The sequence below is a fragment of the Blautia sp. MCC283 genome (assembly GCF_018785565.1).
Classification (GTDB): domain Bacteria; phylum Bacillota; class Clostridia; order Lachnospirales; family Lachnospiraceae; genus Blautia_A.
Genome location: NZ_WQQB01000015.1, coordinates 57,672 through 173,014 on the forward strand (window position 1 = coordinate 57,672; position 115,343 = coordinate 173,014).

The 115,343-nt window shown below is 43.9% G+C and carries 102 protein-coding genes, 1 other RNA gene, 4 pseudogenes and 1 riboswitch (2 of these 108 cut by a window edge); of the genes and pseudogenes, 14 read left to right on the plus strand and 93 right to left on the minus strand.

Translation table 11 applies throughout. The annotated features are described in order from the left end of the window. From GPK81_RS04520 to GPK81_RS04575, 12 genes are all read right to left on the minus strand, one after another. A protein-coding gene (locus GPK81_RS04520) for a 4'-phosphopantetheinyl transferase family protein (RefSeq protein ID WP_118071578.1) crosses the window boundary here: on the minus strand, positions 1–403 show its 5' portion. The gene continues 146 nt to the left of window position 1, outside the view; only the first 403 of its 549 coding nucleotides appear in the window; the start codon lies at positions 401–403; its stop codon lies off the left edge, out of view. Then, positions 400–2,226, minus strand: coding sequence for an ATP-dependent helicase (locus GPK81_RS04525; RefSeq protein ID WP_118071577.1), 1,827 nt, complete (start codon positions 2,224–2,226; stop codon positions 400–402). Before GPK81_RS04525 ends, GPK81_RS04520 begins: the two co-directional genes overlap by 4 nt. A gap of 22 nt (positions 2,227–2,248) precedes the next feature. After that, complete coding sequence (gltX, locus tag GPK81_RS04530; protein WP_215706613.1) at positions 2,249–3,703, minus strand: glutamate--tRNA ligase; 1,455 nt, start codon at positions 3,701–3,703, stop codon at positions 2,249–2,251. A 158-nt stretch (positions 3,704–3,861) separates the two neighbouring features. Then, positions 3,862–4,095 carry an acyl carrier protein gene (gene acpP / locus GPK81_RS04535; protein ID WP_021976814.1) on the minus strand — a complete coding sequence of 78 codons (234 nt, stop codon included), beginning with the start codon at positions 4,093–4,095 and terminating at the stop codon, positions 3,862–3,864. Positions 4,096–4,236: 141 nt separating this feature from the next. Beyond that, positions 4,237–5,397, minus strand: coding sequence for an FtsW/RodA/SpoVE family cell cycle protein (locus GPK81_RS04540; protein WP_021976813.1), 1,161 nt, complete (start codon positions 5,395–5,397; stop codon positions 4,237–4,239). A gap of 110 nt (positions 5,398–5,507) precedes the next feature. Further along, positions 5,508–5,853: a transfer-messenger RNA gene (gene ssrA / locus GPK81_RS04545) on the minus strand. Positions 5,854–6,088: 235 nt separating this feature from the next. Then, a complete protein-coding gene (gene efp, locus GPK81_RS04550) occupies positions 6,089–6,646 on the minus strand; it encodes an elongation factor P (RefSeq protein ID WP_021976812.1) in 558 nt (185 codons plus the stop codon). A gap of 86 nt (positions 6,647–6,732) precedes the next feature. Further along, on the minus strand, positions 6,733–7,242 hold the full coding sequence (locus GPK81_RS04555; protein WP_021976811.1) for a shikimate kinase: 510 nt from the start codon (positions 7,240–7,242) through the stop codon (positions 6,733–6,735). Further along, positions 7,239–7,745, minus strand: a complete 507-nt coding sequence (locus GPK81_RS04560; RefSeq protein ID WP_021976810.1) for a YqeG family HAD IIIA-type phosphatase — start codon at positions 7,743–7,745, stop codon at positions 7,239–7,241. Before GPK81_RS04560 ends, GPK81_RS04555 begins: the two co-directional genes overlap by 4 nt. 10 nt (positions 7,746–7,755) lie before the next feature. Beyond that, positions 7,756–8,622: a patatin-like phospholipase family protein gene (locus tag GPK81_RS04565; protein WP_021976809.1), complete on the minus strand. Its 867-nt coding sequence runs from the start codon at positions 8,620–8,622 to the stop codon at positions 7,756–7,758. A gap of 15 nt (positions 8,623–8,637) precedes the next feature. Next, on the minus strand, positions 8,638–9,999 hold the full coding sequence (locus tag GPK81_RS04570) for a citrate/2-methylcitrate synthase (RefSeq protein WP_021976808.1): 1,362 nt from the start codon (positions 9,997–9,999) through the stop codon (positions 8,638–8,640). Between the two features lie 180 nt (positions 10,000–10,179). After that, the gene (locus tag GPK81_RS04575) at positions 10,180–11,397 is read right to left on the minus strand and encodes an aminotransferase class I/II-fold pyridoxal phosphate-dependent enzyme (RefSeq protein WP_021976807.1); all 1,218 of its coding nucleotides are present in this window, start codon (positions 11,395–11,397) and stop codon (positions 10,180–10,182) included. Between the two features lie 222 nt (positions 11,398–11,619). On the opposite strand from GPK81_RS04575, the gene gdhA reads away from it, so the two are divergent. Next, positions 11,620–12,954, plus strand: a complete 1,335-nt coding sequence (gene gdhA / locus GPK81_RS04580; protein ID WP_021976806.1) for an NADP-specific glutamate dehydrogenase — start codon at positions 11,620–11,622, stop codon at positions 12,952–12,954. 96 nt (positions 12,955–13,050) lie between these two features. On the opposite strand, the gene nrdR is transcribed toward gdhA, so the two are convergent. After that, positions 13,051–13,500, minus strand: a complete 450-nt coding sequence (nrdR, locus tag GPK81_RS04585; protein ID WP_021976805.1) for a transcriptional regulator NrdR — start codon at positions 13,498–13,500, stop codon at positions 13,051–13,053. Positions 13,501–13,638: 138 nt separating this feature from the next. Between nrdR and GPK81_RS04590 the strand changes: the two genes are divergently transcribed. After that, the gene (locus GPK81_RS04590) at positions 13,639–13,893 is read left to right on the plus strand and encodes a YlmC/YmxH family sporulation protein (protein ID WP_021976804.1); all 255 of its coding nucleotides are present in this window, start codon (positions 13,639–13,641) and stop codon (positions 13,891–13,893) included. Between the two features lie 113 nt (positions 13,894–14,006). Then, positions 14,007–14,786, plus strand: coding sequence for an RNA polymerase sporulation sigma factor SigG (gene sigG, locus GPK81_RS04595; RefSeq protein WP_021976803.1), 780 nt, complete (start codon positions 14,007–14,009; stop codon positions 14,784–14,786). Positions 14,787–14,987: 201 nt separating this feature from the next. Here sigG and pap read toward each other — a convergent pair whose 3' ends face one another. Continuing rightward, positions 14,988–16,460 (minus strand): polyphosphate:AMP phosphotransferase, encoded by a 1,473-nt coding sequence (pap, locus tag GPK81_RS04600; protein WP_118063124.1) that lies wholly within the window; start codon positions 16,458–16,460, stop codon positions 14,988–14,990. 318 nt (positions 16,461–16,778) lie between these two features. On the opposite strand from pap, the gene GPK81_RS04605 reads away from it, so the two are divergent. Then, entirely contained in the window at positions 16,779–17,156 is a 378-nt protein-coding gene (locus GPK81_RS04605; protein ID WP_021976801.1) for a hypothetical protein, read from the plus strand. Positions 17,157–17,286: 130 nt separating this feature from the next. On the opposite strand, the gene GPK81_RS04610 is transcribed toward GPK81_RS04605, so the two are convergent. From GPK81_RS04610 to GPK81_RS04620, 3 genes are all read right to left on the minus strand, one after another. Then, on the minus strand, positions 17,287–18,468 hold the full coding sequence (locus tag GPK81_RS04610; protein WP_021976800.1) for an ATP-binding protein: 1,182 nt from the start codon (positions 18,466–18,468) through the stop codon (positions 17,287–17,289). 19 nt (positions 18,469–18,487) lie between these two features. Further along, positions 18,488–19,231: an ATP-binding protein gene (locus tag GPK81_RS04615; RefSeq protein ID WP_021976799.1), complete on the minus strand. Its 744-nt coding sequence runs from the start codon at positions 19,229–19,231 to the stop codon at positions 18,488–18,490. A 98-nt stretch (positions 19,232–19,329) separates the two neighbouring features. Continuing rightward, positions 19,330–20,019, minus strand: a complete 690-nt coding sequence (locus GPK81_RS04620; RefSeq protein WP_021976798.1) for a Crp/Fnr family transcriptional regulator — start codon at positions 20,017–20,019, stop codon at positions 19,330–19,332. 153 nt (positions 20,020–20,172) lie between these two features. Here GPK81_RS04620 and GPK81_RS04625 point away from each other — a divergent pair, with 153 nt between their 5' ends. Both GPK81_RS04625 and eutJ read left to right on the plus strand, forming a co-directional pair. Further along, positions 20,173–22,305, plus strand: coding sequence for a glycogen debranching protein (locus GPK81_RS04625; protein ID WP_215706614.1), 2,133 nt, complete (start codon positions 20,173–20,175; stop codon positions 22,303–22,305). Between the two features lie 59 nt (positions 22,306–22,364). Continuing rightward, the gene (gene eutJ / locus GPK81_RS04630) at positions 22,365–23,189 is read left to right on the plus strand and encodes an ethanolamine utilization protein EutJ (RefSeq protein ID WP_021976796.1); all 825 of its coding nucleotides are present in this window, start codon (positions 22,365–22,367) and stop codon (positions 23,187–23,189) included. A 116-nt stretch (positions 23,190–23,305) separates the two neighbouring features. Here the strand turns inward: eutJ and GPK81_RS04635 are convergent, their stop codons facing one another. The 40 genes and pseudogenes from GPK81_RS04635 to eno all read right to left on the minus strand — a co-directional run bounded on the left by GPK81_RS04635 (position 23,306) and on the right by eno (position 69,570). Further along, positions 23,306–26,566: a response regulator gene (locus tag GPK81_RS04635; protein ID WP_215706615.1), complete on the minus strand. Its 3,261-nt coding sequence runs from the start codon at positions 26,564–26,566 to the stop codon at positions 23,306–23,308. Between the two features lie 30 nt (positions 26,567–26,596). Then, positions 26,597–28,311: pseudogene (locus GPK81_RS18655) on the minus strand (recombinase family protein). Between the two features lie 181 nt (positions 28,312–28,492). After that, complete coding sequence (locus tag GPK81_RS04645) at positions 28,493–28,654, minus strand: hypothetical protein (RefSeq protein ID WP_173733182.1); 162 nt, start codon at positions 28,652–28,654, stop codon at positions 28,493–28,495. 148 nt (positions 28,655–28,802) lie between these two features. Beyond that, on the minus strand, positions 28,803–29,033 hold the full coding sequence (locus tag GPK81_RS04650) for a hypothetical protein (protein WP_021650484.1): 231 nt from the start codon (positions 29,031–29,033) through the stop codon (positions 28,803–28,805). Positions 29,034–29,037: 4 nt separating this feature from the next. Beyond that, positions 29,038–29,358: a DUF6508 domain-containing protein gene (locus tag GPK81_RS04655; RefSeq protein ID WP_044960788.1), complete on the minus strand. Its 321-nt coding sequence runs from the start codon at positions 29,356–29,358 to the stop codon at positions 29,038–29,040. Between the two features lie 464 nt (positions 29,359–29,822). Next, a complete protein-coding gene (locus tag GPK81_RS04660; protein WP_330384935.1) occupies positions 29,823–30,536 on the minus strand; it encodes a succinate dehydrogenase/fumarate reductase iron-sulfur subunit in 714 nt (237 codons plus the stop codon). Further along, positions 30,533–32,077 carry an FAD-binding protein gene (locus GPK81_RS04665; RefSeq protein ID WP_215706616.1) on the minus strand — a complete coding sequence of 515 codons (1,545 nt, stop codon included), beginning with the start codon at positions 32,075–32,077 and terminating at the stop codon, positions 30,533–30,535. Before GPK81_RS04665 ends, GPK81_RS04660 begins: the two co-directional genes overlap by 4 nt. Continuing rightward, the gene (locus tag GPK81_RS04670) at positions 32,074–32,613 is read right to left on the minus strand and encodes a hypothetical protein (protein ID WP_009203875.1); all 540 of its coding nucleotides are present in this window, start codon (positions 32,611–32,613) and stop codon (positions 32,074–32,076) included. Before GPK81_RS04670 ends, GPK81_RS04665 begins: the two co-directional genes overlap by 4 nt. A gap of 10 nt (positions 32,614–32,623) precedes the next feature. Beyond that, a complete protein-coding gene (locus tag GPK81_RS04675) occupies positions 32,624–33,142 on the minus strand; it encodes a DUF6921 family protein (RefSeq protein WP_008703789.1) in 519 nt (172 codons plus the stop codon). A gap of 16 nt (positions 33,143–33,158) precedes the next feature. Further along, complete coding sequence (locus GPK81_RS04680) at positions 33,159–35,282, minus strand: heavy metal translocating P-type ATPase (RefSeq protein ID WP_215706617.1); 2,124 nt, start codon at positions 35,280–35,282, stop codon at positions 33,159–33,161. A 58-nt stretch (positions 35,283–35,340) separates the two neighbouring features. Then, on the minus strand, positions 35,341–35,700 hold the full coding sequence (locus GPK81_RS04685) for an ArsR/SmtB family transcription factor (protein ID WP_021650476.1): 360 nt from the start codon (positions 35,698–35,700) through the stop codon (positions 35,341–35,343). 516 nt (positions 35,701–36,216) lie between these two features. After that, on the minus strand, positions 36,217–37,641 hold the full coding sequence (locus GPK81_RS04690) for an N-acetylmuramoyl-L-alanine amidase (RefSeq protein WP_215706618.1): 1,425 nt from the start codon (positions 37,639–37,641) through the stop codon (positions 36,217–36,219). Then, on the minus strand, positions 37,638–38,054 hold the full coding sequence (locus GPK81_RS04695; protein ID WP_215706619.1) for a phage holin family protein: 417 nt from the start codon (positions 38,052–38,054) through the stop codon (positions 37,638–37,640). Before GPK81_RS04695 ends, GPK81_RS04690 begins: the two co-directional genes overlap by 4 nt. 92 nt (positions 38,055–38,146) lie before the next feature. Beyond that, on the minus strand, positions 38,147–39,547 hold the full coding sequence (locus GPK81_RS04700; protein ID WP_215706620.1) for a hypothetical protein: 1,401 nt from the start codon (positions 39,545–39,547) through the stop codon (positions 38,147–38,149). Further along, positions 39,547–41,550 carry a hypothetical protein gene (locus GPK81_RS04705; protein ID WP_215706621.1) on the minus strand — a complete coding sequence of 668 codons (2,004 nt, stop codon included), beginning with the start codon at positions 41,548–41,550 and terminating at the stop codon, positions 39,547–39,549. The genes GPK81_RS04700 and GPK81_RS04705 overlap by 1 nt, the downstream gene beginning before the upstream one ends. An 89-nt stretch (positions 41,551–41,639) precedes the next feature. Next, a complete protein-coding gene (locus GPK81_RS04710; protein ID WP_215706622.1) occupies positions 41,640–42,011 on the minus strand; it encodes a hypothetical protein in 372 nt (123 codons plus the stop codon). A gap of 53 nt (positions 42,012–42,064) precedes the next feature. Beyond that, positions 42,065–42,322 (minus strand): hypothetical protein, encoded by a 258-nt coding sequence (locus GPK81_RS04715; RefSeq protein WP_215706623.1) that lies wholly within the window; start codon positions 42,320–42,322, stop codon positions 42,065–42,067. Between the two features lie 84 nt (positions 42,323–42,406). Further along, positions 42,407–42,706, minus strand: a complete 300-nt coding sequence (locus tag GPK81_RS04720; RefSeq protein WP_291543553.1) for a hypothetical protein — start codon at positions 42,704–42,706, stop codon at positions 42,407–42,409. Positions 42,707–42,835: 129 nt separating this feature from the next. Then, entirely contained in the window at positions 42,836–43,834 is a 999-nt protein-coding gene (locus tag GPK81_RS04725) for a ParB N-terminal domain-containing protein (RefSeq protein WP_215706624.1), read from the minus strand. Continuing rightward, positions 43,824–44,609 carry a ParA family protein gene (locus tag GPK81_RS04730; RefSeq protein ID WP_148446718.1) on the minus strand — a complete coding sequence of 262 codons (786 nt, stop codon included), beginning with the start codon at positions 44,607–44,609 and terminating at the stop codon, positions 43,824–43,826. Before GPK81_RS04730 ends, GPK81_RS04725 begins: the two co-directional genes overlap by 11 nt. Positions 44,610–44,623: 14 nt before the next feature. Then, on the minus strand, positions 44,624–44,944 hold the full coding sequence (locus GPK81_RS04735) for a SymE family type I addiction module toxin (protein WP_148446720.1): 321 nt from the start codon (positions 44,942–44,944) through the stop codon (positions 44,624–44,626). A 132-nt stretch (positions 44,945–45,076) separates the two neighbouring features. Continuing rightward, positions 45,077–46,303, minus strand: a complete 1,227-nt coding sequence (gene rlmD, locus GPK81_RS04740) for a 23S rRNA (uracil(1939)-C(5))-methyltransferase RlmD (protein WP_243278894.1) — start codon at positions 46,301–46,303, stop codon at positions 45,077–45,079. Between the two features lie 102 nt (positions 46,304–46,405). Further along, on the minus strand, positions 46,406–47,251 hold the full coding sequence (locus GPK81_RS04745; RefSeq protein ID WP_118071573.1) for a class II fructose-bisphosphate aldolase: 846 nt from the start codon (positions 47,249–47,251) through the stop codon (positions 46,406–46,408). Between the two features lie 106 nt (positions 47,252–47,357). Beyond that, positions 47,358–48,257: a myo-inosose-2 dehydratase gene (gene iolE / locus GPK81_RS04750; RefSeq protein ID WP_118063076.1), complete on the minus strand. Its 900-nt coding sequence runs from the start codon at positions 48,255–48,257 to the stop codon at positions 47,358–47,360. A 26-nt stretch (positions 48,258–48,283) separates the two neighbouring features. Continuing rightward, the gene (iolG, locus tag GPK81_RS04755; protein ID WP_021977196.1) at positions 48,284–49,297 is read right to left on the minus strand and encodes an inositol 2-dehydrogenase; all 1,014 of its coding nucleotides are present in this window, start codon (positions 49,295–49,297) and stop codon (positions 48,284–48,286) included. A 1,052-nt stretch (positions 49,298–50,349) separates the two neighbouring features. Next, entirely contained in the window at positions 50,350–51,393 is a 1,044-nt protein-coding gene (locus tag GPK81_RS04760; protein WP_021976601.1) for a LacI family DNA-binding transcriptional regulator, read from the minus strand. Positions 51,394–51,420: 27 nt separating this feature from the next. Continuing rightward, positions 51,421–53,007, minus strand: a complete 1,587-nt coding sequence (locus tag GPK81_RS04765; protein ID WP_021976602.1) for a response regulator — start codon at positions 53,005–53,007, stop codon at positions 51,421–51,423. Then, complete coding sequence (locus GPK81_RS04770) at positions 53,007–54,746, minus strand: cache domain-containing sensor histidine kinase (protein ID WP_215706625.1); 1,740 nt, start codon at positions 54,744–54,746, stop codon at positions 53,007–53,009. The genes GPK81_RS04765 and GPK81_RS04770 overlap by 1 nt, the downstream gene beginning before the upstream one ends. 134 nt (positions 54,747–54,880) lie before the next feature. After that, the gene (locus tag GPK81_RS04775) at positions 54,881–56,251 is read right to left on the minus strand and encodes an MFS transporter (protein WP_021976604.1); all 1,371 of its coding nucleotides are present in this window, start codon (positions 56,249–56,251) and stop codon (positions 54,881–54,883) included. A 249-nt stretch (positions 56,252–56,500) separates the two neighbouring features. Then, a complete protein-coding gene (locus tag GPK81_RS04780) occupies positions 56,501–57,448 on the minus strand; it encodes a substrate-binding domain-containing protein (RefSeq protein ID WP_021976605.1) in 948 nt (315 codons plus the stop codon). A 124-nt stretch (positions 57,449–57,572) separates the two neighbouring features. After that, entirely contained in the window at positions 57,573–58,724 is a 1,152-nt protein-coding gene (locus tag GPK81_RS04785; protein WP_021976606.1) for an iron-containing alcohol dehydrogenase, read from the minus strand. Between the two features lie 139 nt (positions 58,725–58,863). Continuing rightward, entirely contained in the window at positions 58,864–59,649 is a 786-nt protein-coding gene (locus tag GPK81_RS04790) for a 5-deoxy-glucuronate isomerase (protein WP_021976607.1), read from the minus strand. A gap of 16 nt (positions 59,650–59,665) precedes the next feature. Continuing rightward, on the minus strand, positions 59,666–61,597 hold the full coding sequence (gene iolD / locus GPK81_RS04795) for a 3D-(3,5/4)-trihydroxycyclohexane-1,2-dione acylhydrolase (decyclizing) (RefSeq protein ID WP_021976608.1): 1,932 nt from the start codon (positions 61,595–61,597) through the stop codon (positions 59,666–59,668). 18 nt (positions 61,598–61,615) lie between these two features. Further along, the gene (iolC, locus tag GPK81_RS04800; protein ID WP_021976609.1) at positions 61,616–62,650 is read right to left on the minus strand and encodes a 5-dehydro-2-deoxygluconokinase; all 1,035 of its coding nucleotides are present in this window, start codon (positions 62,648–62,650) and stop codon (positions 61,616–61,618) included. Between the two features lie 467 nt (positions 62,651–63,117). Beyond that, entirely contained in the window at positions 63,118–64,146 is a 1,029-nt protein-coding gene (locus GPK81_RS04805) for a LacI family DNA-binding transcriptional regulator (protein ID WP_021976610.1), read from the minus strand. Positions 64,147–64,284: 138 nt separating this feature from the next. Continuing rightward, positions 64,285–65,667: a nickel pincer cofactor biosynthesis protein LarC gene (larC, locus tag GPK81_RS04810; protein WP_215706626.1), complete on the minus strand. Its 1,383-nt coding sequence runs from the start codon at positions 65,665–65,667 to the stop codon at positions 64,285–64,287. Further along, complete coding sequence (gene larB / locus GPK81_RS04815; protein ID WP_215706627.1) at positions 65,668–66,411, minus strand: nickel pincer cofactor biosynthesis protein LarB; 744 nt, start codon at positions 66,409–66,411, stop codon at positions 65,668–65,670. A gap of 120 nt (positions 66,412–66,531) precedes the next feature. Beyond that, the gene (locus GPK81_RS04820) at positions 66,532–67,269 is read right to left on the minus strand and encodes an ABC transporter ATP-binding protein (protein WP_021976613.1); all 738 of its coding nucleotides are present in this window, start codon (positions 67,267–67,269) and stop codon (positions 66,532–66,534) included. A gap of 23 nt (positions 67,270–67,292) precedes the next feature. Further along, positions 67,293–68,069: an ABC transporter permease gene (locus tag GPK81_RS04825; RefSeq protein WP_021976614.1), complete on the minus strand. Its 777-nt coding sequence runs from the start codon at positions 68,067–68,069 to the stop codon at positions 67,293–67,295. Between the two features lie 205 nt (positions 68,070–68,274). Then, entirely contained in the window at positions 68,275–69,570 is a 1,296-nt protein-coding gene (gene eno / locus GPK81_RS04830; protein ID WP_021976615.1) for a phosphopyruvate hydratase, read from the minus strand. 462 nt (positions 69,571–70,032) lie between these two features. On the opposite strand from eno, the gene GPK81_RS04835 reads away from it, so the two are divergent. Then, positions 70,033–70,524 carry a DUF2798 domain-containing protein gene (locus GPK81_RS04835; protein WP_021976616.1) on the plus strand — a complete coding sequence of 164 codons (492 nt, stop codon included), beginning with the start codon at positions 70,033–70,035 and terminating at the stop codon, positions 70,522–70,524. Between the two features lie 219 nt (positions 70,525–70,743). On the opposite strand, the gene GPK81_RS04840 is transcribed toward GPK81_RS04835, so the two are convergent. The 21 genes and pseudogenes from GPK81_RS04840 to GPK81_RS04940 all read right to left on the minus strand — a co-directional run bounded on the left by GPK81_RS04840 (position 70,744) and on the right by GPK81_RS04940 (position 93,623). After that, entirely contained in the window at positions 70,744–72,075 is a 1,332-nt protein-coding gene (locus GPK81_RS04840) for an MATE family efflux transporter (RefSeq protein WP_021976617.1), read from the minus strand. 12 nt (positions 72,076–72,087) lie between these two features. Next, positions 72,088–73,077, minus strand: coding sequence for a guanosine polyphosphate pyrophosphohydrolase/synthetase (locus GPK81_RS04845; protein WP_021976618.1), 990 nt, complete (start codon positions 73,075–73,077; stop codon positions 72,088–72,090). A gap of 39 nt (positions 73,078–73,116) precedes the next feature. Then, on the minus strand, positions 73,117–73,929 hold the full coding sequence (locus GPK81_RS04850) for a purine-nucleoside phosphorylase (protein ID WP_118071568.1): 813 nt from the start codon (positions 73,927–73,929) through the stop codon (positions 73,117–73,119). A gap of 102 nt (positions 73,930–74,031) precedes the next feature. Further along, positions 74,032–74,442: a peptide deformylase gene (locus tag GPK81_RS04855; RefSeq protein WP_021976620.1), complete on the minus strand. Its 411-nt coding sequence runs from the start codon at positions 74,440–74,442 to the stop codon at positions 74,032–74,034. A gap of 22 nt (positions 74,443–74,464) precedes the next feature. Next, positions 74,465–75,325 (minus strand): alpha/beta hydrolase, encoded by an 861-nt coding sequence (locus GPK81_RS04860; protein WP_118063097.1) that lies wholly within the window; start codon positions 75,323–75,325, stop codon positions 74,465–74,467. 79 nt (positions 75,326–75,404) lie between these two features. After that, on the minus strand, positions 75,405–75,917 hold the full coding sequence (locus GPK81_RS04865; protein WP_118063099.1) for a GNAT family N-acetyltransferase: 513 nt from the start codon (positions 75,915–75,917) through the stop codon (positions 75,405–75,407). Between the two features lie 79 nt (positions 75,918–75,996). Further along, positions 75,997–76,833, minus strand: a complete 837-nt coding sequence (locus tag GPK81_RS04870) for a YitT family protein (protein ID WP_174087644.1) — start codon at positions 76,831–76,833, stop codon at positions 75,997–75,999. Between the two features lie 145 nt (positions 76,834–76,978). Then, positions 76,979–77,494, minus strand: a complete 516-nt coding sequence (locus GPK81_RS04875) for a DUF2318 domain-containing protein (RefSeq protein ID WP_021976624.1) — start codon at positions 77,492–77,494, stop codon at positions 76,979–76,981. 22 nt (positions 77,495–77,516) lie between these two features. Next, entirely contained in the window at positions 77,517–78,872 is a 1,356-nt protein-coding gene (locus GPK81_RS04880) for an urease accessory protein UreH domain-containing protein (protein ID WP_174087645.1), read from the minus strand. Positions 78,873–79,060: 188 nt separating this feature from the next. After that, positions 79,061–80,515: a PAS domain-containing protein gene (locus GPK81_RS04885; RefSeq protein ID WP_215706628.1), complete on the minus strand. Its 1,455-nt coding sequence runs from the start codon at positions 80,513–80,515 to the stop codon at positions 79,061–79,063. Between the two features lie 143 nt (positions 80,516–80,658). Next, a riboswitch (cyclic di-GMP riboswitch) is annotated at positions 80,659–80,734 on the minus strand. Positions 80,735–80,812: 78 nt separating this feature from the next. Continuing rightward, entirely contained in the window at positions 80,813–82,975 is a 2,163-nt protein-coding gene (gene gnpA / locus GPK81_RS04890) for a 1,3-beta-galactosyl-N-acetylhexosamine phosphorylase (protein ID WP_021976627.1), read from the minus strand. A gap of 34 nt (positions 82,976–83,009) precedes the next feature. Beyond that, positions 83,010–84,125 (minus strand): phosphotransferase enzyme family protein, encoded by a 1,116-nt coding sequence (locus GPK81_RS04895; RefSeq protein ID WP_118071566.1) that lies wholly within the window; start codon positions 84,123–84,125, stop codon positions 83,010–83,012. Between the two features lie 77 nt (positions 84,126–84,202). Next, positions 84,203–86,227, minus strand: a complete 2,025-nt coding sequence (locus tag GPK81_RS04900; protein ID WP_118064695.1) for a beta-galactosidase — start codon at positions 86,225–86,227, stop codon at positions 84,203–84,205. A 121-nt stretch (positions 86,228–86,348) separates the two neighbouring features. Further along, positions 86,349–87,179, minus strand: coding sequence for a carbohydrate ABC transporter permease (locus tag GPK81_RS04905; RefSeq protein WP_021976630.1), 831 nt, complete (start codon positions 87,177–87,179; stop codon positions 86,349–86,351). Continuing rightward, entirely contained in the window at positions 87,172–88,071 is a 900-nt protein-coding gene (locus tag GPK81_RS04910) for a carbohydrate ABC transporter permease (protein WP_118071565.1), read from the minus strand. Before GPK81_RS04910 ends, GPK81_RS04905 begins: the two co-directional genes overlap by 8 nt. Before the next feature lie 107 nt (positions 88,072–88,178). Further along, on the minus strand, positions 88,179–89,468 hold the full coding sequence (locus GPK81_RS04915; RefSeq protein ID WP_021976632.1) for an ABC transporter substrate-binding protein: 1,290 nt from the start codon (positions 89,466–89,468) through the stop codon (positions 88,179–88,181). A gap of 321 nt (positions 89,469–89,789) precedes the next feature. Beyond that, a complete protein-coding gene (locus tag GPK81_RS04920) occupies positions 89,790–90,302 on the minus strand; it encodes a hypothetical protein (protein ID WP_118064704.1) in 513 nt (170 codons plus the stop codon). A gap of 85 nt (positions 90,303–90,387) precedes the next feature. After that, positions 90,388–91,323 (minus strand): AraC family transcriptional regulator, encoded by a 936-nt coding sequence (locus GPK81_RS04925; protein ID WP_330627556.1) that lies wholly within the window; start codon positions 91,321–91,323, stop codon positions 90,388–90,390. Between the two features lie 198 nt (positions 91,324–91,521). Then, positions 91,522–91,818: a hypothetical protein gene (locus tag GPK81_RS04930; protein ID WP_118170822.1), complete on the minus strand. Its 297-nt coding sequence runs from the start codon at positions 91,816–91,818 to the stop codon at positions 91,522–91,524. Positions 91,819–91,947: 129 nt separating this feature from the next. Beyond that, a pseudogene (locus GPK81_RS04935) lies at positions 91,948–92,802 on the minus strand (aldo/keto reductase); the annotation flags it as partial. A gap of 62 nt (positions 92,803–92,864) precedes the next feature. Continuing rightward, entirely contained in the window at positions 92,865–93,623 is a 759-nt protein-coding gene (locus tag GPK81_RS04940) for a hypothetical protein (RefSeq protein ID WP_021976638.1), read from the minus strand. Positions 93,624–93,793: 170 nt separating this feature from the next. Here GPK81_RS04940 and GPK81_RS04945 point away from each other — a divergent pair, with 170 nt between their 5' ends. Beyond that, entirely contained in the window at positions 93,794–94,195 is a 402-nt protein-coding gene (locus tag GPK81_RS04945) for a TM2 domain-containing protein (RefSeq protein WP_021976639.1), read from the plus strand. Positions 94,196–94,375: 180 nt separating this feature from the next. Here the strand turns inward: GPK81_RS04945 and GPK81_RS04950 are convergent, their stop codons facing one another. From GPK81_RS04950 to GPK81_RS04965, 4 genes are all read right to left on the minus strand, one after another. Continuing rightward, on the minus strand, positions 94,376–97,495 hold the full coding sequence (locus tag GPK81_RS04950) for an alpha-mannosidase (RefSeq protein WP_215706629.1): 3,120 nt from the start codon (positions 97,493–97,495) through the stop codon (positions 94,376–94,378). A 30-nt stretch (positions 97,496–97,525) separates the two neighbouring features. Beyond that, positions 97,526–97,765, minus strand: coding sequence for a hypothetical protein (locus tag GPK81_RS04955; protein WP_118064685.1), 240 nt, complete (start codon positions 97,763–97,765; stop codon positions 97,526–97,528). Positions 97,766–97,882: 117 nt separating this feature from the next. Beyond that, positions 97,883–98,665 (minus strand): ZIP family metal transporter, encoded by a 783-nt coding sequence (locus GPK81_RS04960; protein WP_021976966.1) that lies wholly within the window; start codon positions 98,663–98,665, stop codon positions 97,883–97,885. Between the two features lie 223 nt (positions 98,666–98,888). Then, a complete protein-coding gene (locus tag GPK81_RS04965) occupies positions 98,889–100,589 on the minus strand; it encodes a recombinase family protein (RefSeq protein ID WP_215706630.1) in 1,701 nt (566 codons plus the stop codon). A gap of 314 nt (positions 100,590–100,903) precedes the next feature. Between GPK81_RS04965 and GPK81_RS17930 the strand changes: the two genes are divergently transcribed. Then, on the plus strand, positions 100,904–101,092 hold the full coding sequence (locus GPK81_RS17930; RefSeq protein WP_252196601.1) for a hypothetical protein: 189 nt from the start codon (positions 100,904–100,906) through the stop codon (positions 101,090–101,092). Positions 101,093–101,982: 890 nt separating this feature from the next. Here the strand turns inward: GPK81_RS17930 and GPK81_RS04975 are convergent. From GPK81_RS04975 to GPK81_RS04985, 3 genes are all read right to left on the minus strand, one after another. Continuing rightward, positions 101,983–102,759 (minus strand): ATP-binding protein, encoded by a 777-nt coding sequence (locus GPK81_RS04975; protein ID WP_174095617.1) that lies wholly within the window; start codon positions 102,757–102,759, stop codon positions 101,983–101,985. A 17-nt stretch (positions 102,760–102,776) separates the two neighbouring features. Further along, complete coding sequence (locus tag GPK81_RS04980) at positions 102,777–103,547, minus strand: ATP-binding protein (RefSeq protein ID WP_118064730.1); 771 nt, start codon at positions 103,545–103,547, stop codon at positions 102,777–102,779. A 743-nt stretch (positions 103,548–104,290) separates the two neighbouring features. After that, positions 104,291–104,917, minus strand: coding sequence for a DUF3786 domain-containing protein (locus tag GPK81_RS04985; protein ID WP_215706632.1), 627 nt, complete (start codon positions 104,915–104,917; stop codon positions 104,291–104,293). Positions 104,918–105,190: 273 nt separating this feature from the next. On the opposite strand from GPK81_RS04985, the gene GPK81_RS04990 reads away from it, so the two are divergent. Next, positions 105,191–105,616 (plus strand): Rrf2 family transcriptional regulator, encoded by a 426-nt coding sequence (locus tag GPK81_RS04990; RefSeq protein WP_215706633.1) that lies wholly within the window; start codon positions 105,191–105,193, stop codon positions 105,614–105,616. Between the two features lie 306 nt (positions 105,617–105,922). Beyond that, the gene (locus tag GPK81_RS18485) at positions 105,923–106,078 is read left to right on the plus strand and encodes a helix-turn-helix domain-containing protein (RefSeq protein ID WP_215706634.1); all 156 of its coding nucleotides are present in this window, start codon (positions 105,923–105,925) and stop codon (positions 106,076–106,078) included. 103 nt (positions 106,079–106,181) lie between these two features. Here GPK81_RS18485 and GPK81_RS05000 read toward each other — a convergent pair whose 3' ends face one another. Genes GPK81_RS05000 through GPK81_RS05015 form a run of 5 tightly spaced genes read right to left on the minus strand, consistent with a single transcriptional unit; the run spans position 106,182 to position 109,341 of the window. Further along, positions 106,182–107,159 (minus strand): NAD-dependent protein deacetylase, encoded by a 978-nt coding sequence (locus tag GPK81_RS05000; RefSeq protein ID WP_252196603.1) that lies wholly within the window; start codon positions 107,157–107,159, stop codon positions 106,182–106,184. 53 nt (positions 107,160–107,212) lie between these two features. After that, complete coding sequence (locus GPK81_RS05005) at positions 107,213–107,608, minus strand: C-GCAxxG-C-C family protein (RefSeq protein ID WP_215706636.1); 396 nt, start codon at positions 107,606–107,608, stop codon at positions 107,213–107,215. Positions 107,609–107,613: 5 nt separating this feature from the next. Beyond that, positions 107,614–108,450 carry an NAD-dependent protein deacetylase, SIR2 family gene (locus GPK81_RS05010; RefSeq protein ID WP_252196604.1) on the minus strand — a complete coding sequence of 279 codons (837 nt, stop codon included), beginning with the start codon at positions 108,448–108,450 and terminating at the stop codon, positions 107,614–107,616. A 5-nt stretch (positions 108,451–108,455) separates the two neighbouring features. Then, complete coding sequence (locus GPK81_RS17935) at positions 108,456–108,698, minus strand: hypothetical protein (protein WP_252196605.1); 243 nt, start codon at positions 108,696–108,698, stop codon at positions 108,456–108,458. Between the two features lie 22 nt (positions 108,699–108,720). After that, on the minus strand, positions 108,721–109,341 hold the full coding sequence (locus GPK81_RS05015; RefSeq protein ID WP_252196606.1) for a hypothetical protein: 621 nt from the start codon (positions 109,339–109,341) through the stop codon (positions 108,721–108,723). Between the two features lie 154 nt (positions 109,342–109,495). On the opposite strand from GPK81_RS05015, the gene GPK81_RS05020 reads away from it, so the two are divergent. The 3 genes and pseudogenes from GPK81_RS05020 to GPK81_RS18495 all read left to right on the plus strand — a co-directional run. Then, entirely contained in the window at positions 109,496–109,933 is a 438-nt protein-coding gene (locus tag GPK81_RS05020; RefSeq protein ID WP_055052657.1) for an Rrf2 family transcriptional regulator, read from the plus strand. Between the two features lie 446 nt (positions 109,934–110,379). Then, positions 110,380–111,003: pseudogene (locus GPK81_RS05025) on the plus strand (ATP-binding protein); the annotation flags it as partial. Positions 111,004–111,114: 111 nt separating this feature from the next. Beyond that, positions 111,115–111,530, plus strand: a pseudogene (locus GPK81_RS18495) (MobA/MobL family protein); the annotation flags it as partial. A 185-nt stretch (positions 111,531–111,715) separates the two neighbouring features. Here GPK81_RS18495 and GPK81_RS05035 read toward each other — a convergent pair. The 3 genes from GPK81_RS05035 to GPK81_RS05045 all read right to left on the minus strand — a co-directional run. Then, entirely contained in the window at positions 111,716–114,160 is a 2,445-nt protein-coding gene (locus GPK81_RS05035; RefSeq protein WP_215706638.1) for an ABC transporter permease, read from the minus strand. Then, on the minus strand, positions 114,157–114,831 hold the full coding sequence (locus GPK81_RS05040) for an ABC transporter ATP-binding protein (protein ID WP_006426335.1): 675 nt from the start codon (positions 114,829–114,831) through the stop codon (positions 114,157–114,159). Before GPK81_RS05040 ends, GPK81_RS05035 begins: the two co-directional genes overlap by 4 nt. A gap of 113 nt (positions 114,832–114,944) precedes the next feature. After that, positions 114,945–115,343 carry the 3' end of a sensor histidine kinase gene (locus GPK81_RS05045; protein WP_215706639.1) on the minus strand. It continues 867 nt past the right edge of the window, so only the last 399 of its 1,266 coding nucleotides appear in the window; its start codon lies beyond the right edge, outside the window; its stop codon occupies positions 114,945–114,947.

Here is a 115,343-nt window from a genome sequence, read left to right on the forward strand (position 1 = left end):
CTCCCGTCCATTTGATATAAGCTTCCCGCAATACCCACTGTGCAAAAAAAGCCTTCTCCATATCATCTGCTTCCAGGATCTCCCTCACCATATCTGCAGGTACCAGTCTCTCAAGGATCCTCTCATAATTAACCTTCTTATGGATCTGTATATCAATACCTACTTCTTCACCTGCAAATAAACACATCACATATTTTCCGGAATGTGAAATATTATAATGGATCTTTGGAAGAAGGGTAAAAAACGGTTTCCCATGTTCCCCCTTAGCCCTGGGTTCAAAGGCAAGTTTCCGGCCATATTCTCTTTCCAGCCCGATCTCCAGAAGCTTTTCCCCGATCATATGCTCCATGTTTTTGCCAGAATATTCGTCTCTTATCTTTGTGTAGTAAATGATCCCGTTCATAATCCTGCCTCCTCAAGGAACCGTGACGGCTCCCGTTCCTTCTCGTACTGCATTCTCACATAGCACAGACAAAGTTTCTTCTTTGCCCGCGTCATTCCAACGTAGAAAAGTCTCCGTTCTTCCTCAAGGTGCGCTTCCAGAACCGCTTTCCGGTAAGGCATACTGCCCTCATTGACATTCATAATATATACCCGGTCATACTCCAGGCCTTTTACAGCGTGAAGGGTAGATATCACACAGCCTTCCCTTTTCACGTCCTGTTTTTTCGCCTGTTCTTCCAGTTTTCTGGTATATTCATCCATATAGGCCAGCCAGTCTTCCAGCGTTTTCATTCCTCTGGCACTTTCGTGTATCCGGTTTAAGGTCTCCCAGAGCTCTTCTGGCTTTATTTTACGATACCTTGCGTATTCCTGCAAGTATTCTTCATATCCCATGCCGTTTCGGATAAAATTAATGGCTGCATAAGGGGCCATGGTTTTCAAGATCCGAAGATGTGTTTCCAGTGTTGTGATCCTGTCACACATCCAGTCCTTATCTTTATAAAATTCGGCAAGAGCCTTAAAATCTATGTTTTTTTCGGCAAGAGCCTCTCTGGCTATGTAGCGGTTAGGGCGGTTCATAATTTCCAGAAATGTACTTCTGCTCCGGTCCCCCTGTGCCATTTTCAGATAGGCGATCATATTTTTACAGATCCAGTGGCGGAACAGATTGGGCAGTTTCTCTTTCATGGTAAAAGGAACCCCATATTCCATCAATGCGGCAACCAGGCCTTCTGCCTCCTGATTGGTCCGGAAAAGAAAGGCGGTATCTTCAATATATTCCCCTTTTTCCATCCGGTCTTTCAGTATTCCCGCAGCTGTCATATACTCATCTCTTGGATTTTTAAATTCCTTTACCTCTACAGGTTCTCCTAGGTTATTGGGTGTAGAAAGTTTTTTTACATAACGGTTTTCGTTATGATCAATTACTTTCATAGCTGTGTTCAAAATATTTCCGCTGCACCGGTAATTAATATTCAGCAATACTGTTTCCGCATTTTTGAAATCTTCCGGAAAATTCAGCATAATCTCCGGACGTGCTCCACGGAAATGATAAATAGACTGGTCATCGTCTCCCACCACAAACAGATTATTTTCCGGAGCTGCCAGCATTTTTACAATATCATACTGAAGATGGTTGATATCCTGAAACTCATCCACCAGAATATACCGGAATTTTTTCTGCCATGCTGCCAGAATATCTTTTCTTTTACGCAAAAGCTCATAGCAGCTCAAAAGCATATCGTCAAAATCAAGCTTTCTTCTTTCATTCAGGACTTTCCGATACCCCTGAAAAATCTGCCGGAACACTTCATCCGGACAGCAGGAAGAATAGTAATGTTCCAGTGAAATTCTTCCCCCTTTGACAACACTGATCTCTTTTGCCACATCTTCCACAAAGTCCCCTTCCTGGGACTGTTCTGCGGCACAATTTACTGCCAGTTCCCTTAAGATCGCATACTTTTCCTCTTCAGAAAGAATGTTGCTTCCGTTGAGACCATATGCCTGTTTCAGGATTCCATAAAATACACCATGAAAAGTTCCAAATGTAACGCCTGTCCTCGAAACTCCGGTAAATTTCAGAAACCGTTCTTTCATTTCTACGGCTGCCGCCCTTGAAAAGGTCACAACAAGAACAGAGGAAGCCGGTATCTTCCCTTCATGGATCATATGTGCTGTTCTTTCTACTATGACGGAAGTTTTCCCCGAACCGGGGCCTGCCAGAACCATCATCGGTCCTGACAGGTGGGCGATCGCCCGTTTTTGAGATGGATTTCGTTTCATAACTGGATTATTGACTATGCACTTATTCGTGCTCAAGTTTTTCGATTGCTGCATGTACACGTTTCAGTGTCTCTTCCTTACCGATGATCTCCATGATCTCTGTTGCGCCGGCCGGCGTCATCTGCTTGCCGGATACTGCTGTACGCAGCGGCCACATTACATAACCGTTCTTATAGCCGTGCTCCTTTACAAAAGCACTTAAAGATGCATACAGCGGATCATTGGTATAATCCTCCTGTGCTTCCAGTACAGGAAGTACCTCCTTGAGAACTGCAAGGGAAGTCTCCTCTGTTGTTTTCATTTTTTTGTGGCGGTACATTGCACTGTCATATTCCGGAACTTTCTCAAAGAAGTCCACAAGCTCCGGGATATCCGGGAATACTTCAATTCTGGTCTGAACCATACCTGCGATCTTTTTAAGATCAAAGTCTTTCTTCAGAACTTCTTTCAGATACGGAAGTGCTCTCTCATAGAACGCATCCGGATCCATTTTTTTGATGTACTCACCATTCATCCATTTCAGCTTGGCAATATCAAAAACTGCCGGTGATTTGTTGATATGGTGGTAATCAAACGCTTCCACAAGTTCCGGAAGAGAGAAAATCTCACGGTTGTCTGCCGGGCTCCATCCAAGAAGCGCAACATAATTGATCACTGCCTCTGTAACAAAGCCCTGATCGATCAGATCCTCATAGGAAGAATGGCCGCATCTCTTGGAAAGTTTCTGATGTGTCTCATCTGTGATCAGCGGACAATGTACATAAACCGGGATCTCCCATCCGAATGCCTCGTAAATACGGTTGTACTTCGGAGAAGAGGAAAGATACTCATTACCTCTTACAACATGCGTAATCCCCATAAGATGGTCATCAATTACGTTTGCAAAATTGTATGTCGGATATCCATCAGATTTGATCAGGATCAGATCCTCCATCTCTTCATTGTTGACTGTGATATCACCGTAAATAACATCGTGGAAGGTTGTAGTTCCCTCTGTCGGCATATTGAAACGGATAACATGAGGTTCTCCCGCATCCAGACGACGCTGAACCTCTTCTTTGGAAAGGTGGAGACATCTCTTATCATAGATGGAGATCTCCTTGCCTGCAACTGTACGTTTCATACTCTCCAGTTCTTCCTTGCCGCAGAAGCAGTAGTATGCATCTCCCTGCTCAATAAGCTGTTTTGCATATTTCAGGTACATGCCTGTTGCCTGACGCTCACTCTGTACATACGGACCGAATCCGCCGTCTTTATCCGGTCCCTCATCATGGATAAGTCCGGTTTTCTCAAGGGTACGGTAAATAATATCTACAGCTCCCTCCACATAACGTTCCTGGTCTGTATCTTCAATACGAAGGATAAAATCTCCGCCTTCATGTTTTGTGATCAAATAAGCATAAAGAGCTGTTCTTAAGTTACCCACATGCATTCTTCCTGTAGGACTCGGTGCAAATCTTGTTCTGATCTTTGTCATTTCTTTTCTCCTCGTTTTGTTGTTTCTCATTATAGGTGATATTATATACCTAAAGCCTTCAAAATGTCCATAGGTTTTCCGACGGAATCCCCCGTCTTCCCTATACACAGAAAAATCCCCTGAGACACCATTGTCCCAGAGGATCTCTTAATTCCTGCTTATGCTTCCACACCTTTGTTTTTAAGATACTCGATTACATCTCCAACTGTATTCAGATCTGTAAGCTCCTCTGCCGGAATCTCAACATTGTACTCATCCTCAAGAGCCATAACCAGCTCAAAAAGATCCAGAGAATCTGCTCCGAGATCATCCTTGAAAGATGTCTCCGGTGTAATTATAGATGCCTCACAATTTAACTGCTCTGCAAGCATTTCTTTCATTTTTTCTAACATGTCTTAATTTCTCCTTTAATCGTTACAGATCGAATCTGTTTCCTCTTTTTGAGCCAAGTATATAGTCTGCAAAAACAGTTGTCAAGAGGATTTTCCCAAAAAATGGCTCCAGAGCAAAAATATTTTGATTTTAAAACTATTTTACTCTTGAAATTTTATCTGACGGGCCACACTGAGGGCAATTGCCATCTCTGACATCAGGAATACAATAGAGGTTCCTCCATAGCTGATAAAGGGCAATGTAACACCTGTATTCGGCATCAGATTCAGTACAACGGCAATGTTCAGGATTACCTGCAGCGCAATATGTATAAAAATTCCCGTGACGATCAGAGAGCCGAACAGATCCGGAGCATTCTGTGCAATAAAGAACAATCTGTACAGAAGATACCCGAACAGGATCAGTACAAAAATGCCTCCGAAAACTCCGAGTTCTTCACAGATAATGGAAAAAATCATATCGTTCTGAGCCTCAGGAACACTTCCCAGTTTCTGGATACTGTTTCCAAGTCCCCGTCCGAAAAAGCCCCCGGAACCGATGGCATACAGCGCCTGTAACGTCTGGTATCCACCTTCATCAGAATATTTCTCAGGCTGCAGCCACACCAGCACTCGCATAACTCGGAAACTGTTACTGTCCTTGGTTGTTACAACCAGAAACAGCACACCGATTACGATCAGGACTATACCGACGATACCTATAATGATAAACGGACGTGTATCCGGATGTGCCACAAAAACCATTCCTACAGTAATGCCCAGAATGATCATGGCAGTACTTAAGTTATCGGTAAGCACATAAGCAGCCAGCGCAAGTCCTGCTCCCGGAAGTCCCAGGATCATACAGCTTTTCAGAGTTTTTACCTTTCGTCCCATCTTTCCGATCATATAGGCCATCATGATGATGACCGCAATCTTGGCTATTTCGGCAGGCTGAAAGTTGATCGGTCCGATATACAGCCATCTGGTTGCACCATGGGAAGAATGCCCCAGCGGAGTGCGGACCAGGCCCATAAGGATCAGTGAAGCCACATAAAGTGCGGTTGTAAAAGGAAGAAGGACATGATAATCCAGTATTTTTGAAATAAATAATGCTCCGATTAGACAGGCCGCACTGATCAGTGCCTGTTTCTTAAAATAAAACATATCATTGCCATAATTTACTTCCGCCATATAAGAACTGGTGCTGTACAGCATAACCAGTCCGAAACATACCAGAAGTACGATGACAGCGACAAGATTATAATCATAGTAATCTGATTTTGTATTCTGCTTTTTTAAATTGAGCAGAGGTTTTTTCATTTTATCACCATCGCTTTCTGTATCCGCGAAGAAATTTCTGATATCTAAAAAAGAAAGTAAAAAAAATTCCCGGAAAGCCGCATAAATGCTGTCTTTCCGGGACGTTCCATAAATGGACCTGAGGGGAATCGAACCCCTGTCCGAAAGCCTATCCCTTAAGGCATCTCCCATCACAGTCGCTGATTTAACATTCCCTCGGCAGCACGCCCACCGACAGGCTTACTGCTTCAGTAGCTTCATGATACATCTACCGGGGCAAAGCTTACCCGGCAAGGTTTCTCACATAGTCGACGCCAGATTCCCGATGTGTGAGTGCAACGGGGCTGACGAGCAGCTTAGGCTGCTAACGCTAACTTTTCGTCTGCGTTTATATTTAGTTCCCGGTTGGTACGCAGTCCAGGAGTCTGCGGATGGCTTCCCTAACTTCAAAGCCCCCGTCGAAACCAGTACAAGCCCTCAAAAGACTTCCGTGGCCGGATCATTTCCGGACATCTCTGGTGGACAGACGAACTTCTTGGTCAGTTATTTTTGACTGGGTTTAATTATACCAGAATGATTTTTTGTGTCAAGGTAATTTCTAAAAACGGACATAAAAAAACCCGCATAAGCGGGTTTTTTCATCATAAGCAGATATTCATAATCCGCATTCGCTACTTGTTCATAGCCAATCAACTGCTACGCAGTTTATTCGTTATACACGGGAGAGATACTCTCCTGTTCTTGTGTCAATTTTCAGCTTGTCGCCCTGGTTTACAAACAGAGGAACCTGAACCTGTGCACCTGTTTCAACAGTTGCCGGTTTGGTAGCACCCTGTGCTGTATTTCCTGCAAATCCTGGCTCTGTCTCAATAACCTCAAGCTCTACGAAAAGAGGAGGCTCGATTGCGAATACCTCGCCGTTATGAGAGCAAACCTTAACCATTTCGTTATCTTTAACGAATTTCAGAGAATCGCCAACCTGATCTTTTGTAAGACCAACCTGATCATATGTCTCTGTATTCATAAAGTAGTATAAATCACCATCCTGATACAGATACTGCATATCTACACGCTCGATACGTGCAGCCGGGAATTTCTCTGTAGGACGGAAAGATTTCTCCACTACAGATCCTGTGATAATGTTTTTGTATTTTGTTCTTACAAAGGCTGCGCCTTTTCCTGGTTTTACATGCTGGAATTCAACGATCTGACATACGTTTCCATCAATTTCAAGTGTGATACCATTTTTGAAATCACCTGCTGAAATCATAAATATTTCCTCCTTAATATATGCGGTTCTTTTTCGCTATGGATTATTCTATAATACCTTTTGTCATTTTTCAACTGTTTTTTTATTTAAGCCTTTAATTTTTCTTCAATTTCTGCAATCAGTTCGTCAAAAGGCTTCACTCCTGTGACAACTTTAATGTCTGCAAACTTCTCATAAACAGGATCTCTCTGCTTGAGAAGTTTCTTGATCTTGTCCTCTTTGTTCTCAGCTCCCTCCAGTGTTGGATTGTTGCTTCCTTCCAGACGTTTGATCAGTGTTGCCGCAGATCCCTTCAGATAGATGATCGTCCCCATATTCTGAAGATATTTCTGGTTCTGCTCCTGCAGAGGCAGTCCAGCGCTGACAGAGATTACCTTACGCTCACCATCTGTAGACAGTTCTTTAACTGCCATTGTCTCCAGTGCACGATAAAACGGCTCTCCAAAGCGTTCAAATACCTCCTTTACCGACATGTTCATTTTCTTCACGATCAGTCTGTCCACGTCAATAAACGGAAGTCCCAGGTCCTTCGCCAGCCTCTTTCCAACTCGTGTCTTTCCTGAACCCATAAAGCCGATAATTACAATATGGTTCATGAATTCTTCCCCTCCTCTTTTTGGTAAAAATATAGTACTATTTTTTCCAGATAGCGTTTCAGCACAATCTGAATTTCCTCTTTTGGATGAATCGGTTTTACAAGAATCGTACGGATCCCCGCCCGCTTCGCTCCGTAAATATCCGTAAACAGCTGATCCCCCACAAAAATTGTCCGGTCAGGTTCTGTCTGGATCACCTGACAGGCTTTTTTGTAATTCTTCACAGCCGGTTTATGGGCATTTTCTATAAAATTTCCCTCTACGGCCTTGGCAAAAGGCTCTACGCGGGGTTTCTGGTTGTTGGATACAAAACAGTATCGAAACCCGATCCCCCTCAGCTTTTCAAACAGTTTCCTTGCCCGTTCATCTGCCGGTGCGCCGTGCGGGACAATGGTATTATCAATATCAAAAAGAAGCCCTCTGTATCCTTCTCTGTAAAGCTTCTCATAGTCAATTACATACGCAGAATCCAGATATTCATCCGGAAAAAAACTTCTGAACATCTATTCCACCTCAGTTTTCTTTTTCCAGGTAATCATAAAGTTCACCCAGACGGTCTTTCATTACTTCATACCCATGCTTGTAAAATCCGCTTAATGCTTCCGCATTCTGTTCCGTACGGGAAACGGTCTCGATTTCCGGTCGGATCACAAAAATATGACCTTCTTTTTCCCATTTTTCAATCAGTTCCAGGGTCTTATTATACACCTGATAACGGTTGAGCAATGTATTTAAAAGATTCGGATACTTCTTAAAAGCAGCCACATATACGGCTTTGCTTTTACCTGGTTTTTTCTTACGGTATTCCTGATTTCTGGTAAGAATGACCACATTTTTCCGGTGGCCTTTTTTCATGGCATGGATAAGAGGTATGGAATCTGCCGCCCCTCCATCCAGATACAGCTGCCCGTCTATCGTTACCATCGGGCTCATTCCCGGAATGCTGCTGGACGCTCTGCAGATATCCATAAGTCTCTGTCTGTCCTGCTTTTCGGACAGATACTCTGCTTCTCCTGTAAGACAGTTCGTCACAACCATCTCACATTCAATATCCGATTTAAAGTACTCGTCAAAATCAAATGGGAAAATCTCATTGGGATACCTGTCAAAGATCATATCCATGTCAAACAGACTTTTCTTATCCAGAATATTTTTCAGACTGATATAACGGTATTCCTTATTTTCCACGATCATACATCTTCTGGTACGCCCTACCTGCCCGGATACATAATCAATGGCATTGCAGGCGCCCGCTGATACTCCCACTACATATGGGAATTCCACTTTCTGTTCCATCAGGTAATCCAGTACTCCTGCAGTAAAAACACCTCTGTTTCCACCGCCTTCCAGTACCAGTGCTGTCTCATTATATTCTGTCATTTTCCATTGCCTTTCCTATCGCTCACCAAGAGGAATATACTCTGCTTCCGGAAGAACATTCTTATATGCAGGACGGATAATTTTATCCACATTGATAAGCTCTTCCATACGATGTGCACTCCAGCCTACAATACGTGCAATGGCAAACATCGGTGTGTAGAGTTCCAGGGGCAGATCCAGCATACTGTAAACAAATCCACTGTAAAAGTCCACATTGGCACTGACACCTTTATAGATCTTACGCTCCTCTGCAATAACCTTTGGCGCAAGGCGCTCTACCGTAGCATACAGCTGATAATCCTTCATTCTGCCTTTTTCTCTTGCAAGCTGCTCCACATACCCCTTAAATACTTCTGCACGTGGATCGGAAACAGAATAGATCGCATGTCCCATACCATAGATCAGCCCACGTTTATCAAAGGCCTCCTTGTGAAGAAGTTTCTTAAGGTAAACACTGACTTCCTCTTCATCACTGTAATCATGCACATGCTTACGCATATCATTGAACATTTTTACAACTTTGATGTTGGCGCCACCGTGTTTCGGGCCTTTCAGAGAACCCAGGGCTGCCGCAATTGCGGAATACGTATCGGTTCCGGAAGAAGAAACCACATGTGTAGTAAAGGTAGAGTTGTTACCGCCGCCATGCTCCATATGAAGGATCAGAGCAATATCCAGAATCTCCGCCTCCAGTGCCGTATATTTCTTATCCGGTCTTAAAAGGCGCAGGATATTTTCTGCTGTGGAAAGTTCCTTCTTCGGCTGATGGATATAAAGGCTCTTACCTTTCTCATAATGATTATAGGCCTGATATGCATAAACAGATAACAACGGGAAAACACTGATCAGATTGATACACTGACGGAGCACATTCTCCAGTTCAATATTATCCGGATCTTTGTCGTAGGAATAAAGTGTCAGCACACTTCTTGACAGAGCATTCATAATATCTCTGGATGGCGCCTTCATAATGATATCCCTTACAAAATTCCGCGGCAGCTGGCGCTGATTCGCAAGAATCCCGGAAAATTCATTCAGTTCTTCCTGATTCGGAAGTTTTCCGAAAAGAAGCAGATAGGTTACTTCCTCAAAACCAAAACGCCGGTCATTGATGAAGCCTTTTGTCAGATCCTTGATATCATATCCCCGGTAAGAAAGCTTACCTGCACAGGGAACCTCTTTCCCATCCACGATCTTGGTTGCCTGGACATTGGAAATCTGGGTAAGTCCCGCAAGGACACCCTTTCCATTCAGGTCACGCAAACCTCGCTTGACATCGTACTTGCCATATAAAGACAGATCCAGTTTATCATTCTCACGACAGATCTGCGTAAGTTTCTCAATCTCAGGTGTCACTTTCATGTTGAATTTGCTCATCCGTTATTTCCCCTTTCGATTTCTGTTTTATTGCTGTCCGATAACGGTCCCTCCTCATTCCCCTCTCAAGCAATTCTGGTCTTATTTCATATATCCCGGCCCTGATGACCGGGATATTTCAGATATGATTATAGCATTTTTTTCCGTTTTGGTCTATGCCGAAAATATTTGTATTGGTGATCAGACCTGCTTATATGTAGCAAAGAACTCTTTCATCTTCTTCATTGCCTTATCCAGCTGACGGATATCCGGCAGATAAACAATACGGAAATGATCCGGCTGGTTCCAGTTAAAGCCTTTACCCGGAACGATGAGAACCTGCTTGTCATGAAGGAAATCCAGGGCAAACTGCTCATCATTATAGATATTGAATTTCTCGGTATCGATCTTCGGGAATATGTAAAATGCCGCACGCGGCTTTACAGCGGAAATTCCCGGAATATCATTCAGAGCCTTATAGATAAAATCTCTCTGCTCGTAAACACGTCCGCCTGGCTGGATATACTCATTGACACTCTGATATCCGCCCAGTGCAGTCTGTACAATCGACTGTGCCGGAACATTGGAGCAAAGGCGCATGGAAGAAAGCATGTTGATTCCCTCTATATAACCTTTGGCCTTGTTCTTGGCTCCGCTTAAGATCATCCATCCGATACGGAAACCTGCGATCATATGAGACTTTGACAGTCCTGAAAATGTCACGCAGAATACATCCGGTGCAAGAGAAGCGATGGAAGTATGTTTGTATCCATCCATAACAAGGCGGTCATAGATCTCATCGGAAAAGATGATCAGCTCATGCTCTCTTGCAATGTCCGCGATCTGCTCCAGGATCTCCTTCGGATATACGGCACCTGTCGGGTTATTTGGATTGATGATAACGATCGCTTTGGTCCTTGGTGTGATCTTACTCTTGATATCCTCGATATCCGGATACCAGTCAGACTGCTCATCACAGATATAGTGGACTACATTTCCTCCTGCCAGTGTGGCAGTTGCCGTCCACAGGGGATAATCCGGAGCCGGGATCAGGATCTCATCCCCGTTATCCAGAAGTGCCTGCATACAGAGATTGATCAGCTCACTGACACCATTTCCTGTATAAATATCATTGATGGTAACTCCCGGGATCCCGCGAAGCTGGGCATACTGCATGATTGCCTTTCTTGCGGAAAAAATACCCTTGGAATCGGAATATCCCTGTGAAGTACGTACATTACTAAGCATATCCAGGATCACTTCCTGCGGTGCGGAAAATCCAAACGGATACGGGTTACCGATATTCAGCTTCAGGATCTCCATCCCATCTTCTTCCATTCTGGCAGCCTCATCCACAACCGGTCCACGCACGTCATACAATACATTATCAAGCTTTGATGATTTCCCGAATGTTCTCATAAAAACCACTCCTCTTCTCATTTTCACTATTATTTAACCATTTTATTTTCATAGTCAAAAAATATCTATTTCTATATCTTCTCACATTTGTGCTTTCAACGCAAGAAATAAAAATTTTAAAAATTTTAATTTAGCACTTCCCTTTTTTAGCAGGTTAATGTATAATAGCACTCGAATTTAGTTTTCAAACACAATTTAATACGTGATGAGGAGGAAACAACAATGTCTTACACAGAAGAAGTTTATGAAAGAGTTGTAGCACAGAATCCTGGCGAGCCAGAATTCCATCAGGCAGTTAAGGAAGTTCTCGATTCCCTTAAAGTCGTAATTGACAAAAATGAGGAAGAGTATCGTAAACTTTCCATCCTTGAGCGTCTTGTAGAGCCAGAGAGGATCATCTCCTTCAAAGTACCGTGGATCGATGATAACGGAACTGTACAGGTTAACAAGGGATATCGTGTTCAGTTCAACAGCGCCATCGGACCATACAAAGGCGGCTTAAGATTCCATCCTTCTGTAAATCAGGGTATCCTGAAATTCCTTGGTTTTGAGCAGACCTTTAAAAACTCTCTTACAGGCCTTCCGATCGGCGGTGGAAAAGGTGGCTCCAACTTCGATCCTAAGGGTAAATCTGACAGAGAGGTTATGGCATTCTGCCAGAGCTTTATGACAGAACTTTGCAAATATATCGGCGCAGATACAGATGTTCCGGCTGGTGATATCGGTGTCGGCGGACGTGAGATTGGATATCTCTTCGGACAGTACAAGAGAATCCGTGGTCTCTATGAGGGTGTCCTCACAGGTAAAGGCCTCTCCTTCGGCGGTTCACTGATCCGTACAGAGGCTACTGGTTACGGTGTTGTATACATGCTCAACGAGATCGCAAAAGCACACAACGACTCCGTAGCAGGAAAAACAATTGTTGTAACAGGTTCTGGTAACGTAGCTATTTACGCTGTTGAGAAAGCTACTCAGCTTGGTGCCAAAGTTGTTGCAATGAACGACTCCAACGGATATATCTACGATCCGAATGGAATCAACCTTGACGTTGTAAAAGACATCAAAGAAGTTAAACGTGGACGTATCAAAGAGTACGCTGACCGTGTTGAGGGTGCTACTTACACAGAGGGACTTGGCATCTGGAACATCAAATGTGATATCTATCTTCCATGTGCTACTCAGAACGAGCTTGGTCTTGACGGAGCTAAAACACTGGTTGCAAACGGCTGCAAATATGTCGTTGAGGGTGCTAACATGCCTACTACTCTTGATGCAACAACATACCTTCAGGAGAACGGTGTTCTCTTCATGCCTGGTAAAGCCGCAAACGCTGGCGGTGTTGCCACATCCGCACTGGAGATGAGCCAGAACTCCATGAGACTTTCCTGGACAAGAGAAGAGGTTGATGAGAAACTTCACAACATCATGATCGACATCTTCCACAAAGCTGATGACGCTGCTAAACGTTACGGTATGGAAGACAACTATGTTGTAGGTGCAAACATCGCCGGCTTCGAAAAAGTTGTTGACGCTATGAAAGCTCAGGGTATTGTTTAATTTAAGTTTCCTGAATCATTAACATAAATTATAACAGGGACCGCAGAGGAATTTTCCCCATGCGGTCCCTGTTTTTTTATATGTTATTATGAGTTTTCAGTTGATCAGTTTCTTCAGCTCATCCATAAAGGTACTGACATCTTTAAACTCTCTGTACACAGACGCAAAGCGTACATATGCCACCGCATCCAGATCCTTCAGATGCTCCATAACGATCTCTCCGATCTTGGTACTGCTGATCTCACGGTCTTCTGACCGGAAAATATCTCCTTCTATGGAATCGATCATCTCTTCCACTCTCTCAATGGGAATAGGGCGCTTATAGCAGGCACGAAGAACACCATCCTGGATCTTGGAACGTTTATAACTTTCCCGGTTCTGATCCTTCTTGATCACAGTCAGTGGAATCGTTTCCACCTTCTCATAAGTTGTAAAACGCTTTCCGCAGGCATCACAGAGACGGCGGCGGCGGATGGAATTAGTATCCTCTACAGGTCTGGAATCTACAACTCTTGTATTATCCTGGTTACAGAACGGACATCTCACGGAACTCTCCCCCTTTCCGGATCAGTAAATCATTACTAAATTTGTTTTTATTATAAAATAAATGCATATAATGTGTCAATAATCGGACTTGCATAAATTTTACAGATTTTCCATAAAATCATACCAGGTGATGAATTTATGCGCATCTGTGATCTGAAACAAAAAGAAGTGATCAATATCCATACCTGCCGCAGCCTTGGCTGTCCTCTTGATGTGGAATTCTGCTGTGAAACCGCCCGGCTGAAAGCCCTGATCATGCCGGAACCCGGGAAATTCTGCTGGTGTTTTTCAAGAGAAAGTGAATGCATCATCCCCTGGGACTGCATCCGCCAGATTGGTGAAGATATCATCCTTGTTGATTTCCGTGATGAAAAACGGCTGGGAGGAGACTGAACCGACTACATTTGTCAAGGCCCTTTATTTTTTATATTTTCCCCGGAAAAGTATATTTCAACCGCCCTCTGAGAATCATCTTAATGTACTGACAAGACAAGGAGGATTCTAAGATGGCACTGAATAAAGTTGAAATCTGCGGAGTAAATACCTCAACGCTTCCTGTTCTCAACCAGGAAGAAAAGGAGGAGCTCTTCAAAAGAATCAAAGCTGGCGATGAAGAAGCCAGAGAATTGTACATCAAAGGCAATCTGCGGCTTGTTTTAAGCGTGATCCGCCGTTTTCAGAACAGCAGTGAAAATCCAGATGACCTTTTTCAGATCGGCTGTATCGGCCTGATCAAAGCAATCGATAATTTTGATACCACCCTTCAGGTAAAGTTTTCTACCTATGCAGTTCCTATGATCGTCGGTGAGATCCGAAGATATCTCCGGGATAACAACAGCATACGGGTCAGCCGCTCTCTGCGGGATATCGCCTACAAAACCATCTACACCAGGGAAAACTATATGCGGCAGCATCTCAAAGAGCCTACCATCGCGGAGATCGCTGATGAGATCGGCATTGACAAGGAAATGATCGTCTATGCCATGGATGCGATCCAGAGCCCGGTGAGCCTTTTTGAGCCGGTGTATTCCGAAGGAGGAGATACTCTCTATGTCATGGATCAGATCAGCGACAAAAAGAACCGGGAGGAAAACTGGGTGGAAGATATTTCTCTCCGGGACGCCATGAACCGGCTGGGAGAACGGGAACGACACATTATTGATCTCCGCTTCTACGAAGGAAAAACCCAGATGGAAGTTGCCGATGAGATCGGGATCTCCCAGGCCCAGGTCAGCCGCCTGGAAAAACATGCCCTTCGCAGTATGCGGAATTATCTCAGGAATTAACCAAAACGCTATACCAGACAGATAAAACCATCTGCATTGACTATGTAACCCATAACAAAATCATTGCGGCAGAATATACACCGGCACTCTTTTATAAAACTTTTTATAAAATAATGTCCGTTACCCTGCCGCATTTTTTTATGTTGATTCCATGTCTATACCCGCATAAAACGGGCATTCACAGGCAACTTCTGTTTTCTGTTATTTCAGCGCTTTCTCAATTTCTTCGATCACGATCCGAAGTGCTTTCAGCCTTGCATATTTTTTGTCTACCGATTCCAGGATATGCCATGGCGCATAAACAGTACTGGTCTTTTGCAGCATTTCATCCACTGCGGTTTCATACTGATCCCATTTTTCACGGTTTCTCCAGTCCTCATCTGTGATCTTCCACTGTTTTTCCGGATTGTTCTGGCGGTCATTAAATCTTGCAAGCTGGGTATCTTTATCAATGTGGACCCAGAATTTCACGATCACAGCACCCCAGTCGGAAAGTTCCTTCTCGAATTCATTGATCTCATTGTATGCACGTCTCCAGTCGTTCTCACTGCAAAAACCTTCCAGTCTTTCCACCATCACTCTTCCATACCAGGTCCGGTCAAATATGGCAATGTGTCCATCTTTAGGCAACCTTGTCCAGAAACGCCACAGATAATGACGGGCTTTTTCATGAGGTTCCGGGCTGGCGATGGGATGTACCTCAAAACCACGGGGATCAAGAGCTTCCGTGATCCTCTTGATATTTCCGCCTTTTCCGGCAGCATCCCAGCCTTCATAGGTGATGATCACCGGCACTCTTTTGCGGTAGAGCCGATTATGCAGGCTTCCGAGCTTCGCCTGGAGTTCTTTAAGCTCTGCCTTGTACTCTTCGTCTCCCACTTCTTTTCCATCCAGAGGGATCTCGCTTAATTTCGGCATCTCCACCAGAGGAAAAACATTCTGGAGAATCGGCACAGCATGTTTGCTGTTCTCCATGGCAACCTCGATGTTGCTGATCATGGTTTCCAGTACCTGTAATTCCGCCCATTTCCGGTCACTGGCATCTACGATATACCACGGAGCAGAAGAAGTGTTGGTATCCTGCATATACTGGTCAAAAACTTTTCTGCATTTCTTGTAGTGATCATTCTGCCAGAGATCGTATTCATTCACTCTCCATCGGGTATCTTTGCTTTCCAGAAGGATGCCCATACGTTTCTCCTGATCTTTCCGGTCGATCTGCATAAAGAATTTCAGAAGTACGTATCCGTTATCCGTCAGCTGCCGTTCAAATCTGCGGATGCTGTCAACCCGTTTTACATAATCATCCCCTTTCAGTTTTTTGTCCATGCGCTCCCGGCAGGTCTGATCCATCCATCCGGAATCCAGGAATGTAAATTTACCGGCTTCCGGGATCTCCTTAAAATACCGGTAAAGAAATGGTTTCCGAAGGTCCTCTTCTGTAGGCGCTGACATAGTTGCGACTTTAAAAAAACGGGGATCGATATTCTTGATCACTTTACTTATGGTACTGCCTTTTCCGGAAGCTCCCCAGCCTTCAAACAACACGATCACCGGAATCTTATGCTCCTTTAGAGCCATCTGCAGCTCATATAATCTGGTTCTTGCAGCACTTAAACGCACTTTGATATCCTCTTTTTCCGGAATCTGTTCCGGGTTCCAGTTTTTTAACATCTGCATCGTCCTTCCTCGAATTTTTTGAATATTCTTATTATACCACAGGAGTCCCTGTTTTACGACGAATTTTACATAGATTTAACGCATCATTCCGAAAAAATATCCATATTGCACAATTGTAACTCTTGTTAAACAGCTAAAAATATTTTTTAACCTATTGACATTTTGATCTTCTCTTCATACAATATAGGCACTGTTCGTTATTTTTTTAACTCGTAGTCAAACGGATATTCGCAACCCCGCAGGGGACTTCCTTGATTCGGTTAAAACAGCACAAAAAAGCTGCCCCAAGCAGCAAATCTCAAGGAGCCGATCATGAAACTTACAGAAGAACTTCTGAAAGAAATGGAAAAGAAAAAAGAACTCTACGGTGACGGCATCATCATGCCGGATGGAGATTACCGCCTAATCCAGGACGGACATTTGAAGACCCTTATGGCCCTTTTACCATATACGGAAAATGAAATCTGGAAAATGATCCCGGATGATGATTCCGCTCTTTTCTGGCTGGTAGAAAAAACAGGCTGCGTGCTGACAGATGTCAATTCCACCATCGGAATGAAAATGACCCCTGCACAGCAGAAAACTTACGAAGCGCTTTCCAGCCGTGGGATCGTCTCTAATGAATATTATGATCTTACCAGGCAGCGGGAAAAAGCCCGCGCCCAGCATTCTGCAAAGCAGAACATATAGATTACGTAAATGTTCTCAATACGCATTTACCCCATAATTCCATATACTCAAAAAGCAAAAGCTGCCTTCCGGAACCATAAGCCTCAAACAGGCCCATAACTCCGGTGGCAGCTTTTATTATTTATATCTTTCAGTCGTCATATCCTTCCAGGAAGGAATGTTTCACGCCGTCTTTTTTATAGGCAATGACTGTATGAAGATTCACGTTTTCCACACTTCGGAAAATATTACTTTCAATATGGGGATTTACCTTCTTAAGCTCCGCAATGAGATTTTTGATCTCCATTCGCTTGGAAACACTGGTGCCGTCTGTACGGCAGGTAGTACAGGTATCAGTGAACTTGCAGGCACACTGGATAAAATGCAGGTCATTGTAGTCTCTCCAGTGCTTGATATCTGCCTCACGGATCAGATACATGGGGCGGATCAGCTGCATCCCCTCGAAGTTTGTGCTGTGGAGTTTCGGCATCATAGTCTGTACCTGTGCTCCATAAAGCATTCCCATCAGGATCGTCTCGATCACATCATCATAGTGATGGCCAAGAGCGATCTTGTTGCATCCAAGTTCCTTTGCCTTACTGTAAAGATATCCTCTTCGCATACGGGCGCAGAGATAACACGGAGATTTTTCCACATTGTAAACTGCATCAAAGATCTCAGTCTCAAACACTGTGATAGGAATTCCGAGAAGTTTGGCGTTGTATTCGATCACCGCACGGTTGGCCTCATTATATCCCGGGTCCATCACAAGAAATACCAGTTCAAAAGGAAACTTGTTATGACGTTTCAGTTCCTGGAACAGTTTTGCCATCAACATGGAATCCTTACCGCCGGAAATACAGACCGCGATCTTATCTCCCGGTTTCACCAGTTCATAGTCATTGATCCCTCTGGCGAATCTGGAAAACAGCTGCTTGTGGAATTTCTTGCGGATGCTCAGCTCGATATCTTTCCGGCGCTGTTCCATTGCCTCATTTTCCGTTTCTTCACTGTCCCCTTTCTTGGACTCTTTCTGCATCTGCTGAAAAAGCCATCCTGTATATCCGCCTTTCAGACTCCGTGCGGGAATTCCCTTTTCCCGGAGCATCCCTGCCCCTTCCTGGCTGAAAAGTCCTCTGGTACAGTAAAGAACCGGGATTTTATCCCCTTTCAGTTCTTCTGCCCGTTCTTCCAGTTCCTGTTCCGGAACAGAAATCGCTCCCGGGATCATTCCATATTCCACAGTTACTTTATCACGGGTATCTACCAGAAGATATTTTTCCCGTTCCTTCTCTATTTCATCAAAAGAAATCTCCAGTGTTTCTTCACTCATGCTGTTTTTATTCCTTTCCTTACAGCTCCTCCCTGATCGTGCCGTCACAGGCAATGGTCACTACCTGCCATGGGATCATCTTTCCGCTTCGCTCCATGGCACGGATCACTGCATTCTCGATGCCTCCGCAGCAGGGAACTTCCATGCGGACGATACGGATACTCCGGATGGAATTATTTCCTATGATCTCTGCAAGCTTATCTGCATAATCTCCCTCATCCAGTTTGGGGCATCCGATCAGCGTCACATGATCTTTCATGAATTTCTCATGAAAACCTGCATAAGCGTAGGCAGTACAGTCTGCCGCGATCAGAAGCTGTGCATTTTCAAAATATGGTGCATTGACAGGAACCAGTTTGATCTGTACGGGCCACTGGGCAAGACGGCTTGTCTGTTCCCCTGCATTTTGGGGAACTTCTTTCTGCTCTGCCTGCACCGGCGGTTCCTGCTTTTTATTAAGGCTTCTTGCCATACTTCCGGGGCACACGTGTGGCTTCCCTGCTGGCATCGAGGCCTCTGTTTTCTTAAGCTTCATTCTTTTTTCCACTGCCTCCGCGTCATAATCTGCGGCTTCCCGCTCTATAATGCGGATCGCATCGGCAGGGCAGGCCGGAAGACAGTCTCCCAGTCCGTCACAGTAATCATCCCGGATCAGTTTCGCCTTGCCACTAGCCATGACAATAGCTCCTTCGTGGCAGGCAGCTGTGCAGGCACCACAGCCGTTGCATTTCTCTTCGTCAATGTGTACGATCTTTCTTATCATGATATCATCTCTCCCTGATTTTTATATTTCTGCAAATGTTTTTGTTTTCACTGACATCATACAAAAATCCCGGAGATTCTTCGGTAACATATGTTACCTTACAGATATAACTCCATTTTTTCCTGATCTTTCACAAGGATCTGACGCCTGTCAAGTTCCAGGATTCCTTCTTCCTGCATCTTTCCCAGTTCTCTGGAAAGAGACGGCCTGGTAATGTTTAAATAATCCGCCATCTCTTCTCTGGAAAGATTCATGTGGATCTGTCCTTCACTGTCCTGGCATTCCACAAGGAAACGAACGATCCGCTCCCGGAGACTGCCGCTTCCAAGGATCCGAAGCTTCCGGTTCATATTGTAAGCCTTCCCGGCAAAAACCTCAAGAAGATTTTCCCGAAGTTTCCGGCTTAAACTATTTTCTTCCCTGTCTGTAAAGATCCGGCTGCTCATGATCAGAACGGAAACCTGCGTCAGCGCTTCCACATACATATCATAGGAAGCTTTCTCCATAAAGGCATAAACCTCCCCGAACAGAGCCCCTGGATTTTCCAGCTGCGCCAGAAGGATCCTTTTTCCGGAAAATGTCTCTTTTGCGATGATCACACTTCCGTTAAGAAGCATGTAAACCGAATCCGGCCGGTCTGTTTCCTGAAAGATCCGCTCCCCTCTGGAATAAGTCCGTACCGTTCCTTCCTGCTCCATGAGGTTTAGGAGTTCTTTTTCTTCCAGGTTTCTGCAGAGCCGGCTTTGTCTTAAAATGGCCACCCATTCTTCTCTTCTTTTTTCTTCCACTTTTTCACCTCATCTCTGTACAGGTTTTTATCACATTTCTGCAATCTCTGTCAACTCCCGTGAACTTCATAGGTTACCAGCCTGTACTTTTTTCTGAAAATCAGTTATAATATTTTTTGTTTATAAAAAATTCTACCAAGGAGGATACCGGAAATGAAAACACAGAATCAGACTATGCTTTCTGAGAATACACTGACATCCCGGCCCACAGATATTATCGCGGGATTTCCTGTACGTCCCGGTTTTTTTGAATTAAATGGCGCTACTCCCCTTTCCAACGGAGTCAACTTTACCACACATACCCGTCACGGTACATCCTGCGAGCTTCTTCTTTTCCACTCCGGAGAAGAGGAGCCTTTCGCAGTTCTTCCTTTTCCCAATGCCTGTCGTATCGGTGATGTCTATTCCATGATCGTCATGGGACTGGACATCGAAGACCTGGAATACGGCTACCGCATCGACGGTCCTTATGAACCGGAAAAAGGCCATATCTTCGATAAGACAAAAGTTCTTCTTGATCCTTATGCCAAAGCCGTTGCCGGTCAGCGCGAATGGGGACAGCAGAAGATTGGAAGCTATCACGCCCGTGTGGTACGCGATTCTTTCGACTGGGAAGACATGCCTCAGTCCACCCGTAAGATCAGTGACCTGATCATCTACGAACTTCATGTCCGCGGATTTACACAGGACGCTTCTTCCGGTGTCACACACCCGGGAACTTTTGCCGGTCTTCGTGAAAAGATTCCTTACCTCAAAGAACTGGGAATCAATGCGGTGGAGCTGATGCCTATCTTCGAGTTCGACGAGAACATGAATGCCCGTACCGTAAACGGCAAGCGTCTTCTGGAATACTGGGGATACAATTCCGTTAACTTCTTTTCCCCAAACACCAGCTATGCTTCCAAGGCAGAACATAACTGTGAGGGAACCGAACTGAAGGAACTGATCCGTGAGCTCCACGAAAATGGAATCGAAGTAATTCTTGATGTCGTATTCAACCACACTGCCGAAGGAAATGAACTTGGAAAAACTTTCTGCTTTAAAGGATTTGACAATAAAGTTTATTATATGCTGACTCCGGAAGGAAATTACTACAATTTCAGCGGATGTGGAAACACTCTGAACTGTAATCATCCGATCGTGCGTCAGATGATCCTGGAGTGTTTACGTTACTGGACCATCAACTACCGCGTGGATGGTTTCCGTTTCGACCTTGCAAGTATCCTGGGACGTCATGAGGACGGTTCCCCTCTTAACAACCCGCCACTTCTGGAACTTCTTGCTTACGATCCGGTTCTTCGAAATGTCAAGCTGATCGCAGAGGCCTGGGATGCCGGCGGACTGTATCAGGTTGGTTCTTTCCCTGCCAGCCGCAGATGGGCTGAGTGGAACGGCCGTTACCGTGACTGCCTCCGTTCTTTCCTGAAGGGAGATTTCTGGAACGCCTGGGACGCTGCATGGAGCATTTCCGGTTCCGGTGACCTGTATGGCGGTTTTTATTCCGATCACAATGACAACTATGCAGGATACAATTCCTGCGTCAATTTCCTCACCTGTCACGACGGATTCACCATGTACGATCTCTATTCCTACAACGAGAAACACAACGAGGCAAACGGCTGGAACAACACAGATGGTTCCAACGACAACCGCAGCTGGAACTGTGGAGAAGAGGGTGATTCCACCAATCCGGAAGTCCTTTCCCTCCGCTTCCGCATGATCCGAAACGCCTGCGCGGTACTGATGTCCAGCCGCGGAACCCCGATGTTCCTTGCAGGTGACGAATTCGGAAACACCAAACACGGAAACAACAACACCTACTGCCAGGATAACGAAACTTCCTGGATCAACTGGAATCTTCTGGAGAAAAATCACGATCTTTTCGAATTTTTCAAATATATGATCCAGTTCCGAAAAGACCACCCTGTCATCTCCCGCAAGCTTCCAAACGCAGTATGCGGTATGGAAAACATACACACCCATAACATTGATGCAAGGGATGTGACCATCCCAAGAGATGCCCACACCTTCGCCGTAAGCTTTGCAGGTTATGATAAGAGCAAAGGCGCCGATGACCTGATCTACATCGTTATCAACGCATACTGGGAAGATGTAACGGTTACGCTTCCGGAACTTGCACGCCCTGGTGCATGGTATCTCTGTGTCAACACATTTGGGGACGGAGATGGCCGTTATTTCTATGAAGAAAGCCAGGAGCCACGTATTGAGCACGATTTCTGCATGCGGCCCAGATCCGTTGCCATCTTTACCGGTCGTAATTATTAAAATTCATATCAGGGACAAAATCTTTTTTGTCCTTGTCCGAAAGAAATGGAGTATTTTGAATGGAATTAAAAAACAGAACTTTGTCCAATTTCGCAGAACTTGTGGAAACCGGTGAATGCAAAAAATTCCGCGGCCGTCTGAAAACGGGCATTGACCTTGGTACTGCCAACACCGTTCTTGCTGTCGTTGACCGGAACAACCGTCCCATCGCCGGAATTTCCGCACCGTCCCATGCCATTCAGGATGGTGTGATCGTTAATTATTACGAATCCGTCCAGCTTGTAACAAAGCTTAAAAATGAACTGGAAGAAAAGCTTGGCACAGAACTTACCTACGGTGCAGCTGCCATCCCTCCTGGTGTTTCGGAAGGCAGTGTCAAAAGCATCGGTTATGTCCTGGAAGGTGCAGGTTTTGAGGTTACCAATATCGTAGACGAGCCTACCGCTGCCGCTGCTGTCCTCAAAATTACAGACGGCGCCGTTGTAGATGTGGGCGGCGGTACAACCGGCATCAGTATCCTGAAAGATGGCAAAGTCATTTACACAGACGATGAGGCTACCGGAGGCAGCCATATGACCATGACTGTGGCCGGACACTATAAAATCCCTTATGAGGAAGCGGAAATTTTAAAGACCACTCCGGAAAAAGAAGATGAAATTTTTCCTGTAATCAAGGCAACCGTTGAAAAAATGGCTGTTATTACCGAAAAATTTCTCCATGGTTATCAGGTTCCGGCTGTTTACGTTGTAGGCGGATCTTCCATGTTTAAAGAATTTACAACCGTTTTTGAGAAGAAACTGAAACTTCCTGTGTACAGACCTGTACATCCTCTTCTCGTTACACCCCTTGGCATCGCATATCACTGTGAACTGCCCAAAATATGATTGATTCCTAAAATGATCATCTCTCTGCTTTGTATGTAAAAACTGACCAGAAGGCTGTATAACAGGCCCCTGGTCAGTTTTTACATTCATTTATATACATATCGGTTAATGTTCTGTCAGTTATCTTTCATAATCTTATCAATCGTATTGATCAAAGCTTCCGCACTGACAGGTTTTGCCAGATATCCATTCATACCGGCTTCGTAAGATTTTTCTCTGTCTTCCTCAAACGCATTTGCCGTCATTGCAACAATCGGTACAGACGCTGTTTCTCTGTTTTTTAATGAACGAATCTGTTTTGCAGCTTCATAGCCATTCATAACAGGCATCTGGATGTCCATCAGGATCAGATCATACTGTCCCGGAACCGCCTGTTCCATTTTTTTGACTGCTTCCACACCATCATTGGCTGTCTCGACCATAAAGCCTGCATCTTCCAAAATGGTCTGTGCGATCTCCTGATTCAGTTCGTTGTCCTCTACCAGAAGAATTCTTTTTCCATTGTAAATCCATTCCCTTTTTTCCGGTTCTTTTGTTTTCGGAACAGGATTTGTAAGCAATTCGCGTAGCTGCGACATAAACAGTGGCTTTTCGCAGAAGGCAGTTACACCTGCTTCTTTTGCTTCCTCTTCTATATCTGACCAGTCATATGCAGTCAGTATGATGATCGGGCTGCTGTCCCCGATAACCCGTCGGATACGTCTTACCGTTTCAATTCCGTTCATATCCGGCATCAGCCAGTCAATGATATATGCGTAAAATTCATCACCCATTTCCATGGAATGCTTTGCCCGGATCACCGCTTCCTTCCCGGAAACCGTCCATTCTGACCGCATACCTATTTCTGTCAGCATGCCGGAAATGCTGAGACAGGTATCTGTATCATCGTCTGCGACCAGAACTTTAAGACCCTGAAGCTGTTCGATCTTTTCGTAGCTTTTTGCTTCGCCACATAATTTAAAGGTCAGATTTACCGTAAATTCACTACCCTGTCCCTCTTCACTTTTTACTGTGATGGTACCTCCCATCATATCTACAATATTCTTGGTGATTGCCATTCCAAGGCCGGTTCCCTGGATCCCGCTTACCGTTGAGGTTTCTTCTCTGGTAAAAGATTCAAATATATGTTCCTGAAACTCCGGCTTCATGCCGATTCCGGTATCCCGGATAATAAACTGATAGTTTCCATATCCTGTCGGTGCAGATTTCAGCTGCCGGATCCTTAAACTGATCGTTCCACCGGTCCTGTTAAATTTGATACCATTACTCAGAATGTTCAGCAGGATCTGCGTCAGCCTCAATTTGTCCGCAATGATATCTTCATTTTTTACATCTACGGTATCGATCAGAAAATCCAGCTGCTTGGAAGTAATATTGGGCTGCACGATAGTACGTATGTCGTGGAGCAGCTCCGGAAGATGCAGCGGATTCTCATTGATCTTTACCTTTCCGCTCTCAATCCTGCTCATATCCAGGATATCATTGATCAGCGAAAGCAGATGTTCACTGGAGGTTGATATTTTGGAAAGGTATTCTTTTACCTTCTCCTTATTGTCCACATGAGAAGCAGCAAGGGATGTAAAACCAATGATAGCATTCATAGGTGTTCGGATATCATGGGACATATTATTCAAAAATGTAGTTTTTGCAGAGTTTGCACTTTCCGCATGCATCAGGGCAGTTTCCAGTTCATGATGGCTCTCTTTCAGCTTCTGGTTCAGTTCATAAGACTGTCTGGCTGCCTTTTTGGCTTTTGTCTCTGCGCTCCTGGCTTTCTGCAGGATACCAAGGATCACCAGCAATACTGCCAGAAATACACAGATAAACACAGTTGCCACCGCCAACAGATTCTCCTTTATGAAATCCAGCAGAGTAACTTTCCGGGAAGCATTATCGTAGGCAGACAGTGCACCTGTAAGTTTGGATGTAGGCATAGACTTCAAAGTCTTATTCATGATCGACAGAAGAACGGAATTTCCCCGGCTGACTGCAAAGGATATATTGTCCGGCTGTGTCAGAAAAACACTGTAAAGCTTTTTGTCATTGACATACTCTGTCGCCCGGCCTGAACTGGAAAGAAAACAGTCTGCCTTTTTATCCTGTACGGCTTTTCTTGCATCCTCAAAGGAATCATACTCCATAATTTTCCATGTCGGATAATTATAGGAAATAAACCATTTTAAATTCAGATCACTTTTCGGTATAGCAACGCTGTTTTCTTCATTTTCATCAAAGGATCTTTTACCGGTCACTGCTGCCAGACTGGAAACAAGGACCGTATTGGACAGGGCCATGTCATTTTGTTCTGCAGCATAAGGGTTCTGGCTGGTATGAAAGATCATGTCGATCCTGCCGTCTTTTAATGCCTGGATCAGTTCTTCCTGGGAGTCAAAGCCTTCTATATTAAACTTCAGGCTGCTGTTTCCCAGACAGTCCACTGCATATTTAATATAATCGTTGATCACACCCGTCATTTCACCACTTTCTTTGTCAAAAGTACTGAAACTCTGGTCGTTATTCAGAAATCCCACACCTATCTCACCGTGCTGTTCCAGCCATTCCTTTTCTTCACTGGAAAGGACGGCAACAGACTGTGCAGAAAGATATCTCTGGTAAAGTTCATCGTCGTAAAATGGTTTATCATACTCCATGGAACGCATGGCTGCATCCAGTTCTTCTTTCAGATCCGGACGGTCTTTGCTGATGCCATAATAAATATCAGAGCCACCGATCGTCACAACCGCTGACATTCCGGCTTCAACCCAGGCAGGAGTCTCTGTAGATATCACTCCGTCAATCTCCCGATTCCCGGCCATTTTTTTCGCCCGTTCAAAGCTGTCCACATCCAAATGCTGTGTCTTTATATTCTGCTTTTCTTCCCATTCGCGAAACTGAGTTCCCTGTACGCTCTCTTCCATTACCGCGATCCTTTTGCCATTCAGGGTAGAAAGATCTGACGGAGAAATATCCGTATTTGTAAGATCTGCATACAGATAATATTTTTCTTTTCCCATGGGGAGATCTGAGAACAGCATCGTCTCAGCACGTTCATCGGTATAGGAAAGTGCAGCCATCAGGTCGATCTCGCCATTTTGGAGCTTTTCCACAAGCTCTCCCCAGTCGCCTTTTATATATTCGTAATTCCAGCCTGTATAGGCGGCAACTGCCTGTTCGTATTCATAACCATATCCGCTTCGTTCACCATTTTCACCGGTAATATGATAGGAATCCGGATACCAACCTACCCTGACTGTTTTCGATTCTGTATCTGTCTTCGTTTCCGAAGCAGCCACAGGAACCGGAAGTACTGTAAAGATCATCAGCAGACATAATGCCAGCCCCACATGTCTGCATAAAGTTCTCCTGCTCTTATTCATACTTTTTCCTCGATAATATCGTATTTTTTGTCAAACTCTCCCGCTGTTTCGTTTCCCCGGACGGGTTCTGCGGTTTTCCAGGAGACAGACGACTTCGACTGTGTTTTCTTCGGGCATACGAATTCTTGTCCCTTTACAATCTCCATAATACACCGGAAACGCAAGATCAATATGTTCAATGCGCGAACCCTGACCTGTCCCATTATTAACAGTTTCATTCTTCAATTCAATCTTCTCAATAAATGTATTCATAAATTCTTTCTTTTCCATATCTGTCATTTTATCATACAGTATATCAAAATCCAGAAGAAATTCATACAGTTTTTTACCCGTAATTTCTTTCCCGTAAGATGCCCCAATCTTAGCATCAATATCTTTCATCGCCTCCTCAAACTCTGCCACCTTATCATACAGGTTATCCTGCATATCCTGGTATTTTCTCGTATAATGCTTATCCCCAGTATCCAGGCGATCCAACATCTGTATCAGTTTCAGTTTCGACCCTTGTACCTGTTTCAGTTGTTTCTGCAGCTGCTCCCTCTCAGTTTCCAAAGCAGAAACATCCACCTTCTCTTCCAGTTTCTCCTGCACAAACTTTCGGAACTCATCCCCCGCAACCATATACCGGATAAATTCCTCTACTTCTGCATTAAACATTTTCTGGTTCAGCATCGGCTTGTAGTCACAAATCTTTCCATCAACTTTTTTCTGTGATGGCATCTGTAATAAAATGTATCTTTGTATTCCCCAGTTTTCTTATTCTGCCGTCGCTGAACAGTTCCACTCATTCCACCGCCGCAAAGAGGACATCTGATTAATCCAGTTAAAATATGTTCATGCTCCAGACTATGAGTTTTAACAAATCTAACCCCCGTCCTCTTCCTTTTCTCTCTCGCCGCCTCCCACGTCTCTTCATCCACAATCGCCTCATGCAGTCCATCTGCCAGCAGGTAATCATCAGTCTTCACACGCCGATATTCATCCCTCGTTCCCTTCACCTTCTCCGTAACATTCTTCCCGTAAGCAATCTTCCCAATATAAACCGGATTATCCAAAATCTTCATGATCAGTCCTCTGGCAAAATAGTTCAGCTCATGCCCCCTGACCTTTTTCTTCGTATAACCTCTCTGGTTCAGATAATTACAGATAGCATCTGCCCCCATATCCGTATGCACAAACTTGTCATAAATAATCCGCACAATCTCCGCTTCTTCCTCATTCACCACCAGAGTGCTGTTCTTTGAATCCAGATCATACCCGAAAGGAGCCTGTCCGCCATTCCATTTTCCCTCTCTGGCCTTCTGCTTTCTTCCTTCCATTGTCTGGACCAGAATATTCTCCCTTTCAATCTCAGCCACTGCCGACAGCACCGTAATGGTCAGCTTGCCGGAATCCTTAGAGGAATCAATCCCATCCTCCACACAGACCAAGTTCACACCATAATCCTGGATAAACTGCAGGGAGTTTAAAACATCTGCTGCATTCCTTCCAAAACGTGACAGCTTAAACACCAGAATAAACGCCACCCCGTCACGTTCCTCAGACGCGTCCTGCAGCATCCGCTGAAACTCCGGTCTGCCTGTAATACTCTTTCCGGACTTTCCTGCATCACAGTATTCCCTGACCACTTCCATTTCTTTATAGTCCGCATACTTCCGAAGCCGCTCTGTCTGTGCTTCCAGACTGTATCCCTCTGTCTGAGCCGCTGTAGAAACACGGGTATATATGTAACATTTCTTTCTCAAATCTTCACCTCATTTCGGTTGCCCATCGTCATACGGTTGCCGTACATAAAATATATCGGAATCACCAGTCTGCGCCAACTCGCAGAACGACCAAAAAAACTGCCCCAAAATCCACCTTCTCCTATGCGGTTTCCATAGCACAAAAAGACCGGCAGCCCCAAAAGACCACCGGCACACTCGATCACTTCCCCTGCAGCTGTGCATTTTTCTCCTCAATCTCCCCCAGAACCACATCCCCGTACTTCTGGATCATCCTTGCCAGAAACTCTGCACACTTTTCCATGTTTAGCCTGGCCTGTTTCTCCGTCAGTCTGCCGGTATCGATCAGTTCAATTTTTCCCATAGCCAAAAACCACCTCCTACTGTTCCAAGGAGTCCTGGTCCCTGATTTTTTGACTTTCCGGACAAAAAAATAAACCCGCTGCCATCCACAGATTTCTCCGCAAACAGCAACAGGTTTCCCCTGATCATTTATTTACTTTATCATCCGTTCAATACCATCGGTCATACGGATTCCCACGCACCCTCTTTGTCTCTGGTGCCTTCTCAATACTCTTTTCAGCTTCTTCCCTCGTTGCAAACAGCCTGTGAGCCTTCACCTGTATTCCGCCGCCCGTATCTGTAAAACGTACCAGGAACATCCCGCCGGAACACCTGCGGATCTCCACTTCTCGCACATACCTGTTTGATTCTACAATATATGCAGTATCCCCGACTTTCATAAAATCACACTCCTGCACTCAAAACATCCTTCATCCTCACCAGAACAGGAAGCACCTGCCCGTCAGCAAATCTCCGTTCAAAAGAACCATTGGAAAAATGATCTTCTCTCAGCAGCATTGTCAGCAACGCCGTACAAAGTTCATAATCCGCTCCCGGAACACGTTTCAGTTCCTCATTACAGTCAATCGGCTCCGTAATCATGTAATCCCCATAATTTGTTTTCAAATCTCCTATTGTCTTTAACAGATCTGCATACAGATTCTCTTGTGGATTCTTTAATTCCAATATTTCCTGAATTTTTCGTAGTTTCTCTGACTTTGTCAATGCTATACACCACCTTGATAAACACTCGAATATATGTTCTTTATATTTTAACATATACCCAATAATTATTCTAGCGCAAAATATATTCATGTAATATCCACAACAGCAAGGTTTCGTTGCGACTACGAAATTGATACAATTTAACGGTGCACACCCTTGTGAACACCCCTGTTCGCCTTTCGTTAAATAATTAAAATAGGCTACTCTTTTGCATATTTCTGATCAGCCTGTTTCTTCCATAAAAAAAGAGACATTGACATAATTTGATCAATATCTCTTCTGCTGCTTTGCTGAGACATATTCTTCCGACTGGATATACTCTCTCAGGGAAGCATCAAATTCATCCTTGACGGAATCCAGTCCATAATAAAACCGCTACCACACCGAAACAAAGGATATGTCTCTATTTTTGGTAAAACCATAGATGTAGGTTAATCATGTTTTTTTAATCAGCGTTTTGATACTCACTGTCTTCCCCAAATAGCTACCGAATTTGACCTCACGATCAATTCTTCGACAGGCAGACCAATCGGGCAAATGTTATGGCAAGCTAATGATTTCCCGCATCCCTCAAAATAATTTTCCTTATATTGAGTTGAAACCTCATTCCGATGGCTTATTTCCTGTTCTTCATTCAGAATCCGAAATGCGTTGACTGCAGCAACAGCGCCTGCGAAAGTCCCATTTGCAGAGAAGTTAGGACACACTTCAAGGCAGCAGCCACACATCAGACAGCGTGCCGACTGATATCTCGGTTCATGTGTCCACGGATTCATATAAGCTTCACTTTCAAGCCAAAGGTTCAGTTTTTTCAAATTTTCAAACAGAATTGACCGGTCAACGATCAAATCTCTTACAAGCGGAAATTTGCTTAAAGGTTCCAAGGTGATTGTAGAACCTTTTAACGTATGTAGAAATGTAGAGCATGCCAGCCTCGGACGTTCGTTAATCAGCATGGCGCAAGCCCCACATTTTCGCACCATACAGCTACATTCCCAGCTGATGGGAGTAACTATATTCCCTGAATTATCTTTCAAAGGGGTTCTACTGTTCAATTCCTTTAGAACATTGGCAACAGAGCTGTTTTTGCTTCCGTCAAACTCAAATTCCTGCCAATAACTGTCTGATTTCTGACTCTCCTGCCGCCTGATTCTTATTTTATATACCAAGTGAATCACCGCCTTTCTGGAACAGGTACAAAGGAAATCTGTATCTGCTTTCCATCAAATCTGGCTACCGTTGTTTTAAAGTAATCATCGTCATTGCTCTTCGGATAATCCTCCCGCCAGTGTGCACCACGGCTTTCTTTTCTTGCAAGAGCACTCTTTAGAACTGCCATGCCAAGCAATGGAAGATTTCCTGTCAGCGCTTGTACCGTTCGAATCCCATTTAACAACGTATTCTCATTTCTGACAACGCCCATAGTATCCTGCATCACTTTGTTTAATTGCTTTATTTCTGAAATTTGAGACGTTGGTGGAAAATCTATCTGTGTCGCACAAGATAGATCTACTACATCTGCCTGTTCACATGCTGATTTTGCCGCAACACGTCCTCCGTATAACGCTCCTAACAGAGAATTTCCACCAAGACGGTTGGCACCATGATATTGGGCACAGCATTCTCCGGCAGCGTAAAGATTCTGAATCGGCGTTCTGTGCTGCTCATCCACCAGAATGCCTCCCATAAAATAGTGAATTCCCGGTAAAACAGACACCGGTTCCTTTCGTATATCTTTATGCAGATAGGTCATACAATCGTCTGCCAGACCAGATAGCTTATTTGAAATAATCTCCTCCGATATTTCCGTCATGTCAAGAAATACCTCTGATTCATGGCTGACCTTCCATATCTCTCTGGCGGTAATATCTCGTGGCATCAGATTTCCAAGCTCCGGGTATTTTTCCTCCATGAAATACCATTGTTTTCCATCTTTCATGGCAAACAACCTGCCACCTTCCCCTCTGGCCGCCTCGCTGATGAGCATGCGTTTTCCACCACATTTCACAGTTGTCGGATGGTACTGGATCATCTCGCCATTTGCCAGAGGAACACCAAGCCGGAACAATTCTGCGGTGACTTCTCCTGTATTGCTCAGCGAACCCGTTGTATTTCCAAACAATCCGTGCATACCACCGGTGGCAACAATAACCGCATCCCCCGGTAATTCCACAGTCTCCTGACTGTATTCATCCCTGATTACGCAGCCACAACAAATATTGCCACACAGACGAAGTGTTAGGAAAGAATGATGGCTGAACCGTTCTACCATACCAGATGCTTCTTTCCTGCGAACAGCGTCTATCATAGCTGTCATGATCTGCTTCCCGGTATCGCTCTGTGCAAAAGCAGTCCGTTTCTTTTTCTGCCCGCCAAAATTCCGCAGATCCACATCATCATAGCCACTCATGTTAAATTTAACTCCAAGTTTTAGCAGCCAGTGCACCAGCTCCGGTGCTGCCTGTGTCATTCCCCAAACTGCATTTGGATCTGCCAGACCACATGCTGCCTTTATTGTATCTGTAAAATGTTCTTCGGGACTGTCGTTTTCATCTTTTGTATTCAAAGCTGCGTTGATACCGCCCTCCGCCATAACAGACTGTGCCCGCTCTGACGGAAGGGAGGAAAACAGTTTTACATTGCATCCATTTTCCGCTGCCTGCAAAGCCGCTGAAAGTCCTGCCAGTCCAGCACCTATAATAATAATTGTCTTACTCATAGATATTGCCACCCAATATAATATAAAATAACCGCTCCCGCTATAAAAAGAAGAAGCACCGAAAGGATCAAATAAATATCACTCCTTCGTTCTTTATAACTGATGATTCCCAGTGATACGAGCAATGGGCGGATATTGATAAAAATATGGACAAAGATTGCCGCTACGAACAAAAGCTGAGTTACCATCTTTACAGTTGTAAAAGGGAACAAAATATATGTCCCATTCTGCACCTTTCCAAACAAGCCAATATGGAATAACAGCAGAATCAGTATTGCCATCCCACTGGCTCGTCTCGCCCAAAATATGACGTTTTGTTTCAGATACATTTTTCCTGATTGCTTCGCTGTCTGTAAACTCTGAACTGTCAGGATGACACCAATCACCGTATGCACAACAAGAATACCAACACCAATCCATGCAAGAAGTTTCCCTGCACTACTTCCAACTCCGTTCAGCATAAAGCTGCCCATGATTCCATGAATCATAAAAATGAGAAGCATTAAAACAGACAAAATCGTATTCCATTTTCTCATAAATTCCCGCTCACCTCATTTCTTCGCTGTCCATGATCATATAGTCCATCTGTGTTAGCGTTGTAACGTCAATAAAATCATCCGATGCCAGGAATACATCATACTTTCCACTTACCACTCTTGATAGCATCATTGTGTTACTGTACTCTTTCAGATCTACGGAAAAACCGGCCTGTTTCAACCTGTCACAGAGTTTCTTAGCATAACTGACAAGCGGATAATCCGTCTCAGATACATATAACCGAAAACTAATGTCCGTTTTCATGAGATCTGTTTCATTTGTTTCCGAATCGTCCAGTGCCAATTCTTTTAATTTATTCCGGGTGTTCTCGTTGTCGAGACCATCTGACATCATATTAATACCGAGAACATAAGAGCCTTCCAACTGTGCGGAGGCTTGAGCCGCCTTTTTTGACTTCGGTGTTGCTCCTGTGACTGCATCAATCATAGAAGGCGGTGAATGTAAAATGACACCAAAACCTACAAGAAAAACAATCGTAACAACTAACAGAATCAGTTTTCGTTTCACATTTCCACCTCATTTCCTATTTTTTCAAAATTCTCATTGCGTTCAAAACAGCAATTATGGTAACGCCTACATCACCAAATACAGCTTCCCACATTCCCGCAATACCAAGAGCGCCAAGAATCAGGAACACACTCTTAATCCCAAGAGCAATCACTATATTCTGCATGACAATCTGTTTTGTCGCTTTTGCTACTTCAATCGCGTCCACCAGCTTAGACGGTTCATCTGTCATCAGAACCACATCCGCAGCTTCAATGGCCGCATCTGAACCAAGACCACCCATTGCGATACCAACATCCGCACGAGCAAGGACAGGAGCGTCATTGATACCATCACCAACAAAAGCTAATTTGCTTCCCTGTCTCTTTTTACTGTCTAAAAGCTCAACCTTTTCCACTTTTTGATCAGGAAACAGTTGTGCATAATATTCATCCAACTGCAATTCTTCCGCAACAGCCTTTCCGATTTTTTCATCATCACCAGTAAGCATGACTGTTTTTTCCACACCGATATGTTTCAAATCAGAAATTGCTTTTTTGCTGTCCGGCTTTACTTCATCTGTTATCAAAATGCATCCGGCATATTGACCATCTACTGCTACATAAACCTTTGTACCAACTTTTTCACAGGCTGTGTACTCCACATGCTCTGAATCCATAAGTTTCGTATTGCCAGCATAAACTTTCTTCTTTCCTGCCATGGCACTGATTCCATATCCGGAAATTTCCTTGTAATCAGAGATAACTGATTGGTCAATTTCTTTTCCATAAGCAGAGAGAATGGATTTTGCAATAGGATGGTTAGAAAAGCTCTCTGCCTGGACCGCATACTCCAGAACCTGTTCTTTTGAAAATCCATTTGCAGGCAGAATATCAGTCACATTGAAAACACCCTTTGTAAGTGTTCCAGTTTTATCGAACACAATAATGCTGACATTATTAAGCGCCTCTAAATAATTACTTCCTTTTACAAGAACACCTCGTTTAGATGCCGCACCAATACCTCCGAAGAAAGTCAGCGGGATTGAAATGACCAATGCACATGGGCAAGATACCACAAGGAAAACAAATCCTCTGCGAATCCACTCTGTCCAACCTCCACCAAGAAGGATCGGTGGCAGAATTGCCAGAATAGCTGCTAAGATTACAACAACAGGAGTGTAATAACGTGCAAATGTAGTAATGAAATTTTCTGTTGGTGCTTTTCTACTGGACGCATTCTCCACAAGATCAATAATCTTTGAAGCAGTAGATTCACCAAATGCTTTCGTTGTCTTAATCGTTAAAACACCCGTCTGATTCATACAACCGGAAAGTGCTTCGTCTCCTTTATGAACGCTTCTCGGAACCGATTCTCCAGTTAAAGCCCTCGTATCCAGCATAGAATCTCCATCCAATACCACACCGTCTAATGGGATTTTTTCACCAGGCTTTACAATAATAATCTCGCCAATGGCAACACTTTCAGGAGATATGGTAATCAATTCTCCGTTCCTTCTGACTGTAGCACAATCCGGACGTATATCCATTAAATCTGATATAGATTTTCTGGAACGCTCAACAGCCAATGACTGGAAAAATTCACCAACTTGATAGAACAGCATAACAGCAACTGCTTCCGGATATTCACCAATGACAAAAGCACCAATCGTAGAAACGCTCATCAGGAAATGTTCATCAAACACACGTCCCTTTGAAATATTCCTCACAGCTTGCCATACAACATCCCCGCCAAGAATAATATAGGAGACAATGAGAAAAACTAACTCGACAGGCAGTGGCACTTTCGCAAAAACTGTCAATGCCATACCAATACCATAGATTGCTGCGCCAATCGCTAAACGAATCGTCAACTTCTTGTCCTCATTGTTATAGGATGTATTGGTATCCTGTTTTTTTGCAGGTATATAGTATTCCTGTGCAATTTCGGAAACTTCTACATCTGGCTCATGGCTGTGGACAATCGTTTCAATCTGACTGGCTATTGTATTTGCGGCAACTGGAGCAACATTGATTGTCAGCGTCTGCTTCATCAAATTTACAACTGAGGATTGTACTCCATCCAATTCTCCGACTTCTTTTTCAATTTTTGCGGAGCAGTTCGGACAGTCCAAGCCTTTTAATAAAAATATTCGTTTCATAATGACCTCCTTGTAATTTGTTTAGTTGCTCAATTGCTCAACTATAACGCTAAAAATATTATTTCTGCCATAGATGCTCAAATCCCTTATCAATAATCTCTTTCACATGATCATCTGCCAGAGAGTAGTAAACTATCTGCGCTTCTCTACGGAATTTTACCAAATTCGCAAGACGCAATGCCTTTAACTGGTGTGAGATTGCGGATTTCGTTACCCCCAGTAGCACAGCAAGATCACATACACACATCTCACTCTGTTCCAGAGCGTGTAAGATTTGTACTCTGGTACCATCTCCAAATAGCTTAAATAAAGATGCCAACTGGATATAATCATCTTTGGGTTGCATCTTGGATTTCACATCATTCACAATATCCTCATGAATCACATCACAATTACAAATATAAGACGGTTTAGACATACACTTACCTCGTATAATCGAAGTTGAATAGTTGTTCAACTATGATTATATTCATTTTTTGTTCTATGTCAATAAGATTAGTAAATATCTTCTTGGATTTTTGTTTTTAACTGCTTAATACTTTTGTACCGCATCAAAGAATGTGTAGATGAGTTTGAATATAAATTCAAGGACTCCGAAACAGGAAAAATTAAAAAGTTCAAGATAACAGAAAAAAGGATTGTTACTTTTAATCCCAAACTGGCCAAGAAGCAGATATATGAGATTAACTTCTCTTTTTTCTTTTCGTAAAGATTCCTCAAAGTATCTTCCTTTTTCTGATATCTATAAATGAGCAAAGTTCGTGATTTTGCAGAAAAAAAGATACCTCGATTCCGGATGTTACATTGAAAGCGACCAAAAGCTCCGTTTTTCGAATCAACGAAAAACTCCACAATAGCAAACAGGGCTTTGCCCTAACAAAAAAAGGCTTCACACCACGACCACCGCCGCAATGCAAAGCCTCATCACTCACTATTATATTCTTGTCACAAAATCCAGCGAGATCCACCCATCCCGCTCTTTCTCATATGCTTTCAGCAGCCCCCACTTTGATGCTCCGACACCGTCAGCCTCAGCAACAATAGTAAAACAGCCAACACCCGTATATTTTCCAACCTTCTCCTGATCCGTTCCCGGCTTCTTCCGGATATTCAGATCCGAAATCTCCACACGAACCAGATACGGACGAAACACCTCTTCCTGCTTCTTATCCACGGAACTGTACACTGCCTTTCCATTCTCATCAAACACCGAAAATCCCGGATGCTCGTCTGCACATTTCTTTGCATTGTCCAGCACCTGAAATGCTCCTGCCTGACTTCTGGCATCCTTCCAGTCTTTTCTCACCCGGTACCAGACCTTTTTCTCCACCTTCACGCCATCAAACCGTGTCAGCCCATACTTCTCAATGATGGCACAGATCTTCTGTACATAAAAACTGTCCGTTGCATAGCCGCCATCCTTAATGATCCGGACAGCCTTCCGGTAATCCTTCTCCCCGGCCAGTCCCGCATATCTCTTTTTCTTCCCATTCATTGCGCCCAGCAGATAAGCAGAATGATCCGCAATAGACTGCTCCACACAGACATACTTCCGGAAATCCGCAGTCACCGTGTACAGCTTTCCGGTTCCATCATCCTCCTGCGTCTTCTTCCGGTACTTACTGGTTCCATCCCAGATACTTCCATTCCAAGTATTCCCAGACAACACGCACTTCATCCCACTGGTTTTCATATTCTCTGCACACAGCACTCCAATCCGCTCAGCTGCCTTCTCATCGGAAAGCCCCAGAAACACAGAAGCCTGCGCCCCTCCAGCTTTCCCAGACATAGCAGCCTTCACAGCTTTCCTGAATCCAGACATCGTATAAGGCAGTCCCAGACCTTTCCACAGATGCTCCGGATCTCCATGATTTGTAGCAATTCCCCTTGCGTGTCCCTCTCTATGGGAAATCACCACACCATCTGCCAGCGGATCCAGACCAAACTTCTTACAAAGCATGGCAAACAATTCCACCGCTGCTTCATACGTCCGCACTGCAGATGCTCTTGCCTTCTCCAGATCAGAGCAGGTAAAGCCCGATCCGCTGGTATACCGGATGCAGGCAGGCTCACACATCTCCACACCAATATGCGTATTATTTCCACTTCCCTTACTACCGGAGCCACAGTGCCATCCCCTGTGATTCCATGGCAATGCCTGATACACCGTTCCATCATTCCCATCAATGAAACCATGCACACAGGCACTTCCAAAAGAAGCATGATTCCAGGAAGCAAGAAAGACCTGTGCCTTCGGCTGCGGACATCCAACCGAGTGAAGCATCAGGCCTTTTACAGTAATTTTTCTCCCTGCAGTATAGCAGGGATTCTTCGTCAGAAAACTTTCAACCAGTCTCATTCCCCATCACTTCCTTCTCCTCTGTCATGCAGCTGTTCCAGCACATCCTTCATCTTCTGCGGGATTGGCAGCCCCAGATGTCCTGCATTCTCCAACAAACTCACGCCCTCATTGGAAATATAGAAAAAGATCACCGCCGTTCTAAGCACGGATCCATTTCCAATTACCGATACATCCAAAATATTGGCGGCTCCCACCAGCAAAAAGATCAGCACCTTTCTGCAGATCCCCCGGAATCCCACCTCACTGGAAAGCGTATGGTCCGCAAAAGCACACATCACCCCGGTCAGGTAATCGATCACCACAAAAGCGATCAGGGCATACAGAAGCCCGTCACAGCCTCCCATAAACCAGCCCAGCCATCCGCCTACAGCCATAAAAACCATCTGAATAAAGTTCCAAAATTCCTTCATGCCAGAATCCTCCTCCCATGAAAAAAGCAGCCCCCATTTCTGAGAACTGCCGTAAATAAGTTTTCTATCTTCATGCCTTGCGGCAGAAAGACCTACATTGTTTCCTCCGTCAGCGTATACGTGATCTTCATGGTCTTGTCCGTATTCTTCACCACTGCTGATGAAAGATTATTAATACTTGCCAGATAAGGCGTCAGAAGATAAGCACACCTGTGCTCCTTTCCGTAACTGCCGCCCCACATAAACACAAAGTTCTTATACTGGAACAAAGGCGTTGCCATGGCTTCAAACCTTGCGCTCCCCTGCGTCTTGATCACCCTGTCATCCGCCGTGATCTGGAAATCCCCTGCCACGATCATGTCCCCGAGAAGTGTCATATACACCTCACAGGAACCGGCCTCGCCTAAGGATTTCAGCTTGGAAGTAAAGCCCAGCGGGATCAGTGTCACATCCGCTGAATTTGCAACATTGATCTTATAAACTCCCTTCTTATCATAAGAAGGCACATACAGATACCCCTTCCTCACACAGCATTTTACATTCCGTTCCGGATAGGAACCGTCCTTTGCCCTTGTGCCCACTTCCGAAAGCTTCGCCTTGGACAGTGTCCAGCTTCCCTCCGTAAAGGAATAATCCTTTTTGGAGATCCGGATCCACACCATCTTCGCATCCCCGGAAGAATTCGGCTCATTGGAAAATCCATACCAGTATCCGTCATGCCCGTCCATAAATTCCCCGTACTTTGTATAATCCCCCAGGAACGTAAAGCTTTCCGTTGTCAGTGTCTGTTCCTCCAGTACGGTATAAGTGGTATCATCCAGTTTCTCATTCAGCCCGATGTTAAACACCGGGATCCGGATCTTCGTAATGGTCACACTGGAAGTCCCAAAGGTGACGGAATACAATAGGTTCTTTTCAAAATCCAGCTCCACTGCCTCAAACAGTGTCATCTGCCTCGCCTTCGGGATATCCCCGATATCCACCTTTTTCAGAAGCAGGAACGTGCTGGCATCCCCTGCCGCACTGCCAAAAGCATTCTGCCCGCCCAGGGCACTGGTCAGTGCCACAGCTGCAATATTCCCGTTTCCCTGGCTGGGAGTGAACTCCCACACAAACTTATATCCATTGTCCAGTTTCTTGCTCTCCGTCTGGTTCAGGCTTCCCCTCGCCACATTGGAACCGGAATTAACATTGTTGGAAGCATAAGCCACCGGCAGGTTCTTCCCCTGCTCGTAAATATGATCCGCCTTTTCTTCCAGCACTGCCGGAAACAGCAGGATCCCGCCGATCATGTTCAGGCAGATGGGAAGCAGCGTCCCGTTCCACAAAACAGAATTGTCATACTCCCCGCTGGCTTTCAGATAAATCCCCATGGGATTCAGCCCCAGAATATTATTCACCGCTTCTGTGATCATGTTCGTCTCCTGCACGGTTTCCACCGCACCCGTATTCGTATCGGTCAGTTCAATGACCATCTCACCTTTTAATCTCATCACACGCCCTCCATTTCTACCGGCCTGCAGAAACCGCTGATTCCCGCTTTCTCAGCAAAATACACCTCAAAGCCTCTGTTCACTGTCTCCTTCATCTGCATGGACAGCGAATCCCGGAAACCATTCACATCCAGTCCACCGCCAATGGCAAATCTCCTGGTATAATCTTCCACCTCAAGCTTTCCGTCCCAGGCTTCCCCAGCCGCCATTGCCTGTCCGCTGACAGAAGCAATGCAGTTTCCCATATCAACCGTCCCGCTGCCATTCTCCATCCAGAGATACACATTGAACGTATTCGTATAATTGGCAACGATCTTCTCAATGGGATAATACAGCGACAAAATATGTTTCCCGGAATGCCAGGTCTCCACCGGACAATGCTCCACAATCTCCTCGTTATTAAATTCAAAGACCACATGGCAGACCGCCTGCCCGTCCTCCTGCCACTTCACCGGCAGGCTCACATCCACAGAAACCTCCGAACCACTCCAGGATCCAGATCCGGATCCGGAATCTGATCCACCAGAGACATCATCTGTACTTCCTGTATTCTCATTCCCGGAAGTATTTCCACCTTCATTCCCTGCCGCATCATTTTCAGAATTTCCTGCATCCGATGTCTCCCCAGTTCCATCAGAACCATCCGTGCCATTTCCAGTTCCACTGCCACTTCCGCCCGGAAAAGGAATCACCACAGTCCCGGAAGCCTCCGCAGACCGTTCCACCGGATCCGCAGCCACATCCACAACAACCTGTGCAAAGAACTGCATATGGTTCTCTTCGTAAGAAGCAAACTGGATACTGATCAGCTTCACCCTGGTCTGCCCGATCTCATGCGCGGAAGCATTGGTAAATGTATGGATCCCGATCTTCCCAGTCTTCGCATTATCCTCAATCTGGTTCAGCAGCCCCGAAATATTCTTGTCATTCCTTGACTTTGCCTGAGCCAGCCTCGGGTTCTTCCCCACACATTTCAGGCTCTGCTTTCCCCCGATCTTCTGTCGGATGGAAGTGATGCAGGTAATCTGTCCCTCATCCGCCTGTCCTCCTGCAAATGTCAGCACATCCCCCGGATCCAGGGCAGGGTTCCCGATGGTATCCGAATCAAACGGCACATACCGGATCACGGACAGATCTGTCAGGATATTCCTGCACAGCATCTCTCTGGTCTCCTTTAACCCAAACTGCAGAAGCGGATTCACTCCCAGATTCATGGTCAGCCCGTTATCCGGATCCAGCGCATAATACTCTGCAATCTGCGTCTGCTTATTCGTGGAACTCACCGCCGTATACCTGGTAATAAAATCCGAAAAACTGGAAGAAAACCGGTGTCTCTGCTCCACCTTCATCACAGGATCCTTCCCGTATTTTCTCAGTTCTAGCTTTCCCTCCCTGTTGATAATAAAGAAACCTCCCAGAACCTGTGCCACATAAAACAGCACGTCCCGGCAGGTCTCAATATCATTTTCAGTATAAACAGAAAGCGTCACCCCGCCATTCGGCATGGCATCAATCTCCGCCCTCTTATTCGCAAGCTCCACTTTGCATCTCTTACAGCACAAAGCAATAAAATCATAAGCAGTCCCCACAGTCTCAAACCCGTTGAAACTCTTATCAAACCGCAGCATAAAATCATAAGCTTTCAGTTCCAGGCACTTCGCCAGACGGTTCGCCTCACTGACCTCAAAAACTCCCATCGGCACATCTTCCACAGAGCCATCCGCCAGCACCAGATGAAACACCAACGACACCTGTGCATCTTCCAGTGTATACCGGTCAATGTCGCTCAGAAGCGTGATCCCCATCTCCGCCGCATACACCGTCCCCAGTTCAATCTCCGTGCTTCCACAGCACTGCCTGGTAATATATCCGGAACCCTTCACAATCTCCTTCGCCCCGAACTCATAAAACACTCCGGCCTTCGTGACGATCGTACCCGTCCAGTAATATTTTCTTGTATTGCTTTTCACAGCCCTCAGAAATCCATCCGACACCGGATACATCCCGCACCTCCGTTTCCGCACGAAAAAAGCACCAGCCACCATAATTGACCGATGCTTTCCCATTTTTACTATTACAGCCAGTTCCTTCCCTACCTGTTATATGTCCAGTGATCCAGATACCACTGATGCAGTTCTTCCGTTGTCCTGCAGCACTCTGCAATCTGTCTTCCCTCTGAGATCCACTGACAGGTTTCATTCCGAAATGTATCAATGTCCAGAGCATGAAACTTATACGTTCCACCACGCATGTGCATGACCTCATCATCACACTGAAACTCAAAATAATCATCCCCATCCAGAATAACCTTTCCCGTCAGATTCCATATCCACGACCACGAAGGATCATCCCCAGGAACACAGATGGACAGCCTTCCATCTTCCTGAATAAGAGGAGCCACTGCAATATTTTTCATTCTTGGCATATACGGCTGTTCAAACCAGTATGCTTTCTTCTGATTCATTCCTTCTCCATGTCAATTAACAATTCTACTATTCAAAGCAACTCAATAGTTTATTATTTGTTTTCCAAAAACTTGATAATTTCATCAACCAGTTCAGGATGCCATGCATCAGAATTAAACACACCTTTATGCCACATTGAAAACTTAGCTCCTTTATCAGTAGTCCCCCAACCATTAGCATAATGAACTAGCAGTCCCATCTGTTCCATAATTTTATTTAATGCATTTACGCTTTTTACATTATACCCAAGTTTCTGCAATTTCTCGACAATCTCTCTTTTGTATAAATCTCCCATGAAATTGTACGGCATGCTTTTCCCTCCTGATTAATCGTTAACAACAGATAAAACTCGCATTAATTTTTCACTTGATTTCTTTTTTAGTATAGCATTTTCCTACATTTCTTTCAATGTAAAACTCACTGTCCACAGCCCCTTATAGCTGGTATCCTTTTTCAGCTTCGCTTTATACCCAGTCACATACATCTCAGACAGTTTCAGCTCCGATGTCTCCACATCAAAATACTGCACGCTGATCTTATCCAGTTTCGCATACCCTGCCAGCTTCTTAAGCCACTTCGCCGTAACAGAAAACGACACCGGGATCTGCGCAACGCCATGCCGCACCACATCCCTCTGCGTCGTCCCTGCCTCCGTCTCACCACCGGAATCCGCTTCCACATCCTCCAGCTCCACCTCATAGGAATCTCCGGATTATGTATATACCACATATGTCTGGTATTCCGGGACATGATGGTCACATCCCGGTCATCCATATAAATTATTTCAAAATATCCCGGATCCAGACATTCAAGATCTTCCCTGCTAAACACCTGGTGCCTCCTTTCCAGAATACCCTTCCAGTGCTTTCTCCATGATTTCCTGCACCGCTCCGGCATCCATCTGCCCAAAATACCTCTCATACAATTCCACCGGCAGCTTCACAGACACACTCTGCGGCTTCTTCTGTTCTTTTCCTACCAGGACACTTTCAACCGCCTCTTTCGTAATCTCCTTTCCCATCTTCTGCAGTTCCACTGCCTGCTTCGGTTTCAGTTTCTTTCCTTCTGCTTCTGCCACCTGCTGGATCATCTTCTGCATCTTCACATTCAGATAAGACAGATCCACAGCGGCTACCATTGCCAGCGTCCCCTTATCAACGGCATCCTTAAACTCCGGAATCAGCCGGTCCAGCCGCATGTATCTGGCAATATTCCTTCCAGTCATTCCATATTCCTCACCAAGTCCATCACGGCTTTTCTGTGACTTGTGGACATCATGTCCACAGGTTCTCTGTCTGGACTTGTGGACATCGTGTCCACAGGTTTCTTCCAGAGCCTCAATCTCCTGCCGAATATCATTTCGTTTCCCCTGACTGCTTATCTTTTCATAACGTGCCACCAGCACTGCTGCCTTCTCTGATGGAAGCAGTTCTGCAAAAGATCTCTGCAACAGGTTTGTCTCGATCACATATACATAAGCATCCTCATCAGACAGATCTGTCTTCACTATCGCAGGCACTTCCGTCAATCCTGCTATCTTCGCCGCATTGGTTCTGTTATGCCCTGCAAGCATCTCATACCCCCTTGCAGCCTTCCTCACGATCACCGGATTCAGCACACCATACGCCCTGATGCTCTGTACCATATCTTCCAGACGGTCTCCCTCATACAGCCGGAATGGATGATCATAAAACGGATGGATTTCCTCAACAGGAATAGAAACAATCCCGTTCACAGCCACTGACGTATCCTGCACCGGATCCTCAGCAAGAAGATCCAGTGCGTCCTGAAATACTTTTCTTTTTGGTGCATTAGCTTTCATCCCCAGCCACCTCCTCTGCCAGATTCCGGTATGCTTTACAAGCCTTATTCTCCGGTGCATACTCCAGAAGCGGCTCACTGTAATAAATTGATTCTCCCACCTTTACTGTATTCGGTATGATGCTCTTGAAAATTCGGATCTGTCCATCAAAAGTTTCCGTCAGCTGTTCTGTGATTACCTTGCAGAGATTTGTTCTTGCATCACACATAGTCAGCAGGATTCCTGAAATCTGCAGGCGGTCATTCAGTCTGCTTCTGACTTTCTTCACTGTCCGGATAAAATCCTGCAATCCCATCATTGCCAGAAGCTGCGGATTGACAGCAATAATCACCTCATCAGCCGCCGTCAGTGCGTTAATCGTCAATGTTCCGAGCGATGGACAGGTATCTACAATAATATAGTCATACAGCCCTCTCAGCGGCTCCAGAATGCCGGTCAGCATCTTCTCTGAACCCATCTCCATCCGCAGCTTACTGTCCACTGCTGAAAGCATCATGGATGATGAAATAAAGTCCACGCTATTTCTGCTCTGAATAAACTCTGACAGATCCGGCATTTCCTCATCTTCCAGCCGATTCATCATCAGATGTCCAATCGTCACCGGCACAGCCGCAGGATCTTCAATTCCGAAGCAGGTTGTCAGATTTGCCTGGCTGTCAAAATCAACAGCCAGAACCCTTTTTCCCATCTCAGCCAGTGAATAAGCCAGGTTCCAGGAGCTGGCAGTCTTGCCAACTCCCCCTTTAAATGATCCGCACATGATAATTCTTGCCACACTTTCTCCCCCTCTCATGCTTTCTTTCCATAACAGCCAGCACTCTGCTCTGCCACATATTTTGCAGTAATTTCTTCTTTTTCATTCTGGTATCTGATTTTCAGTTTCTTAATCTCCTCATCCATAAATGCTGTTTTTGCTTCCTGCTCCTGTGCTTTATTCACATCCGGCGTGATAATCAGCTGACCATTTTCACATTTCACCTGCACATAATCCCCAAGATGAAATCCCAGTTCTTCCAGCCACTTTCCTTTTAATGTAATTACCGGAACCGTCTCATATTTATAACCGCTCTGTCCACAAACCTTCATATTTCTTACATTTTTCTTTGCCATAGAATTGACTCCTTTCAGATTTGACTAATAGATTTTCAGATAAAAAGAAAAAGCCGCTGACACGTTATTTTCTAACGCATCAACAGCTTCTGTCTTGCTTTGTTTCAGTGTATTATTCGGTTTTGTAAAGGTTTATTTGCTTTCAGCATTTTCCCTGATACGGTAATAATCATCCATATCAATGCCTATTTTTACCTTGGCATCTGGTTTTCGTTTGCCCAAAAGGCACACAGTCTCCACCGAATCGGTGACCGGGAACATATCAACCGGCTGCATCTTCTTCACCAGATAATCTCTCTTTGTAAGATATGCAAGGTCTCTGGCCAAAGTCTCCGGATTACAGGATACATAAACGATCTTCTCCGGGGAAAGGCTCAAAAGAGAATGCAGGAATTTACGGTCACTTCCTGCACGCGGAGGATCCATAAGAACTACATCCACTTTTTCCCCTTCTGCAGCCATTCCTTCCATAAACCAGCCGGCATCCCCCGGAACAAAACGGACATTACGAATCTTGTTCTCTCTGGCATTCATTCTGGCATCACGGATGGCATCACGGTTCAGCTCCACACCAATGACGTCTCTGGCATTTCTGGAAGCAATGATCCCAATGGTACCTGTTCCGCAGTAAGCATCGATCACACGCTCTTTCCCTGTCATTGCCGCAAACTCCATGGCTTTTCCGTAAAGCACTTCTGTCTGCACCGGATTTACCTGATAAAAGGAAGACGGTGAAATACGGAAGGTCAGTCCCATAAGACGGTCTTTGATAAATCCCGGTCCGTAAAGTACAATATTCCGGTCTCCGAGAACCATGCTGGTCTGTCTGTCATTGACATTGAGTACTACAGTTGTGATCTCCGGATGTTCCTTGCGGAGAGCTTTTACAAAATTATTCTTGGACGGAAAGATCGGTGAAACCGTAACCAGAACTACCATGATCTCCCCTGTAGAAAATCCTCTGCGCACAAGCACATGTCTGAGAAGTCCGTAACCTGTGTCCTCATCATAAGTCTTGATCTTAAAAGATTTCAGCATACCACGGATGGTACGGATGATCTCCTGGCTCTTTTTATCTTCGATCATACAGTCGTCTACAGAAACGATCCTGTGGCTCTTTTCCTCATAAATGCCGGAGATCACATTTCCTTTCCGGTCACGGCCAAACGCCGCATGCACTTTATTTCTGTAATAATAAGGATCTTCCATTCCGATGATCGGCTCAACTTTACCGAATTTTTTCAGAAGGCCTTCTGTAATTTTCTGTTTCTTGCGAAGCTGATCCTGATAGGGCACTCCCTGGTAACGGCATCCTCCGCATTTCTTCGCAACTGAACAGACTGTTTCTTTCTGCTCCATTTATATCTCTCCTCTTTCACGGGCACAAAAAAGATGTTCCCAGTTATTTTCACTGAGAACATCTTAGCAGACCTTATGTTTTTTTACAAGAAAATCCTTGATTTATGCCTGATATGGCTCGTTAAATACAAGAATATGTCTCTTCACATTCTCATAAGTCCCCTGAACCATAGCCTCATTGAGATCAAAGAAATTATGTTTGTCTGTGGATGCCATATATTTCTCCACATGAGCAGTCAGGCTGTTAAAGCTTGCTGTGGCAATATTCACCTTGCGGATACCAAGAGAGATCGCTCTCTGGAAATCTTTGTCCGTGATACCACTGCCGCCATGAAGAACCAGCGGAATGTCCACTTTCTCATGGATCTTCTCCAGTACATCAAAAGCAAGAGTCGGTGCTACCGGATAGTTACCGTGTGCATTGCCGATGGCAACTGCAAGAGCATCGATACCTGTCTCTCTTGCATAAACAACTGCATCATCCGGGTCTGTGCAGCGGATACCATGGTCACAGCTTCCATCCTCACTTCCGCCTACAAGACCAAGCTCAGCCTCAACGGTGGCGCCATATTTACGGGCTTTCTCCACAACCGTCTTTACCTTGGCGATATTTTCCTCAAAAGGAAGAGTGGACGCATCCAGCATAACGGATGTAAAACCAAGCTCCAGAGCCTTGTCAACCGTCTCAAAAGTAAGGCCGTGATCCAGATGGACAGCCACATCCACCTTGGCTTCTTTTGCAGCCTGCACCATCATCGGTCCCATCAGATGAAGCGGGGAATTCTTGAGACGAACCTCCGCGATCTGAAGGATGATGGGTGTATTTAATTCTTCTGCGGCGCGGATCGCACCTTTCACCATCTCCATATTACCAACGCTGAAAGCACCACAGCCAATATTCTTCTCCTCGGCACGCTTCAGCAGATCTTTCATTTTCACAAGTGCCATGACTGATCCTCCTGTCCTGTTAATCGTACACTGTTTACAGAAAAAGCGGTGTCCACGCACTTCTGGCCGATACCGCTTTTTCCGTCTGATTTATATTATTTATTATTTAGAGTCCTGTCTTCTCGGCAATGAATTTTCTTGCACGGATCGCATACTCAAGCGGATTAGCCTTAGCCGGATCCTGCTCAGCCTCTACAACCATGTATCCTTCATAGCCAGCCTCTTCCAGAACTTTGAAGATCGGATCATAGTTGATGCATCCATCTCCAGGAATTGTGAAGGCACCAGCTCTTACACCTGCAAGGAAGCTCATGTTCTCTTTCTTAACCTGCTCAACAACTTCCGGACGGATGTCTTTCAGATGAACATGTTTGATTCTGTGAACATACTTCTTAACAACTTCAAGCGGATCCTCTCCACAGTATGTAAAGTGACCGGTATCAAAAAGAAGGCTTACATACTCAGGATCTGTATTCTCCATCATGCGGTCAACCTCAGCAAGGCTCTGTACAACAGTACCCATATGATGATGGAAAGTAAGGGCAATGCCATACTCCTCTTTGGCGATCTTACCAAGTTTGTTCATACCTGTGCAGAAAGTATCCCACTCCTGGTCATTCATCTCATATTTATGGCCGAAGATCGGAGTATCCAGCTGACCCTGAACACTGTAGCTCTGCTCAGAAGCGCCAATAACCTTAGCCCCCATAGCTTTCAGGAAAGCAAGCTGTGCACGGAACTCTTTCTCAACTTCCTCAAATGGTTTGGTGATAAGGAAGCTTGAAAACCACTGGTTACAGATCTCAACACCGCGGAGTTCAAGAGCTTTCTTGAGAACTTCCGGATCTTTCGGATATTTGTTACCAACCTCGGAACCTGTGAAACCGGCAAGGGCCATCTCACTGACACACTGCTCAAAAGTATTCTCTTTGCCAAGGTCCGGCATATCATCGTTAGTCCATGCAATTGGTGCAATACCAAGTTTTACTTTATTCTTATCAAACATTGGTCAATTCTCCTTTATTATTTGAATTATTCCATAATCTCAGAAATCTTAACCGGTCTGTGCTCCTCGCTGGATTTCTTAGCTGCAAGACCCATTAATACCGGTTTCAGACCATCATAAACATTAAGAGGTGTCTCTTTGTCATTAACGATGGCATCGATAAATGCTGCAACCTCTTTACCGTAAGCATCCATGTATCTCTCAAGGAAGAAGAACATCGGTTTCTCACCGGTAACACCTTCAGCATTGCTGATCACTGTGGAAGACTGGCTGTCATTGGAAATAGCTGCCATACCCTCAGAGCCGAATACCTCTGCTCTCTGATCATATCCATAGGAAGCTCTTCTGCAGTTATCGATAACAGCGATGGCTCCGTTCTCCATCTGAAGAGTGATAACAGCTGTATCAACATCTCCTGCCTCACCGATAGCCGGATCAACCAGGTTCGCACTCTGAACATAAACCTCAGTAGCATCACAGCCTGCAAGGAAACGAGCCATATCAAAATCATGAATGGTCATATCCAGGAACATACCACCGGAAACCTTAACATAATCAATGCTAGGCGGCTCAGGATCGCGGGAAGTAATCTTGATGATCTCCGGTTTACCAACCTTACCAGCTGCAACAGCCTGCTGAAGAGACTCAAAGTTGTGGTCAAATCTTCTGTTAAAACCAACCTGATATTTCAGATTCGTGCCCTCAAGAGCATTGATAACCTCTTTGATCTTGGCAATATCATGATCGATCGGTTTCTCACAGAAAACATGCTTGCCAGCCTTGATAGCCTCAACAGAAATCGGAGAATGAGTATCTGTAGAAGAACAGATCAGAACTGCGGCAATCTCAGGATCGTTGATGATCTCCTTATAATCCTTAGTCGTATGCTCAACACCCATGCTCTTAGCCCATGCAGCAGTCTCATCATTTAAGAACGGATCAGCAACAGTCTTGATCACTGCATCCGGCACCCTTGTTGTGATACTGGTGATATGAACTCTACCAATTCTACCTGCTCCGATAATACCAACTTTAATCATAGTTTTGATCTCCTTTTGATTTATTTTCCCAATGTTATCCTCTTGCGTGTCCGAACACGCTCTTTATGCTTAATATAATATCATCGTAACCCACAAATCGCAACCCCTAATATTGTACAATATTACCATCTTTTTTCTATTAAAAATGACGAGAACTATTTTTAGCTGCAATATGCAATATTTTTAGGTCAACTTCACCACAACAATTCCAACACATCCCCACACTACTCCATATCAAAGCCACACTACCACTGCTATCCAGCCAAGCGCCACCCTCCCATCAGACAAACTCAGCTTCTACACCTCCAAGCGTCCAGCACAGCGCCGACGCACACCACCCTCCCGTCACGCAAGCGTAAACTCAGCCCCTCCAACTCCAAGCGTCCAGCGCAACGCCAACGCACACCACCTTCCCGCCATGCAAGCGCAAACTCAGCCTCTCCAACTCCAAGCGTCCAGCGCAGCGCCGACCCACACCACCTTCCCGCCACGCAAGCGCAAACTCAGCCTCTCCAACTCCAGGCATCCAGCGCAGCGCCGATGCCCGCCACCTTCCCGCCACGCAAGCGCAAACTCAGCCCCTCCAACTCCAGGCATCCAGCGCAGCGCCGATGCCCGCCACCCTCCCGTCAGACAAACGCAAACTCAGCCCCTCCAACTCCAGGCATCCAGCGCAGCGCCGATGCCCGCCACCCTCCCGTCAGACAAACGCAAACTCAGCCCTTGCAGTCGTCCAGCGAAGCGCTGACGACCCACAACCTATCCGTCAAACGACCTTATTTCTCGCTGGATGCACCAGCCGTGGAAGGGGATGCTGTCTGGCTCTGCTTCTGCAGGAGGGGAGCTGATTCTTGGGCGGCGGAAATCTGCGTTGTTTTACAAAAGTCCGCTGTCTGAGCGGCAGCAGGCCGCGAGTTCGGACTTTTGTAAAACGGTTTTAGCAGAATTCCGGCGCCCTAGAAGCCAGCCCCCGACGAAGCCGCAGACCAGACAGCATCCCCTTCCACGGCGTCCGGTCCGTCCATCCGCACAAAAAAGGAGACACCCCCATTTCAGTGTCTCCCCTCCGGAATCGTATACTCATTTCTTATATATATCTCCGTAAACAACTTCTCCCTATCCGGTTCCTCCCCATTAAACAGCAGTCTAAACAAAATCATCACCGGCTCATACCCCTGAATCCTAGCATCCTGCCCGATCAGAAAATGAATAAACCCTTTCCTCATCAATTCATAATTCCGCCCCATAAAATCATTGGCAACCATCTTCACCAGCCCCATCTTACCAGCCTCGGCAATGGCCCGGCATACCCCCTCCTCACCATGAGAAGTAAGATAAATCCCCGCAAGATCCGGAACCTCTTTAAAAATCTTCTCCGCAACCTCTCTGGCCCGCACATTCTCCTCAAAACAATACTCCGGCCCAATGATCTCAATCCCCGGATACTTTTTCCTCATCTCAGACCGAAACCCCGACACACGACTGCTAAGAGAAGTATTGGTCCTGTAACCAGAGATAATGGCAACTTTCCCCTTTCCCCCGGTAAGTTCTCCCATAAGCCCCGCAGCCGCCCGTCCACACTGCACACCATTCTGCCCCACAAAACAAAGCCGCTTCGTATCCTCCACATCGGAAGTAAAAGTCACCACTGGAATATGATACTCTTCCACAAACCGGTCGATCTCTTTTTTCACCTCTTCGGCTTCAAGAGGAACCATCGCAATACCGCTGACTTCTTCTTGCCGCATTTTTTCCATGGCAAAAAGAACATCCTCTGCACTTTGATGCTCAATGGTATGGATCAGCACCGTGCCGCCCAGATTATCGACTTCCGCCCTGGCCTCCTCAACACCCTTCATGACTTCCTTCATAAAAGGAGTCTCCGCACCCTGAAGGATCACGCCAATCTTGATATTATTTCTACTCATGGACAGGGCACGGCCCAGCTGATTCGGTTTATACCCCATCTCCTCCGCGATCTGCCGGACCCGTTCTGCCACTTCCGGCCTGATACGCCCTCTGTTATTCAATGCTCTGTCAACGGTTCCTCTGGAAACACCAGCAGCCTCTGCAATCTGTCTTATGGTAACACCCATGTTCTTGCTCCTCTTCTCTGCTATACCCTATGATATGCCGGAACCCTTCCGGTACTCCGCAGGGCTCATCCCTGTGATCTTCTTAAATGTCTTGGAAAAATAGTGGTAATCTCCGAAACCGGAGCGCAGGGCCACATCCTTCACCCTGCAGTTCGTCCCGGAAAGAAGCTTCTTCGCACAGTCAATCCGAAGCTCCTGCACATAATTGGAAAAACCAATCTTCATCTCCTGTTTGAAAAGATAACTGAGATAGGCAGGATTCACCTCCGCCGCATCTGCCGCATCCTGGAGGCTGATCTGCTCTTCATAATGTTCCCGGATAAACTCCAGCGCCTTTTTCACAGCAGCAGAAATCCCCTCCGGAACCACATCCTCTCCTCCTGCAAAAAGTTCCGAAATACAGGAATTTCCCTTTTCCCGGAATTCTTCAAAATCTTCGATTTCTTCATACCAGATTGGATCTTTTTCAAGACCTGCTGTCTGGTTCAGTTTCTTAAGCCACTGTACAAGAAGCCTTCCGTCTGTATAACGGTTCTGGCATTCTGTAAGAACCTGCTCCCAGAGTTCTTCCGCCTTTTTTCTGTCTTTTTCTGCTTTCAGGGCAGAAATCTGTCCCTCCAGTCTGTCGGCACTTTCCGGCAGAACACTGTCCTCTTTCTTCCGGCCTTCAAAATAAAGGATCTCTTTTTTCTCATAAAAATGCAGTTTCATCATTTCTCTGGCCTGCTGGTAAGCCTGACGGATTCCTTCCTCTCCCATGCAGACACTGCTGACACTGATGCCGAAATCGCAAAAATCCTCCTGGCAGTGCCGGTAGCAAATAGCCGCAACCTCTGTCAGCCTCTGCTGCATGGCTGAAGTCCTGCAGTCCCTGGAAAGATCCAGAAAACAACAGAAAATCCCTGCACCAAGATAAATCACTTCTGTAAATTCGCTTTCTGTTCCAAGGAGCTCTTCCGTCCGTTCCAAAAGCCTGTGGCGAAAATGATGGGAATACTGTTCCACTTCCAGCGGAGTCCACTGCCGTTCCCGCTCCGCCCATCTCTCCATAAACATGCAGATCACAGCACTGTTAAAATATTTCCCGGCGATCCCGGCTTCCACACGTTTCTCCTCACGTGCCTGGTTTTTCAGCATCCCGGAGATCAGGCCGTTGAAAAAATAATATTTCAGGGCATGGCTTCCCAGATGGATCAGTTTTCTTGCCTGCGCCTGTTCCTGGCTTTTTTTCCTGCGGTTTTCGATCAGCCGGGCTGATTTTTCCAGGGTATCATAGAGACTGTCCTCATCCAGACTGTTTTTCAGCACGTATTCATCCGCGCCAAGGCGCATGGCCTCTTTTACATATTCAAAATCATCATGACAGCTGAGCACGATAATATAGATATCCCTGTTTTCCTCACGGATCTTTCGGATCAGCTCAATGCCATCCATCACAGGCATGGTGAGATCCGTCACAAGAACATCGATCTTTTCTTTCTGAAGAAACCCGTAGGCTTCCTCTCCGTCCTCAGCATCATCCACGATCTCGTATCCAGCTTTTTCCCAGGAATCCAGTGTTTTCAGATAACTCCTTACCAGAAAATCATCATCTGCCACCAGTGTTCTGTACATCAGCTTTTCCTCCCTTCTTCCGGTATATCATAAATTGCTGGCAGAAAGACAGTAACGATTGTACCATTACTGCTGCTGTCATATTTCATTCCACCTTTTTCTCCATAATAAAGCTCCAGTCGTTCTTTTACATTGGGAACTCCCACTGCGGAAAGTCCCTTTGTCTTTTTTTCACGACTTCCCAAAAGATCCCGGATCTGTGCTTCTGTCATTCCTCTTCCGTTATCTTTTACTATAAGGATCAGTTCTCCTTCCTTTACTTTTCCGCTGATCCAGATCTTTCCTGTCTGCCGCTTGATGTCAATCCCGTGAAGAAGGGCGTTCTCCACAAGGGGCTGAAGGATCAGCCTTGGAATATAGCACCGGTATGCTTCCTCGGAAATCTCATACTCCACCTGAAAACTCCCCTGATAACGGAAATCCTGCAGATGGATATAGTTTTTCAGAATATGGATCTCATCAGCAACAGAAAGAAAGCTTCCCTTCTTATTAATGCTGGCCTGGAGAAGCTCCACAAAATCTCCGATAAGGCCTGCCAGCTCTTTCTCTCCTTTTAAGAATGCGGCAAATTTGATGGAATTCAGTGTATTATACATAAAATGCGGTGTGATCTGATACTGCAGTGCTTCCAGTTCCGCATCTTTTTTCTGCTGTTCCTCCTCGATCACCTGGGCGATCAGGTCTTCAATATAATCCAGCATATGATTGAATTCTTTTCCCAGAGTTCCAATTTCATCGGCAGTGGTCACTTCTGTGCGAAGACTTAAGTCTCCCTCGCCTACCTTCTCAATGGTACCGGTCATGGACCGGAGCGGTCCGCATACCACTCTGGAAAGCCACAGTGCCAGAAGCACAGCCACCACAAAAACAGCCCCGAAGATTCCGATCAGGAAAAGCCTCATCTGGGAAAGCCCGCTTAAGACTTCTTTTTTGGGTACTTCCAGATATAACCCACAGTCCGAAAAACTCCCTCTGCTGAAAAAAGAGATCACACCGTTTTTTTCCGTATATCCTTCCATTTTAGGAACATCATGGTCTGCAATCTCAGGAAATGTTTTCCCAAGATCACTGTAATCTTCTGAAGTCACGATCTCATTATTTCCATCCACAAGCAGAATCCTGGTGATCTTCTCATCATTGACAGCTTCCAGATATTCATAATAAATGGCACGTTCCTTGATGTCCGCCGCAACATATCCCAATGTCTCTCCGTTGTCATCTTCCACCTTCTGGATCACCGAAAGAAAACTGCTGCCTTCATGGACCAGGGATTCCACAAGGACCGGAAAAGAATCCTTCCCCTGTACTTCTTCCAGCTCTTCGATCCGCTCTCCTTTAATCCCTTGTTTGTTTACCGGAAACTCTTCCGATGTCACCGCCATTTTTTTATCCGGAAAAACAAAATAAAGCGAGTTGATATCTTTATATTCCCGGCTGTGTTCCCGAAGAAGCCCTGCCATATTTTCCAGACTGTTTTCATTTCCGGTACGAAGGTAATCCGCTGCATTGTTCCGGATCTCTTCATCCCAGGCAGTTCTCGTATTCACATAATAAATCTCTTTCAGGGATTCGTCCAGATCTTTTACTGTCTGCTGCATCCGTCCGTACAGGATCCCGGAATAGTTTTCTTCGATCATCCCTGCCGCCCGGAGATAAAATACCACGGTAAGGGAACCAGCAGTAAACATGGTAACTGCCAGGATCGCCAGCAGGATTTTTGCCCGGATGCTTTTTAACACAAGAACTCCTCCCTTCTGCAAAGCGGATATCTCTCTTCCGCTTCGGCTGTACGCTCATGAACGCAGGAAACAGCAGGAGTGTTTTACCCCTGCCTGTTTTCTGTTTGTGGTTGAATATATGTTTTACAAGTCGATCATAACTGTCCGTGTGCCTCGCGCTCGGTAAGCTCCTGCATGATCGCCGGATACATTTTGTCAAGCTTATATCCGAAAAGCGTTACAATGATCACTGCTGCAATGAGGATCGGTCCGAATTTATAAAGAGAAACGATCATCTCCAGTGCTGTTTCCGGCTGTGCAGTTATTCCTGCAGATGAGCTTACATATCCGGAGCTGCTTAACAGTCCTGTGATCATTGCTGATGCAAGACCTGCACCAACTTTTGTTCCGATGGAACCGCCTGCAAAGATCAGGCTTTCCTGACGGATGTGGTTTTTCCACTGTCCAAACTCAACTACATCACCAACCATACTGAATACAACTGCATTTAACGGTGCAAGTCCGATCGCACGTGTAACACAGCTCATTACCATGAAGCCGAAGCTGTATGGGTTCAAGAAAAACAGAAGCTGTCCGCCAAGTGCAACAAATCCGCCGATAAATGCGATGTTTCTTTTTCCGAATTTCTTGATCAACGGTGAGCAGACGAAGATTCCCACTACCAGCACCAGTGTTTCTGTAAGGAACAGTGCACTGTACATCCATGTATCATTGTTGAAGATATATTTGCAGTAGTACGGAAGAATAGTTCCTGTGATCGTAAAGGATACACTCTGTACTGTCCACAGAATCATTACTGCCCAGAAATACTGATTTGTGAAAAGTGCCTTCAGCATTGTCGGAACCGGAAGCTTCTCATCTTTCTTTCTTGCTTCGATTTGAACCTTCTCCTCACATTTGAAGAAGCAGAGAAGCAGAAGTGCAAGTGCAAGCACTGCCCATACGCTCATAACCTTGATCCATGCAGCCTGATCATTTCCAAGAAGCTTTACAAGCGGCAGTGTACAGGTTGCAGCAACGATCTTTCCGATAGGAGAGAGTCCCATTCTCAAAACACTGAGTTTATCTCTCTCAGATGATTCACGGATCATCATTGATGAAAGACTTCCATATGGAAGATTGATCGCTGTATAGCATATGGTCGTACAGAAGTTATAAGTTACAAAGAGATACAGAAACTGAAGCATCCCTGTTGTATGCGGCACTGTGAAAAGCAGCACTGCTGACAGCGCAAACGGAATGCTCATCCACAGAAGCCAGGGTCTTGATTTTCCCCATTTGGAATTGGTCCTCTCTACAATAACACCCATGACCAGATCGGAAAATCCGTCAAAGCATCTGGAAAGTAACATTACCAGTCCTACTGTTGCTGCGCTGATCCCTACATAATCTGTGTAAAACAGCGTCAGCAGTGTTCCGATCATTCCGAACACGATATTACATCCTACATCTCCTCCAGCATAACACAGCCCTGTTGATACCGAAAGTTTTTTCTTCTTCTCCATCTTATTATCCCGCCCTTTCATTTCTTTTCGTTTTTGCTTTCGACTTCCTTTTGATGATTCTATTTTATCGAAAATACGGGATTATCAAAGTGTGAGAAATTTTAGTTTTTTCGGTATTATTTTTGCCTGACTGTTAAATCTGTGCCAAAGTTTTTCTGGTTCAGATTTCTCTGCATTCTGTTTTTGTCCTATTTTTATGTTTTGTGTTTTATTTTTGGATAAATTCTCTCTGATTCATGTCTGTGTACTTTATGAAGAAGAATATTTATCTTCTTTTATGTATGCATCAATATTTTCCGTGGTAAGCACCTGGGAATCCAGGATCTCATCCTCTCCGGTTCTCTTTCCTTCCAGATCGTTCACAATATACCGGATGGTTTCGTAACCAATCTGATAACCGGACTGGGCACCCAGGGCCACGATACGTCCATCCTGAACTGCTTTCAGAGCATCTTCCTGAGCATCTACAGAAACAATAGAGATTTCCCTCCCTTCCGTTGCCTCCGCAAGTCCCAAGGCCGTCACAGCACTGGTGGTCATGATCCCGTCAAGATCCGGATACTTCTTGAGGATCTCATCCACATCTTTCTGAGAAACCTGCATATTGCTGTAACCGTTTCGCACCATTTCAATGGTGATCCCGGGTTCTTTTTCCATATATTTTTCAAATCCGTTAACACGCATCCGATGCCCTGCCTGATTAAAATCACCGGCGATCACACCGATCTTTCCCTTATGATCCAGGGCCCTGGCAAGCTGCTCGCCAAGCTCATAACCCAGTTTTTCATTGTCAATTCCGATATAAGGTACATCTGCATCTTCTATGGGGGTATCGCAGGCGTACACGGAAATACCTTTTTCCTTCGCCTGCTGCACATACTCTTCGCATTCATAAGAATCAATTGGGGAAACCGCCAGCGCCTGGATATCTGTTTTCAGAAGATCCCTGATCATATTTTTCTGGACTTTTTCCTCTGTCTCAGAATCCGGAGACAGGATCACCACATCCGCATGATATTTTTCCGCCGCATCTTCCATTCCGTCACAGACGGACAGCCAGTATTCGCTGCTTTTGGATTTTGTGACAACACCGATGGTTACCTTTTCCTCTTCTGTTTTCTTTGCTGAGGGCCCGCATCCGGAAAGGCTGCAAAAACTTAAAACTGCCGCCAGAATACAGATATATTTTTTTCTCACGAAGGATATGCCTCCCTTTCTTTTGCAGCTGCCGCTGTTTTTACTACGGAAAAAAAGACTCCGGAGCCTTTTTCTCCGGTCCGGAGTCTTTTCTTATCTGGCATTTCGGGTTTACATGTGCATTTTACCAGAGTTTTCTGTAGATTTCTTTCACTTCTTCTTCGGTTACGTCACGCATGGTATTCTGCGGGCTTCCGCTGTCCATAGCGTCATGTGCCATTTTATCAATTACATTGAAGAATTCTTCTTTGTTGATTCCGAACTGCTCCAGAGTCGGAGTATCCAGTTCATTTACAAGTGCCTCTACTGCTTTCAGGAATTTCTCAGCTGCTTCCTGATCGGAATCGGAGGCATCTGCAACACCGATATCGCGGCCAAGGGCACCAAATCTGTCATATGCTCCAGGAAGCGCAAAGGTAAGGCACTCTTTCAGAAGCATGGCATTGGAAAGTCCGTGTGCTACATGGAACAGTGCTCCGATCGGACGGCTCATTCCGTGGATAATGGTAACAGATGCATTGTTGAATGCGATTCCTGCCTCAAGAGCAGCTACAGACATCTGTACACGGGCTTCTTCGTTCTTTCCGTCTTTGTATGCAACTGGAAGATATTTAAAGATCCTCTTTACTGCAGATACTGCAAAAGTATCAGAAAGTGTCTGTGCTTTTCTGGATGTATAAGCTTCCACACAGTGACAAAGTGCATCAAGGCCTGTTGCTGCTGTGATCTTTGGAGGTGCAGTCATAGTAAACTGCGGGTCGATAATGGCAAGATCCGGCATGAGAACTTTGCCTTTAAGAAGCATCTTGATGTCTTTTTTAGTATCTGTGATGATCGTGAACTGTGTTGCCTCAGATCCCGTCCCTGCTGTAGTAGGGATTGCTGCCATTGGCGGCATCTTTACATCGATCACTTTTCCCATGTAATCGGAAATGCTTCCGCCATTTACTACCAGTGATCCGATAGCTTTCATGGAGTCAATGGGGCTTCCGCCTCCCAAAGCTACCAGGAAGTCACAGTTCTCATCTTTATAGATCTGTAAGCCTTTTTCAATCATGGTATCTGTCGGCTCACCACAGATGTCAGAATAAATGCTGTATGCAATGCCCTGATTTGTCAGCGCCTTCTCAACTTTTGCACAGTTTCCCAGGTCGATCATTACTTTATCGGTTACGATCAGAGCTTTTTTACCAAGGAGTTTCAGTGCGTTTTCCGCCATATCCAGTGCTCCGGAACCGGAAATAATTTCTCCAGGTACAATAAATTCTCTTGCCATTGTCAAAATCTCCCTTCAGTCAGTACAATTTCTTTCATAATAGCAGCAGATTCGCTGCTGTCCGTTTTTTGGGACAGCAACGGTTTCTCCTCGTTCTGCTGCCGGTTATTTACGTGTCAGTATTCGTTTTACCAGATTCCTAGAATTCAGCATCATGAAGCCAGGTATATCTCTCATCCTCGCAACGGTCTGTCTGCAGCCACGGATTTCCATCGATGTGACGGATCATCCAGCATGTGTACATCTGATATCCAGGTGCAACTGCCTGCGGATGAAGCTCTCCTCCGGGAATTGCGGAAAAGCTCTCATCTGTGCTCTTGAATACCTGATCTCCTACAAAGCTTGCTCCGAATCCTTCCGGATGATCGAATTTGAAGAAGTATGTCTCCGGCTGTGGATGTCTGTGTGGCAGATATCCGGACCAGTTTCCTCTGTCGTTGAGAACCTCACCAAGTACCATGTTGGACTCCGGTGAAATGTCATGATCGAAGATGGTGTTTACCCTTCTCTTTGCAACATTTCCGAATTTGCCCACACAGGAATATCCCCACGGAGCATCTTCCGGTTTATAAAGTTTTGCACCGAAATCTTTTTCATTCTTTGTGCACTGAACAAGGATCTGTGACTCTGCATTTGCCACAACTGTGATCTCTGTTCCTGTGCATCCGTGAACGCACCATGGTCCTTCTGTGAACACATCTTTTCTTGTTGCTGTCGCCTCGTTTCCGTTCCATTTATAAGTAATGTTTCCGGAGAGAAGGAGAACTGCTGTCTCCTCACCCTCTCTTAAAAATGTTCTTGTCTCTCCTGCTTTCATACGGTAAACACGGATGTCCATCATCATGGCCTTGTACTCATTATCGTATGTTGTAAGAATCTTTTCGCCTTTTTCGTCATATTCCGGATAACCAAATACTTTACTCATTTTCTTACCTCCCAGATTAGTACAGTCTTGCCTCTTCACGGCCTTTCATAACTCCCTCGCAGGCCTTTCTTACGCTTTCTTTCTCAGATGTTGTTGCAATTCCTACATCCCACCAGGACTCATATCCGTCTGTCATGGTCTTCGGGATAACTTTCAGATCAAAGAGGCATGCAACATCCTGTTTCTTGGCATCTTCCAGAGCGTCAACAAGCTCCTGGATGGTGCGGCAGGTATAAGTCTTCAGGCCATAGCCTTCGCCGACTTTTGCATAATCTACAGGGATCAGGTCTCCGGTCGGTTTCTTACCGTCAGTGTAACGGAACTCTGTTGCAAGGCTTCCGATTCCGTGGTTCATCTCAAGGTTATTGATGCAGCCAAATCCACAGTTATCAAATACCATGATGTTAACTTTCTGTCTCTCCTGCATGATGGTCATGATCTCACTGTGGAGCATCTGGAAGCTGGAGTCACCAACTACGCAGTATACTTCGTTGTCCGGCTCTGCGAATTTTACGCCAAGGGTAGCGGCAACTTCGTATCCCATGCAGGAATATCCGTACTCTGCATGATATCCGCCACGTTTGTCTGTTCTCCACATACGCTGCATACAGCTTGGAAGAGAGCCGCCTGCTGTGATGATGGTTGCATCTTTGTCGATGGTTCTGTTGATTGCTGCAAGTGCTGCTGTCTGTGTGATCTTTCCGTTTGTAAGTTTTACATACTCCGGAATGGTACGTGGATCTCTTGCCTTGATCAACGGCTCAAAGTCATCTCCTGTGTACTCGATGCTTCCCAGACGCTCCATCTCTTTATCCCATGCAGCTTTTGCTTTCTCGATCTCATCTGTGTATGTGGATTTATATTCTCTTGCACGAAGTTTCTCTGCAAGTGCTTCTACGGTAACTTTTGCATCGCCCACTGCTTTTACCGCATCCATCTTGTATGCGTGGAATCTGCAGTTGTTGATGCTTACGAACTGAACATCCTCGTTCTGGAACAGATGCTTGGAACTTGTTGTAAAGTCAGACATTCTGGAACCGATGGAGATTACCACGTCGGCGTCTTTACCGATGATGTTGGAAGCATAGGTTCCTGTTACACCGATACCGCCAAGGCAGTATGGATTGCTGGACTGGCAGGCGCTCTTTCCGGCCTGTGTCTCACCAAAGGGGATCTTGAACTCCTCACAGAATTTCTCAACGGTTTCTCCTGCTTCTGAATAACGGACACCACCACCAACAATAACCAGTGGTTTCTTGGCTCCTGCGATGATTTCTGCCACATCCTCAAGCTCTTCGTCTACTGCAACCGGTCTTGTGATTCTGTGTACTCTTTTCTTGAAGAAGTACTCCGGGAAGTCAAAGGACTCGCCCTCAACATCCTGGCAGAGTGCGATACAGCATGCACCTGTCTCAGCCGGATCTGTAAGAACTCTCATTGCGTTGATAAGAGCTGTCATAACCATCTCCGGTCTTGTGATCCTATCCCAGTATTTGCAGACTGGTTTGAATGCATCGTTTGTACTGATGGCAAGACTGCTGCTCTGCTCCAGCTGCTGAAGAACCGGGTCAGGCTGACGGGATGCAAAAGTATCTGCCGGGAATACAAGAAGCGGAATGTTGTTTACTGTAGCTGTCGCACATGCGGTTACCATGTTTGCGGCTCCAGGTCCGATGGAAGAAGCGCATGCGATAATTTTCTTACGGTTGCTCTGTTTTGCAAAAGCGGTTGCAACGTGGCACATGCCCTGCTCGTTTCTTCCCTGAAGAACCTTTAACTGGCCCGGGTTGGTATCCAGTGCCTCACCAAGTCCTACGGCAATACCGTGTCCGAAGATCGTGAAAAAGCCTTCTACAAATTTTGTCTCCACTCCGTCCATGGAAACGTACTGATTATCCAGGAATTTTACAATTGCTTGTGCAGTTGTCATTCTTACTGTCTTTGCCATTTTTTCCACTCCTTTTCTTTATACTCTTGCGATCATTTCGCCGAATTTTTCTTTTTCTTCTTTAATGAATGCGTGAACTTCATCTGGTCCCGGAAGGGAGTCGGAGCAGTTGTTGCTCTTAACCATCATGGATGCCTCTGCGGAACCGAACTCCAGACAGTCGATGATCTCCCATCCCTGATACAGTCCATACAGGAATCCGGAGCCGTATCCGTCACCGCCGCCGAAGCCTTTTCTTGCCTCAACCGGGAATGGCTTGATGCTGAATTTCTGTCCGTCGATAGTGTATGCTGTGGAACCTTTCATACCATGTTTGATCACAACGATCTTTGCATTCTTTGACTGCCAGTAAGCTGCACTCTCCTCATCGGTCATGCCTTCTTTGATCAGCTTCTCTGTAAGGTCGAACTCTTCTCTGGAGCCCATAATGATGTCGGCTTCCTTGGCTACGATGGAATAGTAGATGGAAATCTCATCTGCGTTCTTCCAGTTGTATTCTCTGTAATCGATATCAAAGATGATCTTTGTATTTACTTTCTTTGCAAGCATAACTGCTTTGATGGCTGCTTCCCTGGACGGACTCTCTGCAAGAGCTGTTCCTGAAATGAGGATCGCTTTTGCGTTTTTGATGTAGTCCTCATGGATATCATCTACATGAAGCTGCAGGTCTGCGATGCGGTTACGATACATGAGGATGCTGCTTTCCTTCGGAGAAAGCATCTCGGTAAAGGTAAGTCCCAGTTTCTCTCCGTTTGTGCACTTTGTGATCTGTGAGGTATCGATTCCTCTCTCATTGAAATAATCCACTACATACTCACCGAACTGATCGTCAGAAACCTTTCCGATGAATCCTGCTTTCAGGCCATGTTTGGTAACACCTACAGCGATGTTTGCAGGAGATCCTCCTACAAATTTCTCAAACATATGTACTTTCTTCAGGGGTTTGAACTCTTCTTTCACCTGATCGTTGTAAGCAGGGTTGAAATCAATGGCAACTCTTCCAAGGAGTACCAGGTCCATTGGTCTGGATTCATCAAATTCGATATACTTCATGATCTTACCTCCGTTTGTTTGATGGTTTATTTTTTACTTCTTTTTTGTGTGCTTTTTTGTTTTGCGTGCTTTTATTCCTTTTCAGCGTGCTTTCTTGCGTGTTCCTTATGGTGTTAATATAGCACTCTTTTTCAAATTGAGCAAGTACTTCTTTCCATTTTCTTTGTTTTCTGTTATTCTGTACAATTTCTGTGGTTTTATTTTGTTGAAAGTGGATATTGTTGTTACGTGCTTTTACGTGCTTTAGATTTCAGCACGCATATAGCACGCTTTCAAAGTACACATTCCCCATATTATCAGTTCCTCATAGGCTCATTGTCAGAATTTTCGCTTATATTTACTGCAAATATTTCCAATGGCATTCCCCATAGCACACAACAGGGCAGGTCCTTTCCATGCAAAAAAAGCCTGCAGGTTTCTGCAGACTTTTCTTATTTTTCCGTGTGATCTTTCGCCAGATGGCCCGATCACAGATTATATTTGGTTTTGATCTTGATATCTGTAAAAAGGAATTCCCGTTCCGGTTCCTGTCCCTTGGTCAGGATATCTGCCAGGATCCTGGGCGGTTCATAGCCCTGGACATATCCGTTTTGATCGATGAGGAAATCCACGGAATCATTTTTCAGTGCTTTTTCATTCTTCGGTGTCTGATCATAGATCACAACATACGGACGGCGGTCCAACCTGAGCTTATCAAACGCTTTTCCCACTCCAGCCTGGCCGCCGGATACCACCAGGATCCCGCTGATCCCGGACGTGCTCATCATGGCATTCTCGATAATATGCTCCACTTCCGACGCCTCGTCAAAACTTCCGTGAACCCCGGCGATCTCCAGATGCGGAAACGCTTTCTTGGCTTCTTCCACAAACCCATCCACACGCTGATTGTCAACATGGTTGCTGAAATATCCGGTAATGATCAGGATCTTTCCGCTTCCTCTTGTCATCATTCCTAAGAGACCCGCTGCGGTACGTCCGCTCTTACGGTTATCCATTCCCACAAAGCAGGCTCTTCTTGTTCCTACAATATCCGAGTTAAAGGTTACCACAGGAATATTCTTCTCTTCAATGAGAGCATTCAGTTTCTCCCGGACAGCCTCACTGTCCACCGGCATCACCGCAAGGCCACGGATTCCTTCCTGTTCCAGTTCTTCAATGGCCTGAAGCTGTTCGTCCTCATCAACGGAAAGGCCTTCTTTCAGGATCAGCTGGATTCCTTTTTCTTTCAGTTCCTGGGAAGCTTTCTCAATACCACGGTTTACTTCCTGCATAAAAGAGGATCTGGCAAGCTGTGTCACCACTCCGATCTTCAGTCTTTCATCTTTGGCCGTTCTGGAACGTTTCCGTTCTTTCTGTACATATCCCATCTCGTCCGCCAGACGACAGATCTTCTCTGCCACCTCCGGATTGATCCGTCCTCTGTGGTTTAATGCCCGATCTACGGTTCCTCTGGAAACCCCTGCCCGTTCTGCAATCTGCTGTATCGTTACCGCCATAAATCCTTCTCCTGCTTCTGCCTTACTGTATCACTGCCGTTCTCTGTCCGACAATGATCATTCTATATACATTTATATATTTTTTTCGAAAATGTGTCAATATGTAAGCCGTATTATCCATGAACAGATATTTTAACCTCATCCCCGGACAGCCATATGATATGCTTCCTTATAGGACATCCCCGTTTTTTTACAGAGCTTTTTTACACTTTCATATTCCGGGTAAAAATATTCCTTTCCATCAAAAGTGCAGACTTTTACTTCTACCTCCCCCAGAGGGGTTGTAACCGTTCTTTTTTCCCGTTTCAGAATGGTTCTCTCCATCTCCTGACGGCGGATCCCGATGGTCGTCGTTTCTCTGAAAATAATCTGCTCCATTGCCGGAATCTGCTCTTTTTTGCAGAGAACGGTAAGCAGCCATGCCGGGCGGTTTTTTTTCATAAATACCGGCATGTAATTGGCTTCTCTGGCTCCTGCCCCATACAGGCATTCCATAACATAACCCAGGGTTTCTCCTGTACAGTCATCAATGTTAGATTCCAGCTTCACGATGGTGTCTGTTTCCGTGGAGACATCCGTTCCTGAATCATCCCCGGATTTCCGGATCAGCATGGCACGGAGGATTCCCGGACATTTGTACTGGCGCTTGCCGGCTCCGATGCCGATCTTTTCCACGGTAAAATCTTCCGGCAGTTTTTCTGATGTAAGGAATGCTGCCACAATGGCTGCTCCGGTAGGCGTTACCAGCTCGCCCTGTACCGGCGTAATATGCAGTTTCAGATGATGGGCACTTACAATGTTGCTGACTGCAGGCACCGGAACCGGAAGGATTCCATGCTGGCAGCGAATGGTTCCGCTTCCCTCACAGAGTCTTGGAACGATCACTTCCTCCACATCCAGATCATCCATGCAGATTGCAACTGAAAGAATATCCACAATGGAATCCACTGCCCCCACTTCATGGAAATGCACCTGATCTTCCGGTACATTATGGGCTTTCGCCTCTGCATGGGCCAGGATGGTGAAGATTTTTTTCGCATAGGATCTCGCACGGTCTGTCATATCTGCATGGTCGATGATCTCCATGATTTCATTAAGGCCGCGGTGTTCGTGGTGGTGATGACCGTGGTTGGAATGCATCGTTTCTGTATGTGTATGACTGTTTACATGAGCTTCCTGCACACGATGTTCATGAAAATGGGTATGCTCATACACATCCAGGGTGTCATGACCATGTTCATGATGATGTCCTTCATGGCCGTGAGAATTCCCATGATGTCCGTGCAGATATTCCATATCATGATCGTGATTCTCATGTTCCTGATCAAGAAGCACATCAAAATCACAGGCGTCGATCCCGGATTTTACCACTCGGCTGATCTTTATATCGAAGCCTTTTACCGGAAGGCTTTTAAGCGCTCGCTCCAGCTTTTCTCTGTCTGCACCCAGATCAAGAAGTGCCGCAACGGTCATATCTCCACTGATCCCGGAGGTACACTCCAGATATAATTTGTTTTTCATCTATTTTCCCTCCGCAAGCCGATTGATCTGGGTTGCCAGATATCCGGCTCCAAATCCGTTGTCAATGTTTACTACCGCAATTCCGTTGGCACAGGAATTGATCATGGTCAGAAGTGCTGACAGCCCATGGAAGCTGGCTCCATATCCTACAGAAGTAGGTACTGCGATCACCGGGCGTTTCACAAGTCCCCCCATCACGCTTGCCAGCGCTCCCTCCATTCCGGCTACCGCAACCACACAGTTGGCCTCCTGGATGGTATCCAATCTGGAAAAAAGCCTGTGCATACCACTGACCCCCACATCATAGATCCGTTCCACGTGGGTACCGAAATACTCTGCTGTCTGGGCTGCTTCCTCCGCAACGGAAATATCTGCAGTTCCGGCTGTACACACTGCAATTTTTCCAATATGTTCTTTTTCTTTTTCAATCTTCAAAATTCCGGAAACCGGATCATAAACCACCTGAGGAAGGATGCTCTTTACCAGTTCATACTGATGCCTGGACGCCCTTGTTCCAAACACTTCTCCGTCTTCCTCATAAAGTTTCTGGTAAATATTCAAAAGATGTTCATCTGCTTTTCTTGCACAGTAAACCACTTCCGCAAAACCGGTCCGTTCTTTTCGGGTAGTATCCAGCTTCGCATAATCCATTTCCTCATATCCTTCTTTTTTCAGAAGGTTCTCTGCATGCTCCACAGAGAGCCGGCCATTCTTTACTTCTTCAAGAATCTGCTGTAATGTCATTTTTTACTTCCCTGTTCTTCCATAGTATAATAACACAATAGCCAGACATTTGCATTATTTCCGCAAATTGTCTGGCTATCGCCATTTTTCGGGCATCTGCCTGAAGTTTTCCTGTTTCTGTTAATCGATCATTTTCTCATACTGCTCGGAAATCTCATCAATGTCACCATATGCGATCAGTTTTCCTTTTTCAAGGATCATCGCTTTGTTGCAGAGGCGCTGTACCTGCTGCAGAGAATGTGAGACAAACAAAACGGTGACGCCTTTGTCGAACATACTGAGAACTTTTTTCTCACTCTTTTTCCGGAATTTGGCATCTCCTACGGAAAGTACCTCATCCAGGATCAGGATATCCGGTGATACCAGTGTTGCGATGGAAAATCCAAGTCTTGCTTTCATACCGGAAGAATAGTTCTTGATCGGTACATCAATGAATTCCTTCAACTCTGAAAATTCAACAATCTCATCAAATTTCTCTTCAATGAAACTCTTGGAATATCCAAGCATTGCTCCGTAAAGATAAATATTCTCACGTCCGGTATACTGTGGATCAAAGCCGGCTCCAAGTTCAAGAAGAGGAACCAGTCTTCCGTTTTTGATAACTTTACCTTCCGTAGGTTTGAATACACCTGCGATCACTTTAAGCAGAGTACTTTTTCCAGCTCCGTTCAGTCCCAGGATACCAACACGGTCTCCCTTCTGCACCTCAAAATTCACATTCTGAAGAGCCCAGAATTCATTATATTTAATTTCTTTTTTTATGAATTTAATCAGATAGTCTTTCAGGTTATCGACCTTTTCTTTACTGAGATTAAATTTCATACTTACATTGTCTACTACAACTGCCGGTTTTCCCATTTTTCTCTCCTGTAAATCCGCAATTATATATAAAGTATAAAGTCATCCTGCTTCTTTTTGAAACAGATCATTCCAACTACGATTGCAACCAGACTGAATATAAGCGCATAAGCAAAATAGTGCATATTCATCATCTCGCCAAACATGGCTGAACGGAAAATACTGATAATACAATACAGCGGATTAAATTTCAGTATCCATGCAAATCCACTCTTTAAAAGTCTGGAAGGATAGTAAAAGATCGCACAGGTATACATAATGATCATCAGTGCTACTGACCAAAGATATTCCATATCCCTGAAAAATACTCCGATCGTCGCAAGAATCATTCCACATCCATAAGAAAGCAGAAGAACCAGGATCAGTGCGATTGGGATCTGCAGCATATAAATTGTAGGCTGGATTCCCTGTACGACTGCAACGATAGCCAGCACGATCAGTGAGATCAGAAAAATTACATAATTATAAAGTACGCTTGACAGCGGATAAATATACTTCGGCACATAAACTTTCTTGATCATCGCCGCATTCGCCCGGACTGATTTCAGTGCGCGTGTCGTCGAACTTGAATAGTAGCTGTACAGCAGACGGCCTGTCAGGATATATACAGGGAATGTCTTGTCTTTGTTTCCAAACAGAGTACCGAATACGATCGTCAGTACCATCATGGTAAGAAGAGGTTCCAACAGGGACCATATAATACCAAGATAAGAACGTCTGTACTTCAGTTTGATTCCTTTTTTTACAAGTTCTCTCAGAAGAAACCTGTAATGCATAAAAGTATTTACGTATTCTTTCATAGCATCTCCAATATTCAATTTTTTCTTTGTTCACATGGCTGTTAAACATAATATACCATTTTTACAATTCTGGCAACCTTATTTTTTTCCAAAAAAATGCGTCTGAACACATCTTTTTAAAAAAAGCTCAAAAACCGGGGCCGATACAGAAGAAATTCTGTTCCGGCCCCGGTGTACTCCTGGCTGATTTTATATGAAAGGTCTGTTATCTCTTAATATTGAATGCCTTAAATCCCGGGTATACCGCTGCATCCCCAAGCTCTTCTTCAATTCGGAGAAGCTGATTGTATTTTGCAACACGCTCACTTCTGGACGGCGCTCCGGTCTTGATCTGGCAGGTATTTAATGCTACCGCAAGATCTGCAATAGTTGTATCTTCTGTCTCACCGGAACGATGAGATGAGATTGCAGTATAGCCTGCTTTATGTGCCATTTTGATTGCTTCCAGAGTCTCGGATACAGAGCCGATCTGATTCAGTTTGATCAGGATGGAATTTCCGCATCCAAGGCTGATACCTTTTTCAAGGCGCTCGGTATTTGTAACAAACAGGTCATCACCTACGAGCTGTACTTTTCCACCCAGCTCTTTTGTCATGATCTGCCATCCTTCCCAGTCTTCCTCGTCAAGGCCGTCCTCGATGGAGTAGATCGGGTATTTCTCGATCAGGTTCTTCCAGTGCTCAACAAGCTCTGAAGATGTAAATTTCTTTCCACATTTCGGAAGGACATACTCACCCTTCTGGCTTCCTTTCCACTCACTGGATGCAGCATCCATAGCAAGTACAAAATCTTTTCCAGGCTCATAGCCCGCTTTCTTTACTGCCTCGAGAATGTACTCGATGGCTTCTTCATCGCTTCCAAGATCCGGTGCGAAACCACCTTCATCACCAACACTCGTTGCAAGGCCTTTTTCTTTCAGAAGTGCCGCAAGTGCATGAAATACCTCTGTGCACCAGCGAAGTCCCTCTTTGAAGCTCGGCGCTCCTGCAGGCATGATCATAAATTCCTGAACATCTACGGTATTTGCGGCATGTGCCCCACCATTTAAAATATTCATCATCGGAACCGGAAGTCTGTTTCCATTCACACCGCCAAGGAATCTGTAAAGCGGAATGTCAAGGGAAATCGCCGCTGCACGTGCGCATGCAATAGACACCGCAAGAATGGCATTTGCACCAAGTTTGGATTTATCTTTTGTTCCATCTGCCCTGATCATGGCAGCATCCACTGCATAAATGTCAGATGCATCCATTCCTGTCAGTGCATCGTTAATTACAGTATTGATATTTTCAACGGCTTTGGAAACACCCTTTCCTCCGAAACGGGCCTTATCCTGATCTCTCAGCTCAAGTGCTTCGAACTCTCCTGTGGATGCACCACTTGGTGCTGCTCCTCTTCCTATCGTTCCATCTGCCAGATAAACCTCTGCCTCTACGGTCGGATTTCCTCTTGAATCAATGATCTCTCTTCCAATGACTTTCTCGATCTCTAAATATTCCATTTGATATTTATCCTCCTGTCTGGCCTTTCGCCCTGTCCGTAAACTTTGCCCGGGCCGCGTTTTGTCAGGGGATACGGCCCGTCACAATTATTTACGCAATAGTTAGAACCTGCTAACCATTTATAAGTTTACTATACCTAACTTTTGTGGTCAAGAGGGGTTACTGTCATTTTTTTCTCAATTACTTATTTAATCGAATCAAGAAAGTCCCCTGCTGAGTTACGAATGTCCGCCCGACTATTTCGTCAATATTTTCAGAATATTTAACAGAAATGCGAGAATTTTACGTATTGACAAGGCTTTGCAGATTATGATAATATAATCGCCGAAATAAAAACTGAATATGGTTTATGGCAAAATCCTGTCATATATTGGAAACGCACATTCTCCTGAATGATTAACGAACAACACATGCTTTACGGTTTTACATTATCACTTAATCATTTTAAAGGAGGATTTTTTATGCCAAAAAACAAATTTCAGGAAGTCATCTTTACTATCATCATGGTATTTTTCATGGTTTACGCCATGATCTGTTACAACATTGTACTGAATACCGGAGCAATGACAAACAGCGTATTCCTCTCCGCTTTTCGCGAGCTGACTTTTATGGGACCGATCGCCTTTGTCCTTGATTTCTTCCTTGTATCCAAACTTGCCTTTGCCTGCGCGAACCGCATGGTAAATTTTCGTAACTGTCATCCATTCAGTATGATTCTTGCAATTTCTGTTGCCTCTGTTGCCTTTATGTGTCCGCTGATGAGCTTTTTTGCAACTCTTTTCTTTAAACATGCAGGAAATCAGTTTATCGCAGTCTGGCTTCAGACAACTTTTATGAACTTTCCTGTTGCATTTTTCTGGCAGCTGATCTATGCAGGCCCGATCGTACGTTTTATTTTCAGACATATCTTTCCTGAGAAAGAGGATTCAAAAGAAACCGCACCAAATATGTAAAGGTCAGGCGGATACTCTCAATCCGCATTCACTGCGCAGCTCCAACTCGAATAAATGCTTCGCAGTTTATCCAGTAAAAAAGCACATTGCCATGGTTAAACCACACCCCAAAGTCAGACGTTTGGGTGACGCTTTACTCCATGCAATGTGCTTTTTTATACTATACTTTTATATACTATATTTTTTACGTGGCTCTTTTTGATCTGATCTTCTGATCTCTCAGGCTGTTTTCTTTAATTCCGGCATCTTAAAGATCTTCACGATCAGCGGGATCACCATAATGATCCACACAATAGGTTCTGCCACGATCACACCGGTATATCCCAAAAGCGGTACCAGCGTCACCGCGATCACTACTTTTCCGATCATCTCCAGTGCACTGGAAACAAGAGGGATCACCGTTTCTCCCAATCCCTGCATGGCATTTCGAAGGACACTGATCACAGCCGTTACGAAATAAAAAACCGTATCAAATTTAAGATAATTCGTTGCATTGAGGATCACAGTCTCGTTCCGGCTTCCTGTAACCAGATATATCAGCTGTTTTCCAATAGTAAAACTAAAGATCACTGTCATCACAGACCAGATACAGGTATACAGAACTGCCAGGCCGATTCCATGGCGCACGCGGTCCATCCGCCCTGCCCCGGCATTCTGCCCGCAGAAGATCGCCATCGTCTGCCCAAACACACCAAACATGATCATAAACATCTCCGTGATCTTGCGGGCCGCTGTATGGGCCACGATGATATCTCTTCCCAGACGGTTGATGGAAGTCTGCAGCGCCAGAGTACCAAGATTTACAAGAGAACTTACAAATCCCATGGACAAGCCGGAACTCAGCATATTTTTCATCATATTTCTGTCCAATCCTGTAAAATCCTCTTTTTTCAGCCGGAGGATCTCATATCTGCGGATCATATAAAACCAGCATACAAGAAACGCCAAAGTCTGTGAGAGTACTGTGGCAATGGCTGCTCCCTGTACGCCTGCTTTTATCACCAGGATAAAGAACAGATCTCCTGCGATATTTAAAGTCACAGACACCGCCAAGATCACAAGCGGTGTCACCGTATCTCCCAACGCACGCAGCGATGCCGCACAGGTATCATAAAGAAATGTTGTCAGCATGCCTGCGATAATAATAAAAATATATGCTCTGGCAGTTCCCACCAGACGATCCGGCACATTTAAAAATCCCAGGATCGGATGAAGAAACAAAAGTCCCAGAACGGTCAGGGCCAGAGAGATCACACTGCCCATCAAAAGAGACAATGCAAACGATTTTCTCACTTCCTCTCGATTTCCGGCGCCAAATTTCTGTGCAGTTACTATGGCAAACCCATTTGCAAGGCCCATCAGAAATCCGATGATCAGGCCGCTCAAAGGACTGGTAGCCCCTACAGCTGCCAGCGCATCTTCTTTCAGAAAGCTTCCCACGATCCTGGTATCTGCCAGGCTGTACGTCAGCTGCAGAAGATTTCCCAGAAATACAGGAAGTGCAAAGGACAGGATCAGCGTGGAAGGTTTCCCCTTTGTCAGATCTTTCATGTCAGGCCTCCCTCAGTCAATGATATCATTCTGAAAACGAGAAAGATGCTCATAGGGAAGGATCATTCTTCCGCGAAACAGTCCACAGCCGTCATTGATCAGGCTGTTGTTTACCGCACCAAACATATTGACATCCAGTTTTGCCAGATCCAGTCCGAGAAGCCGCATTCCACGTTCGTAAGCTTCATCAAAATAGATGCATTCTCCCTCCGGAATGGTATCTCTTCTTCTGCGCTCACTTTCCTGTTTTTTCTCATAACTTAAATGGTTCGCGGATCCAATCTCTGCCACATCATCCATGTCCTTTGTACGCAGCTGTACTTCCATATAACTTCTGGAGCTGTTATCATAAAAAGTAATATGCAGAGACTGATAATCTTCCTCGCTGTTGTTACAGATATAATCCCGGTAATAAGGTTTTGCTTCCTCGCTTAACAGTGGAGAGGTACTTTCCTGCACGCCTCTGGCCGGCTCTGCGGTAAATCCTCTTTCTTCCAGAAATCCCGGAAGTACATTGGCGATCTCATAAAGATACCGAAGTTCTTCTTCTCTGACATTCTCGCCGTTTTTAAGATGGCATCTCGGCATGGCGATAACGATCCTGTAGGCAATAAAATCCCGGAAGCAGCTTAAGCGCTCTTTGATCTGGGATACGGAAGGATATTTCCCATGCTCTTTATAGTAATCATAGATAAATTCTACTACATATCCATTAAATTTCTCTTCCGCACGGATCAGAGATTTGATCCTTCCCTTGAAGGTAAATGCCAGAAACGGGTATTCCCCTGCCATATATTTATAAAATTCCCGGATCTTCTGGGACTGGGCAGTAAGGAAATCGTTATGTTCCAGAAGTTCCTGGATCTGGATCAGGAAATTACAGTGTACCAGATCGATCTCGTTGCGTTTTTCTTTTGCTTCTGTCCGCAGATCCCGGATATATTTTTTCAGTATCCGAAGAAGGGTATCTCCGGAATACAGGTAATCATTCAATGTTATCATTTGTGTTTCTCTTTTCTTAAAATTTCCTTCTTTCCAGGATTACATATTTACCACTACTTTTTCAACCAGTTTCTGGAAAAACTCCGCTATACGGTCTGCTGTCTCCTGCACTTCTTCATGGTTCAGCGCTTCTTTTGAAATCCCTGCTGCCATATTTGTGATACAGGAAATTCCGCAGACTTCCATTCCCATATGACGGGCTGCCATAGCTTCACATGCGGTACTCATTCCGACAGCATCACCGCCCCAGCGCTGAGCAAGTCTTATCTCTGCCGGGGTCTCATAGTTAGGTCCTGTAAACTGCACATAAACCCCTTCCTTCAGTTCAATTCCACATTCTGCAGCGCATTTTCGAATCACATCCTGAAGGGATCGGCTGTATACTTCGCTCATATCCGGAAATCTGGTTCCAAGTTCATCAATATTAGGGCCGATCAGAGGACTTGGAACTGCCGTTGTAATGTGATCCGTGATCATCATAAGATCGCCGGGATGGAAGGATGGATTGGCGCCTCCGGCCGCATTGGTGAGAAGAAGTTTTTTTGCCCCAAGAAGCCCCATCAGACGTGTCGGAAGAACTACGTCAGACATTGGATATCCTTCATAATAATGAACCCGGCCCTGCATGATCACAACCGGTGTTTTCTCTACATAACCAAATACAAAACGTCCTTTGTGCCCTTTTACTGTCGATACCGGAAATCCTTCGATATCTGTATATTTAATGATCTGTTCGATCTGGATCCTCTCTGCAAAGTCGCCAAGTCCAGATCCCAGAACCAATGCGATTTCCGGTTTAAAATCTGTTTTCTCTCTTACACTTTCCAGACATGTCATTAATTTCTGATACATAGTTTCCGCTTCCCTTCTTATCTTAATACCGTCAGAACCATATTGCAAAAATCCCCTGCTTTTTTCTGTACTTTTTGTTCTTAACTCTGTTATATATCATATTTATATGATAATTCCGTCACAGTGATCAATCTCATGCTGAATGATCTGCGCTGTCCAGCCAGAATATTTCTGGCGTTGTTTATGGAATGAAATATCCTGAAATTCCACTTCTATGTTTTCATATCGGGTAGTCTTTCGCACACCGTCAAGAGAAAGACATCCCTCCTCTGTCTCGTATGCTCCGGACTTTTTCACTATCACCGGATTCAGCATTGCCACATTGATAAATCCCATATTTACAGCAATGATTCTTTTATTTACTCCAATCATATTGGCAGCCATCCCCACGCATCCTGCTTCGTTGGCTTTCAGTGTATCCAGAAGGTCCTGTACTATCTGTTTATCTTCCTTTGTGGCAGGCTGCGCTTTCTGTCTCAGAAAAAAAATATCTCTCATTATCGGTCTGACCATGATTTTACTCCTGTTTTCTGTTTTATTTTAATTTTCTGTTGAAAAAATCGATGATCCAGTTCCATGTTTCATCCTGGAAAAACTGAAGATCCGCATGATCTGCTCCGTCCAGCGTCAGCAAAGTTACATCACAGCCCTGCGCTTCCAGGAGATTATATAATGTTTTTGACTGCACATAGGGCACTGTCCGATCACAGTTTCCATGGATGATCAAAAATGGCGGCGCATCCTTCGTTACTTTGGATACAGGACTGCAGTTATACGCCTTTTCTCTGTTTCGTTTGGAATTAAAGCCCAGAAGGAGGGACTCCGCGGAAGAAGCACATTGTTCTGCGGATTCGCACGGAAACGCGGAAAGATCTGTGGGCGGATACCAGGGGCAGGCTGCCTGTACTTCGCTGGATTCTTCCAGATATTCTCCTACATCCAGGGCCGGATCATGATCCAGCGCAGCCATACATGTAAGATATCCTCCAGCGGATTCTCCCATAACTCCCATCTGCTCTTTGTTGATACGGAACCGGTCCGCATGCGCTTTCAGATAACGGATCGCTGCCTTTACATCCTGCAAAGGCATTGGATATGGCCCCTGATTGGAAGTGCGGTACTCCACACTTGCCACTACAAATCCGCCTGATGCCAGCCTGCTGAGATAAAGATTATGCGCCGACTTATCCATCATCAGCCAGGCCCCTCCGCAGATCCAGAGAATACATGGATAAGTTCTGCCATCCTGTGCCTCCGGATAGATAATATCCAGTTTCAGGTCTCTTCTGCAATGTCCAAACCAGGAGTCCACCTGTGCATAAGTCACATCATTTACCGTAATATACTGCGGTTTTTCTATTTCCAGTTTCAGTGTGTGCTTTTCTGCTTTTGCCATAGTATTTCCCCCTTTTTTGATCGTTATATTCTGTCTTTGAAATATCTTTTATTTTATCACAGTACCGGGAATTGTGCCTTTATTTTTTCATTCGATATTCCATTTCATTCCATTTTTCGTCACCCAGTACAGAAGCTGAGATTCCAATATATTCAAATCCCATTCTCCGGTACATCTCTACTTTTTCATCTACACAGGTAAGAACCGCACGTTCTCTCCCTCTTTTCTGCTCACGGTCAAGATAACGCATCATCAGTTCTCTTGCAAGGCCCTGTCCACGGTATTTCGGGAGGACCTCAAGCCCCAGAAGCATATTATTTTTCCCATCAGGATCACAAAGATCTGCATTGGTAAAAAATTTATCCTGGAAAGCCTCCTCACTGGTCGTAAATCCTGTGAGATATCCTGCCAGCTTTCCGTTTTTCCGGTCAACTGCCACAAGGAACAGCTCCGGAATTTTTTCTACACGGTCTATAACATCCGCTCTGCTTATTGCCTCTGCCGGTGGAAAACAGATCTGCTCAATTTCCGCTGCCTGTTCTGCTTCCTCCCTGTGTATAGAACGGAATTCATATTTCTCTGAAAGTCTCATAATTCTTCTCCTTTGATTTTTCTCATCCATATATAGAATAACATTTTTCCGGAGAAAAACCCATCTTTTATTGTAAGCCTTATCGCAGGATCTCATCAATAGTTGAAACAGTACTGAAAGATCCTTTATTCCTGGAAATAATTTCTTTCACTTTCTGCAGTTCAAAGTAATTCACATAACAGATCAGTGTTTTATTTTCCCCCGCGATCACACCGGAAGAATTGATAATAGTACAGGTCTTATTCAGTTCTTCTTTAATATCGCAAATAATTGAATCTGGATCTTTTGTGATGATGGTCACCTGTTTCAATGCCTCAAAATGATCTGTGAAATGATCGATGATGGAAGTTGACACGATGTACACCAGAAGACTTAAAAGTGCGGAATCTCTGTCAAGAAGTACAAACACCGCCCCATATACACAGGCATTGAACGCAATTAATATGTAGGAAATACTGTAGTCTTTTCCCGAATGATTGTAGATTTTTTTTACAATGATATTGGCAAAAATCTCAGAGCCGTCAATGCAGCCACCATTTCGAAGGATCAGGGAAAGTCCCACACCAAGAATCGCCCCTCCGAAAGCCACCGCAATAAAATGTTCTGTATTTAGTTCAAAAGGGATTTTTTCAAAGTAGGAAAGACCTATTGTGTAGATCACAAAACCTACGAACGTTTTTGCAAAGAAATATTTACCGATAAGAATGATCCCGGCGATCAGAAATGGCAGAAAGACAAGCAACACACACAACGACAGATTATACCCAGTGAGTTTGCTTATGATAATGGCAATTCCGGCAGTTCCGTAATCGATGGCATCATTGGGAAGCAGGATACAGGCAACGGAAAAGCTGGCCAGTATGGCTCCGATAATGATCATCAGATACGAAAACAATGTTTTGATTTTTTTGTTCATAAAGACCTCCTTTTTGCAAGCAAAATTGTTTGTCAATAGTAACAAAAAAGCTGTTATAATAGATTTTTCTATTGTAACAGCTTTGTTTTCCCTCTTTTGGAATGGGTTTATTATATGATGTTTTCTTTTTCCTGTCAATGCTGCATTAACTCTGATATGCACCCTTCCAGTTTGCAAAAATATCTGCGGAATCCTTCAGAAAATCATAAGATATCTGGATCTTACCATCTGCAAGTATCCAGTCACTTTCCAGAATCGGCCAGGGATTGCAGCCTCCTGCAGTTTCTCCTACCTGATCCATGGTAAAAGAATTTCCACAGTTCTGGCAGACCAGTTTATCGTCTTCCTGTTTGTAATAACCATTTCCGGAATCATAACAGATCTGACAGGTATTAAAAGCGGTACGGATAGTTCCATCCGAAGTCTTTACTGCGATCACTTCCATTTCCGTGCCATCTACATTTGCAGGATAAAAGACTGCATTTTCTGTCAGTTCATCAACCGGTATGGTCAGATTCCCACCGGAACTGACGCTGATTTCCTGATTTCCATCTGCTGCGGAAGTCTCTTCTGTAGTTTCTGTTTCTGTTACATTTCCACATCCTGCAAGCGCCGTCATTGCTATAAGAAACGCCATACCTGTTATCATAATTTTTTTCATCTTTAACATTACTCCTCTGTTTTTATTTTCCTGTTACATAAATAGTCCCTGTGATCATGCCCATCCAGCAGCTATACGTATAGACGCCTTCTTTTTCCGGTATAAATTCGATGACATTTTCTCCGTTCTCGAAAGTATGATCCATTCCAAAATCCTGAAGGATCATCCTATAATTACATCCATTGATGCTGCCCTCCGGTACATTGATCTCCCACTTCACAGGTTCCCCTGCCTTCACAGTAATATCCGGATACCATCCAGAACGCAGCGTACTGGAAACATACTGCACTCCATCTTTTTCCACTGCCACATCTGTCTGATCATCATTCTGCACATTATCCGCTTCTGCTGCTACCTTTTCGCCGGACCTGCTTTCCAAACCTGACAGCACGCTTCCCTGAGACATCATGGCAAGTCCCATAACAACCACCAGGATCGCTCCTGTTTTCAGGATCTGTCTGGTAAATTTCTTTCCCAGTGCAGAAAAAATTGAGCCAAATCCAAGCATCAGAGGAACCGTTCCCATACTGAAGCAGAACATGGAAAAAGCTCCTGCTACCCAGCTTCCGGAAGCCAGTGCAACAATCTCCATAGACTGCAACGGTCCACAGGGCATGAACCCGTTACACAGTCCAACTAGAAAAGGCGTCCTTTTTTTCCATAAAGATTTCCCTCCAGGAAATGGAATGTGGATTCTCAGTTTCCGAAGCCCCGGAAAAATCCCCAGCATATTCACACCCATAACGACCATGATAATTCCGGCCAGGAGTTTCAGAGACCCCTGAAACACTGTGGAAGCCTGTAAACTGTCCCCAATTCCAGCCAGACCTCCTACGGCCCCGAGAAATCCTCCGATCACGGTATAGGAAACAACCCGTCCCATATTATAGGAAAATGTATTCCGAAACATTGACCTTGATATTTCCTCTGCGTTCGCTTCTTGCTTCTGCAAGGTCTGAGAAAGATTGATCCCGCCGCACATGGCAATGCAGTGTACAGAAGTGATCAGACCAATGACAAACAGCATTCCATATCCCATTCCTGTCTCGGCAAGAGAATCCGGCGCAAGATGGTTAAGAATTCCAAAACGCTGCAGGATCACAAATAAAAGGGCGATCGCAAAAATTTCCGCTGCTGCCTGACGAAGCTGTTTCCTGCGAAACTGTTCCGCGGGAATTACCTGATATCCCAGATCCTCGATCATTTTTACAATTTCTTTCATCCCGATTTTCTTCGAATCATAGTCAAACTCTGCCCGTGAATATTCATAGCTGACTGTAATTCCCGTGATCTCCGGTCTTAATTTCAGTACATTCCAGATCCTCGACTGACAGTTAATACAGGTCATACCATCAATATAAATAACCGTATGCTTCACTGTTTTGCATCCTTTCTCATAAAGTTTGTAAAGCGATAAAATAAAAAACTGTTACAATAGATCTTATTTCTACTGTAACAGTTTTTATATCCTACTTTTACGATAGGTTTAATTATATTATTGTATTTTTCTTCTGTCAATGGTAAAGGCCGATTTCACAGAATCTTCACCTTTTAACCAGTCAGACTTTACAGCCACTTTCTCATCACATCCCGAAGCCTTGTCATATCCAGTGGTTTGGAAATGTGTTCATTCATTCCGGCACTTCTGGCAAGCTGAACATCTTCCGCAAAGGCGTTGCCGGAAGAAATCATATCCACTGCTGTCTTTCCGTTTTCTGCTGTCACGACCTCTGCTCCGGTCATCCCTATGATTTCTTTTGCGATCTCAGAGTTCAGATCGTTATCCTCTACAAGCAGTACTCTTTTTCCTGTGTAATCACACTGTATAATATCTGACAGGTAATGTTTGGCATCAGAGCTTGGCTTTCCTTCAAGAATATTCTTAAATGTAGCTGTCAGGCGGGAGCGGAACAGCGGTTTTGCAATAAATTCATCCACACCTGCTTCTTCTCCGGATGTTACCCACTCCCCGTCGATTCCTATTTCTTCCAGAAGTGCCACCGTATTCTCGCAGCAATTCTGATCATCATCTACCACAAGTACCGGCAGATCGATCAGCTCATCCCAGGTACTGCTCTCCTCAAACAGTCCGGATAATGTTTCTTCCACCTTCAGAGAATTAAAGCTGTTTTCCTGAAGATCCACATAGTATTCACAGAGATTTGCCGTTGTGTATGCACGGTGAAAAGCATCTACTCTCTGCGTATACTGTCTCGCTCTCTTCTCCGCATCAATATTTATAAAAATCCCGGCCATACGAAAAGCAGTTCCGTCCGCACGACGGCTCACCTCTCCCTTATCCTTAAACCACTGATAAGTTCCATCCGCCATACGCATGCGGTATTCCACATCATATTTTTTCTCATTGGTCTTATCCTGAAAAGCTTCCTGAAAAGTCCTGGAAACCTCCTCAAGGTCCCGTGGATGAATTCCCCTTTCCCATGTTTCCAGATTGTTGGGAAAATCCAGAGTATCATGATATCCAAGCATCTTTCGAAATTCATGACTGAAGAAAACTGATTCAGGATTTCCGGACTGAGCACATTCTACAGACCAGAACCCGGAACTGAGCACCTGATTTACCAGTTCCAGATTTTCCTGCATCTCGTCAATGTGCGTGGATAATATCCATAATGCGTTTCCTTCACTGTCAATGGTATCTTTCTTATATACACGCACATTAACCGGTGCACCTTCTTTATTCAGCATCTGTGCTTCGCCTACTCCATGGATCTTTTTAAAACGTTCGATCTTTGCAAACGTACAGTTCTGCCCACAGAATACATTTTTCAGCGATCCGGAAAATTTTTCCATAAATTCTTCATAGGTATATCCAAGATTGTGAAGAAAAAATTCACTGATATAAGCAATTGTAAGATCACGGTCATAATATCCGGCCAGAACACCTACCGCCTGGTTATTTTCGATGTTTTTCCGTATGGCCGCATACGTCTCCTCACAAAGATGGGACTCTCCCACTATATATAAATTTTCTTCTTCAAATAGTGCCTTGTTTATCAACTGTTCACTCCATATTTCACCATTTGCAGCTTTTGGAAAATCCCTGTAACGCGCAGGAAACCGCAATGCATTTTATCTGTTCTTCCAACAAAAAAACAGGGTCAGGCTATAGACATGCAACTATACCATTCCCTGTTTCTATTCCCTGCAGCTGGCTGCCATTTTAAAGGCCCTTTAGCTTTGCGTCACAGCTTTTCAACTGCTTTGCCCATATATTCTCTTTCAAATCTGTACTATTATACACTCATTTATAAATGCCTGTCAACAGCTCTCTTACAGAGTTTTGCAAAACATCTGTCAGATCTGATACCAGCGGATCTCATTGGCAGAGAGATGAATTTCAAAGCTCTTTCCGTCCCCTGTATAAACAGTTGTATCCTGTGGTTCATAGGTGTTATTTACCACACAATACTTTCCGTTTTTCACATAGGCATGAACTTCCACATTATAATTAGACGAGAACCAGCGGTGAAGTTCATCCTCTGCTGCCGCAGACCAGAGCACGGATCTGTACAGAATACGACTGTTTTTAAAGCTGTAAGGCAGCCCGCTGATATAAACGCCACGACCCTTTCCGAAGGTTTTTACCGCCATCTGGACTTCCTGGTCTTTCTGGATCAGGATCTTCGTATCCGGCAGTGCAAAGATATTCTTTTTGCCCTCGCCGAAATCTACGGTTCCGTCTGTATCTTCCAGAATAAAATGATCTCTGTGTTCTTCCCAGTTGTATTTGTCTGTATTGAGATTAAATCCTCTTTCTTCCTCTACTCCCAGGATATCATCCAGCTGAAAGAATTTTCCCTGCCACTGGTGGGCTGCCGGCTCACCAACGCCGATAAAACCGCCGCCATTGTAGACAAATTTCCGCACTGCTGTAAGGATTTCCGGATTTGCCCAGTTCTCGCCGCCGGACTGTGCAGTGTCCGCATCACCTACATTGATGATCACGTCAAAATCATTAAGAAGATCTTTATTTTCACGGATATCATCGAAACTGATAAAGGAAACATCAAACGGCGCACCGCTTAATGCCTCGATGATTCCAAAATAAGAATAATTCTGTTTGTAATAGATAGCATGATGTACCATATGGTTGCCCCAGGAGCGCATTTTTCCCCAGCAGTTTAAAACTGCCACACGTTTTACGCAGTATGGCGTGGTTCCCTGGATATTGTCATAGAGCACACGAAATTCCTGGCATACTTCTTTGATATACTGTACGAAATCCGGAAATTCCAGAGCCAGCTTCAGATAGCCGCCATAGCCGATTCTCTGGATCGGGCTTCGAAGGATAGCTCTTCTTGCAGTTACCCAGTTTACTTTTGCCTCTTTTACCGGATCTCCGCCTTCATGGAAGGTATCCGGGAAAAAGTATGGAAGAAATCTTCCTTCTGTATATTTTACATGTTTGATATCGCTGAACAGACGTAAGGTTGCTCCGTTTCCAACACTTCCCACTACTGCATCCAGTCCGATGGAAGCAAACTCATCCATAAAAGGCTCCATGCCGATCCAGTGATCGCCCATGAACATCATGGCTTCTTTTCCATACTCATGGACAATATCTACCATTTCCTTTGCAAGCTTTGCCACTTCTCTTCTCTGAAAAGCCTGGAAATCTTTAAATTCCTTTGACGGGATACGGTAGGTATTATTCATATACCCCTGGTCAATGATAAACTCCGGACGGAATTTATAGCCTACTTCCCGCTCAAACTGTTCCAGAATATAAGGGCTCACTGAGGCAGAATATCCAAACCAGTCCACATATTTTTCTCTTGCCATCTCGTCAAAGATCAGCGTAAACTGATGAAAAAATGTGGTAAATCGTACCACGTTCACATAATCATGCGAATCCAGAAATCTGCGGAGACGTTCCAGGGAATGTGCCCGTGTTGCAGGCTGGCGCACATCAAAGGTGATCTGAGGCTCTACATCCTTCCAGTCATTGACAACAGCATTGTACATATGTACCGGGTCCCACATGATATATGCAAGAAAACTTACCGTATACTCATGAAACTCTTTTGCCGGACGGATCACCACATTTCCGGATTTTTCATCATAGGACCATTCTTCTGTACCGACAGCCTCTCCTGTGGTACGGTCCATAACTTCCCACCATCTTTTAATATCATCTCTGGTATTGACAGCAAGCATATCCGGATACAGATGGTCCATCAGGTGTATCTCCAGAGTATCGGAAACTGCCGTGTGAAAAGATGTCATGATATACATCTGCTGGATCTCTTCCGGATGTGCCTTCGCCCAGGCATTATCCTTTCTGGTAGTATAATAGGTAGCATATATCTTGGCCCCTGTATTTTTCAGCTCTGCCGGAAATTCTGTTCCGTCACAGTCACGGATGGCATCTGCACCCCACTCATCCAGCATTTTCAGTGTCTCCGGAATCACATCCAGATCTGTCGGGATGGTCACTCTTCCTTTTGTCTCGCTCATTATCTTTACCTCCATTGTAAAAATCCCCTGTTTTTTATTTCTGATATTTTTTTACGATTGCCTGCATCTGCTCCCATTTCTGCTCCATATCTGCCACCAGCTTAAACTGTGTACGACAGCGGTCCAGATTATGGTCTTCACGGTCGATTTTAAAATAATGATCTCCTTCCAGATAGTCAGTAAGAAAACGGATGCCACATTCATAGGTCATCACCTTGGCGCCCATAGGAAGCATCTCGATCTCCCTGGCGTTTAACTTGTCTCCACAACTTTCCAGAAAACCTTTCACGTAAATCTCGTAGAGCTCCATGTCACAGGAGACTTTACTTAAATCTTTCTCATCTTCCAGCGCAGTGCTGGCTCCGAACCGGATCGCATCACCAAAATCATTCATGGCCAGTCCTGGCATTACAGTATCCAGATCGACCACACAGATTCCCTTTCCCGTTTCCAGATCGATCATGATATTATTCAGTTTTGTATCGTTATGGGTTACCCGAAGTGGAACTTCCCCATTTTCCAGAAGTTTTCCAAATATTCCAGCCAGATCTTCATGCTGCAGTGCAAACGCAATTTCTTCTTTTACCGATGCGGCACGGTGACAGCAGTCCTTTTCCACGGCATCTTTCAGCGCCTGAAAACGCTTTTTTGTATCATGGAAATCCTTTATGGTTTCATGCAGAGTCTCTGCCGGATAATCAGCCAGCATTTCCTGAAATTTTCCAAATGCAACAGCACTTTCGTAAAAATCCTCCGGTTTTTCCACCAGATCATAGCTTACCGCATCTGTAATAAAAATATAGGCTCTCCAGCACTCTCCGTTCTCATCTGTCAGATATGCTTTTCCCTCTTTTGTGGGAATCAGATTCAGAACTTCCCGTTCCAGATCTCCACCCTTCTCAATGACCTTCTTTTTCAGATGTCCGGTGACTCCTGCGATATTTTCCATAAGCTCTTCCGGTTTCTGAAAGATCTCCCTGTTGATCTTCTGGAGGATCACCTTGATGGAGCCCATTTCTCCGATCCGGTATCTCAGCATGTAGGTTCTATTGATATGCCCGCTTCCGCAGGGGGCGCAGGAAATCAGTTCCCCGGTAAATGCAAACTGATCCGCGATTTTTTTTATCTCTTCTTTTTGTATCTTTGTCATCTTACCTTCTCTTTCCCAGACAGCAGTAAAAAGCATACCGTCCGAAAGCAGATATGCTTTATACTTTTTTGCTGTGATTATTTTTTCCCCTTTAAGATTCTTGTAGTAAGCGGGGCCATAATTTCACTGTCCGATCCATAAAGGACTTCGTAACCTTCCGGAACAGAAACTGTTTCCGTTTTCTCCCCGAAATTCTGGATAAACAGATATTCCGTATCTTCATTTTCCCTGGTTGTCACAGAAACTCCTTCCGGTATAAACGTAAGCGGCATCTCCACACCGGCTTCTTCTGCTGCTCGTCCCAGGAAGTCCTCATAAAAGGCTGCTTCCATATCGGCTGCCACATAGTAAACATGGCCTTTTCCATATTTTTTGTGAGTCAGCACCGGATAGCCCTGATAAAAATCTTTTCCGTAACGCATCAGCACTTCCGCATCGGAAACTTTTGCTAGCTCACAGAGATTTTTGCAGGTATAGCTTTCTGTAAGTTTGAGGTGATTTCCGGTTTCCGGAATACCGGTATTTTCTTCCCAGTCATAAAGCGCATCGATTTCTTCTGCACGGATGCCTGCTGTTTCCATGAGACCGTGAGGCGTTCCCCCAAGATAACATTTATCCGTCTCATCTACAAGTCCGGACCAGTAGGAAATTACCAGTGTACCTCCATTTTCAGCAAAGGTACGAAGCTTTTCGGCGTATCCGTGATAGAACATATAGGCCATCGGTACTGTTACCAGCTTATAATCAGACAGGTCATGTTCCATACTGATAATATCGGTATTATAACCTTTTCTTCGAAGTGCACGATATTGTTTCTGTACGTTTTCCTGGTAATGCATATCTTCATTTCGAGGTCCCTGGGCATCTTTCAGCGCCCAGTCATTTTCACGGTCATAAAGAACAGCCACCGGAGACTTCGTTACACTTCCCACAGTTTCCTGGATCTGTTCCAGAACTTTTCCTACCTCTGTCACTTCACGAAAAACTCTGGTATCATCACCGCCATAGTGATCGATCACCGCACCGTGGAATTTCTCGGAGGCACCCTGACTCTGGCGGAGCTGGAAATACAGGACACTGTCGGAACCATGGGCGACTGCCTGCAGGGAAGCAGCCAGATGCATTCCCGGTTTTTTCAGCTTATTGATCGGCTTCCAGTTGGTTGCAGAAGGACAGGATTCCATCAGAAGGAACGGTGCTTTTTTGATACTCCTCATAAGGTCGTGCTGCAAGGCTCCATCCACTGCTGTGGTATAGTTGTCTTTTTTATGCCAGCTTGGGTAATTATCCCAAGAAGCGATATCCATAACATCCTTAAACTTTTTATAGTCAAGTCCGTCGTAGTCGTACATCAGATTGGCGGTTGCCGGAAGATCTGACCCGCCTGCGCGGATCGCAGAAATCTCATGTTTCATGAAATCTACAGTTCTGTCTGTAACAAAACGTTTCCAGTCCAGAGTCAGTGCATGAAGCGCATTTTCTCCTTTTGGTGACGGACTTTCGATCTGGTCAAAGCTGTTGTAGGTATGGCTCCAGAAGGTTGTGCACCATCTGGAATTCAGATTCTCAATGGTTCCATATTTCTCTTTCAGCCATTCCCGGAATTTTTCCTGGCACAGAGGACAGTGACATTCCCCGCCGTATTCATTGGAAATATGCCACAGGATCACTGCCGGATGTTTTCCGAAGCGTTCGGAAAGCTTCTTATTGATATTAAAAATCTTTTCACGGTATACAGGAGAAGTATAACAGTGGTTATGTCTTCCACCGAAAAATCTTCTTGTCCGATCCGGGTCCATACGGAGAACTTCCTCGTATTTATCTGCCATCCATTTCGGTCTGGCTCCGGATGGTGTGGAAAGGATCGTATAAATGCCTTCTTTATACAGATTGTTAATTACCGCTTCCAGCCAGTCAAAGTTATATTTCCCTTCTTCCGGCTCCAGTACAGCCCAGGAAAACATCCCCATGGAAACCGTGTTGATATGTGCTTTCTTAAAATATTCGATATCTTTTTTCAGAATGTCCGGTCTGTCCAGCCACTGCTCCGGGTTGTAATCGCCACCGTGCAGGAAATGGTCATATCTGATCTGCTTTGCCATTTTTTCTTTCTCCTTATATTTTTTATTATGACACTTTATAAAAAGGATGCTGTGTGATCCACTTGAAGCATATTATACAATACACCTACAGCTTTCGACAGCATCCTTTTAAATTTGAATCTTATTTAACAGCTCCGGTAATACCTTCTGCGAACTGTTTCTGTAATACGAAGAATACGATCATAGTCGGAATAGAACAGAATAATACGCCGCACATCAGCATACCGTAATCTGTCACATATCCGGTGATCAAATTGGCGATCAGCATCGGCATAGTCAACGCCTTGTTGTCTGTCATGATTACCTTCGGCCACAGATAAGCATTCCATGCATTCATGAATGTGATAACTGCTGCTGCCGCATAGGTAGATTTCATTGTCGGGATAAACATCTGGAAGAAGATCCTTACCTCGCTTAACCCATCAATACGTGCTGCCTCAATAATGTCGATCGGGAATGCTCTTGCATTCTGACGGAACATCATGATCATGAATGGTGTAGAAAGGATCGGAAGGATAAAACCTACCGCTGTATTTAAGAGTCCTGCTTTGGAGAACATCTTAAATAAAGGAACCATTGTTGCAACCTGTGGAACCATCATGGCAAGAAGCAGGATGGAAAACAGTCTGTCTTTCCATCTGTCATGATATACTTCAAATCCATAACCTGCGATGGAGCAGATCAGAAGGCAGAGTACAGTAGTAAGGACCGCATAAAACAGAGAGTTTCCAAGTGCTCTCCACAGCGGCTGCTGTGCAGTCAGGTTCTTAAAGTTTTCCATAAAATATGTACCTGGAAGAATCCGGCCTCTGGATACATCAGTAGTTGTATTAGTTGCTGCGGAGATCATCCAGTACAGTGGAAATACAGAGATAAATGATACGATGATCAGAAAAATATAGGTAGGGATCAATCTTCTCTGGATCGCGGATTTGTTCTTTTTCTCAGTCACGTGTATCACCTACTTTCAAGTTGATAAATGCCAGGATCGCTACCATGATAAATATGATAAATGACATTGCTGCCGCATATCCGAAGTTTGGCACATTGATAAAGCATGTATTATAAACATAATGGGACATTGTGATGGTAGTGTTCGCCGGGCCACCTTTTGTCAGGTTGACAGACTCGTCGAACAACTGCAGTGTACCATTGATTGACATGATAAATGTCATGATAATTGTCGGTTTCAGAAGTGGTACGGTAATTTTCCAGAAAGTCTTCCATCCGTTGGCACCATCGATCTTTGCTGCCTCGTATACGGAATATTCGATATTCTGAAGACCTGCCAGATAGAATACCATGTTATATCCTGTCCATCTCCAGATCAGCGCGATGATGATTACAATCTTTGCACTTGTGGAGTTACCCAGGAAATTATAACCGGTTGTTAAAATTCCAAGCTTGATCAGGATACTGTTGATCAGACCGTCTGTTGCAAACATGGAACGGAAGATCAGAGAATAAGATACCAGAGATGTCGCACATGGAAGGAATACACATGTACGGAAAAATCCTTTGAATTTCAGATCTTTGTTATTCAGAAGCTGTGCAAGCAGGATCGCAAGGATCAGCATGATCGGTACCTGAATAATAAGATATAAAAATGTGTTGACGATGGACTGCTGAAATACTTTATCCATCATGATACGTTTGTAGTTACTGAAGATCGGGTCCGCAAACCTCATGTTTGCTCCGGCACCTGTCTGTAAAGAAATGATAAATGCACGGATCATCGGATAAAAACTCATGACAGCGATCATGATGGTTGCAGGTGCCAGAAAGATCCAGCCTGCCGCTCTCTGTTTCGCTACCAGAGACATGCCACTTTTTTTGGAATTCACAGGAACTCCTCCTTTCAAACCTCTTAAGCCTTTACATAAGACAGGGGACTGCATGCAGTCCCCTGCTTCGTATTTACTTATTCATTTCAGAATGCAGCTTTCAGATCTTACTCTGTCATCTTGAATGCCAGTGTATCCTGTGCTTCCTGAAGTGCAGACTCTTTGTCTGCGCCGTTTACGATATTAACAACTGCTGTGTTGATGCACTCTCTTGCCTCATAGTGATACGGAGTCTTTGTGAATTCCGGAATGTGTGAAGAGTACTCTACAATTGTTGAGAAGATTGGCTGGTTGTTGAAGAACTCGCTTGGCTCGTTGTAAACGTCAGACTCACCAGCTGGCAGGTAGCAGGAGATTGCTCCTGTTTCCGGAAGGATCGCATCATAGAAATCTGTACTGGAACCAAATGTGCTTGCAAGGAAGTCCTCAGCAAGCTCTACGTTCTTGCAGTTGGATGTGATATACCAGGAAGAACCACCGTTGTTCGCATAGTTTGTAGCTGTGTCAACACCGTCAACTTTCGGCATTGTTGTGATCTGCCACAGACCCTTCTGATCCTCTGTTCCCATCAGTGTAGCTGTGATCCAGTTACCGTTAACGATACCTGCTGCCTCACCGCTTGTGATTGTGGAGATGTACTCATCCCAGTTGTTTACTAATTTAACAACATCGTTCTTTACAAGGTCTACATAAAGATCTACACATTTCTCAGCTACATCATTTCCTACAATGTAAGCTTCTCCATCCTCATTTACGAAGTTTGCTCCACAGGACTGGATCATCATCATCAGAGTATCGCCGCCTGTTGCCTCACTTGTAAGGAGGTATTTACCGGTTTTCTCATGAACATCTTTACCGATCTCCTCGAATTTACTCCATGTGATATCTGTAAGGTCATCGATGGTGTATCCTGCCTCTTCCAGGATATCGGTACGGTAGCAGGCGATTGTTGCACCATTATCAAATGGAACACCGTAATGTGTATCATCTACCATGGAGTAGGACTGTTTCAGTTTTCCAAAATCATCCCAGTTGATGTCCATGTCTTTCAGATCTGTGAAAGCGTCCGGATAGCTCTTCAGATATTTCTGGTAGCTGTTGTCCTGCATCAGAACGATGTCCGGAAGTGTGCTGTAATCTCCGGCGTTTGCAGCTGTTGTAAGTTTCGTCTGGCAGTCATCGGAAGATGTCTCAACTACATCTACTTTAAATCCTTCATGATCCTTTGCATACTGCTCACCTGCAATGTTCATAGCCTTGATGTTAAAGTTCTGGTCCCATGCCCATACGGTCAGTGTATTGTCATCGTCACCTTTTGCATATACTGCTGTAGTTGTTGCAGCGAAAGACATTGCCATAATGCCTGTCATTAATACTGCGAGTAATTTTTTCTTCATTTACTTTTCCTCCTTTATTAAGCATTTCCCGTTTGCTTATGAATGGATTATAGCATCCGTATTCCGGCCATAGTTTGCAGAACCGTTCATATAATGTGCAATTTCAACCATTTTATTGATTTTGCACTATTTCATGATTCAGGCACCTGCTTTTTTATGCATTTTGAGTGTTTTTCATTTTTCTCATTGGTCATCATGGCAAAGAAAAACCTTCTTTTTCGACATTCTGCGAATATTTTTCGCCAAAAAAGAAGGTTTTTGTTTCTATTTCATAAAAATATATGCTATTTTTTATACATATTTCACAAACATTTTAACATATTATGCAAAATAAACCTTTTCCGGAAACTGCGTTTTCATCGTATGCAGCATTTCTTCTGTCAGATCCAGAAGAAGTTTTATTTTCCGTCCATCTTCCCGGATGATCATGGTATAGTATGGTACATCCTCTTCATAAGAAGTATAATCATATTTTTTCAGCTTCTCTGTACCGGAATTCTTTTTGTATTTTGCCACTTTTTCGTGGTAATGAGGTGCGGTCACCTCCATCTCCTCGAGATTCAGCACATGAGCTGTTTTCCGGTATTTTTTACCATAGATCACATCAATGGTCAGCTGCCCGTTCTCCAGTATATATTCATAATCTCTCTGACTGAAAATATCATACACAAAATAAAGCAGCGCCAGCAGAAACCCCGGAAGCATAAACGCCTGGGAGATGGTGATTCCCATCAGTACAAAAAGTACCGCAAAGATCACCATCACTTTTCTGAGGGCGCCTGACATATGTTTCTTTTTTCGGGAGACCTGCTCCACAATTCTGTAGTCGTACATTTTTTCCTCTTTCCATCTGTCTGATCCGGCATATAGTACGATATTTATTCTGTTATGCCAGATTCTCAGATCTGTTTTTGTTATTTTACCAGCCTTCCTCTGAATGGATATCAAACTTAAGGAGCTGCTGTTCGTAATTCTCAGGACGTTTTCTCCACTCCAGAGGTGTCATCCCCGTAACCTTACGAAAATTCCGGTTAAAAGTGGAATTCGTCGTAAAGCCACACTTATGTGCCACATCCGCAATGGGCTGATCCGTCTTTTTCAGATAGTCACAGGCCGCCTGAATCCGGATGGTATTGATATATTCCAGCGGGCTCATCTTCATGTAAGTCGTAAAGATCCGGCGCAGATGTGTCTCGCTGATGTGACAGTATTCTGCCAGCTCATCAATCCGAAGATCTTCCATGTAATGATCAGAAATATAACCCTGGAATCTAGAAATCATATCCATGATTTTTCCTCTGCCCTCACTGTAACGTTCTTCCCCAGAATCCCGGTTGATCCTTGCGATTTCCACAAGAAGTGATGCCAAAATCCCCTTGGCTTCTTCCAGATAAAATTCTTCCCCGTCCCGCATGATATCCAGGATCTTCCGAATCTTGTCTGCCATAGAACGGTTCTCCTTTTCATTCAGAAAAAGTGCTCTGGAATTGATACGATGAACAATCTTTTCTTTTTTTACCGAATTATCAATGAATTTATCCAGAAAGCCTTCCACATCAATAAAAAGATATTCCCAGCGGCTGATGGTGCCAAGATCACTGTTTGTGGTGTGGGGATAGTTGGGCGGGATCACCGTAAATTCCCGGTCATGAAACCGTACCTTGTCTTCTCCAAGAACCAGAAATCCCTGGCCTTCATAACAGAAACCAATCTCCAGATAATTATGAAAATGAAGATAATCTACATCATTTCCGTAATTTTGTATCCATTTCTGGCCCAGCAATGCAAGGATCGGGCTACCTTCCGGCATTTTGTAATACCGTAGCTCCATTTTGGGTTTTCGTTTTTTTGCCACAGATATTCCTCCGTATATTTTTCCTGTGTCTGCATGTCAGGCAGATAAAAACATCCGCACTCGCATAAAGTCTTTGTTATCTTACAGCTATCTGCCAAAAAAAGCAACCGGCAGAAAGCTCTGATCTGTTGATATCTGTGCATTCTGCAAATTGCTTTTTTATTTATTTTCTTTGTTTTATTTATTGTTCTGTTCCGGTCATTCACCGATCACCCGATAGGTTTTCCATTTGCCCTGGCGGAAACGGATCCAGAAGATCACTCCACGGACCGTCCAGTCCAGACACATAGCCAGTGCGATTCCGATGACTCCCAGATTCAGGACGATTCCAAACAATATGGAAAAGATCAGTCTCACACCAATGGTCGTAACCAAAGAGATTCCCATGGTAAACATGGCATCACCTGCTGCCCGGAGGCCTTTTCCCAGAGGATCCGCAAATGGAAATACCACTGCATTGGCTATATTATGGATCAATACCAGATAGAGGATCATCTGTCCTGTCTGCCTGGAAACCGCAAAAATTTTTATGAGCAGTGGTGTTATCAGAAAGATCAGGGTATTCCATCAGGAGTGGAAGTATCATATCTTTTAACTGTTTATCAGAAAACATTTCGGCGCCTCTTATTTCTTCTCATCCAGAAGGATCACACCTTCTGCCGGATTTTTGTCGATTGCGCCTACGATGGGATGGGGAACGTACATCTCTTCCAGATATGCAATGTCTTCCGGAGAAAGTTTTACATTCAGTGCATTTGTCGCATCATCCAGATATCCTGTCCTGGTAGCTCCAACGATTGGTGCTGTTACTCCTTTTGCCCACTGCCATGCAATGGCAATCTGGGACATTTTACAGTTATGTTTCTCAGAAAGTTCTTGAACCCGTTTTACGATCTTAATATCCTGCTGTTCCATACGGTCGTATTTTCCCACCGCAACCCGGTCTGTTTTTCCTCTGAGGGAATCAGACTTCCACTGCGGCCTTGCCAGATGTCCGGCTGCAAGAGGACTGTATGGCATCCGTGAAACATTCATCTGGTTACAGATCGGGATCAGTTCTCTTTCATCTTCCCTGTAAAGAAGATTGTAATGATCTTCCATTACGGAAAATGGTGTCCAGTTATTGTCCCTGGCTGCAAGCTGCATATTGTAGAACTGATATCCGTACATAGCGGAAGCACCCAAAGCGCGTACTTTTCCGGCTTTTACCAGATCATGGAGTGCTTCCATGGTTTCCTCTATGGGTGTTTCATAATCAAATCTGTGGATGATATACAGATCCAGATAATCCGTTCCCAGACGTTTCAGGCTTCCGTCGATTTCCCGCATGATGGCTTCTCTGGAAAGACGGCCCGGGTTAAAATAAACCTTGGACGCGATCACAACTTTATCTCTGGCAATGTTATCTTTTAGCGCACGGCCAAGATATTCCTCGCTGGTTCCTGCTGAATATCCGTTAGCTGTATCCTGTGCTTTATAACGCCCCCAAAAATTTTATCGAGAAGCCATTTACATCAAATCCGTAAATCTCACAACATATCTCAATGATCATAAACAGAGGAAAGCATCATATCCACTCCGATCAGAAGAATGATCACAACCGCCCACGCACCAATAGCAGATACCATTTTCAGATATGCTTTTTCACTCAGAAACAACAGCACCAGCAAAGTTCCTGTATAAGTGGCTGCAACTTTCAATGTATTTGTCAGAACAATCTTCAGAAAAACAAATCCAATTGCTCCGGCAAGTCCTATTCCCAGTACAAAATACAGGACACCAACAGCCCCACTTACTGTGATCAGGGTAACGAGAACCGAAATAATCCCCTGAACCGCTTTGGGCAGGGAAACCAGCTGCCGGCAGAGAACATTCAGGATAATGGATGCAGCAAACGTGGAAAGCAACGCAGCTACCATTCCACTGATCATCTGCAGGAGAACATTATAGATTCCGCCCTTTTCTTTCACACCCATAAGCACCTGTACAAAATTATTGACCGCCTCAAAGCACACTGCGGTCAGCAGCAATATTACAACATCCTGAAAAAAATCCAGCATGGTAAGTGCTTTTATACCGATCAGATATTCGGACATATTTTTTCCAAGATTAAATGATTCTGAAAAAAGATCCACACATAACGGCGCCAGCACGTTTCCAAACGGGATATATCCGATCATGGCATACCACGCATCCAGAATCACCCCATCATCTGCCATACTGCCCAGACCAACGGTAACCGCAGTTACGATTATAAAGGCCAGCAATGCAGCAGATATCACTTTTGTTACTCGATACATTTCATATCTCCTCCTTCCGTATGTGATAAGTATATCAAATCACTCCGGTTTTTGGTATAAAAAATCGGAAAAGGAAGGTAAAAAACATGTCGAGAATTGACCTTTTTTCCACATTGGTATACAATAAAAAGCAGCTTCATACAAACTATATTTTAAGGAGGATATCGCGTATGTCTCAGGGAACAAAATTTTGCAAACATTGCGGTCAGATCATTGATTCCGACTGTGTTGTCTGCCCAAAATGCGGAAAGCAGGTAGAAAATTTAAATTCTTATGGTGGTAATGGCAATGGTCCTATTATCATTAATAACAATAATAACAACAACAATAATAACTTTATGGGTGGTTACAATAGTGTGGTCAGCCCAAAAAGCTGGCTGGTAACTTTGCTTTTATGTCTCTTTGTCGGTGTATTTGGAATACATCGTTTTTATGCCGGAAAGATTGGAACTGGAATCATTATGATCCTGCTTTGCTGGACCGGGATCAGTGCGATCTGGGCTCTTGTTGATCTTATCATGATCATCCTGAGTAAATTTAAAGATGGCCAGGGACTTTTAATCCAGAGATAAGTTTTCTGTAAGCAGGCAGCACAGCCGGGTGATCTCCGGCTGTGCTGTCTTTTTTAACTGCATCAGGCTTGTTTCCGTTGACATCCCGTGCAACCATGAAACAGTCGCTGCTCGATCCTTCCGCATAAAGTTCAGGATGCAAAAAATAAAAAAACGCCGGCGCCATATTTCAGTTATTGTTTATTTTTTCGGAGTTACCCGGAAAGTTCGGATCTCATAAGGACGTACCGTTACCTTAAGTTCTCCTGTCATTTCTTCGCCATCCGGATTCTCCATCAGATCCGTCTCCTGCCAGGAGTCTACCGGAAAACCAAAATTCAGCGTTACCGAGCCACGCATGCCTGCGTACTCGTGGAAACGGATGATCAGATCTTCGGAATCTTCTGCCTTCTTTATACAGTCAATGGCTACATGATCTGTATCTGCCTTGCAAAATGCAGACTGTACCTCTGCATCCACTGCCCCTTCCACAGTCCAGAGCGGATTGTTCAGTCTCCAGGCTTCTTTCTGCACACCGGATTCCTGCCAGCTACCACTGTGTGGATAAAGTGCATAGGTAAAATCATGGATTCCCTGATCTGCCGCATAATCCGGATGGATTCCACATTTGATCAGCGACATGCCAAGAACATATCCTTTGGCACTGTAGCCATATTTGCAGTCGTTCATCAGGCTGACTCCGTATCCGGTTTCGGAATAATCCGCCCACTGGTGAGCAACGGTTTCAAATTTTGCCATATCCCAGCTGGTATTCTCATAGGTCGGACGTTTTACATTTCCGTACTGGATATCAAAAGTTGCCTCGCTGGTGCGGATATCCAATGGGAAAAGAACTCTCAAAAGCTGCTGATGCTCATACCAGTCTGCATGGGTGACAAAGTCGATCCTGCGGTTGTCATTATAAAAACGGATTTCCTGTGAGATCGTGGAATCCTGATAATTCCAATCCATTTTTACTTTTGTCATCAAAGAAGATTTTTCCACAGAAACCGTTTTCAGATCATCTACCTCGTATCCTTTTTCCTGGTAATAGATATCAATATCCCAGGCATCATACTTCATCGGACGATCTTCATAAACTACCAGGTGGTTTCCTAATTCACCTGCCTTCAGGATCTCGCGGTCATTTTCCTTATCAAAAATAGAAGTCATACGGCCCTTTTTATCCCAGACAATATGATAAAATGGCGTATCCATTTCCCCAGTCCATTCTTCTGTGCAAAAACATTCCGCCTTAGTTCCAATTTTATAAGTCAGGGTTGTAAATCCGGCAGGCTCTATACCAGAAACTTTTACAAACCAGCCATCTTCCGTATATACAGCAGGCAGCTCTTTTCCATCTGCGGAAAACCAGCTTCCCTTTCTGCCCTCGTAAGCTTTTACTTTTGCTGTTACAATACCTTCGCCTGCAAAACTGCTGTTATTTACTACAGTTACAATGGAATCTGATTCTCTTACCAGAACCTTCAGGGCATTTTTCTCGATGGTATCCAGAATTTCATTGGCTTTTGCATACTCTGCCGTGGAATCCTCATATACTTCATGAATGGAAGATCCGGGAATGATATCATGAAACTGGTTTCTCAGTGCGATCTTCCATGCTTCATGAAGCTCTTTTTCCGGATAGGAAGAAAAATCTCCGGTCCTTATGGCTGCTTCACTGGCCAGCCATTCTGCCTCCCGCAGTTTCAGTTCGGTTTTACGATTATTTTTCTTATTCCGTGCCTGAGAAGTGTAGGTTCCTCTGTGATATTCCAGATACAGCTCGCCATCCCAGGTTGGTACATGACGGTCTGTAGACACAATGGTCTTCTGAAGATTTTCGAAATAATCATAGGCCGTTCCAGGAATTACTTCCGGAAGTCCTGGCATAGCCTTCAGATGGCGTCCCATCTCCAGCATATCACGGTTCACTCCGCCGCCTCCGTCTCCGTTTCCGTAAGCCAGAAGCAGATCCTTATTGATCTCTTTATCATGGTAAAGATCCCATACCCCTTTTACAGATGCCGGATCGATAAGCCCATTATATGTATAACCACCATCATCGCCAAAAGTCGGAGTGCTCATAAAGTGCGTCAGTACTTCGGAACCATCCACACCGATCCAGCGGAAAGTATCGTGAGGCATATGATTATACTGGTTCCAGCTAATCTTGATCGTCATAAAGCTTTCAATACCGGAACGCTTCAGGATCTGAGGCAGGGCCCAGCTGTAACCAAATACATCCGGAAGCCAGAGAACATTGGATGTTACGCCAAACTCTTCTTTGAAAAAGCGCTGACCATTAAGGATCTGGCGTACCAGAGCCTCCCCGGAAGAAATATTACAATCCGCCTCTACCCACACAGCTCCGTTTGGTTCCCAGTTACCGGTTTTTACGGCTTTTTGTATCCGTTTATAAATATCCGGATAATCCGTCTTAATATAATCATAAAGCTGTGGCTGGGACTGGACAAAGGTAAACTCCGGATACTGCTCCATCAAAGTGCACATCGTTGAAAAAGTGCGGGCTGCTTTTTCCCTGGTGTGTTTCAGCTGCCAGAGCCAGGCTACATCAATGTGTGAATGTCCCACAGTATGGACTGTCACCGGGCTGGTCCACGAGATTCTGGAAACCTCCTTCTTCCAGACTTCCAGAGCTTTTTTCAGAGATCCATAAAAGGCATCAGAACCAGGCCTTCTCCAATCTATAGCCAGATGTGCACGATCCATAGCTGTCAGAAGATCTCTTCTTATGGAATCGTTCTCATCCAGCATACGCACAGTCTCAACAACCGCTCTGCTGCTGTAATAAAAATCATCCGCAACCTCATCCAGAACGGCAAGCTCTGCCTGTTTGAACTGATGAGTCTGTTGTGTTGGTACTCCGCCGCCTTCCAGTCCTGCCCAGAGGCGGATAGCCAGCTCCACTTTCGTACCGGCAAGCTCTGAAGGAAAGATCACTTCTTCATGATAGGAGCCGGTTTCGCAGTATGGCGAACCATTGACGTAGATCAGTCCCTCGAACCCGGAATTCAGGCCCTCGCCGGTTTTTCCCATATTAAAAAGCCCGGCGATCTTTTTCCCCACCCATTCCGCCGGGATCTCTACGGACTGTCGGATCCACAGATAAGTGCCTCTTCCGATCCAGAAATCACCTTTTTTCAGAGTTCCCGTATAGACCACGCTTTCCGGCCGTTTCCCCACCGGCTCCTCCTCCGGCGTGCTCGCGTCAAATGACGGGATCTCCATCCGTTCTCTGTAACGGAGATCTTTTAACTGTTTTGTGTTTCTTTCCAGTTTTTCCAGTGTAAAAAACATTTGCTACATTCCCCCTTGTCTGCAACCTGTTTATTTCTTGTTTTTTCTTATCTCCTCATATACCCCATATCCGAGAAACAAAAGTCCGACGATCAGTGCAACAGCAGAAGCGATTGACAGGAAAGGCCCCACATACCCCAGTCCGGCAGCAAATAATGTGGCATCCCAGGTATTCACACCGCTCATAAATATCGCAGCTGAGATGTATTTTGCAGAGATCAGGATTGCCGATATCAGACAGAAAACTGCGCCGATGCCTTTATTATTCATTTTTTGTTCCTCCTTTTCTTGTGGTTGATAGGTAGAGCATATCATATATGTAGGGTGTATTGCTACTCTATTCAAATTTTTACCTATTTTTTCATACGTGCGAAATAAACAGACCAATCATCCCAACGCCACATCTAATATCATCATAAAGGAAAAACCTGTTGCAAAAAATATGGTTCCAATATTCGAATGCTCCCCTGTTGACATTTCCGGGATCAGCTCCTCAACCACTACATAGATCATAGCACCGGCAGCAAGACTGAGTAAATACGGCAAAACCGGAATAATAAGATCCGCTGCCAGAATTGTGAGTATTGCTCCAAAAGGTTCTACAATTCCTGACAGCACACCACTTATAAATGCCTTTCCTTTTCCCATGCCTTCAGAGCGAAGGGGCATGGAAATGATCGCACCCTCCGGAAAATTCTGAATTGCAATTCCTATAGAAAGTGCCATCATTCCCTTAAATGTGATATGAGTATTTCCTATGAGATATCCCGCGCAAACCACGCCAACCGCCATTCCTTCCGGAATATTATGTAACGTTACTGCCAGGACCATCATTGTCGTTTTCTGAAACTTACTCTTCGGACCTTCGGCGCTGTCACTGTACTGGTGAATATGTGGAATCACATGATCCAGCAAAAGCAAAAACAACACTCCTGCCCAAAAGCCTGCCACTGCCGGTACAAAAGAAAATTTTCCCAGTTTTCCCGACTGTTCAATTGACGGAAGCAAAAGGCTCCAAACAGAAGCAGCCACCATAACTCCTGACGCAAAGCCAGTCAGTGCCCTCTGCACGTGTGCATTTAAATTTTTTTTCATAAAAATCACACAGGCCGCTCCCACAGAAGTACCCAAAAACGGGATCAGAATTCCATAGAATACATTTATGTTCATTTTAGCGTTCCTCCTTTTTGTCATATATTAGTTATAGCTAACTTATTGTTTTAAAAGAAGCCATGTGAATTTCTAATATTCTTATCCACATGGCCTTATTTGTTTAAGTATAGCACTTTCATTTTATTTCCACAAGACACTTCTTAATTTTCTGAACTCATGCTTGTGTGTCAAGCGGATATTCGCAATCCGCTTCGCTACTTGCTCATAACCAAATATATTATTATCTCTCCGCTCCATATTTATCTTTTCTCGAAATCAACGCTATCGTCTCAACGGTACTCTCTTTGTCCCAACAAAGTTCCTGTGTCTCCCTGTCTCCGAAATACACCGGAAAACGGAACTTTATGTGCTTTAGGAATCTGCCATCTGGCTGCTCCTGCTCATAAATGTCCACCTGTTCTACAAAGCTGTTAAGAAATTCTTTCTTCTCCAGATCAGTGAACTTATCATATAGTTTATCAAAATATAAAGGAAATTGATAGACGTTTTCTTCTGATATTTTCTGTTGCTGAATATTCAGCAGGCGATTCTTTACTTCCTCTATACTGTTTTCCACGCCTTCAATTTCATCATACAGACGATATAATCGTGTCTCCATATCCTGATATTTCTTTTCATAAAATTTATCCATGATATCCAGACTGTCCATCTGCTGTCCAAGTCTCGCTTTTGCTCCGGTCAGTTGCCTGTGCTGTTTTTCCAGTCTTTCAATCTCTTTTTCTATTTCTTCTGTATCTATTCTTGAACCGATTTTATTCAGAATTGCTTCTTCAAATTTCGGATTCTTCACCAGCTTCCGAATAACTTCTTCCACTGCATTGTTAATCTTCTCCTCGCTCCATTGTTTACGATATCCACATTTATGACCATCTACCAGGCGACGATGTTTGCAGGCATAATAGAAATAATCCTTATATAAGGTTCCGTCTTTCTTTTTCTTTCGGTTCACGTTTCCATACATACCGCTTCCACATAACGGACATCTCAATATTCCAGATAAGATATGCTCATGATCGAGGCTATGTGTCTTTTCATATTTCACACCTGTTTTTTCCCGTTTTTGATGAGCCAGCTCCCAGTCTGTTTCCGAAATAATCCCTTCATGGATACCATCGTGCAGCATATAATTTTCCTGCTTTACAATGCGATATTCATTTCTTGTACCAGAAACTTTCTCGTTTTTCCTTCGTCCATAAGCCAGCTTTCCACAGTATACCGGATTATCCAGAACGCCTTTTATAAATGATGCGGCAAATGCGTCCAGTGTATTATTCTGTCGTTTTTTCTTTTTATATCCATGCTGGTTCAGCCATGCAGCAATCGCAGAGATTCCCATATTGGTATGAATAAATTTATCATAGATCAGACGAATAATTTCCGCTTCATCCTCTGCAATCTGCAATTCTCCATTTACCAATTCATAGCCATATGGAGCAAATCCGCCGTTCCATTTTCCTTCCCTGGCTTTCTGCTTACGTCCCTCCATTGTCTGAACAAGGATATTCTCTCGTTCAATCTCTGCCACCGCAGACAGAACAGAAATCATCAGCTTTCCACTATCTTTTGAGCTGTCAATTCCATCTTCAACACAGATCAGATTCACTCCAAAATCCTGCATCCGCTGCAAAGAATTTAAAACATCTGCCGCATTACGACCAAATCTGGAAAGTTTGAACACCAGTACAAACTGCACCTCATCTGTGCCATTCTCAATATTATCCAACATTCTCTGGAATTCTGGTCTGCCCTCTATGCTTTTTCCAGATTTGCCTTCGTCTGAATACTCATTTACAATTTCCATGTTCTGAAATTCCGCATATCTCTTGAGTTTTTCTTTTTGAGCGTCCAGACTGTAGCCATCTACCTGCATGGTTGTAGACACTCTGGTATATATATCGCATTTAACCTTTTTATTCTTCATAATTTTCCTCGTAATATAACTCCGTTTCATAGTCCCAACTATTTTCAATACATATTTTCCATATTGACGCATTTCTCTGTCAATCGTATAATTAAAATAGATTCAGAGCATATCTGTTATCAAAATATTGCCCGCCCACCGTTGGCGACTTATAAATGATTGGCTCGAAAATATTGTTCGCTTACCGGAAGCGTCTAATAAATGTCCGGCTTGAAAATTATTTAGAAATAATTTCTGTTTTTGATATTGTGTTTTTATCACACATTGCATATACTATAAATACACAAAAAAGCCAAAAAAGAGGAGGTGTTAGTATGTCTACTTCAAGTATTACTCATAATTTTGTCGTATCCAATCCAAACAGCGTAAAGCGTTTTGTCGCAGCGATTGACGAAGCCGACCGTGACCGCACACCAAAGCAGACACTTCCCGGACGTCAGTTAACAAACCCACAGGAAATCTTAGCTTTAATGTCAAAAAGGAAGAAAAAAGCGACAGTCTGATTTACATTTTGTATTTCAGAAAACTGCCGCTTCTTTTTCTTCCTTATTCTGTTTTTCTTCCTCCAACTCCCGGAGGACTTCTTCGCCGTACTTATCAATCATACATCATAAATAAGTTTTTTACCAAAACAGGCGTGAGCCCGCTTCTCATATTGAAAAAATGTCACACTCATGCCTGTTTTTACTTTTTCATAACATTATTACCGATAATAAAATCCATCAAACGAATCACGATATCTATATTTTTTCTCAAAATCACCAAAATTGTCTATTAAATCTCATAAAAATGGCGAAATCCAGCCGCTGCAGACATCTCTGAAGCCCACAAACGACAATGATGTCTTCTTTTTGAATATGTAAAATCAATTGATTCAATACTTCTTTATACGTTTTTTCTTATAATTGGATAACTCCTCTTTTCTGTCTTAGTGCAGTTATTATTTTATATAACATTCTTGTGGCATGTCATTAGAGTTTCTACACTTCAAGTAGATACAATATTATAAATCATATCTAAATATTCTGATTCTCTTTTATTGTATAACCACATTGATCACAAACACTGTCTCCAACCGTTTTCCCGTCCCGAACAAACACTTCTATATCAGCACCGCATTTTGGGCACTTAATTTCTACGATTGAAATCATATTTCGTGCATCCTGACATCCTGAAAAAAAACTCATTCTTTCACCTGCTTCCATACTTTTTTCATATAATCTATAACAATATCCCCTACATATGCAATATCTTCTGCCAAAAAAGCCAGAGGAAAATTGTCGGAGAAAATATTCTTTCAAGTAATATTCAAAGGATTTTCATGTCAGATTAGTCTTTCCTACACCACCTTTTCCTGTTACGGCTATTTTCATTTCTTATTACTTTCTCTCATTTATTGTTTCAAAATTTTCCTTGCAAGCGTATGAATTTCTGGAATTTCCATCATTAGTTCATTTCCAAGCAGTCCCTTTCTTGCAATTTCTGTATCTTCTGAAATAACTGCCAGTACCTTACTCTGATCGTCAATGGACTCCAACATTGTTGGTAAAATCTGTCCGTTCACTTTATTTAACACAAAAAATACAGTTTTTCCAATGCTTTCCCCAAGCTGTTGGATTTTTTTCGTCAGCTTCAATGATTCAAAAGAAGGATCTACGATCATTAAGATCAAATCTACACTGTTATCTACGCCACGTCCAAAATGCTCTACACCAGCTTCCATATCCAGCAATACAACTTCATTTTCTCCTACCGTCAGATGTTTGATAAATTGCTTTAAAATACTATTCATCGTGCAGGCACAGCCTTCATTTGCCTGATGTATTTTCCCGCTTGAAATAAGCATCACACCATTGTTTCGTGCAATATATTCTTCAGGTATCTCATTCAATGTAAATGGTTCCGAATAGAACTTTTTTGCAAATGCAGACAACTTCACAGTATCAAGAATCTCACCTACCATCATTGTTTTAAAAGCTTTCTCCTTACCGCCAAAATACTCTGTAAAGTCTCTTGGAAGTTTTACTCCCAGTTGGCGATGCAGCCCATAATTTGATTCATCAGAATCAGCTACAAGGACAGTCTTTCCCATTCGTTCAAATTCTTTGGCAAGCAGTGCTGATACTGTACTTTTTCCACAGCCACCTTTTCCACATACTGTAATCTTCATGCCTTCAATCCTCCAACTCACAGTCCTAACTTCTTTACAATTTCTCCCAGTGCACTTCTTACAGGAGAATCTTTCGGAAGCTGTATAATTGGCTTTCCATCGCAGTCATACTGATAAACCTGATTATCATGAGGCACCACACCCAGCAGCTCCAGTCCCTGGTTCCTGATTTCTTCCAGAGTTCCGGCATCCAGTTTTCCATCTGGAACACGATTCACGATCAATCCTGTTTTCTGTGGTTTAAAATTCAGTTCCTTCATCAGCTTTGCAATACGTCCGGCTGCCTGAACACCTCTTCTGGAACAGTCACTCACAAGAATCGCAACTTCCATCATTGGCAGAATTCCCCTGCTGATATGTTCCATACCTGCTTCGTTATCGACTACAATGTACGGATACTGGCTCTGTAATTTTTGTACCTGGGTCTGTACCAAACCGTTTACAAAACAGTAACACCCCTGTCCCTGTGTCCTTCCCATCACCATCAGATCATAATCATCTTCTTCCGCAATCGCATCCGAAAGACGCATTTCCAGATATGCCTGTTTCGTCATACCGGATGGGATCTGATATCGTGAGTCTACGCCTGCCCGCTCAATTTCTTCTCTCAGCTCTCCAAGTGTGATCTCCGGCTCCACACCAAGCACTTCATTTAAATTGGCATTCGCATCTGCATCCACGGCCAGAACCGGACATTTCCCACTTTCACACAAATACTGGATCAATAATCCACAAAGTGTCGTTTTTCCTACGCCGCCTTTTCCTGATACTGCAATTACATGTCCCATGTTTTTTCCTCCTGAAATTCTGAACAATCTGTTGACTTTTTCTTTAAACCTCATTATAGTTGTCACTATATAAATTACAATAATCAATCTATGAAATCTGTTCTGTTCCTCAACACATCCCAAAAACTGTTGAGAAATGATACATTGTAAAGCATACATTCAATGGAGGACATTATGTCGGAAAAAACAAGAAAGCAGGACCGCCGCACCAGATATACCAGGCAAACTATAAAAGAAACTTTTTTAGAATTATTAAAGCAGAAAAATTTCACAAAAATCACGGTCACTGAAATCTGTAAAATTTCTGAAATAAACAGAGGTACTTTTTATCTGCACTATTACGATATCCATGACGTGTTGGAAGATATTTTAAATGATATAGCACAGGATTTGAAAACAACGGTAGAACATTTATTTTGCCCAAACCAGAAAAGCTGTTCCTATCCCTTCTGCCAAAAGATTCAAATGGAAACAAAATATAGATCTCTGTTTCTGGATGACACAATCGCTCCCATTCTTCTGGAAAAAATAGCAGCAAATACAAAAGAAGGCTATGTGACCTGGCTTATGTCACACAGCCTCCTGACCTTTGAGCAGGCAGAATCGGTTTTTTATTTTCAAATGAATGGCTGCCTTTCCATCAACAGACTAATGCTCCGCAATCACTGTAATGACTGGAAACAGATTCAGACAACAATTGACAAATTTATCAAAGCCGGACTGGAAAGTTTTCTGATTCATGATCAGAGGGAAGAAAATGCTTCCGATAATTTTTGTAGCAAAATTTCTCCAACTGTTACCGCATCTTCTACGCTCAGATAATGATCAGCATGATCCTGAAGAAATATTTTGCCAGATACAGGAAATTCTTCATCTGCAAACCATATCTTTAAAGTTACCGGATATCTTGGCAGAACTGGAAAAACAGCACACAGATCCGCCTTTGTCTCTGTGAATTCTGCACCCAGACTTGTACATGCTTTCTGAATTTTCTCAGGCTCTTTGTCCTGCAAAAGCTTTTCCAGTTTCTGCTCTGCAGTCCGGTCAAATTTGGTTCCCCGAATCAATCCATCTTTCAGGTTACCAAAAGTAATGAGCTTATGTGAGCCTTCTGTGCCATCAGCCATATCCAGATAATGCAGCAATGTCAGATAATGCCATTCATCCATATTTGAGTTAATATAAAACTCAGGAAGTTGAATTTCAATCACTTCGTGAAAACTTGGTACCTCAAGCATATTTCGGCTGCTGTGAAAAATAGCCCCACTTTTTGCAGCAAGATCCTCCCCAGAACGATTTTGCAGCCGTTTTACTGCTGCCTGCAACATTTCCTGAAATGCACGATTTTCTGTTTGATTTTTATATTCCATAAATTCTCCTTTGTGAATATTTTATCGCATCATATAATAATCAATGTTTATGCAAGAATTTGGTGATTTCATTCCTGTGTTGACTTTTCCTTCAAATTTCATTATAGTTGTAATTATATTATTTACAATCGTCAAAATAAAAAATATGTACAAGTTCTCAACACATTAAAAAGAACTGTTGAGAACTTGAGATGTTTTTGGCAAACCAGAAATATCTTGTCTCAAAAACGTGAAAACAAAATCATTATATCATACTACAAGGAGTTTCTTATCATGAAATACTCAACGAAATTAAGCGATACTGTTCATGTGATGGTTCTGATTGCTATCAACCAGGAAAAATCCCTCTCCAGTGCCTCAATTGCAGAAAGTGTCCATACAAATCCCGGCTTTGTACGCCAGCTTATGTTAAAACTAAAAAAAGCCGGACTTATGACCAGTGTAGCCGGACATGCCCGTCCTTCTCTTTCAAAACCAGCAGACCAGATCACATTACTGGATATTTATAGAGCAGTTGAAGGCGAGAAACCTCTGCTTCATTTAGATACTCATACCAACCCTGATTGCGGCATTGGCATTAATATTCAGTTGTCTTTGCAGGGATTCTATGATGAAATCCAAAAAACTGCTGAAGAAAAAATGAATACGATTACTTTACAGGATATCATAAATACCTATTATCAGCGAACATCCATGTAAAATAATTTGCAAAACATTATATGACAGGAGAAATAGGCAGGAAACATTTTGTGATAATTTTGGAAAACTCACTCCAAGAGTTCTCCTGTATCACTTGCTGCATACTCCCTGATGCTCTGTACATGGCGTCCTGAAATACTTTTCTTTTTGGTGCATTAACTTAATTGACTCCTTTCAGATTTGACTAATAGATTTTCAGACAAAAAGAAAAAGCCGCTGACACGTTATCTTCTAACGCATCAACAGCTTCTATCCTGCTTTAATTCAGTGTATTATTCGGTTTTGTAAAGGTTTATTTGCTTTCGCATGAAGTTGGCATCGAATATGCTGTTGCAGGAAGATAAATCTATTTCGGAAATTGCTGCCGCTGTGGGATATAAAAGCCAAAGTAAATTTACATCGGCTTTCCGAGATATATTTCAGATATTACCTACTGCATATCAGAAACTGTATCGTAATTAATAATTTTAACACAAAACTGCACCCACAATATCCCTGAGTGCAGTTTTTTATCAATCAATATTCTAATGTTTCTCCATTAAGTGGAATATCAAGAACAAGTATCTTATACAAATGCACTTTCCTCTTTTGCTTTCCGCAAATCTTTTAACACTGTTCCTATATCTCCCAAAATAGCAATCCCTTTATCTTCAATGAATTCCGGCAAAAACTGATATTCTGAATTTACGGAGATATAATATGCATCTTTCAAACTGTTTGTCAGTTCCCAAAACGGTTCCTGTATAAACATCGGTGTCATGCGCCCTACTCCAAGTTCTATCAAGAGAATTTTTCTATCTTTGTTCTTTTGAATGTATTTTGAGATTTTCTCATATTCTTCTTCGTATTTTTTCCCTTGCAGAAAATTCCCATATCCTCTTACCCACGGAAACATTTCCGCACCACAATGAGGGCAGCGAGGAATCAGTTCATCCGGCACCATTGTCCCCTCTCCCATAGCCTCAATCATATCTGCCACAGGTTGTACAGCATCCCATGTTTCATCCTGACAGCACCGGGAACACTGGAAGAAACGATGATCTCCCTGAATCTCACTGACCTTTTCTTCCTGATAAATCTTTACAAACTGTGTATCCTGATTAGTCGTTAAGATATGAAAGTCCTTTCCCTGCAAGATTCTATCCAAATCCAGATATGGCTCTCTGATAGGGGCATTTTGTGTAGTATTTAAAAAGGTTGCCACATATCCCCAGTGTTCATTTCTTGTAGAAAACCGATGCATCATGCCGCTAAAAGCACCTTTGAATCCATACTTATCTGCAAATTTTCCAAAATGCTCACGAAAAGAAGGGGTATCACTATAATAAAAGTCACCTCCTCCAGCCGCTGATAAACCAGATGCTCCGCCTACTACGATACACTCTGCCTCCTGCACTCTGCGAACAAATTCCTGAATCTGTTCCTCATAAGAAAGTGGTTTTTGTTTGCTCAACACTACAGCAGTACCGCCGGATGCATAGGTACTATAATGTCTGGAATAGTTCATTTGTGTTTTCATTACCAAATTTTCATAACAGCTCATTATTTTCATTCTCCTATCTCACAACTGTAATATCTTTAACCACTTTACTTAGTCTATCCTTCCCTTTCTGATTCCATTGGCAACACCTCATCAAAAGCCCGTATTGCATTGCGAATGCAATCATCACATTCACAGAGTACAACACCTGTATCCTTTCCCTTTAGGTCTTTACATATGGTTGCACCTGAATATTCCTGAAATTTGTTCAATATCTCCCGTGCCGTTATCGCACTTTTCTTCCCTGGCTTTACAATTCCCGCCATCATGGTTGCTCCGATCAATGCACCACAAGTTGCTTCCATACCTCCCATGCCTACCGCAAATCCGGATGCAGCCTTTGTCAGTATTTCCTTATCAGAATCTGATAAATCGATCATTGCCTTGATAACCGACTGACAGCAATTAAATCCATTATGTTTGTAATATACTGCTTTTTCTTCTCTTGTCATTTTCCTTAGAATTCCTTTCTGATTTCTTTTAACGCTACCGTAAGATTACCATCCACACCGATGGATTTTTCTTTGATTTCCTCTGGAATGTAAATTTCGCCCTTGTTAAATGTGATATATCTTGCCTGTGGTTCTACTGCTGCTAGCTGCATCAAAGGAGCTTTAATCATCTGATTTCTCCAACCAATGCCAAATTCCAGAATTACCAGCTTCTTTCCATGTAAATTCTGAATAAATTCTTGATAGCGGGCAGCCTTTTCCTTCCAATTTTTCGTTGCTGTAAACGAGGACATCTCACCCCAATTTACTTCCATATCTCCACCGCATTTTGGACATTTCGGCAGTAACTCTTTGGGTACTCTTCCGTTTACTTCCTCTTCTGTCATGGCGAGAACTGCTTTTTGATTAGGATAGACCTCGTCATGACATCTGTTCTTGCACCGCATCTGGGTTAATTTCCCTTCCATTTCAAAAACACGGTCTGCCTCAAAACCTGCCGGCACAAAATGATCCTCCGCATTGGAAGTTACTACGAAATATTCTTTATCCTTTACTAGTGCATAGATGTTTTTCATAATCTCACTCGGCTCATCCTGCATAGCTTTTGCCTTAACAAGTCTGCTTACAAACGCCCACTTTTCTTCTACCTTCATTGGCACTGAAAATCCGTGTAAAACGCAACGCAGTCCGTATTTTTCTCTGAAATCTCCCATATTTTCCTGAAACCATGCGTCATCTGCAAAAATATTATATCCCTCTGCGATAGACAAACCATTACTGGCTCCAATCAAAATACCATCTGCTTCTTTGATGATTTGACTTATCTCTTGATATACATTCATCTTCATCACATTTCCTTTCCCACTATGTTTTCTTTTAAATCCCGCAAGGTTTCTGCCAAATCTCCTGCTATATAAATGCCTTTGTCTTTTATATGTTCTGGAGTTGAGGATTTCTTCTGATTCAGACAGGCATAAAACACCTTTTCATTTTTGTATGTCATTTCCCAAAAAGGAAGTTTAATAATACTGGGTGTCATCTCACCAACCCCCAGCTCCAGCAGTACAACATTCTTATCTGTTCCATTCATGAGATATTTTTTTAGGAAATTCTCATATCGCCTTACACCTTCTCTCCAGTCTTTCTTCTCTCCAGTCTTTTCCCTCCAAAAATGTATCATCCCTTACCCAGGGAACCATGATTCTCCCGCACTCATTACATCTTGGCAGAAGCTCGGAAGTAACACGCAGCTCCCGGATATTTTCGTTCATCCTGCGAATCATTTCTACATTGGAATAAATTTGGTCATGACAAGGCTGACTGCATTGAACATAACCGCTGTTACCTTGATAATCGCAAATCCTTTCTTTCTTAAAAATCCGTTCAAACTGCATATCTATATTGGTTGTTAAAACAAAGACTTCTTTTTTCGCCACAATATCACGCAGGTCATAGTATGGCTGTCCTGTAGGTGCATCCCACATACTTTGTATGTAACGTGCATAATATGCCCACTGTTGTTCCGGCGATGAATAACAGTAGTAAAAACCGTCAAAGGGAGATTTCAGTCCATACCATTCCTTGAAATCTTGTAAACATTCCTCCATATAGGGTAGCCAATGATAATGGTTATATCCCGCCGCACTGGAAAGACCAGAACCACCGCCTATTAAAACGGCATCTGCCTGACGGATTTTTTCTGCCAGAAAACTGACTTGTTCCTCCTTTTGCATACACCACCTTATCTCCTTTTTTATATCAGATTCCACACTTTTTATTTTGCTTGACTTTTATTTTTTTACTTGTTAAAATTAAATTTACATCAAGCATTAAAATCATGTTATCATGTAAGTTTAAAAATTGCAAGAAGAAAATTCGAGGTGACAAATGAAATATTCCACAAAGCTTAGTGACACCATTCATATTCTTATATTTATTGCTCTTGGAGATGACGAACAACTCTCCAGCACAAAAATTGCAGAAAGTATCAAGACAAACCCGGCTTATGTCAGACAACTTATGGCAACCCTGAAAAATGCAGGCATTGTTGTCAACACACAAGGTCATGCGAATGCCGCTCTTGCAAAATCGGCAGATAAAATCAATATGTATGACATCTACCGAGCTGTAGAGGGCGATAAGCCGCTGCTTCACCTGGACACAGATACCAATCCGGATTGTGGAATCGGTATCAACATTCAATTCGCTATTGGGGACTTCTATCATGAAATTCAAAATATGGTAGATGAAAAAATGAAATCCATTACATTACAGGATATTATTGATCGGTATTATTTTAAAATCAGGAAAGTTAAAAGTCTTTAACTAATTAAGAATAGCAAGCACTGCCTGTGTCATGACACAGGCGAAATTCCCCACACTTTCCTATCGTCTGTGTGGTTAAATTTCCATAGGGAAGTATCCCTAACCCTCTTTCGATTTTTCTCCGGTTTTCCGTTGGAATACCTTGACCCTTCCTACCGTCTTTGCTGCAATTTGCCTTGGGTAGTTACACCCAAAATTGAATTAAACACGAAACAGACTGTTGTAAAAACCGAACATTTTACAGCAGTTTTTTTGTACCCATTTTTAGGAAGGACGTGACTCAATGGCAAACAGAAACCGCACCAATCCGGTGTAATTTTATCTCAGCGATGATGAGCAATACATTCTCACTACCAAATTCAAAGCATCCGGCATGAAAAGCATGTCAGCCTTTTTACGCAAGGCATGTACTTGAGCAGGCAGGGATAAACTTAAAAGGATTGAATGTTGATAATCTTAAAACCAGTGGCTTACAGGACAAAGCACTCTACGACTACACGTTTGCCAGGGATAACGGCATCAATCCGGAAATAAAACTGGCACACAATTATGTAAGTAACTGGGAAGAGATGAAAGCAAACGCTTCTGGACTTCTTATTTGGGGTGATGTCGGTACTGGAAAATCTTTTTTTGCAGGCTGCATTGCCAATGCCCTTCTGGAAAAAGGCATTCCTGTACTGATGACCAACTTTTCCCGGATTCTGAATACTCTTACCGGAATGCATTTTGAAGACAGAAACCAGTTCATCAACAGCTTAAACCGCTACAGTCTTCTGATTATTGATGATCTCGGAATTGAGCGGAACTCTGACTTTGCACTGGAACAGGTATTCAATGTGATTGACAGTCGTTACCGCAGTAAAAAGCCCCTGATCATAACGACCAATCTCACTTTATCAGAGCTGAATAACGCCGCTGATATCGCACACAAACGAATTTATGACCGCATTCTGGAGAGATGTATTCCTGTCCGTATCAATAACCGGAATATCCGTCAGGACAACGCTTCCGCCAATTTGAAAGAGGCGAAGAAAATCCTGCTAAGCAATCCTGATTTGAACCAGAATTGAAACAACGGAGTATAACTCAATAGTTATTTCTCACTGGCAGTGGTGCTACTTTCTTTTCATATTCATCACCAGAAATATGCCACTGTCAGTTATCCGAAACTATAGTACTAGACCAGAAAGCATGGTCTCATTTATCAGGAAGTATTGCCCCCACCGATGGCTTCACCAGAATGGAAAGACCGTGAACAACTCTGGAATGCTGTGGAAGCTGCAGAAAAAACAAAAGACAGCCGACTGGCAAGGGAATTTGTTGTCGCACTTCCCATTGAATTAGATAAGGACAGTAATATTTCTCTTCTTCAAAATTTTATTCAAAAGAATTTTGTGGATATGGGCATGTGTGCTGACTTTGCTATTCACGATGCAGATGGACACAATCCTCATGCACACATTCTGCTTACCGTCCGTCCACTGAATGAAAACGGAACATGGCAGTATAAAACAGAAAAAGAATATCTCTGTATAAAAAATGGGGAAAAAAAGGATTTACAGCTACTGAATCCAAATGCTGTTCTAGCAAGGGATTTTTCCCTTGAACCCATCATTTATGATATATGGTGGCGCTTTTCGCCCCCAAATAGTGAAAGTGGGGGCACTTTCTGCCCCCACTCAGGAAATGTTGCTAAAATACTGTTTAGATTTATCATACATACAAAATGGAAGTTATCTATTTCTCCTCTTCGTTAAGACCTAGTTCATTACATATTACTTGCTATCCCTGATACCTTATTCTTTCTACCAGCGTTTCCTTTTTCAGATTACTGCTTAAAACGCAGGAAAGTACAATCTGCAACAGACCGACCAAAAAAATCATAATAAAAATTGGTACGATTGGAACATGATAGATATTCATTCCAAATATTCCATTATGTTTTGCATAGGAAAAAAGTGCATAGCCGAGCGGCAGACCAATGATCAAAGCTACGCATATGGTACCAACCGTAAACATCATTCCCTGTAACTGCAGACATAAATTTAATTGTTTATTTGTCATACCCACAGCCTGTAATACACCATATTCCTGCTTTTTTGTCGTAATATTCATGATTATGGTGTTTGCCATATTCATAAAACCGATGAGTCCTACAACCGCCATAAACAGATAACAGCCAAGCTTCATCATGCTGCTTGCAAATTCGGCAGATTGTAACTGTGCATGATAGGTATCCATTTTTATATGCGAAGTATTAGAAAGCAAAGTATTCAGACTTTGTTCCACAGATGCAACATCTTTTTTATCACAGTCCACCCACAGATAGCCATAGGCTGTTCCCCTCGGATTCATGGAACGGTATACACCTTCCGGAATGACAAGATAAGTGTCCGCGCTTACAAAGGATCCTGCAATCTTTCCCTGATAGGTATAGGTTTCACTTCCATTCTCAAAGTCAAATGCAATGGATTCACCCGGAGCATATCCATCTTGTTCCATCCACGTTGACCAGCCAAAGAAAATATCACCATTCTTTACCGCCTGATCATAGTCCATAGAGCCAATATCCCCGTCTTGGCGCATAAAATCAAAATCATTTTTACTCACAATATCAGCCGGAAATCTTGTTCCGTTCAGATTTACAGAGACAATCTCTCTCGCCATGACATCTGTCACTCCTGGAATGCTTTTGATTTCTTCAATCATTGAATCATTCAATGGATTATCCGTCAGAATCGTATCCAGATTATTCTCCGGATATCTTTCATCGTACTCAGCAGAATAGTCAAGCTGCAGTTCAAATTGTCCATGATTAACGGAAAGACGTGCTTCATGCTCCGTATCAATATTTCCTACATAATTAGAGATAATCACAAACAATGCGCAGGAAAGCCCCAGTGTGAGGATGGTACCAATGGTTCTTTTTGGATTACCCGTTACATTTGCCATTGCCATAGAAAACACGGTGACATTTTTTCTGCCATTTCGTTTTCCTTTTTTTTGTGTTTCTGCATTTTCTAAATACCGTGTTGCTTCGATAGGTGAAATCCGTGAAACAATTTTCATTGGTTTACGCAGCGCCAAAGCAACGGTAAAAAATGACACGAAAATACATAGAAGCATAACAGGCAGAGAAAACAGTGGCATCTGCTGATTTTGGACTCCCATAGAGCCAGTTCCGGTTGATACAAGGTTTCCCTGTTCTACCAGCCAGTTAAAACCGCATTTTGCAATCAGAAAACCAAGAAGCAATCCAACTGGTATTGAAGAAATTGTCAAAAACATACCCTCTCTGAAGATCAGTTGTTTCATCTGCTTTTTTGTCGCTCCCAGAGCCTTGATTTTTCCATACTCCTGTATCTTGTTGGCAATACCGACCTGAAAAATATTATAAATGACCACAACAGAGAAAAGTACAATTGCAAGAATCAAAACCCCGCATACCGCAATCGTTTCATAACTCGGCTGCAAGACCCATTGCAAATAGAGATCATTGACTATAACGTTTTTTTCTTCGATCCCACAAGCTGCTGCAATCTGCTTTATAACCGAATCAATATTATTCATAGATACATTTGCAGAATCATTTAAAGTAAAATAAATATTATACTGTCTGTCATTCTCTGCGACGTGCTCATCATAAAACTCCTGTGACCCGAAAGCAACATAAGATGCCTCGATGGTATACTCATCCCGATCATATAGGATTCCGCTGACAACAAATTCTTCCGGCTTATATTCTGACTGCATCCCTGCGCGGTAATCCAGTGTAACCGTATCTCCGATCTTTACATCACCATACCCCATTGCACGAAAAAATGCTCTTCCTGCGGCAATTTCCTGCATTTTTTCCGGATACTTTCCTTCCTTCAACTCATATTCTTTATTATAAGGAAGCATTTTTCTTGCAGTCTCATCCATGCAGACAAACCCGCCTTTTTCATTGCCTTTTATGATACCTTCGGTGCACATAGTGCCTGTAGCATCTATTTCCGCACGGCGGTTTACTTCTTTTAACTGCGATCCGTCTGCGGAAACAAACAGACCATAATTGCTTCCATATGATCCTGCCGCCTGACTTTTCTGTAAATGAATTACCCCATTTCCCACGGTACTGATGATAACAAGCAGCATCGTGGTCAGACAGATTGCCATCATGATCAGTATACTTCTTGTCCTGTTCCTTTTGTCATTGCTATATGCAATCCTGCTTATTGTCTTCATCTGAAATCCACCACCTGTCCGTCCTCAATCACCAGAATACGGTCAGCGACCTGTGCAATTTCGTCATCATGGGTAATCATTACAATTGTCTGTCCATATTTTTTTGCTGTCATCTTAAGCAGAGCGATTACCTCATCACTGGTCTTAGAATCAAGATTTCCTGTCGGCTCATCTGCAAATATAATTTCCGGACGATTCACCAGTGCTCTTGCAATTGCTACTCTCTGCTGCTGTCCTCCGGATAACTGATTTGGCAGATTATAAATCCGGTTTTCAATCCCCAGAGTTGCAATAATATCATTTACATACGCTTCATCCACTTTTCTTCCATCCAGCCCCAGTGGCAGTACAATATTTTCCCAGACATTAACAGATGAAACCAGATTAAATGCCTGAAAAACAAATCCGATTTTTCTTCTGCGGAAAACAGCAAGGGCATCTTCCTTCATCCTGTATAAATCTTTCCCTGCTAAAGTAACACTGCCTTTTGTCGGGGTGTCTAGCCCTCCAAGCATATGAAGTAATGTACTTTTACCGGAACCTGACTTTCCAACAATTGCGACAAATTCTCCCTGCTCAATTTGAATGTCCACCTGATTGACCGCTTTGACCTGATTCTCACCTGCGCCATAAAACTTACAAAGCTGCTTGGTTTCTAATATCACACTCATGTGTTGCCTCCTTTTCATCCTACATCCAAATTGTATCAGGGCAATCTTTCATTTCACTTTCAAAAAACGAGCAGAAGTCTTACAGAATTGTAAGATTTCTGCTCACTTAAAATTTAACCAACATATGGTAATTGAATCACAAACTTGCTTCCTTTTTTCTTTTTGCCGGAGGTTACCGTAATCGTACCTGCGTGTTTTTCGATAATTTCTCTCGATAGAAAAAGTCCGATTCCTGTACCACTCTTTTCCATGACCTCCTTGGAACTTCCTCTGTAAAATCGTTGAAAAATTTTGTGATACTCATTCTGCGGAATACCAATTCCCTGATCCTCAATTTCCATTCTTACAAGATCGCTTCTTTTTTGTAACCGGATAAATATTTTTGAACCACACGGACTGTACTTGACCGCATTATCCAGAACGTTGATCACAGCTTCACCAAGCCACCTTTTATCCTGCATAATCGTGCATGTTTCCAGCTCTTTTTCATAGTCAAAAACGAATTCAATTTC

Bases quoted from the DNA above. Each gene is read 5' to 3' on its own strand.
- GPK81_RS04615 (WP_021976799.1), bottom strand. From the start codon at position 19,231: ATGATAAGAAAGATCGTACACATTGACGAAGAGAAATGCAACGGCTGT.
- GPK81_RS04915 (WP_021976632.1), bottom strand. From the start codon at position 89,468: ATGAAGAAAAAATTACTCGCAGTATTAATGACAGGCATTATGGCAATG.
- GPK81_RS04635 (WP_215706615.1), bottom strand. From the start codon at position 26,566: ATGAATAAGAGCAGGAGAACTTTATGCAGACATGTGGGGCTGGCATTA.
- iolD (WP_021976608.1), bottom strand. From the start codon at position 61,597: ATGGCAAAGACAGTAAGAATGACAACTGCACAAGCAATTGTAAAATTC.
- GPK81_RS04860 (WP_118063097.1), bottom strand. From the start codon at position 75,325: ATGGCAAAAGCAGAAAAGCACACACTGAAACTGGAAATAGAAAAACCG.
- acpP (WP_021976814.1), bottom strand. From the start codon at position 4,095: ATGTTAGAAAAAATGAAAGAAATGCTTGCAGAGCAGTTAAATTGTGAG.
- rlmD (WP_243278894.1), bottom strand. From the start codon at position 46,303: ATGGAGCAGAAAGAAACAGTCTGTTCAGTTGCGAAGAAATGCGGAGGA.
- GPK81_RS04840 (WP_021976617.1), bottom strand. From the start codon at position 72,075: ATGAAAGATCTGACAAAGGGGAAACCTTCCACGCTGATCCTGTCCTTT.
- GPK81_RS04645 (WP_173733182.1), bottom strand. From the start codon at position 28,654: ATGGGAAAAATTGAACTGATCGATACCGGCAGACTGACGGAGAAACAG.
- pap (WP_118063124.1), bottom strand. From the start codon at position 16,460: ATGTTAAAAAACTGGAACCCGGAACAGATTCCGGAAAAAGAGGATATC.
- GPK81_RS17930 (WP_252196601.1), top strand. From the start codon at position 100,904: ATGTCTACTTCAAGTATTACTCATAATTTTGTCGTATCCAATCCAAAC.
- GPK81_RS04695 (WP_215706619.1), bottom strand. From the start codon at position 38,054: ATGAAGGAATTTTGGAACTTTATTCAGATGGTTTTTATGGCTGTAGGC.
- GPK81_RS04650 (WP_021650484.1), bottom strand. From the start codon at position 29,033: ATGAAAGTCGGGGATACTGCATATATTGTAGAATCAAACAGGTATGTG.
- GPK81_RS04895 (WP_118071566.1), bottom strand. From the start codon at position 84,125: ATGACAAAGATACAAAAAGAAGAGATAAAAAAAATCGCGGATCAGTTT.
- GPK81_RS04690 (WP_215706618.1), bottom strand. From the start codon at position 37,641: ATGAGACTGGTTGAAAGTTTTCTGACGAAGAATCCCTGCTATACTGCA.
- GPK81_RS04625 (WP_215706614.1), top strand. From the start codon at position 20,173: ATGAAAACACAGAATCAGACTATGCTTTCTGAGAATACACTGACATCC.
- GPK81_RS04565 (WP_021976809.1), bottom strand. From the start codon at position 8,622: ATGACAGAATATAATGAGACAGCACTGGTACTGGAAGGCGGTGGAAAC.
- GPK81_RS04570 (WP_021976808.1), bottom strand. From the start codon at position 9,999: ATGAGCAAATTCAACATGAAAGTGACACCTGAGATTGAGAAACTTACG.
- larC (WP_215706626.1), bottom strand. From the start codon at position 65,667: ATGAAAAACAAATTATATCTGGAGTGTACCTCCGGGATCAGTGGAGAT.
- GPK81_RS04610 (WP_021976800.1), bottom strand. From the start codon at position 18,468: ATGAGTGAAGAAACACTGGAGATTTCTTTTGATGAAATAGAGAAGGAA.
- GPK81_RS04555 (WP_021976811.1), bottom strand. From the start codon at position 7,242: ATGAACCATATTGTAATTATCGGCTTTATGGGTTCAGGAAAGACACGA.
- GPK81_RS04790 (WP_021976607.1), bottom strand. From the start codon at position 59,649: ATGAGTAAAGTATTTGGTTATCCGGAATATGACGAAAAAGGCGAAAAG.
- eno (WP_021976615.1), bottom strand. From the start codon at position 69,570: ATGGAATATTTAGAGATCGAGAAAGTCATTGGAAGAGAGATCATTGAT.
- GPK81_RS04985 (WP_215706632.1), bottom strand. From the start codon at position 104,917: ATGGAATATAAAAATCAAACAGAAAATCGTGCATTTCAGGAAATGTTG.
- GPK81_RS04745 (WP_118071573.1), bottom strand. From the start codon at position 47,251: ATGGCACTTGTGAAAATGAAAGATCTGCTGAAGCGTGCCGAGGAGAAG.
- GPK81_RS04590 (WP_021976804.1), top strand. From the start codon at position 13,639: ATGCGCATCTGTGATCTGAAACAAAAAGAAGTGATCAATATCCATACC.
- GPK81_RS05035 (WP_215706638.1), bottom strand. From the start codon at position 114,160: ATGAAGACAATAAGCAGGATTGCATATAGCAATGACAAAAGGAACAGG.
- GPK81_RS04680 (WP_215706617.1), bottom strand. From the start codon at position 35,282: ATGAAACGAATATTTTTATTAAAAGGCTTGGACTGTCCGAACTGCTCC.
- GPK81_RS04955 (WP_118064685.1), bottom strand. From the start codon at position 97,765: ATGAATAATAAAGGCATCGGCGCAGTTTTCTGTCTGATATCGGCAATC.
- GPK81_RS04805 (WP_021976610.1), bottom strand. From the start codon at position 64,146: ATGGCGGTAACGATACAGCAGATTGCAGAACGGGCAGGGGTTTCCAGA.
- GPK81_RS04865 (WP_118063099.1), bottom strand. From the start codon at position 75,917: ATGAGACTTTCAGAGAAATATGAATTCCGTTCTATACACAGGGAGGAA.
- GPK81_RS04855 (WP_021976620.1), bottom strand. From the start codon at position 74,442: ATGGTCAGACCGATAATGAGAGATATTTTTTTTCTGAGACAGAAAGCG.
- GPK81_RS04940 (WP_021976638.1), bottom strand. From the start codon at position 93,623: ATGTATCGAGTAACAAAAGTGATATCTGCTGCATTGCTGGCCTTTATA.
- gnpA (WP_021976627.1), bottom strand. From the start codon at position 82,975: ATGAGCGAGACAAAAGGAAGAGTGACCATCCCGACAGATCTGGATGTG.
- gdhA (WP_021976806.1), top strand. From the start codon at position 11,620: ATGTCTTACACAGAAGAAGTTTATGAAAGAGTTGTAGCACAGAATCCT.
- GPK81_RS05005 (WP_215706636.1), bottom strand. From the start codon at position 107,608: ATGACAAGAGAAGAAAAAGCAGTATATTACAAACATAATGGATTTAAT.
- GPK81_RS04980 (WP_118064730.1), bottom strand. From the start codon at position 103,547: ATGGGACATGTAATTGCAGTATCAGGAAAAGGCGGCGTAGGAAAAACG.
- GPK81_RS04975 (WP_174095617.1), bottom strand. From the start codon at position 102,759: ATGAAGATTACAGTATGTGGAAAAGGTGGCTGTGGAAAAAGTACAGTA.
- GPK81_RS04900 (WP_118064695.1), bottom strand. From the start codon at position 86,227: ATGGCAAAGCAGATCAGATATGACCATTTCCTGCACGGTGGCGATTAC.
- GPK81_RS05040 (WP_006426335.1), bottom strand. From the start codon at position 114,831: ATGAGTGTGATATTAGAAACCAAGCAGCTTTGTAAGTTTTATGGCGCA.
- GPK81_RS04575 (WP_021976807.1), bottom strand. From the start codon at position 11,397: ATGAGAACATTCGGGAAATCATCAAAGCTTGATAATGTATTGTATGAC.
- GPK81_RS04870 (WP_174087644.1), bottom strand. From the start codon at position 76,833: ATGAACAAAAAAATCAAAACATTGTTTTCGTATCTGATGATCATTATC.
- GPK81_RS04710 (WP_215706622.1), bottom strand. From the start codon at position 42,011: ATGAATCAGAAGAAAGCATACTGGTTTGAACAGCCGTATATGCCAAGA.
- GPK81_RS04835 (WP_021976616.1), top strand. From the start codon at position 70,033: ATGCCAAAAAACAAATTTCAGGAAGTCATCTTTACTATCATCATGGTA.
- GPK81_RS04700 (WP_215706620.1), bottom strand. From the start codon at position 39,547: ATGAGATTAAAAGGTGAGATGGTCATTGAACTGACCGATACGAATACG.
- GPK81_RS17935 (WP_252196605.1), bottom strand. From the start codon at position 108,698: ATGAATGGAACAGATAAGAATGTTGTACTGCTGGAGCTGGGGGTTGGT.
- GPK81_RS04705 (WP_215706621.1), bottom strand. From the start codon at position 41,550: ATGTATCCGGTGTCGGATGGATTTCTGAGGGCTGTGAAAAGCAATACA.
- iolG (WP_021977196.1), bottom strand. From the start codon at position 49,297: ATGATTAAAGTTGGTATTATCGGAGCAGGTAGAATTGGTAGAGTTCAT.
- GPK81_RS04960 (WP_021976966.1), bottom strand. From the start codon at position 98,665: ATGAACATAAATGTATTCTATGGAATTCTGATCCCGTTTTTGGGTACT.
- GPK81_RS04760 (WP_021976601.1), bottom strand. From the start codon at position 51,393: ATGGGTGTTACCATAAGACAGATTGCAGAGGCTGCTGGTGTTTCCAGA.
- GPK81_RS18485 (WP_215706634.1), top strand. From the start codon at position 105,923: ATGAAGTTGGCATCGAATATGCTGTTGCAGGAAGATAAATCTATTTCG.
- GPK81_RS05010 (WP_252196604.1), bottom strand. From the start codon at position 108,450: ATGAATGTATATCAAGAGATAAGTCAAATCATCAAAGAAGCAGATGGT.
- GPK81_RS04725 (WP_215706624.1), bottom strand. From the start codon at position 43,834: ATGAAAGCTAATGCACCAAAAAGAAAAGTATTTCAGGACGCACTGGAT.
- eutJ (WP_021976796.1), top strand. From the start codon at position 22,365: ATGGAATTAAAAAACAGAACTTTGTCCAATTTCGCAGAACTTGTGGAA.
- sigG (WP_021976803.1), top strand. From the start codon at position 14,007: ATGGCACTGAATAAAGTTGAAATCTGCGGAGTAAATACCTCAACGCTT.
- GPK81_RS05020 (WP_055052657.1), top strand. From the start codon at position 109,496: ATGAAATATTCCACAAAGCTTAGTGACACCATTCATATTCTTATATTT.
- GPK81_RS04875 (WP_021976624.1), bottom strand. From the start codon at position 77,494: ATGAAAAAAATTATGATAACAGGTATGGCGTTTCTTATAGCAATGACG.
- GPK81_RS04930 (WP_118170822.1), bottom strand. From the start codon at position 91,818: ATGATCCTCTATCTGGTATTGATCCATAATATAGCCAATGCAGTGGTA.
- GPK81_RS04735 (WP_148446720.1), bottom strand. From the start codon at position 44,944: ATGGCAAAGAAAAATGTAAGAAATATGAAGGTTTGTGGACAGAGCGGT.
- GPK81_RS04785 (WP_021976606.1), bottom strand. From the start codon at position 58,724: ATGGCAAGAGAATTTATTGTACCTGGAGAAATTATTTCCGGTTCCGGA.
- GPK81_RS04920 (WP_118064704.1), bottom strand. From the start codon at position 90,302: ATGTACGACTACAGAATTGTGGAGCAGGTCTCCCGAAAAAAGAAACAT.
- GPK81_RS04670 (WP_009203875.1), bottom strand. From the start codon at position 32,613: ATGAGAAAATGGAATACGATTTTGTCTGTTTTAATGCTTCTCATTTTT.
- GPK81_RS04560 (WP_021976810.1), bottom strand. From the start codon at position 7,745: ATGTTCAGAAGTTTTTTTCCGGATGAATATCTGGATTCTGCGTATGTA.
- GPK81_RS04965 (WP_215706630.1), bottom strand. From the start codon at position 100,589: ATGAAGAATAAAAAGGTTAAATGCGATATATATACCAGAGTGTCTACA.
- GPK81_RS04950 (WP_215706629.1), bottom strand. From the start codon at position 97,495: ATGTTTTTTACACTGGAAAAACTGGAAAGAAACACAAAACAGTTAAAA.
- iolC (WP_021976609.1), bottom strand. From the start codon at position 62,650: ATGAAGTATATCGAATTTGATGAATCCAGACCAATGGACCTGGTACTC.
- GPK81_RS04715 (WP_215706623.1), bottom strand. From the start codon at position 42,322: ATGCCGTACAATTTCATGGGAGATTTATACAAAAGAGAGATTGTCGAG.
- GPK81_RS04775 (WP_021976604.1), bottom strand. From the start codon at position 56,251: ATGGAGAAGAAGAAAAAACTTTCGGTATCAACAGGGCTGTGTTATGCT.
- GPK81_RS05000 (WP_252196603.1), bottom strand. From the start codon at position 107,159: ATGAGCTGTTATGAAAATTTGGTAATGAAAACACAAATGAACTATTCC.
- larB (WP_215706627.1), bottom strand. From the start codon at position 66,411: ATGACATTACAGCAGATTCTTGAAGAAGTAAAGAATGGCCGGCTCTCT.
- GPK81_RS04850 (WP_118071568.1), bottom strand. From the start codon at position 73,929: ATGTATCAGAAATTAATGACATGTCTGGAAAGTGTAAGAGAGAAAACA.
- GPK81_RS04825 (WP_021976614.1), bottom strand. From the start codon at position 68,069: ATGAAAGAATACGTAAATACTTTTATGCATTACAGGTTTCTTCTGAGA.
- iolE (WP_118063076.1), bottom strand. From the start codon at position 48,257: ATGTTTGATAAGAATAAAGTAAAACTTGGTATTGCACCAATTGCATGG.
- GPK81_RS04845 (WP_021976618.1), bottom strand. From the start codon at position 73,077: ATGATAACATTGAATGATTACCTGTATTCCGGAGATACCCTTCTTCGG.
- GPK81_RS04605 (WP_021976801.1), top strand. From the start codon at position 16,779: ATGAAACTTACAGAAGAACTTCTGAAAGAAATGGAAAAGAAAAAAGAA.
- GPK81_RS04990 (WP_215706633.1), top strand. From the start codon at position 105,191: ATGAAATACTCAACGAAATTAAGCGATACTGTTCATGTGATGGTTCTG.
- GPK81_RS05015 (WP_252196606.1), bottom strand. From the start codon at position 109,341: ATGCAAAAGGAGGAACAAGTCAGTTTTCTGGCAGAAAAAATCCGTCAG.
- GPK81_RS04945 (WP_021976639.1), top strand. From the start codon at position 93,794: ATGTCTCAGGGAACAAAATTTTGCAAACATTGCGGTCAGATCATTGAT.
- GPK81_RS04540 (WP_021976813.1), bottom strand. From the start codon at position 5,397: ATGAAAAAACCTCTGCTCAATTTAAAAAAGCAGAATACAAAATCAGAT.
- gltX (WP_215706613.1), bottom strand. From the start codon at position 3,703: ATGACAAAGATCAGAACAAGATTTGCACCGAGTCCTACAGGAAGAATG.
- GPK81_RS04525 (WP_118071577.1), bottom strand. From the start codon at position 2,226: ATGAAACGAAATCCATCTCAAAAACGGGCGATCGCCCACCTGTCAGGA.
- GPK81_RS04765 (WP_021976602.1), bottom strand. From the start codon at position 53,007: ATGTACAGAACACTGGTGGCAGATGATGATTTTCTGGTAAGGAGTTAT.
- GPK81_RS04685 (WP_021650476.1), bottom strand. From the start codon at position 35,700: ATGTCTAAACCGTCTTATATTTGTAATTGTGATGTGATTCATGAGGAT.
- GPK81_RS04665 (WP_215706616.1), bottom strand. From the start codon at position 32,077: ATGAGTAAGACAATTATTATTATAGGTGCTGGACTGGCAGGACTTTCA.
- efp (WP_021976812.1), bottom strand. From the start codon at position 6,646: ATGATTTCAGCAGGTGATTTCAAAAATGGTATCACACTTGAAATTGAT.
- GPK81_RS04820 (WP_021976613.1), bottom strand. From the start codon at position 67,269: ATGGGAAAACCGGCAGTTGTAGTAGACAATGTAAGTATGAAATTTAAT.